Here is a 115343-nt window from a genome sequence, read left to right as displayed (position 1 = left end):
CCGCGGGCCGCGGCTCCACCCAGCGGTTGTAGGCGCGGGCCTCGTTGTCCTGGCACCACCAGGAACGGCCGTTGACGCGGCGGTACGGATAACGGGTCCCGCGGGGGGCCGCCTCGACCCCGAAGGCGTACGGCAGGTCGTACAGGCCGGTGGGCGTGGTGTCGGTGCTCTGCTTGCGCGTCGCCCCCTCGGCGAGCCCCTTCGCGCCGAACCGGGCGTGTGCCGACCCCGCCGCCACCCAGCGACCGCCCCGCAGGTCCCACCAGGTGACCGTGCCTGTCGTGGAGTTGGTGTGCGCGGCCTCGGCGGTGATCAACTGGGCGCCGCCACCCGGGTCGGCCATGCGGTCGACGAGCGGGCGTCCGGGGACGGGAGCGACGGCCGCGAGCGTGGCGGTGGAGAGGGCCAGCACGGCGGAGGCGAGTGCGAGAGCGGGGCGCATGCTGTACGACCGTATGCGGGCTAGGGGCGTTCTGCCGCCGCAGCGGAGCCGAATGGGGGCGGACTCCAACGAGGCGCGGCCCAGGACGCTCTGCGGCGGCCAAGCCGGGGACGGCTCCGGCCGGCAGCGCCCGGCGCGACGGCTTCGGACCCGCTCCGTGAAACGCCGGGCCGACCGTCCACCCGGGAGGACCGGTGCGGAGCGGTCAATCCGTCCGCGCGGGGAGCGGCAACGGCAGGGCGGGCAGCCCGTCCAGGCTCTGGGCCACATGCTCCTTGCGCGTGCAGTACGCGTTGAACTCCTCGTCCGACTGACGGTTGAAGTGGTCGGCGTGCATGGTCCGCTCCTCGCGGTAGTCCATGAACGGAACAGCGAAACCGCAGGCGTCGCTGACCCGCCTTGCCCGCACCACGATGATCGCGCGGGCCCCCTGCCCGGTGGCCGCCTCCTTCGCGAAGTGCGCGATGTACTCGGACCAGCGCGGGTCGTCCCGGAGGACGACCTCGCCCTCGCCGTGCACCCGTAGTACCTTCGGCGGCCCGCTGAAGGCACACCACATCAGTGTGATCCGTCCGTTCTCCCGCACATGCGCGAGGGTCTCGGCGCCGCTCCCGCCGAAGTCCAGGTAGGCGAGCGTCAGTTCGTCGATCACGACCAGGGTTCCCGCCCGCCCCTTGGGGGACACGTTCACATGCCCGTCCCCGGCCAGTGGTGCGGTCGCGGTGAAGAAGACCGGCTGTTCCTCGATGAAAGTGCGGATGCGTCCGTCGATACGTTCGTAGACCTTTCCCATGCGGCGATTATCGGCGCCCATGCGGCGTCCGGCAGGTGCATTTCAACCGGTGGGACGCCGCTGCCGCACCGCCGCGCGGACATGGGCTCGCAACAGCCGCTCCGCCGCCACACGCAGCGCACGCGGTCGGTCCGCCCCGGTCCTGACGAGCAGCCACTCGTGCGGTATCCGGTCGGCGTCCGGCAACAGAGCCCGCGTCGCCACCCGGACAACGGCGGGTGACGGGTCGTCGAGAAGGGGGCGCAGCATTTCGTGCCGCACCGCGTCGAGCGCGCGCAGACCGATGACGGCGTGGACGCGGACTGCGGCCGCAGGGTGCATCACCAGGGACCACAACGCCTGGGCGTCCTTCCTGGTGCCGCACTCGCCGAGCCCGGCGGCGGCCGCGGGACGGGCGGCCGGGTCGGCGCACATCGACCGGTAGAGGGGGAGCGGATCGATGCCGCCCTGCCGCAGTACATAGCGGGCACAGGCCCGTACGACCCCGGACCGATCGGCGAGGAACGGCGCGGCCTCACCCTGCCGCCCGGCCCGCCGCAGCGCGGTCACACCGGCGGACCGTACCTGCGGCGACCGCGCAGACAGCAGCGGGCCCAGCACCTCGTCGTACGCCCCGTCCCGCATCCCCGCGATCGCAGCCTCCGCACACAGTGTCTGGATGCGCACATCGTCCGAGGCGGCGGCTGCGGTGCGGGCCAGCGTCGCCGGGGCGAGGAGACCGCGATCGACCGCGATGCGGTACGCGAACCGGCGTGTGGCCCGGTCCTCGCTCGTGAGCAGCGCCGCGACGTCCTCGGCGGCACCATCGCGCAAGGCACGCTCCAGCCGTTGGCGGGCGAAGTCACCGTGCCCGCGCCTGGACAGCCGCAGCACCAGCGCGCTCAGCGGCGGCAGTTCCCGGCCGGGAACCTCCGAGAACAGCGCCCGAGCCCGGTCGCGCACCGGTCCGACCCAGTCCGCGCAGCGTACGACCAGGAGCGGGCGCAGCGCCGGCGACCGGGCCACCCACTCGAGTGCCGCCTCCCGGATCCGGCCGTCCGGATGGCACAGCGCGACGGCGAGCAACGGCTCGTCGGGAGGTGTCCTGGACCAATTCACCGAGGGCAGCGGGGCGTCCCAGTTCCAGCGCAGTCTCCGACCGTCGACCCGGTCGCACGACGGGAGCAGCCCAGGCGCCTCGTACGCCAGGATCCGTACACCGAGATCGAGGGCCGTCCAGGCGTCTGCCGACGAGGTGTCCAGCGCTTCCCGGAGCGGTACGCCCCGGGCCAGCCGTTCAGCGGCCTCGTCATCCCTGCTCATCGCGTGCCCCCATCCGGTGTGCGGAGGCACGATCGTAAAGGGCTGCGCGGTGTCCGGGCCCGGCATTTACGGTCCCGGTTCGGGCGTTCGGGTGAGCTGTTCACCAGCAGCTTTGACAAATAATACGGAGGACTGCATAGTTATACCCATCAGTGATTGCACCGTAAGGAGAAACCCGTGACCGAGCGCGTCGTACTCGCCTACTCGGGCGGCCTGGACACCTCCGTCGCCATCGGCTGGATCGCCGAGGAGACGGGCGCCGAGGTCATCGCCGTTGCCGTGGACGTCGGCCAGGGCGGCGAGGACCTGGACGTCATTCGTAAGCGCGCGCTCGCCTGCGGTGCCGTCGAAGCCGAGGTCGCGGACGCCAAGGACGAGTTCGCCGAGGAGTACTGCCTCCCGGCGATCAAGGCCAACGCCCTCTACATGGACCGCTACCCGCTGGTGTCGGCCCTCTCCCGACCGACCATCGTCAAGCACCTCGTCGCCGCCGCCAACAAGCACAACGCCGGCATCGTCGCCCACGGCTGCACCGGCAAGGGCAACGACCAGGTCCGCTTCGAGGCCGGCATCTCCGCGCTCGGCCCCGACCTGAAGTGCATCGCCCCGGTCCGTGACTACGCGATGACCCGGGACAAGGCGATCGCCTTCTGCGAGGAGAAGAACCTCCCGATCGCGACCACCAAGAAGTCCCCGTACTCCATCGACCAGAACGTCTTCGGGCGCGCCGTCGAGACGGGCTTCCTGGAGGACATCTGGAACGCGCCGATCGAGGACATCTACGAGTACACCGAGAACCCGGCCACCCCGCGCGAGGCCGACGAGGTCGTCATCTCCTTCAAGGAGGGCGTCCCGGTCGCCATCGACGGCAAGCCCGTCACCGTCCTCCAGGCGATCCAGCAGCTCAACGAGCGGGCCGGCGCCCAGGGCATCGGCCGGATCGACATGGTCGAGGACCGGCTCGTCGGCATCAAGTCCCGCGAGGTGTACGAGGCTCCGGGTGCGATCGCACTGATCACCGCCCACCAGGAGCTGGAGAACGTCACCGTCGAGCGCGAGCTGGCCCGCTACAAGCGGCAGGTCGAGCAGCGCTGGGGCGAGATGGTCTACGACGGCCTGTGGTTCTCCCCGCTCAAGCGCGCCCTGGACGGCTTCATCAACGAGGCCAACCAGCACGTCACCGGTGACATCCGGATGACGCTGCACGCCGGCCGCGCCGTCGTCACCGGCCGGAAGTCCAGCGAGTCGCTGTACGACTTCAACCTCGCCACCTACGACTCGGGCGACACGTTCGACCAGTCCAAGGCGCAGGGCTTCATCGAGATCTTCGGCCTTTCGTCGAAGATCGCCGCCAAGCGTGACCTGGCCTGACGCCGCCCCGTTTACGTCACCGCCTCCCCGTTGCTCCGCGGCGGGGAGGCGGTCGCACATCCACCCTCTTGTCTCTTGAGGAGCACGCAGTGAGCAATGGCAACGGCAACAGCGACGTACGCCTCTGGGGCGCCCGCTTCGCCGACGGTCCGGCCGAGGCGCTGGCGAAGCTGTCCGCCTCCGTCCACTTCGACTGGCGGCTCGCGCCGTACGACATCGCCGGCTCCCGCGCCCACGCGCGCGTCCTCAACAAGGCGGGCCTGCTCACCGAGGACGAGCTGACCCGGATGACGGCCGGTCTCGACCAGCTGGAGGCCGATGTCGCCGACGGTTCGTTCACCGGCACCATCGCCGACGAGGACGTCCACACCGCGCTGGAGCGCGGCCTGCTGGAGCGTCTCGGCCCGGACCTCGGCGGCAAGCTGCGCGCCGGCCGGTCCCGCAACGACCAGGTCGCCACGCTCTTCCGGATGTACCTGCGTGACCACGCCCGGATCATCGGGGGGCTGATCGCCGAGCTCCAGGACGCGCTGGTCGGCCTCGCCGAAGCCCACCCGGACGTCGCCATGCCGGGCCGGACGCACCTTCAGCACGCCCAGCCCGTCCTCTTCGCCCACCACGTCCTGGCCCACGTCCAGGCCCTGTCCCGGGACGCCGAGCGGCTGCGGCAGTGGGACGAGCGGACCGCCGTGTCCCCGTACGGCTCCGGCGCGCTGGCCGGCTCCTCGCTCGGGCTCGACCCGGAGGCGGTCGCCGCGGACCTCGGCTTCGAGCACGGTTCCGTCGCCAACTCCATCGACGGCACGGCCTCCCGCGACTTCGTCGCCGAGTTCGTGTTCATCACCGCGATGATCGGCGTGAACCTCTCCCGGATCGCGGAGGAGGTCATCATCTGGAACACGAAGGAGTTCTCCTTCGTCACCCTGCACGACGCCTTCTCCACCGGCTCCTCGATCATGCCGCAGAAGAAGAACCCGGACATCGCCGAGCTGGCCCGCGGCAAGTCCGGGCGCCTGATCGGCAACCTGACCGGGCTGATGGCCACGCTGAAGGGCCTCCCGCTCGCGTACAACCGCGACCTCCAGGAGGACAAGGAGCCGGTCTTCGACTCCTGCGACCAGCTCGAGATCCTGCTGCCCGCCTTCACCGGCATGATGGCCACGCTGACCGTCAACCGCGAGCGGATGGAGGAGCTGGCCCCGGCCGGCTTCTCGCTGGCCACCGACATCGCCGAGTGGCTGGTCAAGCAGGGCGTCCCGTTCCGCGTCGCGCACGAGGTCGCGGGCGAGTGCGTCAAGGAGTGCGAGCAGTACGGCATCGAGCTCGACGAGCTCACCGACGAGCAGTTCGCGAAGATCTCCCCCCACCTCACCCCCGAGGTCCGCACGGTCCTCGACGTGCCGGGCGCGCTCGCCTCCCGTAACGGACGCGGCGGTACGGCCCCGTCGGCCGTCGCCGTACAGCTCGCCGAGGTCAAGCAGGACCTGGCGGCACAGCACGCCTGGGCGACGGCCCGCCGGTAGGTGCGCGAACGGCATCGCGGGCTACGTTGGTCGGGAAGGAAAGACGGAACCCGACCCACGAGGAGCCCGCGATGCCCTTCAGCCGCCTGGCCTCAGCGACGACCCCGACCGCCCACATCGGGCTCGGCCTGGCCGCGGTCGGCAGGCCCGGCTACATCAATCTCCACCGCGACCGGGACCTGCCCGGGACCCGCAGTGTCGACGTACTGCGCGAGCTCACCCTCGAGCTGCTCGACGCCGCGTACGCGCAGGGCGTCCGCTACTTCGACGTCGCACGCTCCTACGGCCGCGCCGAGGAGTTCCTCGGCGACTGGCTGACCCTCCGTCCGGACGTGCGCGATGTCGTCGTCGGCAGCAAATGGGGCTACACCTACACCGCCGACTGGACCGTCGACGCCGAGGCGCACGAGGTCAAGGACCACAGCCCGGCCGCCTTCGCACGCCAGCGCGCCGAGACCCAGGCGTTGCTCGGTAACCGGCTCGACCTCTACCAGATCCACTCGGTGACGCCCGACAGCCCGGCCCTCACCGACAAGGAACTGCACGAGCGGCTCGCCGCACTCGCCGCCGACGGCATCACCGTCGGCCTCTCCACCAGCGGCCCCGACCAGGCGGAGGCGATCCGGACCGCCCTCGCCGTGACGGTCGACGGCGAACCGCTCTTCCGTACCGTCCAGGCCACCTTCAACGTCCTGGAGACATCGGCCGGACCGGCGCTCGCCGAGGCGCACGACGCCGGACTGACCGTGATCGTCAAGGAGGCGCTGGCCAACGGCCGGCTTGCCGGGACGGAAGCTCCCGCCGTCGTCCAGGAGATCGCCGCCACCGCGGAACTCGGCAGCGACGCGGCCGCGCTCGCGTTCGTCCTGCGCCAGCCGTGGGCCGGTGTCGTCCTCTCCGGCGCGACGACCGTCCTGCAGCTCGCCGGCAACCTCCACGCGCCGCTCCTCGACCTCGACGAGCAGCGGCTGACCCAGCTGGACGCGCTGGTGGAGGACCCCGAGGCGTACTGGCGCCACCGCGCCGGGCTGCCCTGGAGCTGACCGGCGCACCCCACCACGAGCCGGTGAACCCCGGCCCTGTCACATCTGCCCGCTGCGCAACGTCAGTGCTGTGACGGAACGCTACGGAGGAATGGGACTGTGGACGAGCACGAGTTTCTGGCGGAACGCTTCGAGGAGAGCCGGGCCCATCTGCAGGCCGTGGCCTACCGGATGCTCGGCTCGTCCGCCGACGCGGACGACGCCGTCCAGGAAGCCTGGATCCGGCTCAGCCGTACCGACGGGCGGCAGATCGAGAACCTGGGCGGCTGGCTGACCACGGTCGTCGGCCGGGTCTGCCTGGACATGCTGCGCTCGCGCCGGTCACGGCGCGAGGAGTCCCTGGAGGCGCGGGTGCCCGGTGCCGACGCCCCCGAGCCGGTCCTAGGCCCGCAGCCCGGCAGCGACCCCGAACAGCAGGCGCTGGTGGCCGATTCGGTCGGGCTGGCGCTCCTGGTGGTGCTGGAGACGCTGGACCCGGCCGAACGGCTCGCCTTCGTGCTCCACGACATGTTCGCGGTGCCGTTCGACGAGATCGGCCGCATCGTGGACCGGACGCCGGCCGCGGCCCGGCAGCTCGCCAGCAGGGCCCGCCGCCGCGTCCAGGGTGTGGACCGGGTGCCGGACCCCGATCTCATCCGGAAACGCGAGGTAGTCGACGCGTTCCTGGCCGCAGCCCGGGGCGGCGACTTCGATGCGCTGGTGGCCGTGCTGGACCCGGACGTGGTGGCACGGTCGGACGGCGGCGCGGGCGGTGCCGGCGCTCCCACGATGGTGCGCGGGGCCGCTTCGGTCGCCCGCCAGGCGATCATGTTCGCGCCGTTCGCCCGGTCGTCGCAGCCGGCGCTCGTCGACGGGGCCCCGGCGGTCATCTCGGTCCGCGAGGGACAGCGGTTCTCGGTCATGCGCTTCACGATCGAGCGGAGCAGGGTCGTCGAGCTGTATGTGATCGACGATCCGGCCCGCCTTCCGGAGCTGGACCTGGTCGTTCTGAACGACTGACGGCGAGGTTCCGCAAGGACCGGGACGGACGGCGTTCACTGCCCGTCCCGGTCCGCTGCCCACTGCGCCAGCGCGTCGAAGTCCGCCTGCTCCAGACCGGTCCAGGGGTCTATCCGGCGCAGCAGTGCGTCGCCCAGCCCCTGACCGGCGATCCATGCCCGGTCCCGCTCGGTGATCTCGTCGTCGACCCAGGCGAACGGCCGTCCGGCCGCGTACTCCACGACGTACTGCGTCTTCCAGAACGTCCCCTCGGGTGCCCCGCCGTGCATTGTCGGCCAGTCGATGTACGGCAGCTGCGGCAGCCCGAGATGCGGGCCGACCCACTCGTTGGCCTCGTCCTTCCAGGTCGTCGCCCAGACCAGGGTGTACCGGCCGGCGAGCGCCAGCAGCGCGGTGCCGTGGTCCGGATTGAGCAGGACGGGCAGGGCGGGCCCGTCGGTCCACCCCGTCGGCCGCATCAGGTGGACCAGGTATCCGTCCGGCGCCCGGCGGAGTGACAGCGCCGCGTACGGATTGAGCGGACCGTCGATGTCGATCAGCAGCAGCGGCTTCATGGCGCCATGGTCCCCTCTCCCGGAGAGGGGGTCGACGGATTATTCAATGAGACAAAGGTGTCTCATATGGGTTAGTGTCGTCTCATGACTCTCGACCGTGCGCAGGTGCTGCGCAGCGCCGCCTCACTCCTGACCCGGAAGTCGACCGCCACCATGGACGAGGTCGCGAGGGCTGCGGGCATCGGGCGCGCCACGCTGCACCGGCACTTTTCCGGACGGGACGCCCTGGTCAGGGCGCTGGAGGAATTGGGGATCCAGGAGTTCGAAGCGGCGCTCGACGCCGCCGCGCTCGACGAGGGGACCTCGGAGGAGGCGCTGCGCCGGCTGATCGCAGCCGTGCAGCCGAGCGCCGGACTGCTGTCCTTCCTCGTCACCGAGAACCAGCTCTTCGAGGGCGACCAGATGAACGAGGGCTGGAACCGGCTGGACGCGCGGGTCTCCGCCTTCTTCCGGCGTGGCCAGGAGCGCGGCGAGTTCCGCATCGACCTGACCCCCGCCTGGCTGACCGAGGCCCTGTACGGGCTCGTCTCCACAGGGGCCTGGGCCGTTCAGGCGGGCCGGGTGGCTGGACAGGACTTCGCGTACATGATCGTCGAGTTGCTGCTCGGCGGAGCACGCCGGAGCGTGGAGCGATGACCGGCATCGAGCAGCAGGCACGGACCACCGACGAGCTGCGCCGCCCCGGGCGGTGGATCGCGCTGGCCGTGCTCGTGCTGGCCGTACTGCTGGTGGCGATCGACGCCACCGTTCTGGGCCTGGCCACACCGTTCCTCAGCGAGGATCTCGAGCCGACCGGCACCCAGCTGCTCTGGATCGGCGACGTCTACTCGTTCGTCATCGCCGGGCTCCTGGTCTCCATGGGCAGCCTCGGCGACCGCATCGGCCGCAAGAAGCTGCTGCTGAGCGGTGCCACCGCGTTCGGCGCGGTCTCCGTGCTCAACGCGTACGCGAGCAGCGCCGAGATGATGATCCTTGCGCGAGCCCTGCTCGGTGTCGCGGGCGCCACCCTGATGCCGTCCACCCTCGCCCTCATCCGGAACCTCTTCAACGACCCGCGCGAGCGCTCCTTCGCGATCGGTATCTGGGGCGCCATGGCCTCCGCGGGCGCGGCCGTCGGCCCGGTGGTCGGAGGGTTTCTGCTGGAGCACTTCTGGTGGGGGTCGGTCTTCCTGATCAACCTGCCGGTGATGGCGGTCCTCGTGGTCGTCGGCATCAGGATGATCCCCGAGTCGAAGAACCCGGCGCCGGGCCCCTGGGACCTGATCAGTGTGGCGCTCTCCCTGGTCGGCATGGTCGGCGTCGTGTACACCATCAAGGAGCTGGCCGCGCACGGGGGGAGCTGGGAGGTCGCCGTCGCCGGCGTCGGCGGTACGGTCCTGCTCTGCTGGTTCGTCCGCAGACAGCTCACGCTGGCCGATCCGCTGCTGGACATGCGGCTCTTCCACCACCGGGGCTTCTCGGGCGCGGTCCTCGCCGACCTGCTGACCATCCTCGGCCTGTCCGGGCTGGTCTTCTTCCTCTCCCAGTTCCTCCAACTGGTTCAGGGGCGCGGTCCGCTGGAGGCCGGACTCGCCGAGCTGCCGGCCGCCGTCGGCGCGGTGACCTGCGGGCTGATCGCCGGCCGGGCCGCCCGCCGCTTCTCGGTGCGGTTGGTGGTGTCCGCCGGGCTCGCAGCGGTCGGCGTGTCGCTCGCCGCGGTCACCCTGGTCCACAAGGAGACCGGCTATCCGCTGATCGGGCTTCTGCTGCTGGTCGTGGGCATCGGCGCGGGATTCGCCTTCACCGTCACCTCCGACGTGATCCTCTCCAGCGTCCCGAAGGAGCACGCGGGGTCCGCTTCGGCGGTCTCCGAGACGGCGTACGAACTCGGCGCGGCCCTCGGCATCGCTCTGCTCGGCTCCATCGTCACCGGTGTCTACCAGGGCTTCGTCACCCCGCCCGGCGTCCCGGCCGGGGCCGCGGCGGCCGCCCACGACTCCCTGGGCGGCGCCGTCGAAGCGGCCCACGGCCTCCCGGCCGAGCAGGGGCACGCCCTGGTCTCGGCGGCGCAGGAGTCGTTCGTCGACGGGCTGCACATCGCCGCCGGAATCGGTGCGGCGGTCCTGCTGGCGACGGCGGTGGCCGCCTGGTTCCTGCTGCGCGGCCAGGCGCTGGAGGAGGAGATCGAGCACCCGTAGGGCCCGTCCGGCGCAGAGCGCGGCCGGCCGTGCACGCCTTCGGCCGTACGAGTGGTCATGGATACGGAAGGGCCCGTACCGCCGAGTGGGGGTACGGGCCCTCCGGATGTTCCGGGGATCCGCCGGTTCAGGCGGCCTTCGCCTTCGTCGCATACATGTCGACGTACTCCTGGCCGGACAGCCGCATCACCTCGGCCATCACGGAGTCGGTCACCGCCCGCAGCACATAGCGGTCGCGGTCCATGCCCTCGTAGCGGGAGAACTCCATCTGCTCGCCGAAGCGGACCGTCACCTTGCCGGGCCGGGGGAGTCCCGCACCACCGGGCTGCAGCTTGTCCGTGCCGATCATGGCGAACGGCACCACCGGCGCACCCGTCATCAGCGTCAGCCGGGCGATGCCCGTACGACCCCGGTAGAGCCGGCCGTCGGGGGAGCGGGTGCCCTCGGGGTAGATGGCGAACGCCTTGCCCTCCTCCAGCACCCGACGGCCCGTCATCAGCGCCGCGACACCGCCACGTCCACCGTCCCGGTCCACCGGGATCATGCCGCAGCCCGTGAAGAACCAGGCCATGAGCCGGCCCTTCAGCCCCTTGCCCGTCACGTACTCGTCCTTGCCGATGTAGAACACCGGCCGGTCGCAGCAGATCGGCATGATCATCGAGTCGATGAACGTCAGGTGGTTGCCCGCGAGGATCACCGGACCGTCCCCGGGGATGTTCTCCACGCCCTCCACCTGGGGGCGGAACATCAGGCGCAAGAGCGGTCCGAGCACTGCCTTGATGAGTGCGTGTCGGGACAACGGTTCCTCCGGTGTAGGGGCCAGGGCCGGCCGAGGTGCGGGATCGTGACGGTATATGCAGGTGAGGACGATACTCGCGGGTACTCGCCGATCGCACATCGGGTTCATCCAGTGGATACGCAGTGTTGACGTGTGTTTCCGCCGTGTTCGTCCCAGGGATGCCACCCGGATGGCGCAGCTCCCTACGCTCGGGCGTCGCTCGACCGTGCCACACATCACATGCGAGGGAGCATTCATGACAGAGCGCGCGCAGGCGAACCCCGGCCGTCGGACCGTCCTGGGAGCGGGGGCGGCCGTACTCGGATCGGCCACCCTCTCCCTGTCCGGCACGGCGAGCGCTGCCGGGAACACGGCCGGGGCCACCGCGGAACGGTCCGGCGGCCACGGCCACCGTCTGGACCTGCCGGTGCCCACGGTGATCGGACACCGCGGAACCAGCGGCTACCGCCCCGAGCACACGCTGGGCTCGTACCAGCTGGCCCTCGACATGGGCGCGCACATCATCGAGCAGGACCTGGTGCCCACCAAGGACGGCCATCTCGTCTGCCGTCACGAGAACGACATCACCGCCACCACCGATGTCGCCGACCATCCGGAGTTCGCGAGCCGCAGGACGACGAAGAGCGTCGACGGTGTCTCCCTCACCGGCTGGTTCACCGAGGACTTCACCCTCGCCGAGCTGAAGACGCTCCGCGCCAAGGAGCGCATCCCCGGCAACCGCCAGAAGAACACGCTCTACGACGGCCGCTGGGAGGTCCCCACCTTCGAAGAGGTGCTGCAGTGGGCCGACCGCGAAGGTCACCGGCGCGGAAAGCAGGTCTGGCTGTACGTCGAGACCAAGCACCCCACCTACTTCCGCGGCCTCGGCCTCGGTCTGGAGGAGCCGCTCGCCAAGCTGCTGCGGCGCTACAACCGCCACCGTGCGCAGTCGCCGCTCATCCTCCAGTCGTTCGAGCCCAGCAGCATCCAGCGGCTGTCGAAGCTCGTCGCCACCCCGCGTGTCGTGCTGCTTTCCGGAGCGGGATCGCGTCCCTGGGACTTCGTGGCGACCGGCGACCCGCGTACGGTCGACGACCTCGTGAAGCCCTCCGGCCTGGCGTGGATGGCGTCCTTCGCACAGGGCATCGGCCCCACCCTGGACCTGATCATCCCCAAGGACGCGTCGGGCCGGCTCACCACGCCGACCACTCTGGTGAAGGACGCGCACGCGCAGGGCCTGATCCTGCACCCGTACACCATGCGCAACGAGAACACCTTCCTGCCGGCCGACTTCCGGCGCGGTACGGACCCCAATGCCTATGGCGACGCATTCGGTGCGTTCCAGGCGTACTTCGCGTCGGGTATCGACGGGATATTCTCCGACAACCCGGACACGGCCCTGCTCGCCGCGGCGGACTTCACGAGAGGCCGGTAGCCCGGAGCGCCACGAGGGCCCGACGCACCCCTCCCGCGTCAGCACCCGGCCGGGCATGCCCCGGTCGGGTGGTGCGTCCCGCGGACGGCAACCGGCCGCCGCGGGGCCGCGTCGGGTGGGGCATGACACTTCTCGCAGCCGCCCCCGCGTCCGTCGTCCACGCCCTGCACCCCCTCGTCAGTGCCGAGGCGACGGCCGAGGCGAGCGATGCGGCGGCGGGCGCAGCCGTCGAGCCCGCCGATCTCGAACAGGCGGTCTGGCTGCGGCTGTTGGAGCTGCTAGCGGATCAGGGGCTGCCGGCCGACCCGGCCCGCTGGGTCCGCGACACCGTACGGGCGGAGGCGCGCCGCGCCCGTCGTGCCGCCCGACGCGAACGTCCGTACGCGGACGAGGCCACCGCGGATCCCGCCGGCTGCCCCGAGCGGTCGGCGGTCGGGGCCGACGAACGCAGGGCGCTGCACGCCGCGGTGGAACGGCTGTCCGGACGGTGTGCCCGGCTGCTGGCGGAGATGCTCGCCCCGGGCGATCCCACCTACCGGGAGATCGCAGGGAAGTTGGGTATGTCACAAGGCAGTTTGGGTCCGATCCGTTCCCGATGCCTTGGATGTCTGCGCAGAATGCTCGCGGCGGAGGTTGTCGTTCCTGAAGCGCGGGGATAGGAGCGTTAGACAACCGGTGGATCAGGTGAGCGGGAGGCATGCACACATGGGCATGAGTGTGATCATCTCGGCGGCTACGGCGGAGGACGCCGAACAGATCTTGAAACTCCAGTACCTCTGTTTCCAGAGCGAGGCGGAGCTGTACGGGAACTACCGGATCGACCCGCTGGTGCAGACCCTCGAATCGGTCCGCGGCCAACTGACCGCCCATCTCGTGTTCGTGGCGCGGCTCGGCGACGAAGTAGTCGGTGCGGTGTGCGGATCCACCGACGTGGACGGCACCGGCGAGATTGCACGGCTCTGTGTCCACCCCCGGCTCCAGCGGCACGGCCTCGGCGCCCGGCTGCTGAAGGCCGCGGAGTCCGCACTCGCGGACGAGCGGTCGGCCACCCGCTTCCGGCTGCACACGGGGCACCGCAGCGAGGTCAATCTGCGGCTCTACCGGCGGGCGGGTTACGCACCCGTGGGCAACACCACCGGTCAGGACGGCGTCCGGCTCGTGCAGTTGGAGAAGGACGCCGCCGCACCGGCCTACGTGGCCAGCGCCTGAGCGGCGACCGTCCCGGACGTCACCCGTTCTTCGCGCGACGCAGCCAGATCATCCCGGTGACCGGCAGGATCACCGGGATGAACAGGTAGTCCCTGCCCAGGTACGACCAGACGGTGGCGTCCGTGAAGGCCGACGGCTCGACCAGCGTCCACGTGCCGACGATCAGCACGCCCGCGAGCTCGGCGGCGCAGCACACCAGCGCCGTCCTGCGCGCCCTCTCTCCGCCGCGCACCAGCGAGTACGTGATGAAGCCGTACACCAGGGCGGCGACGGCCGACAGCACATAGGCGAGCGGGGCCTTACCGAAGTCCAGGATCATCTGGACGATCGAGCGGGAGGCGGCCGCCACGGTGAACACCCCGTAGAACCAGACCAGTACACGGCCGGGGCCGGCGCCCAGCTCGAAGCGGGCCTTCGGTGCGGAACCGGAGGTGGTGTCGGTCTCGGTCACGGTCAGCTTCCCCAGATGTCGTAGAGCCGTACTTCCAGAACAGCCAGCACGACCGCGCCGGCCGCCACCGTCACCGAACCCCACCGGGTCCGCTCGGTCAGCGACAGAAAACCTGCCGCGGGCACGGCTGCGAAGGCTCCGATCAGGTAGCAGATGAAGATCGTCATGCCCTGCTCCGGCCGATGGCCCCCAGCCAGCAGCACGATCCCCACCACCAGCTGGGCCAGCGCCAGCAGCGACACCACGGCCATTCCGATGAAGTGCCAGTCCTTGGTCGGCTGGTCCCGGTAGGCGGCGAATCCGCACCAGGCGGCGAGGGCGAGCGCGGTCACGGCGACCGCGATCGTCAGGGCGTCAAGCATGAGGTGAGGGTATTACGGACCAAAAGGCCCGCTGCGTGCGCCCCCGGGCCCGAGGACTAGGGTCGGCGACCATGAAGATCCACGCCGAGGCCCTGCTGTTCGACAACGACGGAACGCTGCTCTCCTCCATCGAGTCGGTGTTCCGCTGCTGGATCCGATGGGCGCAGGAGTACGGCGTCACGGCGGAGGACTTCTCCGGCGTCGAGCTGCACGGCCGCACGGCCGTCGAGATCATCGCCGAGCTGCTGCCCGAGGACCGGGTCGACGGCGCCCTGGCCCGTATCGAGCAGCTGGAGATCGAGGACGTCCCCGGCGGGGTCGTGGTGCTCCCGGGCACCAAGGAGCTGCTCGGTTCGCTGCCCGCGCACCGCTGGGCCGTGGTCACCTCCGCGACCCGGCCGCTCGGCGAGGCGCGGCTGCGCGAGGCCGGGATCGGCTTTCCCGTGATGATCGCCGCCGAGGACGTCACCCGTGGCAAGCCGGACCCCGAGCCCTATCTGCTCGCGGCCCGGCGCCTCGGCGTCGACCCGGCCCGCTGCGTGGTCTTCGAGGACGCCCCCGCAGGGCTGCGGGCCGCACGGGCCGCAGGGATGAAGACCGTGGCCTTGACCACAACGCACGACCGCACAGAGCTGGCGGCGGACGCGGTCGTCGCCGACCTCTCCGCCATATCCGTGCAGGTCACAGCCGCAGGAATGGAGATCTCGACCGCGGACTGAACCGGATGGCGCGACCATCCACGCCTGTCCGCTATTCGGACGGACGGGTCTGGCGGATCATTGCGTCTGTTTTACTTGCCGCATGACCACGACGAGCGAACGCATCCTTGCGACCGAGGCGATCACCACGCCCGGTGCTCGTTGTATGTGTCGAATGCGCGCCTTCTGAGGGCCCCCGCCTGAGTCTCGCGCCCCGAAGCGAGATCGAGCTCCAAGCCGTCCGTGCCCAGCGGAACGAGCCTGCCCGAGCATGTGCTGCCCCGGCCATCCGCCGCCCGCAGCAGTGCCGAGACACACCGGCCCGAACACCCGAGTCCGAACAGTCTCTTCAGACGAATGCCCCGTGCCCGGCGGACACCGCGCCGCGCACTCGACAGTGACGGAAACCCCTGTGATCACCACGACGGGCCTCACGAAGGTCTACCAGGCGCGCGGCCGTGAGGTCACCGCCCTCGACGGCGTCGACCTGCATGTCCGCGAAGGCGAGGTGTACGGCGTCATCGGACAGAGCGGCGCCGGCAAGTCCTCCCTGATCCGCTGCATCAACCTGCTGGAACGCCCCACCTCGGGCACCGTGACCGTGGCCGGCCAGGACCTCACCGCCCTCGCCGGCCGGGGCCGCCGCGCCGGCAAGGAGCTCCGCGAGGCGCGCAGCCGGATCGGCATGGTCTTCCAGCACTTCAACCTGCTGGCCTCCCGCACGGTCCAGGGCAACATCGAACTCCCCCTGGAGATCCTCGGCGTCTCGGGCCGCGACCGCACCCGCAAGGCCCTCGGACTTCTCGACCTGGTCGGCCTCGCCGACAAGGCGAAGGCCTACCCCGGCCAGCTCTCCGGCGGTCAGAAGCAGCGCGTCGGCATCGCCCGCGCGCTGGCGGGTGACCCCAAGGTGCTGCTGTCCGACGAGGCGACGTCCGCCCTCGACCCCGAGACCACCCGGTCCATCCTCCAGCTGCTGCGCGATCTCAACCAGCAGCTCGGCCTGACCGTTCTGCTGATCACGCACGAGATGGACGTCGTCAAGACGATCTGCGACTCGGCCGCCCTCATGCAGAAGGGCCGCATCGCCGAGTCCGGCACCGTCGCGGAACTGCTCGCCACCCCCGGCTCCCAACTGGCCCACGAGCTGTTCCCGGTCGGCGGTACGGCCTCAGGCCCTGACCGCACGGTCGTGGACGTCACCTTCCACGGCGAGGCCGCGACCCAGCCGGTGATCTCCCAGCTCGCCCGTACGTACAACATCGACATCTCGATCCTGGGCGCCGCGATGGACACCGTCGGCGGCAAGCAGATCGGCCGGATGCGCATCGAACTGCCCGGCCGTTTCGAGGAGAACGTCGTACCGATCGGCTTCCTGCGCGAGCAGGGCCTGCAGGCCGAGATCGTGGACACGGCCGTCGCCGCCGCCGTCCCCGTACAGACCCCCGCCGCACCCACCCAGACCCCGCTCACCAAGGAGGTGGCCAAGTGACCTGGTCCGAAATGCAGCCGCTGCTGTCCCAGGGAACCTTCGACACCCTCTACATGGTGCTGTGGTCCACGGTCGCCACCGTCCTCGTCGGACTGCCGCTCGGTGTGCTGCTCGTCCTCACCGACAAGGGCGGACTGCTCCAGAACACCGTGGTGAACAAGGTCATCGGCGTGATCGTGAACATCGGCCGTTCGCTGCCGTTCATCATTCTGCTCATCGCCCTGATCCCCTTCACCACCTGGGTCGTCGGCACCTTCATCGGACCGACCGCGATGATCGTGCCGCTGGCCGTCGGCGCCATCCCGTTCTTCGCCCGGCTCGTCGAGACGTCGGTCCGCGAGGTCGACCACGGGCTCGTCGAGGCCGTCCAGTCGATGGGCGGATCCATCCCGACGATCGTCCGAAAGGTTCTGCTCCCGCAGGCCCTTCCGTCGCTCGTCTCCGGCGTCACCACCACCGTGATCGCGCTCATCGGCTACTCCGCGATGGCCGGCGCGGTCGGCGGCGAAGGGCTCGGCGCCAAGGCCGTCACCTACGGATTCCAGCGCTTCGACAACCAGTTCATGCTCATCACCGTCGCGCTGCTGATCGTCATCGTGACCGTGATCCAGCTGATCGGTGACGTGGGCGTGCGCCTGCTGGCACGCCGGGGCCGCACCGCCTCCTGAGACTTTCTCTCCGCTCACAGGCCCGAACTCCTTGTCCGGGCGCACCACCTTCACCACCAGAAAGAGGCACTTTTCGTGCGTAAGAACATCAAGATCACCGCAGCTGCCGCTGCCACCGCCGCTCTCGCCTTCGGCCTCACCGCCTGCGGTACGTCGTCCGACCCGGCTTCCAAGAGCGAGACCGGTGCCAACGCCGACACCTCCAAGGCGCTCGTCGTCGCCGCGTCCCCGACGCCGCACGCCGACATCCTGAACTACATCAAGAAGAACCTGGCCGCCAAGGCGGGCCTCAAGCTGGAGGTCAAGGAGTTCACGGACTACGTCCTGCCGAACACCGCCACCGAGACCGGCCAGGTCGACGCCAACTACTTCCAGCACCGGCCGTACCTCGACGACTTCAACAAGAAGAACAACACCCACATCGTCCCGGTCGCCAATGTGCACCTGGAGCCGCTCGGCCTCTACTCCAACAAGGTCAAGGGCCTGGGGGACATCAAGCCCGGCCAGACCATCGCCGTGCCGAACGACACCACGGACGAGGGCCGCGCCCTCCAGTTGCTCGCCGCGAACGGACTGATCACCGTCAAGGACGGCGTCGGCACCAACGCCAAGATCAGTGACATCACGGACAAGAAGGGCCTGGAGTTCAAGGAGCTGGAGGCCGCGACCGTGCCCCGCGCCCTGAACGATGTCGACGCCGCCGTCATCAACGGCAACTACGCCATCCAGGCCAAGCTCAAGCCCGCCAAGGACGCCATCGTGCTGGAGAAGGCGGAAGGCAACCCGTACGCCAACCTGCTCACCGTGAAGAAGGGCAACGAGAAGGACCCCCGCGTCCAGAAGCTCGTGAAGCTCCTCCACTCCGACGAGGTCAAGAAGTTCATCGAGGACACCTACCAGGGCTCCGTCATCCCCGACTTCGGGCCCCTTGCCGCCTCCTGACACCCGCACCGTACGAGCGTGGCCGAGCCCCGCGCACCCCACCGGGGTGCGCGGGGCTCGGCCGTGCGCACCCGGCCATGCACAACGTCCGCCCGATGCTGCATGCTGTGCCTTTACACGGTCTTCGGCATGGAGCTGCGCATGACTTCCACCTTTCCGTCCATCTCCATCAGCACGGATCGGTTGGTGCTGCGCCCGTTCGACATGACGGACGTCCCCGCGTACATCGAGATGATGAACGACGAACTCGTCACCGCCTGGACCGATGCGCCCCACCCCTACACCGAGGTCGACGCGGAACGCTGGGTGCGCAGGATCGCTCCCGCACAGCGCACCGGCGGCGACGGCATCGTCTTCGCCGTGACCGAGTTCCTCACCCAGCGGCTCGTCGGCTCGGTCCGGCTCCAGCACACCGACTGGCGCACCCTCGCGACCGAGGCCGCGTACATCACCGCCCCCTGGGCCCGCGGTGAGGGGTACGCCACCGAGTCCGTGCTCGCGCTCGCCCAATGGCTCTTCCGTGACCAGGGCTTCGAACGCATCGAACTGCGCACCGCCGCCGACAACACCGCCTCCCAGCAGGTGGCCCAGAAGCTCGGCTGCATCAGCGAGGGCGTCCTGCGCAACGCCCGGATAGCGCGCACCCAGACCGAGGACGGCGGCTGGACCGACTTCAGGACCGATCTGATCGTCTGGGGCCTGCTTCCCGAGGACCTCGAAGGGGTCGCCGAGCAGCTGGCCGACGCGGGCGGCTTCGGCGGCTACAACGACTGGAACTGAAGCCGGAGCCGGCGCCGGGGACCGCGCTGGTCCGGACCTGTGGGGGACCAGGTACTCTCACCCTGCCCGCCGCCTCGTGGGCATTCCCACGTGCGACGACTCCAGGAGACTGACGACAGATGGCCGACCGGGTCACGGTGATCGGCTGGGACGGCTCGCCGCTGACCGCAGCGGCCACGGCCGCTCTCTCGGCCGCCACCCTCGTCGCGGGCGCCGCGCACCACCTCGCACTCCCCGAAGTCCCGGCGGCCGCCGAACGGATCCGCCTCGGCTCCATCGACCTGGCCGCCCGCAGGATCGCCGGCCACCGCGGCAGTGCCGTGGTCCTCGCCGACGGCGACCCCGGCTTCTTCGGAGTCGTCCGCAATCTCCGCGCACCCGAACACGGCCTCGAAGTCGAAGTCGTGCCGGCGGTGTCCGCCGTCGCCACCGCGTTCGCCCGCGCCGGAATGCCCTGGGAGGACGCCCAGGTCGTCGTCGCCCACCCCCGCACCCTGCGCCGCGCCGTCAACGTCTGCCGCGCCCACCACAAGGTGGCCGTCCTCACGTCGCCCGGCGCGGGCCCCGCCGAACTCGCCCTGCTCCTCGAAGGCGTCCACCGCACCTTCGTCATCTGCGAGGAACTCGGTACCGCACGCGAGCAGGTCACCGTCCTCACCTCGGACAAGGCCGCCGACCACGTCTGGCGCGACCCGAATGTCGTGATCGTCATCGGAAGCGGTCCCGAACAGCAATCGACCGGATCCTGGATCGCCGGACGCCATCCCCATGGCGTACGCGGCTGGGCACTGCCCCCCGCGGCCTACCCCGGGGGCGCCGCGGACCCTGACGGGGAGTCCGGCGAGGGCGAGTCCGCAGGGCTGCGGGCCGCTCAGCTCGCCCGCCTCGGCCCGCGCACCGGCGACCTCGTCTGGGACGTCGGCTCCGGCGGCGGGGCCCTGGCCGTGGAGGCGGCACGGTTCGGCGCGGCGGTCCTGGCCGTCGACAGCGACCCCGACGCCTGCGCCCGTACGGCGGCCACGGCCCGGGCCTTCGGCGTACAGGTCCAGGTCGTCCAGGGCCGCGCTCCCCATGTGCTGGAGCGGCTGCCCGAGCCCGATGTCGTACGGATCGGAGGCGGCGGAGTCCCCGTCGTCACGGCCGTCGCCGACCGCCGGCCGGAGCGCATCGTCACCCACGCGTCGACCCGGGACGAGGCCGAAGCCCTGGGCGCGGCACTCTCCGGGAACGGATACACCGTCGAGTGCTCCCTCCTCCAGTCCGTCGAACTCGACACGGCCGCATGGTCGGAGCGCGAACGCTCGGTCGTGTTTCTGCTCGCGGCGCTGCGCTCGGACCTCGCCCCGTGACCCGGTCGGCGTACGGCGCGGGGTAGGCTGGCCGATCGTTGTACCGCACCCGGTCGTTCGTCGCTTCGTTCGTCAATGTCCGGAAAAGGGGACCGTTTTGGACCCCGTTGTGATACAGCGGACCCGGGGGGTGCGCAACGTGGCGCAGTCCACATCGAGCCGTGGCGGAACTGCCTGCCGCGGCGGCGAACGGCCGCGAGAATGTTGGATGTCCGCGACCGATTCGTGCCGCGCGGCGAGCCCGCTCGTTCTTCATGACGAGCACCGGCGTGCCGTGTTCGGGCGTCCCGGGCGAAGGGCCGAAGGAGCACTGACGATGGGCGAGGGGTACGCATGAGTGACACCGGCCAGATCCCGGGCGAGGGACTGCCGGAGAACGCAGGCATGGTGGAGCAGCCGGGCATCCCCGCCCCGGGTGCGTACACCTACCTCGATCCCTCCGAGCATGCGTCCGAGGACGACGACCTCCTGCTGATGCCGAGTGCGCAGGGCGCCTGGAGCGAACCGCACGGCGCACCGGCCGGCCAGCCGGTGGACGACGGGGCCCTGCACGCACCCGCTCCGCAGGGCGAGCAGGCGGCGTACCTGACGCAGCCGCAGGTGCACATGGGCAGCATGCATGCTGCGCAGGCCCAGGGGTACGCACAGGGTCCCGTACAGGTCCAGGAAGTCCCGGATCCCGCGGTGTACGCCGTGCAGCAGGCCGTCGCCGGGGCGATGACCGAGACCGGGCAGGGCACCCACGAGTCCGGCGGCCGTGACTCGGGCGCCGTCGACCTCAACGGTGTACGTATGCCGGCGGCGCCTCCCGCACCTGTGGCGGTCGCGCAGCCCGCCGCCCCCGCGCGCCGGCCGCTGCACCGCGGCCCGGCCTCGGGCGAGCCGGCTCCGTCGTACGGCGGGACGCCGACCGGCGGTGTGGTCCGCTCGCTCGCCGACCGCGGTCCCGCGGAGGCGCCGCAGATCCCGATGGCCGCACGGCACTCGGGACCGCCCACCACCGGTCCCGAGTACCTCGACCTGCCGGGCCCGCAGCTCGGAGAGATCCCGCCGCAGCCTGCGAGCCCGTGGGTGGCCCAGGCGCCGGAGCAGGCCGCTGTACCCGTGGCCGTGGCTTCCGAAGCCGTGGCGGCGCACACGGCCGCAGGAACGGTCGTCCCGGAGTACGTCGTGCCGGAGCACGTCGCGCCGGAGCCGGCCGCCGAACCGCTGCTGCTCGCCGAGCAGGTCGGGGCCGCACCGGTCGCCGTGCCCGAGGCCGTGCCCGCCGCTGCCGGGGCTCTCGTGGACGCTGCGCCCATGGGGCAGTTCGTGCCCGTGGAGGGATCCGTGCCGACCACCCCGCACCTGGCCCCGACGCCGGTCGTGGAACAGGTCCTCGTGGAGCCGGTCCCTGCGGAGCAGCCCGTCGTCGAGCACCCTGTCGCGGAGGAGCCCGTCGCCGAGCAGCCTGTCGCGGAGCAGGCCGCCATCGAGCAGCCTGTCGCGGAGCAGGCCGCGCAGCCGGAAGCCGTCGCCGAGCCCGTATCCGTAACCGAGCCGCAGCCCGAGCCGGTGGCCATCGCCGTCGAGCCGGTACCGGACCCGGTCGTCGAGACCCCCGAGCCCGTCGAAGCCGTGCCTGCGGTGGCCGATGCACCCGCGCCTGAGGCGGTGGCCGTCCCTGAACCGGTGGCCGCCCCCGAGCCCGTATCCGTTCCCGAGCCGGTCGCGGCCCCACAGGTATCCGTCCTCATGCCTGCCGCCGAGGCCGCTCCCGAGCCGGTTCTCGTGCTGGAGGCCGAGACCGGCCCCGAGGTCATCGAGACGCCGGACCTCACGGCCACCGACGCGCCGGCACCGGACCCGGAGCCCACCGAGCCGGTCGAGCCCCCTGCCGTGGCGGCCCCGCCGGCCGAGGCACCGCAGCCCGTCGCCCGGACCGCTGACCGCGACGCCGCCCCGGCCTCGGCACCGGCCCCCGGCTACGACGACGCCGAGCGCGAAGCCGTGCTCCGCGTGATGCGCGAGCGCCGCGACATCCGCAACGGCTTCCGTAGCGACCCCATCCCGCACGAGGTCCTGCTCCGCGTCCTCGAAGCCGCGCACACGGCGCCCAGCGTCGGCCATTCGCAGCCCTGGGACTTCGTCGTCATCCGCTCCGCGGAGACCCGCCGTTCCATGCACGAACTGGCGCAGCGTCAACGCGAGGCGTACGCCAAGTCGCTGCCCAAGGGCCGGGCCAAGCAGTTCAAGGAACTGAAGATCGAGGCCATCCTCGACACCCCGGTGAACATCGTCGTCACCGCCGACCCCACCCGCGGCGGCCGCCACACCCTCGGCCGGCACACCCAGCCGCAGATGGCCCCGTACTCCTCGGCGCTCGCCGTCGAGAACCTGTGGCTCGCCGCCCGCGCCGAGGGCCTCGGCGTCGGCTGGGTCAGCTTCTTCGACGAGCGCGAGATGGTCCGCGCCCTGGGCCTGCCCGAGCACCTCGAAGTCGTCGCGTACCTCTGTGTCGGTTACGTCGACGAGTTCCCCGAGGAGCCCGAGCTGATGCAGGCGGGCTGGTCCAAGCGGCGCCCGCTGTCCTGGGTCGTCCACGAGGAGACGTACGGCCGTCGCGCCCTGCCCGGCGAGGAGCCGCACGACCTGCTGCAGGAGACCATCTCCAACATCCGTCCGCTGGACGCCAAGGCGCTGGGTGAGGCCTGGGAACGCCAGAAGCGGATGACCAAGCCGGCCGGTGCGCTCGGCATGCTGGAGATCATCTCCGCGCAGCTGTCGGGGCTCTCCCGCATGTGCCCGCCGCCGATCCCGGAGCCCGCGGCCGTCGCGATCTTCGCGGGGGACCACGGGGTGCACGCCCAGGGCGTCACCGCGTGGCCGCAGGAGGTCACCGGCCAGATGGTCGCCAACTTCCTCGGCGGTGGCGCGGTGTGCAACGCGTTTGCCGCCCAGGTGGGTGCCGAGGTGTGCGTGGTCGACGTCGGTGTCGCCACGGAGCTGCCCGCCACGCCGGGCCTGCTTCCCCGCAAGGTGCGCGCCGGAACCGCCGACTTCACGACCGGCCCGGCCCTCACCCGTGAAGAGGTCCTCGCGGCCATCGAGGTCGGCATCGAGACCGCCCGCGATCTGGTGGCGGCGGGCAACAAGGGCCTGCTCACCGGTGAGATGGGCATCGCCAACACCACCGCGTCCGCCGCACTGATCTGCGTGTACACGGGCATGGACCCGGCCGAGGTGACCGGTCGCGGCACCGGCATCAACGACGAGATGCACGCCCGCAAGGTCGACGTGGTCCGCCGTGGCCTCGAACTCCACCAGCCCGACCCGTCCGACCCGATCGGTGTACTTGCCGCGGTCGGCGGCCTGGAGCACGCCGCGATGGCGGGATTCCTGCTGGGCGGCGCGTCGCTCCGTACGCCCGTCGTCCTGGACGGGGTGAGCGCGGGCGCCGCGGCCCTGGTCGCCCGGGCGATCGCCCCCGAGGCCCTCGCCGCATGCATCGCCGGTCACCGCAGCGCGGAGCCCGGCCATGTCGCCGCGCTCAACAAGCTGGGCCTGCGCCCGCTGATCGACCTCGACCTCCGCCTCGGCGAAGGGACGGGCGCACTGCTGGCGCTGCCGATCGTGCAGAGTGCGGCGCGGGCGATGCACGAGGTGGCGACGTTCGACTCGGCGGGTGTCACGGAGAAGTAGCCCGGCGGGCTCCGCCGGCCCGCCCGGTCGTCGGTCCGGCCCGGGCCGGTTCCTCCGGACCGTCCGGGCGTCGGTCCGGCGCGTCCCGGGGGGGGCGAGGACCGGAGCCGCGGTTTCGGGACGGGGCGGGTAGGGGACGGTTGCCGCCCCCACCTGCCCCGTACCGGGCAGCCCAACCGCATCGCGCTCGGCCCCCGCAATAGGCCGCACCCCACCCCGTATCGTGGACCCACGCCCCACAAACCCGCACGTCACAGCCGCTCCACCGCCGCAGCGGCCCGCACCCCGCACTGTTCGAGGAGCCTGCACCGCATGGCCGAGCACGCCGATCACCCTGCGTACCCCGTCGGACTGCGCCTGAGCGGGCGCCGCGTCGTCGTCGTCGGCGGCGGCCAGGTCGCTCAGCGCCGCCTCCCCGCGCTCATCGCGGCAGGCGCCGACATCACCCTCGTATCGCCGTCCGCCACCCCGTCCGTCGAGGCGATGGCCGACGCCGGCGAGATCCGCTGGGAGCGCCGCCGGTACGCGGACGGCGATCTCGCAGACACCTGGTACGCGCTCGTCGCCTCCGACGACGCCGCAGCCAACGACGCGGCGTCGGCCGAGGCCGAGCGCACCCGCACCTGGTGCGTGCGCAGCGACAACGCCGATGCCGCCACCGCCTGGACTCCGGCCACCGGTCGCAGCGAGGGAGTGACCGTCGCCGTCCTCTCCACCGATGCGCAGGGCCGTGACCCGCGCCACTCCGCCGCCGTCCGCGACGCCATCGTCGAGGGCCTGCGTGAGGGCACGCTGGCCGCGCCGCACCACCGCAGCCGACCCGTCCCCGGCGTCTCCCTGGTCGGTGGCGGCCCCGGCGACCCCGACCTGATCACGGTCCGCGGGCGGCGCCTCCTCGCCGAGGCCGATGTCGTCATCGCCGACCGGCTCGGGCCGCGTGATCTGCTCGACGAACTGCCGCCGCACGTCGAGGTGATCGACGCCGCGAAGATTCCGTACGGCCGCTTCATGGCCCAGGAGGCGATCAACCAGGCGCTCATCGAGCACGCCAAGGCGGGCAAGGCCGTCGTCCGGCTCAAGGGCGGCGACCCGTTCGTCTTCGGTCGGGGTATGGAGGAGGCGCAGGCCCTCGCCGCCGAGGGCATTCCCTGCACGGTCGTCCCCGGCATCTCCAGCTCGATCTCCGTGCCGGGCGCGGCCGGTATCCCCGTCACCCACCGCGGCGTCGCCCACGAGTTCACCGTCGTCAGCGGCCATGTCGCCCCCGACGACGAGCGTTCGCTGGTCGACTGGGCGGCCCTCGCACGGCTGCGCGGAACCCTCGTGCTGCTGATGGCCGTCGACAAGATCGGCGCCATCGCCCAGGCCCTCATCGGCCACGGCAAGTCCCCCGACACCCCGGTCGCCCTCGTCCAGGAGGGCACCACCGCGGCGCAGCGCCGGGTCGACGCGACCCTTGCCACCGTCGCCGAACGGGCCGCCGCGGAAGAGGTACGCCCCCCGGCCGTGATCGTCATCGGCGACGTCGTCGCTGTCGGTGCGGACACCCTTCCGAACCCCGCCGAGTAACCAGCGGTAACAGATCTTCTTCCAAGCCGTTGGCACCACACACCGGACAAGGCAGTATCAAACCTGTGGCTGATCTCATCACCATCGACGAGCCCGACGACCCGCGCCTGCGCGACTACACGGGCCTGACCGACGTCGAGCTGCGGCGCAGACGGGAGCCCGCCGAAGGCCTCTTCATCGCCGAGGGCGAGAAAGTCATCAGACGTGCCAGGCACGCCGGGTACGAGATGCGGTCCATGCTGCTCTCGGCGAAGTGGGTCGATGTGATGCGCGACGTCATCGACGAGGTCCCGGCGCCGGTCTACGCGGTAAGCCCGGAACTCGCCGAACGCGTCACCGGCTACCACGTGCACCGCGGCGCCCTCGCCTCCATGCAGCGCAAACCACTGCCGACGGCCGACGAACTGCTGACGAGGACCCGACGGGTCGTCGTCATGGAGTCGGTCAACGACCACACCAACATCGGGGCCATCTTCCGCAGCGCCGCCGCCCTCGGCATGGACGCGGTGCTGCTCTCCCCGGACTGCGCCGATCCGCTCTACCGGCGCTCGGTCAAGGTGTCCATGGGGGCGGTCTTCTCCGTCCCGTACGCCCGTCTCGAAACCTGGCCCAAGGCGCTGGAGACCGTACGGGAGGCGGGCTTCAAGCTTCTGGCGCTCACCCCCGACGACAAGGCGAGCAGCATCGACGAGGCGGCGCCGCACCGGATGGACAAGGTGGCTCTGATGCTCGGCGCCGAGGGCGACGGACTGTCCACCCAGGCGCTGGTCGCGGCCGACGAATGGGTACGCATCCCGATGGCGCACGGCGTCGATTCGCTGAACGTGGGCGCGGCCGCCGCCGTGGCGTTCTACGCCGTGGCGACGGGCCGCCCGCAGGACTGACCGGACGCCGGCCGGCGACCGCGTTACTGCTGCCGCGGCAGCAGTTGTCGCCCGTGCTGCCCGTGCTGCTCCTGCAGTCCCGGGTTCTGTGAGGTGCCGAGCCCACGGGCCGGTCCCTGGCATCCCTGCGCCGCCGCGATCCCCAGTGCCACCAGCAGCGTCACCACGACGAAGACGACGAGACGCTGCCGCAGCAGCCGCGGGTTGGCCGGCCGGCGGCCCGTCGACGTCGTACGGGTCCCGGGTCGGGTGCCCGGCCGCCCTTTCGTGCCGTTCGTTCCGTTGGCGGTCTGGGGGCGCTTGCCGGAGCGCGTGGTGTTGCGCGGCTGCTGCGGCCGCGAACCGCCGGTACGCGGCGAAGAGGCGCGTGCGGGCGCCGTCTGCCGGCTCTGCGGACGGGGCGCCGGAGGGCTTCCCGCGCGCCGGGTCTGCTGTTCGGTGTACGGGCCGTCCAGCCGGCCGGTCGGCCGTTCCAGCTCCTGAGCCGATCGCTGTACGGGCGGCCGGCTCTCGTGCAGCCCCTGCGCCTCACGGGCCGCGATCTCCTTGAGCCGCATGGAGAGTTGAAGCGTGCTCGGCCGCTCCTCCGGGTCCTTCGCCAGACAGGCGCTCACCAGGGGCGCCAGTGCGTCGTGGACGTCGAACAACTGCGGTTCCTCGTGCACCACGCGGTACAGCATCACCTCGGAACTGCCGTGCCCGAAAGGCGAATCGGCCGTTGCCGCGTACGCCAGCGTGGCACCGAGCGAGAACACGTCCGTCGCGGGTGTGACCGCCGCGCCCCGCACCTGCTCGGGCGCCAGGAACCCGGGCGATCCCACCGCAGTGCCGACATGCGTGAGCGTGCTCGCCCCGGTCGCCCAGGCGATCCCGAAGTCGATGATCCGGGGGCCCTTGGGGGACAGGAGGATGTTCGACGGCTTCAGGTCACGGTGGACGACACCGGCCTCGTGCACCGCCACCAGCCCCTCGGAGAGAGCCGCCCCGATCGACGCCACCTCGGCCGCCGACAGCGGACCCTCCTCGGCCACCTTGTCGTGCAACGAGGGGCCGGGGACGTACTGCGTGGCGAACCACGGGCGGTCCGCCTCCAGATCGGCCGCCACCAGACGCGCCGTGCAGCCGCCGCGGATCCGTCGCGCCGCCGACACCTCGCGCGCGAAACGCGAACGGAACTCCTGGTCCTCGGCGAGATCCGGGCGGATCACCTTGAGGGCCACCCGCTGGCCACGCCGGTCCGAACCCAGGTAGACGACCCCCATGCCGCCCGCCCCGAGCCGCCGGTGCAGTCTGAACGAGCCGACGACACGCGGGTCCTCGCGCCGGAGCCGCATCATCGCCATCGTCTGCCCATCCCCGCTGCCTGATCCGCCTGACGTGGCACAGCTTACGTACCCGTGGCCCGGCGCGCTCAGAGGCCGCGCCCTCGTCCGCCCATCGATTGTCAGTGCCGGATGGGAAACTTGAAGGGTGGTCAGGGAGCCGCGGATCCACGCTGCCTGGCCCGTGCGAGATCTCAAAGGACCGTCGCAGAAGGGGGATTGGATCAATGAAGGGCGATCGAGTCGAGATAGTCGTGGATGCCGGAGACACGACGCGTACCTACGAAGTGGTGGCCGGCAGGGCGGGCCGCAGGGTCGAGACGGCCATCAGCCGAGGGGTGGTCGAAGTGAGTGAAGTCACGCGAAGCGGCTCGGTCGTCCGCACCGCTCGCTTCATGGCGAACAGGGTGCTGGCCCTCGTCGAACATCCGATTCCCCGGGAGGACGCATCCGAGAGTCCCCTGGGGGATGACCCCAGGGCCTGACCCCCGATCTCCACCCAGGGGAGTACGCCGACTACCGACAGCTCATCCTCCGGGAGGCCCGGCAATCGGTACGCGGGCATGATGCCCCGCGCCACCGGGGTCCCTAATCTTGAGGTCAAGCGGTGGGCGCAGCACTCGTCCCCCGAGGTCAAACGCCCGCCGCCCCCACAACAGGTCAGGAGAGGAACCATGGCGGACACGGCAGCGCGGACGGTGATCCGCACGCAGGGACGCAGGGCACACGCCGCGTTCGGCAGCCGCCCGTCGTCCGGCACGCGTCACCCGCTGGTGGCGACGGCCATGGTTCTTCCTCTGGCGGCCCTGCTCGTAGTCGTCTTCGGCGGCTGGGACGCAGTGGTCACACAGGCGTCGTCCGTGGGCGTGATGCTGGGGCGCTGAGCGGCGCTCCGCGGGTCCGGAAGAGCGGTCCGGACCGGGACATCCGGCCAACAACCCCGTGGGGACGGGGGTGCGGCGGACGGCAGCGTTTGTCCGGTCAGCTGGGGAGCTGACCGGACATCGCGCTGTCCGGGGGGCTTTCATGCCGTACTCGGACTGCGCGGTGCGGCCCGTACGCTGGGCGGCGGGCCCGGGTGGACCGGGCCGGACCTGTTGCCACCGGGGGAGACCGTGACCACCGCAGTCGTCCGCGCGCTGGGCGCCCTCGCCCATGACGCGGTGCACCCGTCCACCGAGGCCGGGGGCCCCTGCGCCTGCCCCGCGCCGGCGGTGCTCGCGGACCGTGCCGACGGCACCGTCGTCCGCAGCGGCCCGGTGGTCGCGAAGGCCCACGCCCCGGGGACCGACACCGCGGACCTGGCCGCCCGGCTGGCAGTGGCCTCGTCCGGCGCCCTGGCCGGCGTCCTCCTGCCACCCGTGTCCCGGCCGTCGGGGCGCGCCGCCCCCACCGTCACGGTGCATGGCCGCACCGTGACCCTCTGGCCCCACGGCGACCCCGTCGACCCGGCCGACCCCGACGCCGCCCCCTGGGAGGAGGCCGCCGGCCTCCTGGCCCGGCTCCACCGCACCTCGCCCGCGGCCGCGTTCACGCCCGCGGGCGTGCCCGTCCCGGCGCTCCCCACGATGCGCGGCCCCGCGAAGGCCGCACTCGCCGTGGCCCGGATGCACGCGGCCCTCCCCGACGACCCGGCCACCGCCCCCGTACGCGAGGCATGGCGGCGCCTGCCCGCCTGGGCCCGTGACGAGGCCGCCATGCCCCCGCACCGGTCGCGCTTCCTCTGCCACGGCGATCTGCATCTCGGGCAGCTCGTCCGCCACCCCGCCCCGCACGGCCCCTGGCTGCTGATCGATGTCGACGACCTGGGCCTCGGCGACCCCGCCTGGGACCTCGCACGCCCCGCCGCCTGGTACGCGGCCGGGCTGCTGCCCCCCGAGGTCTGGCTGCGCTTTCTGGACGCCTACCGAGAGGCCGGCGGACCCGCGATACGCGCCGAGGGCGACCCCTGGCCCGAACTTGACGTCCCGGCCCGTGCCCTGACGGTGCAGACCGCCGCGCTGGCGTTCGCCAAGGCCGCCGCGCAGCGGCGAACGCCGGACGAGGTGGAACGGACGATGATCGATGCCTGTGCCCGAATTGCCTCCCTCCCGCCCGAGTTGACCGCCGAACACTCGTCGTAGGGTGAACCGATCGTCTCCGGGCATGAATTCCGGGGACGGCGAACCGACGGCGAGGAGCTGAGCCGACCATGCAGTGTCCCAAGTGCCACGCGCAGATGCAGACGTACAACCGCAACGGCATCCAGATCGAGCAGTGCAGCGGCTGCCGGGGGATATTCCTCGACTACGGCGAGCTGGAGACCCTGACCCGCATCGAGGCGCAGTGGACCCAGCAGGCCCCGCCCGCGCCGCCCGCTCCCCAGGCCTACCCCGCCGCGCCGGCCCCCGCCTGGGGCGCCCCGCAGCACCACGGCGGCCACCACGGCGGTCACTACCGGCACAAGAGCTTCGGTCACATGCTCTTCTCCTCCTGACCGAGCAGGCACGGGAGCGGGCCCCGGACACACGGTGTCCGGGGCCCGCTCCCGTGCACGGCCGGGCCGCCGTGGACGCAACCCGCCCTTCTCCGCTGTGAATACCGTCGACACTTTCTTTGTCCGGCATCTAGGCAGCGGCATGGTTGATCCTTAAAGTTCCGGCCCATGACCTTCCTCCATCGGTCCCGGACCGTCGCGCCACCCGGCTGGAGCCGCTGGCTGGTTCCGCCTGCCGCGCTCGCCGTGCATCTCTCGATCGGGCAGGCCTACGCCTGGAGCGTGTTCAAGCCCCCGCTCGAATCAGCACTCGACCTTTCCGGCACCGCCAGCGCCCTCCCCTTCCAGCTCGCCATCGTCATGCTCGGTCTCTCCGCGGCCTTCGGCGGCACCCTCGTCGAACGCAACGGACCGCGCTGGGCGATGTTCGTCTCCCTGATCTGCTTCTCCTCGGGCTTTCTCGTCGCCGCCCTCGGCGTGGCCACCGGTCAGTTCTGGCTGGTCGTCCTCGGCTACGGCTTCATCGGCGGCATCGGCCTCGGCATCGGCTACATCTCGCCGGTCTCCACGCTCATCAAGTGGTTTCCCGACCGCCCCGGCATGGCCACCGGTATCGCCATCATGGGCTTCGGCGGCGGCGCGCTGATCGCCTCGCCCTGGTCGACCGCGATGCTCGACGGCTTCGGTACCGACAGTGCGGGAATCGCGACCACCTTCCTGGTCCACGGTCTCGCCTACGCCGGTTTCATGGCGCTCGGGGTCTTCCTCGTCCGGGTGCCCCCGGACGGATGGCTGCCGGCCGGCTGGCAGCCGAAGGAGGAGACCCGTCGTCTCGTCACCACGGCCCAGGTCTCCGCACGCAACGCGCTGCGCACACCGCAGTTCTGGTGTCTGTGGGTGGTTCTCTGCATGAACGTCACCGCAGGCATCGGCATTCTGGAGAAGGCCGCCCCGATGATCTCGGACTTCTTCGCGGACTCCTCCGCTCCGGTAACGGCCTCCGCCGCGGCGGGCTTCGTCGCCCTGCTCTCCCTGGCCAACATGACCGGACGGCTCCTGTGGTCCTCGACCTCGGACCTCATCGGGCGCAAGAACATGTACCGCGTCTATCTCGGTGTCGGCGCCCTGATGTATCTCACGATCGTCGAATTCGGCAGCTCCAAGCCGCTCTTCGTCTGCTGTGCGCTGGTGATCCTCTCCTTCTACGGAGGCGGATTCGCCACGGTCCCCGCCTATCTGCAGGACCTCTTCGGCACCTACCAGGTGGGCGCCATCCACGGCCGGCTGCTGACCGCCTGGTCGACCGCCGGTGTCCTCGGCCCGCTGATCGTCAACTGGGTGGCGGACGCGGGGGAGCGGGCGGGACGGAGCGGATCCGGCCTCTACACCACATCACTGACGATCATGATCGGGCTGCTGGTCGTCGGCTTCGCCGCCAACGAGTTCGTACGCCCCGTCCATCCACGCTTCCACGAGGCAGCGGAGAGGAAGTCCCGTGCCCACCAAGAGTCGTAGAACACTCACCGCCGTGGTCTGGCTCTGGGTCGCCGCGCCGTTCGCCTACGGACTGTACGAACTGATCCTCAAGGCCACACAGCTCTTCACCGACTGACGCCGGTCGGGCGGAGCGGGCCGCGCCGATGCGGCGAAGATCCGCAGCAACGACGAAGCCCCGGTCGTGGAGACGACCGGGGCTTCGGCTGGTGCGCGATACTGGGATTGAACCAGTGACCTCTTCCGTGTCAGGGAAGCGCTCTCCCGCTGAGCTAATCGCGCAGGGTGAACCTGCGTGTACTGCGTGCGCGATACTGGGATTGAACCAGTGACCTCTTCCGTGTCAGGGAAGCGCTCTCCCGCTGAGCTAATCGCGCGGGGGATCCTTGCGGACCAGTGGACGATACTGGGATTGAACCAGTGACCTCTTCCGTGTCAGGGAAGCGCTCTCCCGCTGAGCTAATCGTCCTTGGAGGTGGAGACGGGATTTGAACCCGTGTAGACGGCTTTGCAGGCCGTTGCCTCGCCTCTCGGCCACTCCACCAGGAGTGCAGGGGTTCGGGAAAAGATCCCCCACTTCGAGCGGACGACGAGATTCGAACTCGCGACCCTCACCTTGGCAAGGTGATGCTCTACCAACTGAGCCACGTCCGCTTGTCGGTTCCGTTTCACTTGCGTGTCCCGGCGACGTGTTGAACTCTAGCGGATTCCGGGGCCAGTACAAAAACGCGTTTGTGCAGCGTGCTGCGGTGGCTGCGCCCCGGCGCAGGTCACCGTGTGCCGTCCTAGACTCAGCAGCGTGCACGACCTCGCTCCAATGGCCCGCTTCGGCGGCCTCGTCGCGTCCGATCTGCAGGACGTGACCAGTGATCCCGCAGCCCTCGACTCGTCCGGCTTCTGGGCCGTATGCGCCGATTTCGAGGGCGGCCTCGTCTGCGCCCGCTTCGGCACCGTACGGACCGCGCCGGTGCCCGCGCCCGTGCCCGGAGCCTGGCGCGGGCCGAGGGCCGGTGACTGGACCTCGTCGCTGGACCGCGCCGCGTACACCGCCGGCGTACGCCACATCCGCGCGTGCATAGCGGCCGGCGAGGTCTACCAGGCCAACCTCTGCCGGGTGATGACCGCGGTGCTGCCGGACCCGGCCGCCGCGGACGTCGACGCCCTCACCGCGCTGCTGGCGCGCGGCAACCCCGCCCCGTACGCAGGAACGATTCGGCTGCCTGCGCACGGCGTGGAGATCGCCACCGCGTCCCCCGAGCTCTTCCTGAAGCGGGACGGCCGCACGGTCGAGTCAGGACCGATCAAGGGCACCGGCCGCACCGAGGCCGATCTGCTGGAGAAGGACCACGCCGAGAACGTGATGATCGTCGACCTGGTCCGCAACGACCTGGGCCGCGTCTGCGCCACCGGAACGGTCACGGTCCCCGACCTCTGCGTGGTGGAGAAGCACCCGGGACTCGTCCACCTCGTCTCCACCGTGCGCGGCCGCCTCGCCGACGGGGTCGGCTGGCCCGAGCTGTTCGCCGCCGCCTTCCCGCCCGGATCCGTCACCGGGGCGCCCAAGTCCAGCGCCCTGCGGATCATCGACTCACTGGAGACCGCACCCCGGGGCCCCTACTGCGGCGGCATCGGCTGGGTCGACGCCGACCGCTCCACCGCCGGCCTCGCCGTGGGCATCCGGACCTTCTGGGTCGACCGGACCGGAGCCGCCCCGGTTCTCCGGTTCGGCACCGGGGCCGGTATCACCTGGGGTTCCGACCCGGAGCGCGAGTGGGACGAGACCGAGCTCAAGGCGCACCGGCTGCTCGCTGTAGCGTCGGGCGCCCAGCAAGCGACTGGAAGGACCGCGTGATGAGGATTTGGGTCAACGGCGCACTGCGCGACGCCGCCGACGCCCAGGTGTCCGTGTTCGACCATGGACTGACCGTGGGCGACGGCATCTTCGAGACGGTCAGGACGACCGCCGGCCGGCCCTTCGCCCTCACCCGGCACCTCGAGCGGCTGACCCGCTCGGCCCGCGGGCTCGGACTGCCCGACCCCGACCTCGACGAGGTGCGCCGGGCCTGCGCCGCCGTCATCGACGCCAATCCCATGGAGCTCGGCCGGCTGCGCATCACGTACACCGGCGGGGTCTCCCCGCTCGGTTCAGACCGCGGCAACGAAGGCACCGGCCTCGTCGTCGCACTCGGCGAGGCGGGACGGCGCCCCGACACCACCGCAGTGATCACCGTGCCCTGGACGCGCAACGAACGCGGCGCGCTCGTCGGGCTCAAGACCACGTCGTACGCGGAGAACGTGGTCGCTCTCGCCCGCGCCCACGAGCAGGGCGCCTCGGAGGCGCTCTTCGCCAACACCGTCGGGCAGCTCTGCGAAGGCACCGGATCCAACGTCTTCGTCGTGCTCGACGGACAGCTGTACACCCCGCCGGTCGCCTCCGGCTGCCTCGCCGGCATCACCCGTGCACTGGTCGTGGCATGGACCGGGGCGCGCGAGACCGACCTGTCCATGGAGGTCCTGGACCTCGCCGAGGAGGTGTTCCTGACCTCCAGCCTCCGGGACGTCCAGGCCGTCCACCGGATCGACGGACGGGAGCTGCCCGGCACACCCGGACCCGTGACGGCGAAAGCCATGCGGATCTTCGACGAGCGTGCGGGGAACGACCTCGACCCGTGAGCCGGGGTCCGTGCCCGGCCGGGATCCGCAAAATCGGGTGACGGTCCGCGGCTCAGCGGATAGAACACGGGTGATGACCACGACCCTCCGGCCGACCGGGCCGATCCAGCAAGGCGCCGACGGCGCGCGGAGCCGCGCGTACGACGTGTGCGACAACGGACGGCCGGTCGGCGCCGTCGAGATCGCCACCGATCCGGAATTCGGGGCGACGGCAGGGGTGCTGCGCTCCCTGCGGATAGACGAACCCAGCCGCAGGCGCGGCCGCGGCACCATCGCCGTACTCGCCGCCGAGGAGGTGCTGCGCGGCTGGGGGTGCTCCCGGCTGGAGCTCTCGGTCGGATCGGACAACACGGCCGGACAGCGGCTCGCTGCCGCACTCGGCTGCACCGAGCGCAGCAGGAACATGATCAAGGACCTGCCGCGCAACCCGCCTGTCCTGCCCGACCGTGTCACCGGGCGGCCGATGACGGAGGCGGAGTTCGAACAGTGGGAGACCACCGCCGTCACGGGCTACGCGCAGACATGGATCGAGCGCGGCGTCCCGGCGGACGAGGCTCTGCGCAAGGCGGAGATCTCCCACCGGACGCATCTGCCGCACGGACTCGCCACGGAGGGCACCCGGCTGCACGCCCTGGTCCATGAGGGCGACGGCGTGGTGGGACATGTCTGGGTGTCGCCTTTCGAGATGCACCCGGGGACGGTGGTCGGATTCGTCTTCGACGTCGAGGTGGAGGAGACGTTCCGCGGCAGGGGGTACGGCCGGGCGCTGATGCTGGAGGCGGAACGCATCGCGCTCGCCGCCGGGCACGAACGGATCGGGCTGCACGTCCTCTCGTCCAACACGCCGGCGGTCCTGTTGTACGAGTCGCTCGGTTACACGGTGACCCGGTACAACCTCGTCAAGCCGCTGTAGCCGCCGCCGGGCCGGGCCCGGCGGCGTGGCGGGACGGTCATCGGTCCGTGGTCACCGTGGCCGCCGTCAGTCCTGCTCGGCGATCAGACGCTCGGCGATCTCCTCGATCCGCTCGCGCAGCCCGTCCTGGCTCGTGCCGCCGTCCAGCCGCTCGCCGCCGATCACATACGTGGGGGTGCCGGTCACGCCGATGGCCTTGCCCTCGGCCTGGTCGGCATCGACGATCAGCATGTGCCGTCCGTCGATCAGGGCGGTGTCGAACTCATCGGCGTCCAGGCCGAGTTCGCGTGCCACCTCGATCAGTACCGGCTCGCCCGAGCGGCCGAGCTCGTCGGTCCTGGCGAGTACGGCCTCGATGTACGGCCAGTCCATGCCCTGCTCCGCGGCCTCCTCGGCCGCCTGCGCCGCGGCATAGGCGTGCTTGTGCTTCTCCAGCGGGAAGTGCCGCAGGCGCACGTCGAGCCGGTCGCCGTACCGGGCGCGCAGGGCGTGCACATCGGTGAGGGCGCGGTGGCAGTCGGGGCACTGGAGCTCGCACCAGACATCGAGGACGACCGGGGCGGCGGGAGTGGAATCGCTCATGGGGCCAGTCTCCCAGGGCCCGCACACCCATCCCAATCGGCATCCGCCTCGGCCCCGCGTGGTGGGCGGACCGGCCACCCGCCTGCACCTGGGGAGGACTCCGGCCCTGAAATGTCCCTGATGCGGTCCTGGATCATGGCCGCGGGCCGGGTGGGCGGTGCAGGATGGAAGGGACGTTTCCCCGTGCGCCTGGAGGCACCGATGCTTGCCGAGACCATTTGCTCCGCGGTGTCCGCGGCGGGCTTGGGCATCGCCGCCGTGACCGCGTACCGGAAGCGATTCCTCGCCGCGACCCGGATCGCCGCCTACTCCTTGATCCCGATCGGCCTGGTGCTGACCGGAGTGGTCCAGTGGGTCACGGATATCGCGTTCAAGCCCAGCGTCTGGCTCGGCTTCGGGCTGCTCGGCGTGGCCTGGCTGCTCTTCATGACCACGCGTGCGATCGAACGGCGCGGCGTCGGTACCCGCAAGGAACGCAAGGCCGCCGCGCAGGCGGCGCAGCGCGGTGCCGTCGCACCGGCCGCGTCGGTGCCCTCGCTCGGGAGCGGTGTGCCCGCGGACCGGCCGCAGACGAAGCCGAAGCAGGAGGCTGCCGCCCCGGGCGAGGACTTCAGCGACATCGAGGCCATCCTGAAGAAGCACGGCATCTGACCCCCGGACCGCGAGCGGCCATCGACGGTGAGGCGACGTGAGCCGCCGCGAAATCGCAGGTGAACGGGTTCACGCCTGATCCTTGACGCTCCATGGGAGCGGGGCTAGCGTCCCCGACGGGTTGGGGAGCGATTCGGGGCTGGGACAGGGCGGGTGGCGCGCGTGGCAGGGATCAAGGACATGGCCCGGCAGGCCGGAACCTGCGCGGGCACCGTGTCGCACGTGACCGGCCGATCCGAAGCGGGGCCGCCGCGCACCCCGGCCCGTGACGGCCGGTGCGCGCGGCCGCAGGGCGCCGCAGTGCCGTCGTGGGGGGACTGCTCGGGCTCGCACCCCTTCTACCCGTGGAACTCCTGCTGACGGAGGCGGGCGACGGGAACGGCATGCGCGGCCACCGCGACGGGGTGCTCCAGCCGGAGCCGGCCCCGCACCCCCGGCACGGGGCCGTAGCGACCTGCCGAAGACGCCCGGCTCCTCCGGCCCGCTCCCGGGATGCGCTCCCTGTCCGTCCCTGCTTTCCGTCCTTCTCTTCCGCATGACCGAAACGGAGAACTCGTGCCCCTGTTCGATCTGCCCCTGGACCAACTCCGCGACTACCGCCCAGAGCCCGGCGAGCCCGTCGACTTCGACGCCTTCTGGAAGCGCACCCTCGACGAATCCTCCGGATTTCCGCTCTATCCCGAATTCCGCCCGTATGACGCAGCGTTGAACACCGTCGACGTGCACGACGTGACCTTCTCCGGCTGGGGCGGTCACCGTATCCGCGCGTGGCTGAACGTTCCGGCGGGTGTCGAGGGCCCTCTCCCGTGCGTCGTCCACTACCTCGGCTACGGCGGTGGCCGCGGACTTCCGCACGACCACCTGGTGTGGCCCGCGGCCGGCTGGGCCACCCTGCTCGTCGACACCCGTGGCCAGGGCGCCGTCAACAGCCACTCGGCGGGCTCCACCCCCGACCCGCACGGCGGCGCCAATCCGCAGTCGCCCGGCTTCATGACCCGCGGCATCCTCGACCCCGAGCAGTACTACTACCGGCGCGTCTTCACCGACGCGGTCCGCGCCGTGGAGGTGGCCCGCACCCACCCGTCCGTCGACCCGGACCGCATCGTCGTGCACGGCGGCAGCCAGGGCGGCGGCATCGCCCAGGCGGTGGCCGGGCTCAGCCCGCACGTGAAGGCCGCGCTGATCGACGTACCGTTCCTGTCCCACTTCCGGCGGGCCGTCGAGATCACCGACAAGGACCCGTACCAGGAGATCGTGCGCTTCCTCGCCACGCAACGCGGCGAAGCCGAGCAGGTGTTCCGTACGCTCTCCTACTTCGACGGCATCAGCTTCGCCGCCCGGGCCACGGTCCCGGCGCTCTATTCGGTGGCGCTGATGGACACCATTTGTCCGCCGTCCACGGTCTTCGCCGCCTACAACCACTGGGCGGGTCCGAAGGAGATCGAGGTCTACCCCTGGAACAATCACGAGGGCGGCTCATCGTCCCACCGGGCCGTCCAGCTGCGCATGTTGCGCGATCTCGGCTGAGCGGTGCGGAACAGGGGGAGCGGCGGGGAAGCGGGCGCGGTCCCGAATGTGTGACGGCGGGTCGGACGCCGGAGCGAATCCTCCCGGCCATGTGAAGAGTGAACTCCCGTCATAAAAAGGCGTGTTGATCGTCGACGGGGTCCGTTCTGCGTCATGATCGTCCCGAGATGGTGGACACCTCCCGGGGCGATACCCCCGCACCCCCTGCCGAAGAGCCGCGTGGCTGCCTCTTCGCGCTGTCCCAGCCCCCTTTGATGATCTTCCTCGCGGTGGTCGGCTGTCTGCTGCTGATGGCCGCGCTGCATGATCTCTTACTGCTGTGAGCGGGCGATGAGACCGGCCGCGAGCGGTCAGCCGGCCGCCTCCCTGCGGCGTGCCCGGTACGCGGCGACATGCAGCCGATTACCGCAGGTGCGGCTGGAGCAGTACCTGCGGGAGCGGTTGCGCGACAGGTCCACGAACGCGTCCCGGCAGTCCGGCGCCTCGCAGCGCCGCAGCCGCTCCTGCTCGCCCGCGACGACGATGAAGGCCAGCGCCATGCCGCAGTCGGCCGCGAGATGGTCGGCGATCGAGGCGTCCGGCGCGAAGTAATGGACATGCCAGTCGTAGCCGTCGTGATTGCTGAGCTGCGGCGTGGTGCCCGCGGCGGCCACGAGACTGTTGACGAGACCGGCGGCGATTTCGGCGTCGTGCGTCGCGAAGATCTCCGCGAACCGGGTGCGTACATCCTGTACGGCCCGCAGGTCCTTCTCGCCGAGCTCGCCGACGCCGCTGATGCGATGCCGCCGGGAGAACGCGTACAGCGCTTCGATGTCGGCGAGACCGTCGCTCCGTCCGGCCTCCTGCTGGTCGGTCGTCTGTGCGGTGTTCACCAGATCGACCACCGTTTCGAGGGCGATCCGGGTGTCGTGGGGGATCAGCACGCTTTCGCTCCCTGGCCTCCGGCGAGCGGGGCGCCCGCCGATGCGGGCTGACTCTACTGGCTCGGCAAAGTCGCACATCGGTACGAGAGGGCCGTAGGGCCCGCGAGGAGCTCTTACCGGCCACCAGGGGGCGCCAGGGGGCCGTGGGGGGGCGTGCAGAGGCGCAGAGGGGCGTTCTGGGCCCGATGGGCGCGCGTCCAGGGAGCGGGCCTGCGCCGGTATGCGCCGGTGGAGCATGCGCCGACGCCGTCACCACGGTGGATTCCGTGGTCACGGCGCCGGTGTCTGCCCTATGTGGTTGTCTGCGCGGCGCCGTCGCCCCGAGTCGGACGGCGCAGTGCAGCTCTCGACCTGGCTCAGCTCTCGGCCAGGATGTGTGAGAGCTCCGTATCGAGGTCGAAGTGGCGATGCTCGGTGCCTGGTGGCACCGCGGCGTCGGTCCGCTTCAGGAACGACTCCAGGGCCCTCGCCGGGGCTTCGAGCAAGGCTTCGCCCTCTGGGGAGCTCAGCGCGATGCAGACGACGCCCTGGCCGTGACTACGAGATGGCCAGACACGTACGTCTCCGGTGCCGGTGGGCCTGTGCAGCCCCTCGGCAAGGAGGTCGCGGGCGAATACCCATTCGACCGTCTCCTCCGCTCCGGTGTGGAAGGTGGCGTGCACGGCATACGGATCGGCCGTGTCATACCGCAGGCCCGCGGGTACAGGCAGTGAGGACTCGCTCGACACAACGAGGCGCAGGTGCAGCTCGCAGCTGACCGTGGTGTTCATAAGCGCCAGGGCCTTTCGCTCAGTGTGCGCTCGGGGATTCGCACGTCGGCGAAATCGACATGCCACCTACGGTGGCGTTGTAAACCCCTCTGACCTTTTTGTGATTCTTCGGATAGCTCGTACAGCGGTGTGTAACTTTGGGTCATTCGCCCATTCCGGTGACGAAGCGCGTTCCGGTAGGTTGGGCCGCATGAATGCGGAGAGTGACGCGCGGGACGAGGCTGCCGCACCGGCAGCCCCGGCGCCCGCTACGGGGGACGTGACAAGGGACGTGACGCCTGACGTCACGGAGGGTGTGACGAAGGACGACGCCAAGGCGGAACGGGAGCTCGGCTCGCGGGCTCCCGGATTCATCAAGGCGTCCAGGGCGCTCCACCTGAGCTGGCAGGTCGGCGTCTTCGTGGTCGGCCTCGCCGTGGTCGTGGCGGGCATCATCATGCTGCCGCTGCCCGGGCCGGGCTGGCTGGTGATCTTCGGCGGCATGGCGATCTGGGCGACCGAGTTCGTCTGGGCGCAGCTGGTGCTGCGGTGGACCCGCCGGAAGGTCACCGAGGCGGCCCAGAAGGCGCTCGATCCCAAGGTCCGGCGGCGGAACATCATCCTCACCGTGGTCGGGCTGGTGATCATCGCGGTGCTGGTCGGGATCTATGTGTGGAAGTTCGGAATCGCGATGCCCTGGAAGATCCGCGAGTGACCCGGGGGCGGTCGTAGAGCACCGCTGACATGCGGTAATGTTTGCGGTGCGCCCGGGCGATTAGCTCAGTGGGAGAGCGCTTCGTTCACACCGAAGAGGTCACTGGTTCGAAACCAGTATCGCCCACCCGGACAGAGGGCCCGTGAGACACGACAGTCTCACGGGCCCTCTGCGTGTCCCGTGCGTGGCGCCCGGGTCCGATGTCCACAGCTCCGGACCGGGCGAGGCGCTTCGGCCGATGTGAGGGATCCGGTCGATCATCACGGCGGGCCCCGCCGGCCGCCGGGACGATCGCCCCGTTCGGGAAGCAGCGACCGCGTGCGCATCGAGGGCGGGATGGGCTTCCGGGCCGGCGCATTCCTGCGCATTCCTGGGAGACGTTCAACACCGTGGCCCTCGTGGGCAATTCGTCCCGCAGTTTCCACAACGCGGCCGCAATTCCACGCAGGTGCGACGACGGGCGCGTCCCGAGGGCCTGTCGCGTCATCCCCGGTGGATCAGCACGTGGCGTCAGATGTGGTGCATCGCAAGGCGGAGGGACGTCCTCATCCGGGGTGAATCCGGGCGCTCCGGCAATGCGGTGAGCTGCCGCAGCTGTCGTCGTGCGCCCTCCAGGCAGGGCGGGACGGTTATCGGCCCACGCCAATTCCGGGGCCGAGTCCGGAAATCCCCGCACGGAGAAACGTCCCCACCGGCGCCGGCAGGTGGACGCCATGGGGCAGTCGCCCGGCCGGTGACCGGATCCCGGCCCGGAACGTGCGAGGAACGCCCGGGCCGGCCCGCAGACCGGACCCGGGTCAGCGCATCCGCCGCAGTGCGTCCTTCAGCCGCCGCGCATCGCGCAGCCGCTGCTCGTACGTCGCCCCGACCACCAGCAGCAGCGCCCCGGCCAGTGCGGGCGGCAGCCAGCGCGGCAGCACACCGGCCACCTGGACCACGTACGGCGCCAGTTCGTGCAGCGCGTCCAGAGCGAGCACCGCACCACCGAGCAGCAGCAGAGCCTGCAGTCGCAGCCGCGCCCCGGCCAGCGTGAGCACCAGAGCCGCCACGCCCAGCAGCAGCGGCCGCACCCACGACGGGTCGACCCAGGCCGCGAAGAGGCTCGGTACCAGCGTCGCCGCCAGGCCCGCCCCGTACGCCGTCCACGAGGACGCTGCCGGATCGCGGCGCCTTCGCAGCACCCCGATCGCCAGCGCGGGGACCGTCACCGGCAGGGTGTACGCCTCCGGGGCCGACACGTCCGAAGCCGACAGCCGCACCCATGTCGCCAGGACGAACAGAGCCACCGCCACGTACCCGGCCACCGGCCGCCGCTCCGCGCGTACCGCCGTGCCCGCCGCCAGCACACCGCACAGGGCGAGAACCAGGGCGAGGAACCGGCCGTCCGGCACGGCCATCGCCACCGCCACCGCGCCCGCGACGGCGCCGGTCAGCTCGACCGGCAACGCCGAAGGACCGCCCCGCAGCCGCGCCCCGATCAGGACCGTCGCCGCCGGGACGACCAGCATGACCGGCGCGGTCCGGTACGTCGCGAGCTCCAGCGACGCCCCCACCGCACCGGCGAGCACCATGGCGCAGACCACGGCCACACACGCCTGCACCGCCTGCACCACCCGGGTCGCCCGAGCCGCCGACGACCCGGCACGCGTTCCCGCCGCTGCCGCCCCGAACAGCACCAGCAGTGTTCCGAACACCGCATAGGTGGCGGACTCCGCGGCCAGCGACAGCACTGCCACACTCACCGCCCCGGCCGCACCGCAGACCAGCGCGGCCCATGCGACCGGGTCCGCCCCGCGGCGCAGCCCCCGTACCGCCAGGGCGAGCAGCGCCGCGACGAGCACCGACTGCACCGCCACCGCGGCCGCGTACGCGGCGTCCAGCACGACCGGCAGCACCAGCAGCCCCGCCCACCCGAGCACCAGCGCACTCGCACCCACCACGCTCCGCCACGCCTCTCCCGGGGCGGCCACCGGCCCGGCCATCCGCGTGCACCACGCCCACCGGCGGTACGCCGCCCCCGCCAGGACAGCCGGCACCAACAGCACCACGGGCACCGTGGAGAGTTGCGACCACTCCATTCCCGCCATCCCCAGTGCACCGCGAACGCCGCCCTCCGGCGCACCCGCCCACACCGCGGACAGCCGCGACACCGGACCCACCAGCGTCACTCCGACCGCCGGCGCCGCGGCGAGCACCGACCCCGCGACCACCACCAGCGAGGCCCACAGCACTCCCTGCCCGGCCGGCCGCCGCAGCGGAGCCCGTACCGACGCCAACAGCAGCAGACCGCACAGCAGGTACACCGGAACCGTCCAGTCCGCCGGCGCCCCCGCACGCAGCACCCCGCCGGCCCCGGCCACCACGGCAAGCCCTGCGATCAGCCCGCCGGCCACCGCGAACCTCGTGGGCGCCCGCCACGTTCCGAGCAGCGCGACCGCCGCTGCTGTCAGCAGCAGCACCCCGGGTGCCACCGCCGCCACCGGTGTCCCGGCCGTCACCGACTGCACCAGGGCCACCAGGGATCCGGCCAGCCCCGATACGCAACCACCGACGGCCGCGGTCGTCCGCACCCCAACGCCCCTGCCCCACAGGGCGATCACACAGTCGAGCGCCGCCGTCAGCAGGAGTGCCCAGCCGAAGACCGACGCCTGGGCGTCCGCCGACCACGCCCAGAGCACCAGCGTGAACTGCACGCTCACCACCGCTGCCGGGCGCGGCAGTCGCAGCCGGGCGAGCGCCAGGCCGTACACCGCCCACAGCACGGCCAGCGCCGCCGAAGCGGCCGCGGCGAATCCGAGTCCGCCGGCGTCCGGCGCCGCCACCCGGTGCAGCGCATACGCGTCCAGCACCATCAGCACCAGCGCGAGCGCGCCCAGCGCCTCGGCCGTCGACGACAGCCCACGACGCAGCAGCCCGGCGGGTGCCGCCAGCGCGACGACCGTGACCAGGGCGAGCACCGCAGAGCGGCCGCCGATCCCCATGTGCCCCCAGCTGACCAGGGTGAACGCGATCGCCGCGATCGTCAGGAGCAGACCGCCCAGGGTCAGCAGCACATTCTGCGCACTGCGCCGGGCCGCCGGGGCGGCTGTCGGCGACGACGGCGACGACGGCGGCGCGAAAGGAGCCGCGGCCGGCGGTGCGGTCGGAGCGGCGGGCACTGCGGCCTGCGGCTGCAGAACACTCAGCAACCAGGCGCGACGGGTCAGCAGCTGCATCCGGCGGGCGTCCAGCCGGACCAGTTCGCGATCGAGGAGCGCCAATTCCTCGGCGGGCGACGGCACATGTGTCATAAACGGGAGTGTGGCGCGGCCCACACGTGCGGACATGCGCGCGGATACTCAGCTGGGGGACTGAGTACGCGCAGACTGGGACCCATGGACTGGAGCCACTACCGCTTTGTGAGCGTCTGGGACGTGTCCGCCCCGCCCGCTGCCGTGTACGCGGTCCTCGAACGCGCCGAGGACTATCCGCAATGGTGGCCCCAGATCCGCCAGGTCGCCGGCGTCGACGACACCACAGGCACCATGCGGATCCGCTCCCTCCTCCCGTACGACCTCGTCATGACCGTCCGCGCGAGCCGCCGCGACCCCGCGGCCGGGGTGCTCGAGGCGGTCCTCGGCGGCGACCTCGACGGCTGGGCCCGCTGGACCGTCACCGCACACGGCGCCGGCACCCGTGCCACGTACGAGCAGGAGGTCGAGGTGCGCCGGACGGTGATGCGGCTCCTCGCGGTGCCGGGACGTGCGGTGTTCCGGGCGAATCACGCCCTGATGATGCGTGCCGGACGCCGTGGACTGGCGGCCCGTCTTGAAGGAGTTTGAACCACACCCGCCGAGGCCTGTATGGTTCAGTCCGTTCCCGGGCGATTAGCTCAGTGGGAGAGCGCTTCGTTCACACCGAAGAGGTCACTGGTTCGAACCCAGTATCGCCCACCCCGGGAGAGGCCGGTCCGTCAGCACCACCGACGGACCGGCCTCTGCGTGTGCGGGCAGCGTCCATGGAACCGGCCGCCGCACGTCGGGATCGCGCGCGCGACCCGGTCACCGCGGCCCCGGGATCATGCCGCCGCGGGCAGCTCCGGGCGCAGCGGCCAGGCCGGATCCACCGCCTCCGGCGTCCCGCTCTTCGCGAACCACGCCTGCAGACCGCGCGCCTGTGCCGCGTGCCACACCGCCTGCAACGCATGCAGCTCCGCCGGCGACAGCCGCTCCAGGCGGGACGAGAACCGGCGCGCCACCGCCCGCACCAGCTCCAGCGAAGCCGCCGCATCGGCCGCCGCGTCATGGGCGCCGTCCAGCACCACCTCGTACTGCGCGCAGAGGTCGGTCAGGGTGCGCCGGCCCTTGCGGTAACGGTCCAGATGCTTGTCGAGGACGCGCGGATCCAGCACGCACAGCGGAGTGTTCCCCAGATACCCGGCCAGCGACGACGCCCGGTGCCGCTTCAGCTCCCGGTCCAGCAGCGTCAGATCGAAGGGCGCGTTCATCACGACGAGCGGCCGGCCGGCCGCGCACTGCTCGGCCAGCGCCCTGGCTATCTCCTCCACCACCGGTGCGGGCCACCGGCCGTTGCGCTGGAGGTGGTCGTCGGTCAGGCCGTGGATCTCGGTGGCCCCCACGGGCACCGGCACCCCCGGATTCACCAGCCAGCGGGTGACGCGCATACGCCCGCCCGTCGCGTCCTGGATCACCAGAGCGGCCGAAACGATCCGGTCCTGCTCGACGTCCACGCCTGTTGTCTCGGTGTCAAAAGCGGCCAGCGGCCCCTCATACCAGTGCGTCATCCCCGAACTCCTCGTGCCCGACCGGCAGATGGCGTGATTCCCCTGCCCGATTCGGTGATACCCGGGCCCTTTGCCTGATACGCCGTTTGCGGGCCCCTCTGTGCGGTGACAACACAGGTGACGGGCAAGCAAGTTGCCCCGAGGACTCACCGACCCTGAGAACTCGCCAACCGAACGAACCGATCGGCACAGCCCGGAAGGCATACGGAGCCATGGCGCTCGCGCAGCCCGACCCGAGCGGGCTGCTGCCCCAGCGGATCGCACCGCTGCGAGGCACACTCGCCACCACCGCCTGCATGGAGACCCTCCAGGTGGGCTACCTGCACGCGGTCGCGGCCGCGGCGGGGTGCTCCCTGTCGCAGCCCTTTCCCGACAACGGCATCGACTGGCATGTCAGCCACGGCGCCCCCGACCACACCGTCGACGACGAGGTGACCATAAAGGTGCAGCTGAAATGCACCTATCAGATACCCCCGCACCCACCCGGACCGTCGTTCGCCTTCACGCTGGACAACGCCCACCTCGTGAAGCTCGCCCGGACACCCGTGTCGGTGCACAAGATCCTGGTCGTGATGATCGTGCCGCGCAGCCAGGACGACTGGCTGCGGGCCGGCCACGACCGGCTCGACCTGCGGCACTGCTGCTACTGGACCAACCTGGCCGGCCACGCGGTGACGGGCCGGCACAGGACCACTGTGCGGATCCCGACCACGCGCATATTCGACGACCGCGCGCTCTGCGAGATCATGACGCGGGTCGGGGCGGGAGGGAGACCCTGATGCACCGGCCGATGGACGAGCCCGTCGACGCAGTCATGCCGTCGGGCACGCGACCACACCCCAACGAGACCATGGGCCACTGGCCCGCCGTGGTGCCGCCCGCCGGGGACATCCCCGATCCCGCCCGCGTCGACCCCGCGGTCCTCGGGGCCCTGCTGGACCGGCACGGCTGGCGCCGCCGCGGCGGCGCGGCCGGACGGTACAGCCGATGGACCCCACCGGGAAACGCGACACCCTCCGGCGGCACGAGCCTCCTCGTACCCGACACCACGGCCTTCCCCGACAGCGAGGACCTCCTCGCCGAGGCGCTCACCGCGCTCGCCCGCAGTGCGGCGCCCTCGGCCCGTGACGTCCTGGTCTCCCTCGCCGTGCCCAGCGACGAGATCCGCTGGTGGCGCGATGTCCCCGACGGCGTGGCTGGACCCGCGGGAGCCGCCGGAGCCGCCAGCTGGAGCGGCGCCGACCAGCTGCGCGCCGCGGCCCGGCAGATCCTCCTCGCCGGGGCGCTCGCCGTACGGGGGCGCGCCGGCTTCCACGGCGCACGCCACCGCAGAAGGGCCCTCGCCGCTCTGGAAGGCATGCTCGTCGGACCCGCCCCGGGCGGCCGCGACCTCACGGCGTACCTCCCGGTCGCCCCGGGCCGGGCCGTCGCCGTACGGCTCTACCACGCCCTGCACGCCACCCGCGAAGCCATCGACTTCCAGCGCGCCACCGGCGGGATGGAGGCCTTCGACAGCGCCGTCGAGGCCGGTGTCAGCCGGGAGCTGACCCAGGCCGTCATCGCTCTGGTCCGCGGTTCGGAGGGAACAAGGATCGCCCTCGCCTGGGCACCCGCCGCGGGAACCCCCGAAGGCTGCCCCGCCCGCCCCGAACCGGTGGAATTCTCCCCCGGCGACCTTCCGGCCCTGCGGCTGGCGGGGGCCCGCTACATCGAGGACGAACCGGCCGTCACCGTGCGGATCACCGGGGCCGTCGTACGGATGCGCCGCTCGGGACCGCGCGGCGCCGGAATCGTACGGCTGCGGGTCCTGGCGGGCGCCGAGGTCCCGCACGTGAGACTGGAGCTCGACGAGGAGGCGTACCGGATCGCCGGCCACGCCCATCTCGTCGGACTGCCGATCCGGGTGGAGGGGCGGCTGGAGAGCCGGGACGGCTTCCGGCGGCTGACCGGGGCCTCGCAGGTGGTGCCCGTACAGGTCGACGAGGCGGAACGGGACCGGCTGATGAAGTCGCTGCAGGAGAACCTCGACTTCTTCGAGGAGGCCTGCACGGGCGAATAGACGCACAGCACCGGGCGGCCGGGTGGCCGGAGCGAACCCTTTCGCGAAGGGGGCCACCGGCTCGGTACGATTCGTCTTGCGTGCGCAGTGGAATACGGCGCGCACCCCCCTTCAGTCAGGAGAGACCGGTGTCAGACGTCCGTGTGATCATCCAACGCGATTCCGAGCGGGAAGAGCGCGTGGTGACGACGGGCACTACGGCTGCCGAGCTCTTCCCAGGCGAGCGCACCGTCGTCGCCGCCCGGGTGGCCGGTGAGCTGAAGGACCTCGCGTACGTCGTCGCCGACGGCGAGGTCGTCGAGCCCGTCGAGATTTCCTCCGAGGACGGCCTGAACATCCTCCGGCACTCCACCGCGCACGTCATGGCGCAGGCCGTGCAGGAGCTCTTCCCCGAGGCCAAGCTCGGCATCGGCCCGCCGGTCAAGGACGGCTTCTACTACGACTTCGACGTCGAGAAGCCGTTCACGCCCGAGGACCTCAAGGCCATCGAGAAGAAGATGCAGGAGATCCAGAAGCGGGGACAGCGGTTCTCGCGCCGGGTCGTCACCGACGAGGCCGCCCGCGAGGAGCTGGCCGACGAGCCGTACAAGCTGGAGCTCATCGGCATCAAGGGCGCGGCCTCCACGGACGACGGCGCGGACGTCGAGGTGGGCGGCGGCGAGCTGACCATCTACGACAACCTGGACGCCAAGACGGGCGACCTGTGCTGGAAGGACCTCTGCCGTGGTCCGCACCTGCCGACCACCCGGAACATCCCGGCGTTCAAGCTGATGCGGAACGCCGCGGCGTACTGGCGGGGCAGCGAGAAGAACCCGATGCTCCAGCGCATCTACGGCACCGCATGGCCCACCAAGGACGAGCTCAAGGCGCACCTGGAGTTCCTGGAGGAGGCCGCCAAGCGCGACCACCGCAAGCTCGGCAACGAGCTGGACCTCTTCTCCTTCCCCGACGAGATCGGCCCCGGCCTCGCCGTCTTCCACCCCAAGGGCGGCATCATCCGCCGGGCCATGGAGGACTACTCGCGCAAGCGGCACGAGGAGGAGGGCTACGAGTTCGTCTACTCGCCGCACGCCACGAAGGGCAATCTCTTCGAGAAGTCCGGCCACCTGGACTGGTACGCCGAGGGCATGTACCCGCCCATGCAGCTCGACGACGGGGTGGACTACTACCTCAAGCCGATGAACTGCCCGATGCACAACCTGATCTTCGACGCGCGCGGCCGCTCCTACCGTGAACTGCCGCTGCGTCTTTTCGAGTTCGGCACGGTGTACCGGTACGAGAAGTCGGGTGTGGTGCACGGCCTGACCCGCTCGCGCGGCTTCACACAGGACGACGCGCACATCTACTGCACCAAGGAGCAGATGGCGGAGGAGCTCGACAGGACGCTCACCTTCGTCCTGAACCTGCTGCGCGACTACGGTCTGACCGACTTCTACCTGGAACTCTCCACCAAGGACCCGGAGAAGTTCGTCGGCTCGGACGAGGTCTGGGAAGAGGCCACCGAGACGCTGCGCCAGGTCGCCGAGAAGCAGGGCCTGCCGCTGGTTCCGGACCCGGGCGGCGCCGCGTTCTACGGCCCGAAGATCTCGGTCCAGTGCAAGGACGCCATCGGCCGCACCTGGCAGATGTCGACCGTGCAGCTCGACTTCAACCTGCCGGAGCGCTTCGATCTGGAGTACACCGGCCCCGACGGGACCAAGCAGCGCCCGGTCATGATCCACCGTGCCCTGTTCGGCTCCATCGAGCGCTTCTTCGCCGTGCTGCTGGAGCACTACGCGGGCGCGTTCCCGGTGTGGCTGGCCCCGGTCCAGGCGGTGGGCATCCCGATCGGTGACGCGCACATCCCGTATCTCCAGGAGTTCGCTGCGGAGGCCAGGAAGAAGGGCCTGCGGGTCGAGGTGGACGCCTCGTCCGACCGCATGCAGAAGAAGATCCGCAACCAGCAGAAGGCCAAGGTGCCCTTCATGATCATCGCGGGTGATGAGGACATGGCCAACGGTGCCGTCTCCTTCCGCTACCGCGACGGATCGCAGGAGAACGGCATTCCGGTCGCCGACGCCATCGCCAAGATCCAGAAGGCCGTCGAGGACCGCGTCCAGGTCTGACCGGCCGCAAGGCCACAGGGGCCCCCACGGAGCTAGGGTCTTTCGTTTGGATCAGGCTGGATCAGGGAGCGGGGTCGGGTGCGTGCAGCTGCAAGGCGGAGGAAGGAGCCGACGCGGAGCGTCGGGGACTGACGACAACGCGGCAGATGTGCGTGCGCGACCCCGCGAGCCCAGCATGATCCAAACGAAAGACCCTAACCGCTCTGCGGGGGCCCCTGCTCGTCCTCCCGGGTGAACACCTGGACCAGCCACGAGGAGAACGAACCCGTCACCGCCCCCAGCAGCGCCAGGCCGCAGACCATCAGCCCCACCGCGATGGTCCTGCCGCTCGGCGTGACCGGTGTCACATCCCCGTAACCGACCGTGGTCAGCGTCGCGCACGCCCACCACACCGCGTCGCCGAACGTACGGATCGTGGCGCCCGGAGCACCGTGCTCCTGGTGGTACACGGCCAGCGCGGCCGAGAAGCCGAGCAGCGCCGCGGTCATACCGGCGTAGGCGATCACCCGGGCGTGCAGGCTCAGCCTCGGCTGCGCCCTGCGCCGCTGGATCGCCGTGTAGACCTCGATCAGGCGCAACGGCCGCAACAGGGGGAGCATCAGCACCACCGTGTCCAGCCAGTGGGTGCGGAGGAACCGCAGACCCTGGCCGCTGAGCCGGATCCGTACGGCGAAATCCACCGCGAAGAGCAGCCAGGTGAACCAGACCAGGGCCAGGGCGAGGTCGCGCCAGGTCTGGGCGTCGTGGGGGGCGAGGACCCGGCCCGCGTACCCCAGGAGAAAGACGAGCGACGCGGCGAAGAGCGGTCCTTCGGTGCGCTGCTCCCAGCGCCTGAACCGGAGGGGGGTGGAGGCACTGGGCCGGTCGCTCATCGCCTCAGCATCGCCGTCCGCCGGCCGGTGCCGCCCCGGCGACACGCTCCGCGGGAGTGAAGCAATATGCTGATCGGCATGACGACTGAGCCGGAGCAGCAGATCGGAGTGGGGACGCCCGACGCGTTCCAGCGCCTGTGGACACCTCACCGGATGGCGTACATCCAGGGTGAGAACAAGCCGACCGGCCCGGAGGCCGGCGACGGTTGTCCGTTCTGTGCGATCCCGGCCAAGTCGGACGAGGACGGACTGATCGTGGCCCGCGGCGAGAAGGTCTATGCCGTGCTGAATCTGTATCCGTACAACGGCGGGCACCTCATGGTGGTGCCGTACCGGCACGTCGCGGACTACACGGAGCTGGACGGTCCGGAGACGCTCGAGCTGGCCGATTTCACCAAGCGGGCGATGTCGGCGCTGCGGGCGGCCTCGGGGGCGCACGGCTTCAACATCGGGATGAACCAGGGGACGGTGGCGGGTGCGGGCATCGCTGCCCATCTGCATCAGCACCTGGTGCCGCGCTGGGGCGGCGACACGAACTTCATGCCGGTGGTCGGCCACACGAAGGTGCTGCCGCAGCTGCTCGCGGACACCCGGAAGATGCTGGCCGACGCATGGCCCGCGGTCTGAGCCGAGTCGTACGCGTGTGGGGCGTCCGGGACCTGTCCGGGACGCCCCACACACGCATCCGGTGCATCTTCATGCGTCGTACATGTCGGCCTTCTTCGGTGTGGGGTCCTGCACGAACCCGCTGAGAATCGTGGAGCGGGTGTCGAAACGCTCCGTGTCGACGCCGTGCTCGTCGAGGACGCGCAGCGCGGCGCTGTGCACGGCCCGCAGTACGGGGGTGGCGGCGCGTATGGCGTCGTCCGCCATGAAGCGGTGGCGCCACGGCTTCTCGGCCCAGGCGTGGCGCAGGCCGAACGGCTCCGGGAGAGTGATCTTGCCGCCCAGGTAGTCGAGCAGGGGCGGATACCAGGTGAAGGGCGCGCGCAGGGCCAGGCGGACGACCTCCTTGGGCTCCACCAGCGGGAGCGTGACCTTGCGGGTCTCCCAGAACCTGACGGTCTTGTTGACCGTCTTCTCCTTGGCTTTCGGCTTGCTCGTGAAGAGCGAGTGGACGGGGCCCAGGGCGTGCCCGGTGACCTCGATCCGCAGCGTTTCGTGGAGCACCGTGACAGTGATCATCATGGTGATCACCAGCTGACCGTCCCAGAGGGTGAACTGGACGCCCAGGTAGTGCCGGTCACCGCTGCCGAACTGCTGGTGGTTGCAGATCCGCTGTATCTCGTGCGGCTTGATCTGGAAGGTGGCGACGTCCTCGCCGTCAGGGCGGGCGACCTCGTCGGCGTTCTCACCGACGGGCGAGACGATCCAGTGCGTGACCGACGGCGTGGGGAAGCCGCCGGTGTGCAGCGGGCCGCGTTCCAGCATCTTGAGCTGATCGTGGATGACGCGTATCAGGTCCCAGCTGCGGAACTGGTGGAATTCCTTGCCGGGCTCCTTGGAGACGAGTTCCTCGGCGAGCTGCCAGCTGCCCCAGCGGGTGCCCATGCCGAGGATGCCCTTGGGCCCCGCGTAGAACACGGAGTTGGACTGCTGCTCGGCCGCCAGCTTCTCCAGGCCCTGGCGGAGCGCCTCGCGGGCGGTCTCGTTCGGGTTCTTCGGCACCGCCTCGGGGATCTTGGCGATGACGCCGCCGCCCGAGAGCAGCCCCTCCCAGCGGGCGCGCATGTCCTTGGCGGAGGTCTCGGCGATCCGCTTGGCGATCAGCCAGCCGATCACGGGGGCGACGATCATCGCGCGCAGGTACAGCGCGAGGAGACCGGTGACGGGCAGCTTGACCAGGAAGACCAGAGCCACGATGCCGATGAGCGGGAGCAGCGCGGTACCGAGGGCGCCGAGAGCCTTGTCCTTCGTGTTGTTCAGGCCGTCGCGCAGCCGGAAGGCGAGAACCCACAGCAGCAGTCCGGGCAGGAAGACGAAGCCGAAGAGCGCGGTCACCAGGGTGAGTTTGGTGTCCCGGGCCTTACGGAGCCGGGTTGCGGACAGGCAATGCTCGACGACGGTCTGCGGGTCGGTGCCGAAGGACTGGATGAGGGCCTTGCGGGCGCCGCCCAGCATGCGCTCCTGGACGGCGCGGGAGAACGCCTCGCCGAGGTTGGGGGTGAAGTACCTGCTCTTGAACAGCTTGGAGCGGCCTTCCTGGATCTTGGAAATGTGCCACTCGCTGTTGGCCTTGAGTATGTCTTCCACCGGGCTGTCGCGGTATGCGGCGGAGGCGAGGGCGTTCGTCGCCACCGCCTGTCCGGCCGCCCCCTGGAGCGGGATCTGCGCTCCGGGGGAGAAATCGAATCCGTCGTTGGCCACTGTCGCCCCCACTCGCCGCCAAGGATCTGCTCCTGCGGCTGTTTTCCCAACTGCCGTGCCCGGCACACCTTCTGAGCTGGGACCACAGCGTATCGTCCGGATCGTGACCCCGCCCGCCCCTGTGGACAGGAGCGGGCGGCGCCACCGGCTACGCGCCGATCGAGGTGCTCTCCTGTTCGTCACGCATGCGGTCCGCGAGCTGTGGGGGCATCGGTTCGTGCCGGGCGTACGACCGGTCGAAGCGGCCGGTGCCGTGCGACAGCGAGCGCAGGTCGACCGCGTACCGGCCGATCTCCAGCTCGGGCACCTCGGCCCGTACGAGCGTGCGTCCCGGCCCCGACTGCTCGGTGCCGATCACGCGCCCGCGCCGCCCCGACAGATCGCTCATCACCGGTCCCACATAGCCGTCGGGGACCAGCACCTGGACCTCGCAGACGGGTTCGAGGAGCTGGATGCGGGTGTCGGAGGCCGCTTCCCGCAGGGCCAGTGCGCCCGCCGCCTGGAACGCGGCGTCGGACGAGTCCACGGAGTGCGCCTTCCCGTCCCGGAGGGTGATCCGTACGTCGACGAGCGGATGGCCGGCCGCCACTCCGCGGGCGGCCTGGGCGCGTATGCCCTTCTCCACGGACGGGATGAACTGGCGCGGCACCGCACCGCCGACCACCTTGTCGACGAACTCGATGCCCGAACCCGGGGACAGCGGCTCCACGTCGATCTCGCAGATGGCGTACTGGCCGTGTCCGCCGGACTGTTTGACGTGCCGGCCTCGGCCGGCCGACGGGCCGGCGAACGTCTCGCGCAGGGGCACCCGGTGCGGTACCGCGTCGACCTGCACCCCGTACCGGGTGCGCAACCGGTCCAGCGCCACGTCCTGATGGGCTTCGCCGAGGCACCACAGAACGACCTGGTGGGTGTCCTGGTTCTGTTCGAGGCGCATGGTCGGGTCCTCGGCGACGAGCCGTGCGAGCCCCTGGGAGAGCTTGTCCTCGTCCGCCTTGCTGTGCGCCTCGATGGCGAGGGGCAGCAGCGGGTCGGGCATGGTCCAGGGCTCCATCAGCAGCGGATCCTCCGGGGCCGAGAGGGTGTCGCCGGTCTCGGCGCTGCCCAGTTTGGCGACGCAGGCCAGGTCCCCGGCGATGCACCTGGTCAACGCGCGCTGCTGTTTGCCGAACGGGGCGGAGAGCGCGCCGACGCGTACCTCCGCGTCATGGAAGGGGCGGGGCTCGTGACCGGGGTCGGTCAGGCCGTGTCCGAGGACGTGGACGGTCTCGTCGGGACGCAGGGTGCCGGAGAAGACGCGGACGAGCGAGACACGTCCGACGTACGGGTCGGAGGCGGTCTTGACCACCTCGGCGACCAGCGGTCCCTCCGGGTCGCAGACCGGGGCGGGGAGCATAGCCCCCTGCGGGGTCGTGACGTCGGGCATCGGGCGTTCCAGTGGAGTCGGGAAGCCGCCGGTGATCAGGTCCAGCAGCTCCACGGTGCCGATGCCCTGGCGTGCTCCGTCGGCGGCGGGCGCCGCGGCGAGCACGGGGTGGAACGAGCCGCGGGCGACGGCGCGCTCCAGATCGTCGATGAGGGTCTTGACGTCGATGTCCTCGCCGCCGAGGTAGCGGTCCATCAGCGTCTCGTCCTCGCTCTCGGCGATGATCCCCTCGATCAGCCGGTTGCGGGCGTCCTGGAGCGGGGTGTGCTGGTCCTCGGCGGGCGGGTTCTCCTTCCGCTCGCCGGAGGAGTAGTCGAAGATCCGCTGCGAGAGGAGTCCGGTGAGCCCGGTCAGCGGGGCGTGCCCGTCCGGGCCCTCGGGGCCGAGCACCGGGAGATAGAGCGGCAGGACGGCGTCGGGGTCGTCGCCGCCGAAGATCTCGGCGCAGACCCGGGTCATCCCGTCGAAGGAGGTGCGTGCGGTGTCGAGGTGCGTGACGACGATCGCGCGCGGCATGCCGACGGCGGCGCACTCCTCCCACACGGCGCGGGTGGTGCCCGCCACCGAGTCGGCCTCCTGGGCCGCCGAGACAACGAAGAGGGCCGCGTCCGCTGCTCGCAGACCGGCCCTGAGTTCCCCGACGAAATCGGCGTATCCGGGGGTGTCCAGCACATTGATCTTGCAGCCACCCCATTCGACAGGAACGAGGGAGAGCTGTACGGAGCGTTGCTGGCGGTGCTCGATCTCGTCGTAGTCGGAGACCGTGGCGCCGTCCTCGACCCGGCCGGCCCGGTTGACCGCTCCGGCGGTCTGCGCGAGGGCCTCGACGAGGGTGGTCTTGCCTGATCCGCTGTGGCCGACCAGCACCACATTCCGTATGGCGGAGGGCCGGTCGGCCGTTGCTGCTCTGCCGGCGGCCCCGGTGTGTGCGTGAGCCTTGTCGCCCATGATGTGCCTCCCGGTGGTGTGCGCCGGGCGGGGAGCTTGCCCGGCGCGTGGAGGGGGGAGAGATGGAAGGGCACGGGCACGAGGAGCCGCCGCGGCGGCTTCGGCGACGCCCGCGGTAATTCGAGCTTTCCACTCACGTCGGGTTGCGTCCATACGTCGTACGCCGAGGCACCCGGACGGGTGCCCGGGGAATGGACCGTCACGGGCGTGACTACGATGGGCCCGCCGGTGGCCGAAGGGGTCGCGCGGCCCAGCGACCCCTCGGGAAGGCCATGCTGAACAAGTACGCGCGTGCATTTTTTACGCGTGTCCTCACACCGTTCGCCGCACTGCTGCTCCGTCTCGGCGTGAGCCCCGACGCGGTCACGCTCATCGGTACGGCCGGAGTGATGGCAGGTGCGCTGGTCTTCTTCCCGATGGGGGAGTTCTTCTGGGGCACGATCGTCATCACGATCTTCGTCTTCTCCGACCTCGTCGACGGGAACATGGCCCGGCAGGCCGGTATCTCCAGCCGCTGGGGCGCGTTCCTGGACTCGACCCTGGACCGGGTCGCCGACGGGGCGATCTTCGGCGGGTTCGCGCTCTGGTACGCGGGCAACGGGGACGACAACGTGCTGTGCGCCGTGGCGATCTTCTGCCTGGCGAGCGGCCAGGTGGTGTCGTACACGAAGGCACGCGGCGAATCGATCGGCCTGCCGGTCGCGGTCAACGGTCTGGTCGAGCGTGCCGAACGGCTGGTGATCTCGCTGGTGGCGGCCGGGCTGGCCGGGCTCCATACGTTCGGTGTGCCGGGCATCGACATCCTGCTGCCGATCGCGCTGTGGATCGTCGCCGTCGGCAGCCTGGTGACGCTCGTGCAGCGGGTGGTGACGGTGCGTCGCGAGTCGGCGGAGGCCGACGCGGCCGCCGCCGCGGCGGACCGGGGGAGCGAGGCCGCACAATGAGCGGCGACCGGGGGGAGTCGAGCGCCGGGCTGACCGACCGGCTGACCGACACGCTGTACGGGCTCGGCTGGGGCGCGGTCAAGAAGCTCCCCGAGCCGGTCGCCCGTGCCCTCTTCCGTACCCTCGCCGACCAGGTGTGGAAGCGGCGCGGCAAGAGCGTGCTGCGACTGGAGTCGAATCTGGCGAGGGTGGTACCGGACGCGAGCCCGGCCCGGCTCGCCGAGCTCTCCAGGGCCGGGATGCGCTCGTACATGCGCTACTGGATGGAGTCCTTCCGGCTGCCGACGTGGAGCCCGGAGCGGATCAAGGCCGGCATAGAGGTGAAGGACGCCCACCGGCTGATCGAGGGCCTCGACGCCGGGCGCGGGGTGATTCTCGCCCTGCCGCACCTGGCCAACTGGGACCTGGCGGGAGCCTGGGTCACCACCGATGTGAAGGTGCCGTTCACCACCGTTGCGGAGCGGCTGAAGCCCGAGTCGCTGTACGACCGGTTCGTCGCGTACCGCGAAGGGCTCGGCATGGAGGTCCTGCCGCACACCGGCGGTTCCGCCTTCGGCACCCTGGCGCGGCGGCTGCGCGACGGGGGCCTGGTCTGCCTGGTCTCCGACCGCGACCTCTCCGCCTCAGGGGTGGAGGTGACGTTCTTCGGCGACACGGCCCGGATGCCGGCCGGACCCGCGCTGCTCGCCCAGCAGACCGGCGCACTGCTGCTGCCTGTGACGCTCGGGTACGACGAGACGCCTGTGATGAAGGCGCGAGTCCACCCGGCCGTCGAGGTACCCGTGTCAGGTACCCGCGCCGAGAAGACGTCTGTGATGACACAGGCGCTGGCCGACGCCTTCGCCACCGGAATCGCCGAGCACCCGGAGGACTGGCACATGCTGCAGCGGCTCTGGCTCGCCGACCTCGAACCCCGTGGGGAGCAGCCGTGAAGATCGGCATCGTCTGCCCGTACTCCTGGGACGTACCCGGCGGTGTGCAGTTCCACATCCGGGACCTGGCGGAACATCTGATCCGCCTCGGTCACCAGGTGTCGGTCCTCGCGCCCGCCGACGACGAGACGCCGCTGCCGCCGTACGTGGTGTCGGCGGGCCGGGCCGTGCCCGTCCCGTACAACGGCTCCGTCGCCCGGCTGAACTTCGGGTTCCTGTCCGCGGCGCGGGTGCGCCGCTGGCTGCACGACGGCACCTTCGACGTGATCCACATCCATGAGCCCACCTCGCCGTCGCTGGGGCTGCTGGCCTGCTGGGCCGCGCAGGGGCCGATCGTCGCCACGTTCCACACATCCAACCCGCGCTCGCGGGCGATGATCGCCGCGTACCCGATCCTGCAGCCGGCACTCGAGAAGATCAGCGCGCGCATCGCGGTGAGCGAGTACGCGCGCCGGACCCTGGTCGAGCATCTCGGCGGCGACGCCGTGGTCATCCCGAACGGGGTCGATGTCGGCTTCTTCGACCAGGCGGAGCCCAAGCCCGAATGGCAGGGCGGGACGATCGGCTTCATAGGGCGTATCGACGAGCCCCGCAAGGGCCTGCCCGTCCTGATGAGGGCACTGCCCGCGATCCTCGCGGCCCGTCCGGACGCCCGGCTGCTGGTGGCGGGCCGGGGCGACGAGGAGGAGGCGGTCGCCTCGCTGCCCGAGGAGATGCGCGAACGCGTCGAATTCCTCGGCATGGTGAGCGACGAGGACAAGGCGCGGTTGCTGCGCAGCGTCGATGTGTACGTCGCGCCCAACACGGGCGGCGAGAGCTTCGGGATCATCCTGGTCGAGGCACTGTCGGCGGGCGCACCGGTCCTCGCCAGCGATCTCGACGCGTTCGCCCAGGTGCTGGACCAGGGCGCGGCGGGCGAGCTGTTCGGCAACGAGGACGCGGACGCGCTGGCGCAGGCGGCGATCCGGCTGCTCGGCGATCCGGCGCGGCGCGCGGAACTGAGCGCCCGGGGTCGCGCGCATGTGCGACGGTTCGACTGGTCGACGGTGGGGGCGGACATCCTCGCGGTGTACGAGACGGTGACGGACGGGGCCGCATCGGTGGCGACGGACGAGCGTACGGGGCTGCGGGCCCGGTTCGGACTGGCCCGCTCCTGACACGGTCGGCCCCGGGGGCCCTGCGGGGCTCGCGGCGGTGCCGCCCGAGGTCCTCCTCGGGGCTGCCTGAGGGGCGTTGTCCGAGCGCCTCGGCCGCGCAGGGTTTTGCTGTGCCCCGGAGCTGTCCGAGGCCGTCCCAAGGCCGCCTCGGGTCCCTCCTGGCGCTGCTCGGGGCCGACCGCCCGGGACCCGTCCGGCGGCTGAGGCCCGGGCCGCGGGCCTCAGGGCCCGACGGGGCGCGCCCGACGGTAGCCTTGCCGCCCGTGACCGAAACCCTCATCTGGATCGTTGTCGCGCTCGTCGCGATCGGCCTGTACCTCAGCTGGACCGCCGGACGGCTGGACCGGCTGCACACGCGGATCGACGCCGCCCGTGCCGCCCTCGACGCACAACTGCTGCGCCGCGCCTCGGTCACCCAGGAACTGGCCACATCCGGAGTCCTCGACCCGGCCGCCTCCATCGTTCTGTACGAGGCCGCGCACGCGGCCCGGCAGTCCGAGGAGGAGCACCGCGAGGTCGCGGAGAGCGAGCTCAGCACCGCGCTGCGCGCGGTGTTCGGCGAGCCGGCACAGGTGGAGGCCGTGAAGGGGGTCCCCGGCGGCGAGGAGGCGGCGTCCGAGCTGGCCGCAGCCGTGCGCCGGGTCCCGATGGCGCGGCGGTTCCACAACGACGCGGTGCGCGCGGCGCGTGCGCTGCGCCGGCACCGTACGGTGCGCCTGTTCCGGCTGGCCGGGCACGCGCCGTTCCCGCTGGCCGTCGAGATGGACGACGAACCGCCGGTCGCGCTGGCGGACCGCCCGGTCAGCTGACGCCCGTACGCGGCTGCCCCGCCGCGCGCCACCGGAGGCCCGCCCGCCCCGCACGGGACCGCGGCCGGCCTTCCCCGGACGTCCCACCGTGCGTCCCGTACACGGCCCTGCCGGCCCCTGCACGCCCCCTGCACGGCCAAAACGATCCACCGGCCTGCCATTGGCCCTTGCTGTGGACTGGTTCCGCAGAGTTTGCTGAGCAGCGCATCAATCAGCACGTTCAGCATCTTTTCTCCGAGTGAGGTCGATCCGTGTCCACGCTTCCCACCACCCCGCAGTCCACCGACTCTCCGGCGACCGGCACCGCGCGCGTCAAGCGCGGCATGGCCGAGCAGCTCAAGGGCGGCGTGATCATGGACGTCGTCAACGCCGAGCAGGCGAAGATTGCCGAGGACGCGGGAGCCGTGGCCGTCATGGCCCTGGAGCGGGTGCCCGCCGACATCCGCAAGGACGGCGGCGTGGCCCGGATGTCGGACCCGAACATGATCGAAGAGATCATCGAGGCCGTCTCCATCCCGGTGATGGCGAAGTCCCGGATCGGCCACTTCGTCGAGGCCCAGGTCCTGCAGTCCCTCGGTGTCGACTACATCGACGAGTCCGAGGTCCTCACCCCGGCCGACGAGGTCAACCACAGCGACAAGTTCGCCTTCACCACGCCGTTCGTCTGCGGCGCCACCAACCTGGGCGAGGCGCTGCGCCGGATCGCCGAGGGTGCGGCCATGATCCGCTCGAAGGGCGAGGCCGGCACCGGCAACGTCGTCGAGGCCGTCCGCCACCTGCGCCAGATCAAGAACGAGATCGCCCGGCTGCGCGGCTACGACAACAACGAGCTGTACGCCGCCGCCAAGGAGCTCCGCGCCCCGTACGAGCTGGTCAAGGAGGTCGCCGAGCTCGGCAAGCTGCCCGTCGTGCTGTTCTCCGCGGGTGGCGTCGCCACGCCGGCCGACGCCGCGCTGATGCGCCAGCTCGGTGCCGAGGGCGTCTTCGTCGGCTCCGGCATCTTCAAGTCCGGCGACCCGGCCAAGCGCGCCGCCGCCATCGTGAAGGCCACCACCTTCTACGACGACCCGAAGATCATCGCGGACGCCTCCCGCAACCTGGGCGAGGCCATGGTCGGCATCAACTGCGACACCCTGCCCGAGACCGAGCGCTACGCCAACCGCGGCTGGTAGTCACTGATGAGCGACACCCCTGTGATCGGAGTCCTGGCTCTCCAGGGCGACGTACGGGAGCACCTGATCGCCCTGGCCTCGGCGGACGCCCTGGCCAGGCCGGTCCGGCGCCCCGAGGAACTCGCCGAGGTCGACGGTCTCGTCATACCCGGCGGCGAGTCCACCACGATGTCCAAGCTGGCCGTCCTGTTCGGCATGCTGGAGCCCCTGCGCGAGCGGGTACGCGCCGGCATGCCGGTCTACGGCACCTGCGCGGGAATGATCCTGCTGGCCGACAAGATCCTCGACCCGCGCTCGGGCCAGGAGACCATCGGCGGCATCGACATGATCGTGCGCCGGAACGCCTTCGGCCGGCAGAACGAGTCCTTCGAGGCGGCCGTCGAGGTCGCCGGGATCGACGGCGGCCCGGTCGAGGGCGTCTTCATCCGCGCGCCGTGGGTGGAATCGGTCGGCGCACAGGCCAAGGTGGTCGCCGAGCACGGCGGACATATCGTGGCCGTACGTCAGGGAAACGCCCTGGCGACCTCGTTCCACCCGGAACTGACCGGTGACCACCGGGTTCACGCGCTCTTCGTCGACATGGTGCGCGCCAAGGGGTGAACGGATCCCGGTAGGATCTCCGTTGTTCATTTCTACTGGCGACGCGTTGTAAGGAGCTGGCGATGTCCGGCCACTCTAAGTGGGCTACCACCAAGCACAAGAAGGCCGTGATTGATGCCAAGCGCGGCAAGCTCTTCGCCAAGCTGATCAAGAACATCGAGGTCGCGGCCCGCACCGGCGGTGTGGACCCCGAGGGCAACCCGACCCTCGTCGATGCGATTCAGAAGGCGAAGAAGAGCTCCGTCCCGAACAAGAACATCGACTCCGCGGTCAAGCGCGGTGGCGGTCTCGAAGCGGGCGGCGTCGACTATCAGACGATCATGTACGAGGGTTACGGCCCGAACGGCGTCGCGGTGCTCATCGAGTGCCTCACCGATAACCGCAACCGTGCCGCCTCCGACGTACGTGTCGCGATGACCCGCAACGGCGGCTCGATGGCCGACCCGGGGTCGGTCTCGTACCTCTTCAACCGCAAGGGCGTCATCATCGTCCCCAAGGGCGAGCTGACCGAGGACGACGTCCTCGGAGCGGTGCTCGACGCGGGCGCCGAGGAGGTCAACGACCTCGGTGAGTCCTACGAGGTCGTCAGCGAGGCCACCGACATGGTCGCGGTCCGTACCGCGCTCCAGGAGGCCGGTATCGACTACGACTCGGCCGAGGCCAACTTCCTGCCCACCATGCAGGTCGACCTGGACGAAGAGGGCGCGCGCAAGATCTTCAAGCTGATCGACGCGCTGGAGGACAGCGACGACGTGCAGAACGTCTTCGCCAACTTCGACGTCTCGGACGAGGTCATGGAGAAGGTCGACGCCTGAGACGGAGGACGACGCCTCCCCGCCCGCGGGGACGACCCGGAGACGGGCGGCGTCCGGCCGCCGTACAGGGGCATCCTCCGCGCAGGCGGAGCCGACGGGCCGACGGGGACACACCCCGTCGGCCCGTCGCATTGTCAGTGCGAGCCGATAGCCTGCGGGAACAGTTGACCGATCGGCAGAGGGGGCGCTTCATGCGGGTACTGGGCGTGGACCCGGGCTTGACCCGGTGCGGCGTCGGCGTCGTCGAAGGCGTCGCGGGCCGCCCTCTGACGATGCTCGGCGTCGGCGTCGTGCGCACCCCGGCGGACGCGGAGCTCGGCCACCGGCTGGTCGCGATCGAGCGCGGCATCGAGGAGTGGCTCGACGAGCACCGGCCCGAATTCGTCGCCGTGGAGCGGGTGTTCAGCCAGCACAACGTCCGTACGGTGATGGGCACTGCCCAGGCCAGCGCGGTCGCCATGCTCTGCGCGTCCCGCCGCGGCATCCCCGTCGCCCTGCACACGCCCAGCGAGGTCAAGGCCGCCGTCACCGGCAGCGGCCGTGCGGACAAGGCACAGGTGGGAGCCATGGTCACCCGGCTGCTGAGGCTCGACGCCCCGCCGAAGCCCGCCGACGCCGCCGACGCCCTGGCGCTGGCCATCTGCCACATCTGGCGGGCACCCGCGGTCAACCGCCTCCAGCAGGCGCATGCGGCCGCGGCGGCGGCCCGCACCCCGCGCGTTCCCCGTACACCCGCAGCTCCCGTCCGGAAGGTCCCCCGATGATCGCCTTCGTCAGCGGCCCCGTCGCCGCACTCGCCCCGACCACGGCCGTGATCGAGGTCGGCGGCATCGGCATGGCCGTCCAGTGCAGCCCTCAGACCCTGGCCGGCCTGCGGATCGGCCAGGAGGCCCGGCTGGCCACCTCCCTCGTCGTACGGGAGGACTCGCTCACCCTGTACGGCTTCGCCGACGACGATCAGCGCCAGGTCTTCGAGCTGCTGCAGACCGCCAGCGGCGTCGGCCCCCGGCTCGCCCAGGCGATGCTGGCCGTGCACAGCCCGGACGCCCTGCGCCTCGCCGTGTCCACCGGCGACGAGAAGACGCTCACCGCCGTACCCGGTATCGGCAAGAAGGGCGCGCAGAAACTCCTCCTCGAACTGAAGGACAGGCTCGGCGAACCGGTCGGCACCCGTATCGGCCGCCAGGGCAACGGCACCGCCGTCTCCGCTTCCTGGCGCGACCAGCTGCAGGCCGCCCTGATCGGCCTCGGCTACGCGGCACGCGAGGCCGACGAAGCGCTCGCCGCCGTTGCCCCGCAGGCCGAGGCAGCCCTCGCCGAGGGGACTCAGCCGCCCGTACCACAGCTGCTGCGCGCCGCACTGCAGACCCTCAACCGCGCACGCTGACCCGACGCGACACCCTGACGCACGGGCAGCGACACGGCCCGGCACCGAAACACCCGAGGCGGGACTGACCGAATGAACTGGGACGAGACCGGACCCGACACCGACGAGCGGCTCGTGGACGCCGACGCGGACGGCGAGGACACCGCGGTCGAAGCCGCCCTGCGGCCGAAGGACCTCGACGAGTTCGTCGGCCAGGAGAAGGTGCGCGAGCAGCTCGACCTGGTGCTGAAGGCGGCCCGCGCCCGCGGCGCGACCGCCGACCATGTCCTGCTCTCCGGCGCCCCCGGCCTCGGCAAGACCACCCTTTCCATGATCATCGCGGCCGAGATGGGTGCCCCGATCCGGATCACCTCCGGGCCCGCCATCCAGCACGCGGGCGATCTCGCCGCGATCCTCTCCTCCCTCCAGGAGGGTGAGGTCCTCTTCCTCGACGAGATCCACCGCATGTCACGGCCCGCCGAAGAGATGCTCTACATGGCGATGGAGGACTTCCGGGTCGACGTCATCGTCGGCAAGGGCCCCGGCGCCACCGCCATCCCGCTGGAGCTGCCGCCCTTCACCCTGGTCGGCGCCACCACCCGGGCCGGACTCCTGCCGCCCCCGCTGCGCGACCGCTTCGGCTTCACCGGCCACATGGAGTTCTACGCCCCCGCCGAACTGGAACGTGTGATCCACCGTTCCGCACGGCTCCTCGACGTGGCGATAGACGCCGACGGCGCCGCCGAGATCGCCGGCCGCTCCCGCGGCACGCCCCGTATCGCCAACCGGCTGCTGCGCCGCGTCCGCGACTACGCCCAGGTCAAGGCGGACGGCTGGATCGACCGCACCGTGGCAGCCGCGGCGCTCGGGGTGTACGAGGTCGACGCCAGGGGCCTGGACCGGCTGGACCGGGCGGTGCTCGGCGCGCTGCTGAAACTCTTCGGCGGCGGCCCCGTCGGCCTGTCCACCCTCGCGGTCGCCGTGGGGGAGGAGCGCGAGACCGTCGAGGAGGTCGCGGAGCCCTTCCTGGTACGGGAAGGGCTGCTGGCCAGGACACCCAGGGGCCGGGTCGCCACGCCTGCGGCCTGGACTCATCTGGGCCTCGTCCCCCCGCCTCACGGCGGAAAGGGACAACAGGGCCTTTTTGGGGCGTGATGCGTCACAGGTTGGCCCACATCAGGAACCACGGTGCCATGCTGGGCGTTGTTCCATCGATGCGGACTCGCTTAGACTCCGCCGATGCTGTCCGTACAGGGCGGCATACCCACCCCCGTAGATCAGGCCGCATTTCAGCGCGGTCGTGCGAAGGAAACTCGTCCCGTGAATCCCGTGACTCTCCTCCCCTTCATCGTGCTCATCGGGGCCATGTTCCTGATGACCCGGTCCGCCAAGAAGAAGCAGGCTGCCGCCGCGCAGATGCGCAACGAGATGCAGCCCGGCACCGGCGTCCGGACGATCGGGGGCATGTACGCCACCGTCAAGGAGCTGCACGACGACACGGTTGTCCTCGAAGTCGCACCCGGCGTCCACGCCATCTACGCCAAGAACTCCATCGGCGCCGTCCTCGACGACGCGGAGTACAACCGGATCGTCCACGGTGACGGCGACGACATCGACGGCGCCATCGTGCCCGACGACGCCTCGTCGCTGACCGAGGCGGCCGAGGCCGACGAGGACTCCTCGGACGACGCCAAGATCGACCTGGGCAAGAAGGCCGAGGCCGACGACGTCGAGCCGAAGGACGCCGAGGCCGACGAGAAGTCCAAGGACAAGGCCGACGGCGAGGCCGACGCCAAGTAGGTCACGACCTGGGGGATGCTGTGAGCCGACCGGCGTCCGGCATCCCCCGGAACGTGCGATCTTCTGCGGGGGCAGGTCCCCACAACACTTCGTGGCCGCTCGGGCGCGTACCCGGCGCGGGGCGGTTGGACAGGGAGAAACGAGAAGGTGGCAGCACCGAAGAAGGGCCGAGGGCCGTCCGGCGGTCAGGGCAAGCCAGGGCGTGCCCTGGCTCTGATCCTGATCGCGATGGTCGCGCTCACCGGCGGGATGTTCTTGTCCGGTCACACCACGCCTCGGCTGGGTATCGACCTGGCGGGCGGCACGTCGATCACGCTCAAGGCGAAGAGCCAGCCCGGTAAGCCGGACGCGATCAACCAGACCAACATGGACACCGCGGTCAGCATCATCGAACGCCGTGTCAATGGTCTGGGTGTCTCCGAGGCCGAGGTCCAGACCCAGGGCCGGGACAACATCATCGTCAACATCCCCAAGGGGACGAACTCGAAGCAGGCCCGGGAACAGGTCGGTACGACCGCCCAGCTCTACTTCCGGCCCGTGCTCGCCGTGACCGCAGGTCAGGCGACGCCCACCGACACCGCCAGTCCCTCGGCCTCCGGCTCGCCCGCGCCGGGCGCCACGCCCAGCGCGAAGGCGACGACCTCCGGCTCGAAGGCCACTCCCTCGGCGAGCGCCACGACGCAGGGCCGCGCCGTCACCGGCGCCCTCAAGAAGGACACCTCGCCCAGCCCGAGCGCTTCGGCGCCGAAGGCATCCGCGAGCCCGTCGGCCACGGTCGACGCGGCCACCGCCGACCTCCAGAAGCGGTTCGCCGCCCTGGACTGCTCCACGAAGGCCGGCCGCGCGAAGGCCGGTGCCAACGCGAAGCCGACCGACACCACGATCGCGTGCAGCTCCGAGGGTGACGCCAAGTACGTCCTCGGCCCGGCCGCCGTCTCCGGTACGGACGTCGACAGCGCCAAGGCCACGATCGACCAGCAGCGCGGCATGTGGATCGTGCAGATGGACTTCACGAGCAAGGGCTCGAAGAAGTTCCAGCAGATCACCTCGAAGCTGTCCACGCAGCAGTCGCCGATGAACCAGTTCGCCATCGCGCTCGACGGCGAGGTCGTCTCCGCGCCCCAGGTGAACGAGACGCTCAGCGGCAGTGCCGAGATCTCCGGCAGCTTCACCCAGCAGTCCGCCCAGGACCTGGCCAACGTGCTGTCCTACGGTGCGCTCCCGCTCTCCTTCAACGAGGAGACCGTCACCACCGTCACCGCGGCGCTCGGCGGCGAGCAGCTGCGGGCGGGCCTGATCGCCGGCGCCATCGGCCTGGCACTGGTCATCATCTACCTGGTCGCGTACTACCGCGGTCTGGCCCTCATCGCGCTCCTGAGCCTCCTGGTCTCCGGCATCCTGACCTACACGCTCATGTCGCTGCTCGGCCCGGCCATCGGCTTCGCGCTCAACCTGCCCGCGGTCTGCGGTGCCATCGTCGCGATCGGTATCACCGCGGACTCGTTCATCGTGTACTTCGAACGCATCCGGGACGAGATCCGTGAGGGCCGCACCCTGCGTCCCGCCGTCGAGCGGGCCTGGCCGCGCGCCCGGCGCACGATCCTGGTCTCCGACTTCGTGTCGTTCCTCGCCGCCGCGGTGCTCTTCATCGTCACCGTCGGCAAGGTCCAGGGCTTCGCGTTCACGCTGGGTCTCACCACTCTGCTCGACGTGGTCGTGGTGTTCCTCTTCACCAAGCCCGTCATGACGCTGATGGCCCGCACGAAGTTCTTCTCCAGCGGCCACCCGTGGTCCGGTCTGGACCCGAAGCGGCTCGGCGCCAAGCCGCCGCTGCGCCGCTCGCGCCGTGTCCACGCCCCCACCGACCCGAAGGAGGCGTGAGATGTCGCGACTCGGCAGTCTCGGCGCCCGGCTCTACCGCGGCGAGGTCGGTTACGACTTCATCGGCAAGCGCAAGATCTGGTACGGCGTCTCGATCCTGATCACCATCACGGCCATCCTCGGCCTGGCGGTCAGCGGCCTCAACATGGGCATCGAGTTCAAGGGCGGCGCGGTCTTCACCACGCCGAAGACCAGCGTCTCCATCGCCCAGGCGGAGGAGGACGCGGCGTCCGCCTCCGGTCACCAGGCGATCGTCCAGAAGCTCGGCAACGGCGGCCTGCGCATTCAGATCAGCGAGGTGGACACCGCCAAGTCCGACCAGATCAAGGCGCAGCTCTCCGAGGACCTCGGGGTCCCCGAGGAGAAGATCGCCGCCGACCTGGTCGGCCCCAGCTGGGGTGAGCAGATCGCCAACAAGGCCTGGACCGGCCTCGGCGTCTTCATGATCCTCGTGGTGATCTACCTGGCCATCGCGTTCGAGTGGCGCATGGCGATCGCGGCCCTGGTCGCCCTGATCCACGACATCACGATCACGGTGGGTATCTACGCCCTGGTCGGCTTCGAGGTCACCCCGGGCACCGTGATCGGTCTGCTGACGATCCTCGGTTACTCCCTGTACGACACGGTCGTCGTCTTCGACAGCCTCAAGGAGGGCACGAAGGGGATCACCAAGCAGACCCGCTGGACGTACAGCGAGATCGCCAACCGGTCGATCAACGGCACCCTGGTCCGTTCCATCAACACCACCGTCGTGGCGCTGCTGCCGGTCGCCGGCCTGCTGTTCATCGGTGGCGGTGTCCTCGGCGCCGGCATGCTGAACGACATCTCGCTGTCGCTGTTCGTCGGCCTCGCGGCCGGTGCGTACTCCTCGATCTTCATCGCCACCCCGCTGGTCGCCGACCTCAAGGAACGCGAGCCGCAGATGAAGGCCCTGAAGAAGCGGATCCTCGCCAAGCGCGCGGCAGCCGCCGCCAAGGGCGAGTCCGCCGAGGACGAGCAGTCGCACGACGACGACGTCCCCGCGGACGCCGCACCCGCCGCTGCGGTGGTCGGCCAGCGCCAGCAGCCCAGGGGCCACGGCCGGACTCCGGGGAAGCGTTGATGACCAGCACCACCGAGAGCATCAGGGAACTGCTGCTCAGCCGCATCCGTGACGTGGCGGACTACCCGAAGCCGGGCGTGATGTTCAAGGACATCACCCCGCTGCTCGCGGACCCGGTCGCGTTCACGGCCCTGACGGACGCCCTGGCGGAGCTGTGCGTCCGGCACGGCGCCACGAAGATCGTCGGTCTGGAGGCGCGTGGCTTCATCCTGGCCGCGCCGGTCGCGGTGCGGGCGGGGCTCGGCTTCGTACCCGTCCGCAAGGCCGGGAAGCTCCCCGGAGCCACGCTCAGCCAGGCGTACGAGCTCGAGTACGGCACCGCGGAGATCGAGATCCACGCCGAGGACCTCGTCCCCGACGACCGGGTCATGGTCATCGACGACGTCCTCGCCACCGGCGGCACCGCCGGGGCCTCGCTGGAGCTGATCCGGAGGGCCGGTGCCCAGGTCGCGGGGGTCGCCGTGCTCATGGAGCTCGGCTTCCTCGGCGGCCGCGCCCGGCTCGAGGAAGGGCTCGGCGGTGTCCCGCTGGAGGCTCTGATCACGATCTGAGCGCCGCCCCCGGCGTACGGACCGTAATGGTCCGTACGCGGACGGCACACCTGCTCACACAGGACGGGCACCCGGGAACAGCCGGGTGCCCGTCCCGCGTTGTGACGGGTCCCACCGTCCCCGGGGGAGGTCCGGCCGCAGGGTCGATACCATGGCCTTTCCGGGTGTCCGGATCCGCACGAGGAGTGCTCTTGCCAGACGAGGCCCAGCCAGTCGCCGCCCCGCAGCCCGACAAGCCCGCGGCGGTCCCAGCCACGCCCGAGAAGAAGCAGCCCGTGGCGAAGGAGAAGCCGAAGCCCCCGCCCCCCGAACCCGTCAGTGGCCCGGCGCAGGCGCCCATCAAGGCGAACGGGGCCGTCGGCAGGCCTGCCCCCGCCGCCCCGTCGCCGGCCGCCGAGAAGCCCCCGGCCAAGCCCGTCGCCAGGCCGGTGGCCCCGGCCGGCGCCGTGGCGCGTTCGGGCGGTTCCTCCAACCGGGTACGGGCCAGACTCGCCCGCCTCGGAGTGCAGCGCTCCAGCCCGTACAACCCGGTGCTCGAACCGCTGCTGCGGGCCGTCCGCAGCAACGACCCGAAGATCGAGACCGCCACCCTGCGCCAGATCGAGCGTGCCTACCAGGTCGCCGAGCGCTGGCACCGTGGCCAGAAGCGCAAGAGCGGCGACCCGTACATCACCCACCCCCTGGCCGTCACGACGATCCTCGCCGAGCTCGGCATGGACCCGGCGACGCTGATGGCGGGGCTGCTGCACGACACGGTCGAGGACACCGAGTACGGCCTGGACACACTGCGCCGCGACTTCGGCGACCAGGTGGCCCTGCTCGTCGACGGTGTCACCAAGCTCGACAAGGTCAAGTTCGGCGAGGCCGCGCAGGCCGAGACCGTACGCAAGATGGTCGTCGCGATGGCCAAGGACCCCCGGGTCCTCGTCATCAAGCTCGCCGACCGGCTGCACAACATGCGCACGATGCGTTATCTCAAGCGGGAGAAGCAGGAGAAGAAGGCCCGCGAGACGCTCGAGATCTATGCGCCCCTGGCCCACCGCCTGGGCATGAATACCATCAAGTGGGAGCTGGAGGACCTCGCCTTCGCGATCCTCTACCCCAAGATGTACGACGAGATCGTCCGCCTCGTCGCGGAGCGGGCGCCCAAGCGCGACGAGTACCTCGCCATAGTGACCGACGAGGTCCAGGCCGATCTGCGGTCCGCCCGGATCAAGGCCACCGTCACCGGACGCCCGAAGCACTACTACAGCGTCTACCAGAAGATGATCGTGCGGGGCCGGGACTTCGCCGAGATCTACGACCTGGTGGGCATCAGGGTCCTCGTCGACACCGTCCGCGACTGCTACGCGGCGCTCGGCACCGTGCACGCGCGATGGAATCCGGTCCCCGGCCGGTTCAAGGACTACATCGCGATGCCCAAGTTCAACATGTACCAGTCGCTGCACACCACGGTGATCGGTCCCAGCGGCAAGCCCGTCGAGCTGCAGATCCGTACCTTCGACATGCACCGCCGCGCCGAGTACGGCATCGCCGCGCACTGGAAGTACAAGCAGGAGGCCGTCGCGGGCGCCTCCAAGGTGCGCACCGACGTGCCCAGGAGCCCCGGCAAGGGGGCGCGGCAGGACACCGTCAACGACATGGCGTGGCTGCGCCAGCTCCTGGACTGGCAGAAGGAGACCGAGGACCCCAGCGAGTTCCTCGACTCGCTGCGCTTCGACCTGTCGCGCAACGAGGTCTTCGTCTTCACACCCAAGGGCGACGTCATAGCGCTGCCCGCGGGCGCCACACCGGTCGACTTCGCGTATGCCGTGCACACGGAGGTCGGCCACCGGACCATAGGAGCACGCGTCAACGGGCGGCTCGTACCGCTCGAATCGACCCTCGACAACGGCGACCTGGTGGAGGTCTTCACCTCCAAGGCGGCCGGCGCCGGACCGTCCCGCGACTGGCTCGGCTTCGTCAAGTCGCCGCGCGCCCGGAACAAGATCCGCGGCTGGTTCTCCAAGGAGCGCCGCGACGAGGCGATCGAGCAGGGCAAGGACGCCATCGCGCGCGCCATGCGCAAGCAGAACCTGCCGATCCAGCGGATCTTGACCGGCGACTCCCTGGTCACACTCGCCCACGAGATGCGCTACCCCGACATCTCGTCGCTGTACGCGGCGATCGGTGAAGGACATGTCGCTGCCGCGGGCGTCGTGCAGAAGCTGGTGCAGGCGCTCGGCGGCGAGGACGCGGCCAACGAGGACCTCGCCGAGAGTTCACCGCCGTCCCGCAGCCGCGGCAAGCGGCGTTCCAACGCCGATCCGGGTGTGGTCGTCAAGGGCGTCGAGGACGTCTGGGTCAAGCTGGCCCGCTGCTGCACACCCGTCCCCGGCGACCCGATCATCGGGTTCGTCACCCGAGGCAGCGGTGTCTCCGTGCACCGCGCCGACTGCGTCAACGTCGACTCGCTGTCGCAGCAGCCGGAGCGGATCCTCGAGGTCGAATGGGCACCCACCCAGTCCTCGGTCTTCCTGGTCGCCATCCAGGTGGAGGCCCTGGACCGGTCGCGGCTGCTCTCGGACGTCACGCGCGTCCTGTCCGACCAGCACGTCAACATCCTGTCGGCGGCGGTGCAGACCTCGCGCGACCGGGTGGCCACCTCGCGCTTCACCTTCGAGATGGGCGACCCGAAGCACCTCGGACACGTCCTGAAGGCCGTACGGGGCGTGGAGGGCGTCTACGACGTCTACCGCGTCACCTCGGCCCGCCGGCCGTAACGCGCACGCGCACCGGGGCGGCAACGCACACCGTGCGCACAAGGAAGGGGCTCCTGTACGCCACGTACAGGAGCCCCTTCTTCACGCGGTGACCCAAGTCAGCCGCCGAACTCCTCCAGGCCCTTCAGCGCCTGGTCCAGCAGCGCCTGACGGCCTTCCAGCTCACGGGCCAGCTTGTCGGCCCGGGCGTTGTTGCCCGCGGCGCGCGCCGTGTCGATCTGCGTACGCAGCTTGTCCACGGCCGCCTGCAGCTGACCGGTGAGACCCGCGGCACGCGCACGCGCCTCAGGGTTCGTCCGGCGCCACTCCGACTCCTCGGCCTCCTGGAGCGCCCGCTCCACCGCCTGCATCCGCCCCTCGACCTTCGGGCGGGCGTCACGCGGCACGTGGCCGATGGCCTCCCAGCGCTCGTTGAGGGCACGGAACGCGGCCCTGGCCGCCTTCAGGTCCGTCACCGGCACCAGCTTCTCGGCCTCGGCCGCGAGCTCTTCCTTCAGCTTGAGGTTCTCGCCCTGCTCCGCGTCCCGCTCGGCGAAGACCTCGCTGCGGGCGGCGAAGAAGATGTCCTGCGCACCGCGGAAGCGGTTCCACAGGTCGTCCTCGGCCTCGCGCTGGGCGCGCCCCGCCGCCTTCCACTCCGTCATCAGATCGCGGTAGCGCGCGGCCGTCGTCCCCCAGTCCGTGGAACCGGAGAGCGACTCGGCCTCGACGACCAGCCTTTCCTTGACCTTGCGGGCGTCCTCCCGCTGGGCGTCCAGCGAGGCGAAGTGGGCCTTGCGCCGCTTGGAGAAGGCCGAGCGTGCGTGCGAGAAGCGGTGCCACAGCTCGTCGTCCGACTTGCGGTCGAGCCGCGGCAGGCCCTTCCACGTGTCGACGAGCGCCCGCAGCCGCTCGCCCGCCGAGCGCCACTGCTCGCTCTGCGCCAGCTCCTCGGCCTCGACGACCAGCGCCTCCTTGGCGTGCTTCGCCTCGTCGGTCTGCTTCGCCTTCTGGACCTTGCGCTCCTCGCGACGGGACTCGACCGTCGCGACCAGCGCGTCCAGGCGCTTGCGCAACGCGTCGAGGTCACCGACGGCGTGATGCTCGTCGACCTGCTGACGCAGATGCCCGATGGCGGTCGTCGCGTCCTTCGCCGACAGGTCGGTGGTCTTCACCCGCCGTTCGAGGAGGCCGATCTCGACCACGATGCCCTCGTACTTGCGCTCGAAGTAGGCCAGAGCCTCCTCGGGAGATCCGGCCTGCCACGATCCGACGACCTGCTCGCCATCGGCTGTACGCACGTACACGGTGCCCGTCTCATCGACGCGGCCCCACGGGTCGCTGCTCACAGCGCCTCCTCCACCTGATGCCTGAGAGGGGGTTCGCCCCCCTGGCATCGTCCACAGTTTCCTGGGGCGGGCTGCGCGCCCGCCCTGCACAACGCCAATCTAGGCGACCGGCCGCCCGGCTGTCCGCACTCAGCGCGGGCGAATTCTCCGGCCCGCGCCCCGGCGGCCGGCCCGGCAACGCCGGACCGGCCGCCGCGGTCGCCTCAGGCCTTGCCGACGGTCGCCTTCGAGATGGTGACGGCCTTCTTCGGAGCACCGTCGGCCGCACCGCCGGTGACACCCGCGGTCCCGACCGCCTTCACGGCCTTCAGCGAGGCGGCGTCCATCGTGCCGAACGGGGTGTAGGTCGGCGGCAGCTTGCTGTCCTTGTACACCAGGAAGAACTGGCTGCCGCCGCTGTGCGGCTGACCGGTGTTGGCCATCGCCACGGTGCCCGCCGGGTACGTGACGGTGCCGTCCGCGCCCGCCTTGCCCAGCGCGGTCAGGTTCTCGTCCGGGATCGTGTAGCCGGGTCCGCCCGTGCCGTCGCCCTTCGGGTCACCGCACTGCAGGACGAAAATGCCCTGCGTGGTGAGCCGGTGACACTTCGTGCCGTCGAAGAAGCCCTTGTCCGCGAGCGACTTGAACGAGTTCGCGGTGTGCGGGGTCTTCGCCGCGTCCATCGTGAACGCTATGGCGCCCTGGCTGGTCTTCAGAGAGAACGTGTACTTCGCCTTCTTGTCGATCTCCATCGCCGGCTCGGGCGCGCTGCTCTCGCTCGCCGAGGGCGACGGGGACGCGGACGGGGCCGCGCTCGCCGCCGCGTCGCTCTTGCCCTTGTCGTCGCCGCTGAGCGAGACGTACGTGGCGGCACCGCCGGCCACCACCACGGCCAGCGCGGACGCGATGACGGCGGTGAGTCGCCTGGTCCTGTGGCGGGCCTCCTCCCGGCGCTGCTGCTGCCGCTCGAACTTCTCCCTGGCGAGCTGCCGCCGCCGCTGATCGCTGCTGACCACCGGGTGATCTCCTTGTACGTCGTGTGATCGGGCCTGGGTTGCCCCGTACCGTATATGGGTTAGCTGTGGAATGAGGAGCGCCGGTAGGCTCTGAACTGCCGCGACCCTCTCGAACGCAGTCCGCGGCATCCCTCCACCGGACGAACATTAAGGACGATCGTGCTCATTGCCGGGTTCCCCGCCGGGGCCTGGGGGACCAATTGCTACGTGGTCGCCCCCGCCGCAGGCGAGGAGTGCGTCATCATCGACCCGGGCCACCAGGCCACCCAGGGAGTCGAGGACGTGCTCAAGAAGCATCGGCTGAAGCCCGTCGCCGTCGTCCTCACCCACGGACACATCGACCATGTCGCCTCGGTCGTGCCGGTGTGCGGCGCGCACGACGTCCCCGCCTGGATCCACCCCGAGGACCGTTACATGATGAGCGACCCGGAGAAGGCCCTCGGCCGCTCCATCGGGATGCCACTCATGGGCGAGCTGACGGTGGGGGAGCCGGACGACCTCAAGGAGCTGAGCGACGGTGCGCAGTTGTCGCTGGCCGGTCTGGAGTTCCGTGTCGCGCATGCGCCCGGCCATACCAAGGGGTCGGTGACGTTCAGGATGCCCGAGGCCGCGGACGTACCGCAGATCCTCTTCTCGGGCGACCTGCTCTTCGCCGGCTCCGTCGGACGTACCGACCTGCCCGGCGGCGACCACGCCGAGCTGCTCGAGTCGCTGGCGCGTGTGTGCCTGCCGCTCGACGACTCGACCGTGGTGCTGTCCGGCCACGGCCCCCAGACGACCATCGGCCGCGAGCGCGCCTCGAACCCGTATCTGCAGGGTGCGGACGCGCCCCGACGAGGAATGTGACGAGAGTTAGAACCGTGAGCACCTTCAAGGCCCCCAAGGGCACGTACGACCTGACCCCGCCCGACTCCGCGAAGTACCTCGCGGTGCGCGAGGCGATCGCCGCACCGCTGAAGAACTCCGGCTACGGCTACATCGAGACGCCCGGCTTCGAGGACGTCGCGCTCTTCTCGCGCGGGGTCGGTGAGTCCACCGACATCGTGAGCAAGGAGATGTACACCCTCACCACCAAGGGCGGCTCCGAACTGGCGCTGCGCCCCGAGGGCACCGCGTCCGTGCTGCGCGCCGCGCTGGAAGCCAACCTGCACAAGCTCGGCAACCTGCCGGTCAAGCTCTGGTACTCCGGCTCGTACTACCGCTACGAGCGCCCGCAGAAGGGCCGCTACCGGCACTTCTCGCAGGTCGGCGCCGAGGCGATCGGTGCCGAGGACCCGGCGCTGGACGCCGAGCTGATCATCCTGGCCGACCAGGCGTACCGCTCCCTGGGCCTGCGGAACTTCCGGATCCTGCTGAACTCGCTGGGTGACAAGGAGTGCCGCCCCGTCTACCGGGACGCGCTCCAGGAGTTCCTGCGCGAGCTCGACCTGGACGACGACACCCGCCGCCGCATCGAGCTCAACCCGCTGCGGGTCCTCGACGACAAGCGCCCCGAGGTCCAGAAGCAGCTGGTGGGCGCACCGGTGCTGCGGGACTACCTGTGCGACGCCTGCAAGGCGTACCACGAGGAGGTCCGCGACCTGCTGACCGCGGAGGGCGTCGTGTACGAGGACGACGAGAAGCTCGTCCGCGGCCTCGACTACTACACCCGCACCACCTTCGAGTTCGTCCACGACGGACTCGGCTCGCAGTCCGCGGTCGGCGGCGGCGGCCGCTACGACGGCCTCTCCGAGATGATCGGCGGCCCGGCACTCCCGTCGGTCGGCTGGGCACTCGGCGTGGACCGCACGGTGCTCGCGCTGGAGGCCGAGGGCATCGAGCTCGAACTGCCCGCGTCCACCAGCGTCTTCGCGGTGCCGCTCGGCGAGGAGGCCCGACGGGTCCTGTTCGCCAAGGTGACGGAGTTGCGCCGGCTGGGCGTCGCCACGGACTTCGCGTTCGGTGGCCGCGGTCTCAAGGGTGCGATGAAGAGCGCCAACCGTTCCGGCGCGCGTTTCACCGTCGTCGCAGGCGAGCGTGATCTTGCCGAGGGCGTGGTCCAGCTCAAGGACATGGAGTCGGGCGAGCAGCAGCCGGTCGCGCTCGACGCGCTGGTCGCCGAGATCCAGCAGAAGCTGGCCTGATCCACCGTCTGCGCCTGTGCCCGCCCGGTCCCGCCGGGCGGGCACCGTGCGTCTCCGTCGCGCGTGTCGTCAACCTCGTGAGCGGTCTTTCATCCCTGCGCATGAACGGGCCGGGAAGGTCTGCCGGGGCCGGGGCGAAGGGTGGCCGCCCGTGGCGCGGCGGATCGTCGTCCGTAACGCCTGCGCAGCCCCGTTCGGCCGGGGCCGGGCCGGGGGTGGAGGACGTGTGGACGCCGCTTCGCCGGTACATCTTTATGTTCATCGAACGGATGACTGATGGGGTGGTGCGGCACAATGACCATGCCCAGCAGGCCACTCAATGATGGAACGGCGATATGACGACTGCAGCGGTTGACCACCCCTCATCCGACCAGGACGAGGTCGGCGGGAAGAGGACCATCGGCGGCGGTCGTGCGTTCGCGCTGCTGCTGGTGATCACCGGCGCCGCCGGCCTCCTCGCCGCCTGGGTCATCACGATCGACAAGTTCAAGCTGCTCGAGGACCCCACCTTCACCCCGGGCTGCAGCCTCAACCCCGTCGTCTCGTGCGGCAACATCATGAAGAGCGCGCAGGCGTCCGTCTTCGGCTTCCCGAACCCGATGCTCGGACTCGCCACCTACTCCGTGGTCATCGGTATCGGCATGGCCCTGCTCGCCGGGGCCCGCTTCCGCAGCTGGTACTGGCTCGGCCTCAACGCGGGCACGCTCTTCGGTGTCGGCTTCTGCACGTGGCTCCAGTACCAGTCGCTGTACAACATCAACTCGCTCTGCCTGTGGTGCTGCCTGGCCTGGGTCGCGACGATCTTCATGTTCTGCTACGTCACCACGCACAACATCAAGCACCGGATCCTGCCCGCGCCGAACTGGCTGCGCAACGGACTGACGGAGTTCCACTGGGTGCCGCCGGTCCTCTGGGTCGGCATCATCGGCATGCTGATCCTGACCCGCTGGTGGGACTTCTGGACCAGCTGACCGCACGGGCCGGGAGCGGGGACCGGCCCGGCGTTGCTGTCAGTGCCGTGACATAGGCTTCAAAACGTGGAGCCCGACCTCTTTACCGCAGCTGCCGAAGACCGCCAGGAGAAGGACCCGTCCAGCAGCCCCCTCGCTGTCCGGATGCGTCCCCGTAGCCTCGACGAGGTCGTCGGTCAGCAGCATCTGCTGAAGCCGGGCTCCCCGCTGCGCCGCCTCGTCGGCGAAGGGAGCGGCGGCCCCGCGGGTCCGTCCTCGGTGATCCTCTGGGGTCCGCCCGGTATCGGCAAGACGACGCTGGCGTACGTGGTCAGCAAGGCCACCAACAAGCGCTTCGTCGAGCTCTCCGCGATCACCGCGGGAGTCAAGGAGGTACGGGCGGTCATCGAGGGCGCCCGCCGTGCCACCGGTGGCTACGGCAAGGAGACCGTCCTCTTCCTCGACGAGATCCACCGCTTCTCCAAGGCCCAGCAGGACTCACTGCTGCCGGCCGTGGAGAACCGCTGGGTGACGCTGATCGCAGCGACGACCGAGAATCCGTACTTCTCGATCATCTCGCCGCTGCTGTCGCGCTCGCTGCTCCTGACCCTCGAATCGCTCACCGACGACGATCTGCGCGCCCTGATGCACCGCGCCCTGACCGACGAGCGCGGTCTCGCCGGTGCGGTCACCCTCCCCGAGGACGCGGAGGCGCATCTGCTGCGCATCGCGGGCGGCGACGCGCGGCGCGCGCTGACGGCGCTGGAGGCCGCGGCCGGCGCGGCCCTCGCCACGCAGGAGAAGGAGATCACCCTCTCCACGGTCGAGGCGACCGTCGACCGGGCGGCCGTGAAGTACGACCGGGACGGCGACCAGCACTACGACGTGGCGAGCGCGCTGATCAAGTCGATCCGCGGCTCCGACGTGGATGCCGCGCTGCACTATCTGGCCCGGATGATCGAGGCGGGGGAGGACCCGCGGTTCATCGCCCGCAGGCTGATGATCTCCGCCAGCGAGGACATCGGTCTCGCCGACCCGACCGCGTTGCCCACGGCGGTCGCCGCCGCGCAGGCCGTCGCCATGATCGGTTTCCCCGAGGCGGCGCTCACCCTCAGCCACGCCACGATCGCGCTGGCGCTCGCCCCCAAGTCCAATGCGGCGACGCTGGCGATCTCCGCGGCCCAGGCGGACGTGCGGGGCGGCCTCGCGGGCCCGGTCCCGGCCCATCTGCGCGACGGCCACTACAAGGGGGCCGCCAAGCTGGGGCATGCCCAGGGCTACGTTTATCCCCACGACGTCCCCGGCGGTATCGCCGCCCAGCAGTACGCCCCGGACGCGGTCCGCGGCAAGCGCTACTACCGGCCCACGCGCTACGGCGCGGAGGCGCGGTACGCGGACGTGGTGGACCGGGTCCGCGACCGGCTCGGCCGCGAGGACCGCGACGGCTCCGACGGCGCGACGGAGCCGTAGGGCTCGCCGGCGTACGTTCAGCGGGCGGCCGCATCGAAGAGAGCGTGCATCGCGTGGCGCAGCTCGGTGAGGTCGCGCACCGGATCGGGGAACTCGAAGCGTGCGTCGAAGCACCTCCCGTCGGCCTCGCAGAAGCGCACCCGCAATCCGTGCCGGTCGAGCGCGACCGGCACGACGGAGGGCCGGTGATCGGCGCAGCCGCCGGCGGTCCGCTCGCCCAGCAGGCCGCTGAGCATCGCCAGCTGTTCGCCGTGCGTCGCGTGCAGATGCTGCAGCAGCTCCGCCTCGTGGGCGACGAGCGGGTCGGCGGCCGCGTCCCGGAACTCCTCCGGCTCGACGTCCTGGGCGCCCCACAGATCGTCGACGTACGCCTCGCCGGTCTCCAGGCGCAGCATCATCCGGCCGGGCCCGGCCATGCCCGGTACGCTGGTGAGCCAGCCGGAGACCCGGCCGCGGCCGCGGATGCGGTGCGGCACGGAGACCGGTGCGACGTCCGTGATCTCCAGCACGGCGGTGAGCTCGTCGTCCTGGGCGTGCGTCGCGGCCCGTACAGCGGGGGAGTCGGCGGGGAATTCGAGGAACACATCCCCCTCGGGACCGACGCTCCGGTCGAGCGGCACCAGCTGGTCGAAACCGGTTGTGGTGAGCCCGGGGACGAGCAGCACCGCCGAACAGGTACTCTGTACGAGAGTTCGTGTGCGCTCGGCTGCTGACGGCATCCGAGTGTTTTCAAGCCCGCTGGGACGCGGCTGACCACGATCTGATCGGTCCTCCGTCGTATCGGCGCCTCCGTTGGCGTCGACGCTGTCAGTGCTGTCCGTGACGTGTGTGGTGTTCCCAGGGCGAGACATGCGATCTCCTTGAGTAAGGTGAGCCTAACCTAACCCACAACGGAGGTCTGGAGAACGTGCCTAATCAGTCGCGTCCCAAGGTCAAGAAGTCTCGTGCGCTCGGCATCGCGCTGACGCCGAAGGCCGTCAAGTACTTCGAGGCCCGCCCCTACCCGCCGGGCGAGCACGGCCGTGGCCGCAAGCAGAACTCGGACTACAAGGTCCGTCTGCTCGAGAAGCAGCGTCTGCGCGCCCAGTACGACATCAGCGAGCGCCAGATGGCGCGCGCCTACGACCGTGCCAAGAAGGCCGAGGGCAAGACGGGCGAGGCGCTCGTCGTCGAGCTCGAGCGCCGTCTCGACGCGCTGGTCCTGCGTTCGGGCATCGCCCGCACGATCTACCAGGCCCGCCAGATGGTCGTCCACGGCCACATCGAGGTCGACGGCCGCAAGGTCGACAAGCCGTCCTTCCGCGTCCGTCCCGACAACGTCGTGACGGTCCGCGAGCGCAGCCGCGACAAGCACCCCTTCCAGGTGGCCCGCGAGGGTGGTTACGCCCCCGACGGCGAGACCCCGCGCTACCTGCAGGTGAACCTGAAGGCCCTGGCCTTCCGCCTTGACCGGGACCCGAACCGCAAGGAAATCCCGGTGATCTGCGACGAGCAGCTCGTCGTCGAGTACTACGCCCGCTGATCCAGGCGTAGCCGCTCTCACCAGCGCTCAGGCCCGCCCCTCCCCGTCGTCGGGGAGGCGGCGGGCTTCCGCGTTCTGCCGTCCCTGCCCGGTACCGGGCCGGGACCGGGCCGCTGCCCCTGCACGACCGGGCGGCCCACCGGCCGGCTCGCCAGCGCCCTGGTCACCGCCGTGTCCGGATCAAGTCGCGCACCCGCCAGCCGCCCCGACTCGTACGGTGCGTCGCCCAGTGCCCGCCGCGCCAGCGCCTCGCACTCGGCCCGGGGCCTTCCGTAGTACGCCGAGCCGAAGAGCGGCAGCCCCACCGACGGCCAGATGCGCTCGGCGGCCCCTTGCAGCACCGCCGCTTCCGCCGCATCCCCCTCGATCACCGTGACCAGGGCCAGCAGCTCCATCGTGAGCACGGAGCCGAGCAGGTCGTGGAAGGCGTGACCGATCGCCAAGGACTCCCTGAGCAGTTCCCGGGCACCGTCCGGCCGCCCCTGCTGCAGCTCCGCGTACGCCAGCACATAGAGCGCGTACGAGAGCGCCCAACGCTCTCCGCGGTCCTCGCAGACCTCCCTGACCTCCTCGCAGATCGCCGCCGCGGCCGCCAGGTCCCCGCGGAACCCGACCGCCATCGCCAGTTCGATCTGGGCCATCAGCACATTGCTGTTCAGCTCGCCCAGATCGCGGTAGCGGTCCAGCGCGTCCTGCAGCAGCTCCTCCGCGCGGACCATGTCGTCCGTGACGAGGGCCAGACAGCCCGTGCGGTGCACCGCGTACGCCTGGGCCGCCCGGTCGCCGGTCCGGTCCGCCTCCTCCCGGCACTCCTGCAGCGCGGAGATCGCCCCGATCGGGTCCCCCTGCAGCACCGCCACGTACCCGAGCACCCACAGCGCCTTGAGCCGGGAGGGCTCGTACGGCGTCTCCTCCTCCAGGACGTGGTTCAGCCAGTGCCGCCCCTCCGAGAGGCGCCCGCAGCCGACCCACAGGAACCAGAGGGTGCCCGCGAGGTACTGCGCGAGATGGGCCTCTTCCGGGCTGTCCAGCGAACACTCCATCGCCCGGCGGAGATTGGGCAGTTCGCACTCCGCCCGGGCCGCCACCTCGCCCTGCCGCGGGCTGAACCAGTCGAGCTCGCACCAGGTGGCGAGCCCCAGGTACCAGTCACGGTGCCGGCGCCGCAGCCGGTCCGTGTCGCCGATGGCCGCCAGCCAGTCGGCGCCGTACTCGCGCACCGTGTCCAGCATCCGGTAGCGGGTGCCCACGGCCGAGTCCTCGCGCAGGACCACGGACTGCGCCAGCAGCCCGGTCAGCACATCGAGCACCGACTCGGCCGGCAACTCGGGCCCGCTGCAGACGTACTCGACGGCCTCCAGGTCGAACTGCCCGGCGAAGACCGACAGCCGGGCCCACAGCAGACGCTGCTCCGGGGCGCACAGCTCATGGCTCCAGCCGATGGCCGTACGGAGTGTCTGATGACGCGCCAGCGCACTGCGGCTGCTGCCGGTCAGCAGCCGGAAGCGGTCGTCCAGGCGCTGCACCACCTGCTCCGTGGACAGGGCGCGCAGCCGTCCGGCGGCCAGCTCCAGCGCGAGCGGGATCCCGTCCAGCCGGCGGCACAGCTCCCGCGCCGGTCCGCGGTTCTCCTCGGTCAGCCGGAAATCCGGCCGCACCGCCACGGCCCGCTCCGCGAACAGCGCCATCGCGTCCTCGTCGGCCATCGGCGCGAGCGGGTAGGTGAGCTCGCCGTCCAGATCAAGGGGCAGCCGTCCGGCGGCCAGTACCCGCAGCCGCGGCGCCCGGCGCAGCAGCGCGCACACCAACTCGGCGCAGGCGTCGACGAGATGCTCGAAACCGTCCAGTACCAGAAGGAGCTGGCGCTCGGTGAGATGTTCGAGGAGCGTCGCGCGGGGCGGGCGGCTGGTGTGGTCCGTGAGTCCCAGCGCGTCGATCATGGAGTGTTCCAGCAGACCCGGGTCCTGGACGGTGGACAGCTCCACCAGCCAGACCCCGTCGCAGTACCGTTTCTCCAGAAGTGCTGCAGCCCGGGTGGCACACCGGGTCTTTCCGACGCCGCCCACCCCGACCACGGTGACCAGCCTCGACTCCGCCAGCAGCCGGCCCAGATCGGCCAGCTCCTCGTCGCGCCCCACGAATCTGTTCAGTTCCGCCGGGAGATTGCCGCGGGCCGTGGTGCCGGAGCCCGGATGGTGAGGGGAGTCGTCCGCGGAATCCTCCGGGGAGTCGCCGGTGGAGGGGCAGGGGCGCTGGGAGCGTCGCATGAAACACGCAGAGTACTGGCCCGAAAGCTCTCCGTACAATCTCCTTTGTGCAACTCCCGCCCCGCTCACCGGTAATGCGGTAGGGGGCGTGCCCCCTGGCGCGATAGGGTCGGGAGACGACGATTCGACAATCTTTCGACAGCTGGGGAGCGGTGCAACGTGTCCGGTGGAGAGGTGGCCGGGATCCTGGTGGCCGTCTTCTGGGCGATCCTGGTGTCGTTCCTCGCCGTCGTACTGGTGAGGCTGGCCCAGACGCTCAGGGCGACCACCAAGCTCGTGGCGGACGTGACCGAGCAGGCCGTTCCGCTGCTCGCCGACGCCTCCGCGACCGTGCGCTCCGCGCAGACCCAGCTCGACAAGGTCGACGCGATCGCGGCGGATGTCCAGGAGGTCACCTCCAACGCCTCGGCGCTCTCCACCACGGTCGCATCGGCCTTCGGCGGACCGCTCGTCAAGGTCGCCGCATTCGGATACGGAGTGCGGCAGGCCATCGGCCGCCGGACCGCTCCGGAAGCCGAACCGGCCCGCCGGGCGCCCCGTCGCACGGTGATCGTCGGCCGCACGGTGCCGTCCGCGCGAGCCAAGAAGCAGGGCGGCAGAAGCTCCCGCGGATCTAAGGACTGACGCAGCGATGTTCCGCCGTACGTTCTGGTTCACCGCCGGCGCAGCCGCCGGTGTCTGGGCCACCACCAAGGTCAACCGAAAGCTCAGGCAGCTGACCCCCGAGAGCCTCGCTGCGCGCGCCGCGGACAAGGCGATCGAGAGCGGTCACCGGCTCAAGGACTTCGCCCTCGACGTCCGCGACGGCATGGTCCGCCGCGAGGCCGAACTGGGCGAGGCGCTCGGCCTGGAGGCACCGGTCGACCCCGCACTCCCCGTACGGCGTCCCCACGCGGTGGAAGCGGCCGAGCCCGCTCCGGCCGCGGACGCCACCACCTACCGCAAGCTCCCCTACAACTCGTACAACCGGAATGAGGACCACTGATGGAGTCGGCTGAAATTCGTCGCCGCTGGCTGAGCTTCTTCGAGGAGCGCGGGCACACCGTCGTGCCTTCGGCGTCGCTCATCGCGGACGACCCGACTCTGCTGCTGGTCCCCGCGGGCATGGTCCCCTTCAAGCCGTACTTCCTCGGCGAGGTCAAGCCGCCCGCCGCCCGCGTCACCAGCGTGCAGAAGTGCGTGCGCACGCCGGACATCGAAGAGGTCGGCAAGACCACCCGGCACGGCACCTTCTTCCAGATGTGCGGGAACTTCTCGTTCGGCGACTACTTCAAGGAAGGCGCCATCAGCTACGCCTGGGAGGCTCTCACCACCTCCGTGGCGGACGGCGGCTTCGGTCTCGACCCCGAGCGTCTGTGGATCACGGTCTACCTCGACGACGACGAGGCCGAGCAGATCTGGCGCGACAAGATCGGCGTCCCGGCCGAGCGCATCCAGCGCCTCGGCAAGAAGGACAACTTCTGGTCCATGGGCGTCCCCGGCCCGTGCGGACCCTGCTCCGAGATCAACTACGACCGCGGCCCCGAGTTCGGCGTCGAAGGCGGTCCGGCCGTCAACGACGAGCGGTACGTGGAGATCTGGAACCTCGTCTTCATGCAGTACGAGCGGGGCGCCGGTGACGGCAAGGAGGACTTCCCGATCCTCGGCGACCTGCCGTCCAAGAACATCGACACCGGTCTCGGTCTCGAGCGCCTCGCGATGATCCTGCAGGGCGTCCAGAACATGTACGAGACCGACACCATGCGCGTCGTCATGGACCGGGCCACCGAGCTCACCGGCGTCCGCTACGGCGCCGAGCACGGTTCGGACGTCTCGCTGCGCGTCGTCGCCGACCACATCCGTACGTCCGTCATGCTCATCGGCGACGGCGTCACCCCCGGCAACGAGGGCCGCGGCTACGTGCTGCGCCGCATCATGCGCCGCGCCATCCGCAACATGCGTCTGATGGGCGCCACGGGCACGGTCGTCAAGGATCTGGTCGACGTCGTGATCAACACGATGGGGCAGCAGTACCCGGAGCTCGTCACCGACCGCAAGCGCATCGAGACCGTCGCCCTCGCCGAAGAGGCCGCCTTCCTCAAGGCACTCAAGGGCGGCACCAACATCCTCGACACCGCCGTCACCGAGACCAAGGCCGCCGGCGGCAAGGTCCTCCCCGGCGACAAGGCGTTCCTGCTCCACGACACCTGGGGCTTCCCGATCGACCTCACGCTGGAGATGGCCGCCGAACAGGGCCTCGCCGTGGACGAGGACGGTTTCCGCCGTCTGATGAAGGAGCAGCGGGACCGCGCCAAGGCCGATGCCCGGGCCAAGAAGACCGGCCACGCCGACCTGTCGGCCTACCGTGAGGTCGCCGACAGCGCCGGGGCCACCGACTTCACCGGCTACACGACGACCGAGGGCGAGTCGACCGTCGTCGGCCTCCTCGTCGACGGGGTCCCCTCGCCCGCCGCCTCCGAGGGTGACGAGATCGAGGTCATCCTCGACCGCACCCCGTTCTACGCCGAGGGCGGCGGCCAGCTCGCCGACCAGGGCCGGATCAGGACCGACACCGGTGCCGTGATCGACGTCCGCGACGTGCAGAAGCCCGTCCCCGGCGTGCACGTCCACAAGGGTGTCGTCCAGGTCGGCGAGGTGACGGTCGGAGCCTCTGTCCATGCCGCCATCGACCTGACCCGCCGCCGTGCCATCGCCCGTGCCCACAGCGCCACGCACCTCACGCACCAGGCGCTGCGCGACGCCCTCGGCCCGACTGCCGCCCAGGCCGGTTCGGAGAACTCGCCGGGCCGCTTCCGCTTCGACTTCGGATCGCCCGCCGCCGTCCCCGGCACGGTCCTCACCGACGTCGAGCAGAAGATCAACGAGGTCCTCTCGCGGGAGCTCGACGTCCAGGCCGAGGTGATGTCGATCGACGAGGCCAAGAAGCAGGGCGCCATCGCCGAGTTCGGCGAGAAGTACGGCGAGCGGGTCCGGGTCGTCACCATCGGCGACTTCTCCAAGGAGCTGTGCGGCGGTACGCACGTTCACAACACCGCCCAGCTGGGTCTGGTGAAGCTGCTCGGCGAGTCGTCCATCGGCTCCGGTGTGCGCCGCATCGAGGCCCTCGTGGGCGTCGACGCGTACAACTTCCTGGCCAAGGAGCACACGGTCGTCGCCCAGCTCCAGGAGCTGGTCAAGGGCCGTTCCGAGGAGCTGCCCGAGAAGATCTCGTCCATGCTCGGCAAGCTGAAGGACGCCGAGAAGGAGATCGAGAAGTTCCGCGCGGAGAAGGTCCTCCAGGCCGCCGCCGGGCTCGCCGATTCCGCCAAGGACGTACGCGGTGTCGCCCTGGTCACCGGTCAGGTGCCGGACGGCACCTCCGCCGACGACCTTCGCAGGCTGGTCCTCGACGTCCGTGGCCGCATCCAGGGCGGCCGTGCGGCCGTCGTGGCCCTCTTCACCACGGCCAACGGCCGCCCGCTGACCGTCATCGCCACCAACGAGGCCGCCCGTGAGCGTGGTCTCAAGGCCGGCGACCTGGTCCGCACGGCAGCCAAGACCCTCGGCGGCGGTGGCGGCGGCAAGCCGGACGTCGCCCAGGGCGGCGGTCAGAACCCGGCCGCCGTCGGCGAAGCCATCGCCGCCGTCGAACGCCTCGTCACCGAGACGGCGTGACGGGACGGATGACGCACATGCGCCGCGGACGTCGCCTCGCGATCGACGTCGGGGACGCCCGGATCGGGGTCGCCTCGTGCGACCCCGACGGGATCCTCGCCACGCCGGTGGAGACCGTGCCGGGACGCGACGTCCCGGCCGCCCACCGGCGGTTGGGACAGATCGTCGAGGAGTACGAGCCCATCGAGATCATCATCGGTCTGCCCCGGTCCCTGGGCGGCGGTGAAGGGCCTGCCGCGGCCAAGGTCCGGGCCTTCGCCCAGGAGGTCGCCCGCTCGGCCGCACCCATTCCGGTGCGATTGGTGGACGAGAGGATGACCACAGTGACGGCGAGCCAGGGGCTGCGTGCCTCGGGTGTGAAGTCCAAGAAGGGCCGGTCTGTCATCGACCAGGCTGCCGCTGTGGTGATCCTCCAGAACGCTCTGGAGTCGGAGCGGGCGTCAGGTAAAGCTCCGGGCGAAGGCGTCGAAGTGGTTGTCTGATCGCGATACGGTAACGTTCCGCGCGATGCGACGGTGTTCGAACAAACACTGCACAGCAAGAGGCGGAACCTGTCTCGCGGCTCTAGGGGATCGATGACTGAGTATGGCCGGGGCCCCGGCTCCGAACCGTGGCATCCCGAGGATCCCCTGTACGGGGACCAGGGATGGGGAGGTCAGCAGTCTGCCCACGGCCAGAACCAGTACGGCGGCCAGCAGCAGCCCCACCCGCAGGACCCCTACGGCCAGCAGCAGCCGCAGCAGACGTACCCCCAGCAGTACGGCTCCCCGCAGGATCCGTACGCGCAGGGGCCCTATGCGCAGCAGCCGCAGCAGCCGCATGACCCGTACGCACAGCAGGCTCCTCAGCAGTCGCACGATCCGTACGCACAGCAGGCCCCCCAGCAGGCGCAGTACGACGGCGGCTGGGGCACCGGCCAGCAGCCCGTCGCGATGCCGTACGACGGCCATCCGCAGGACCCGTACGGAAACCGGTCGGCGGGCTACGGCGCGGAGCAGGACTACTACGGCACCTCCGAGGCGTACCCGCCGCCGCAGCCCCCGGGCCGGCGCGAGGCCGCGGCGGAGCAGGCCCCGCCGCGGAACCCCGACTGGGACCCGGACGTGCCGGAGGAGGAGACGCACCCGTTCTTCACGGGCGTCGACGACGACCGGGCCGGCCGGAGCCCACGCGACGACGATGACGAGTACGACGACGACCCGCGCAGGGACGGTGGCAGCGAGCGCCGGGGCAAGGGCAAGAAGAAGGGCCGCAGCGGCTGTGCCTGCCTCGTCGTCTCCCTGGTCCTCGTCGGCGGACTCGGTGCGGCCGGCTATGCCGGATACACGTATTACCAGAAGCAATTCGGCCCCGCGCCCGACTACTCGGGCCAGGGCTCCGGCTCGGTCGAGGTCGAGATCCCGAAGGGCGCTCTCGGCAACGAGATCGGCAACATCCTGAAGGAGAAGGGCGTCGTCAAGAGCGTCGACGCCTTCATCTCGGCGCAGGTCGAGAACCCCAAGGGGAACTCGATCCAGGCGGGTGTCTATCTGCTCAAGAAGCAGATGTCCGCGGCCGAGGCCGTGAAGATGATGGTCGACCCCAAGAGCCAGAATCTGCTGATCATTCCTGAGGGCACGACCAACAGGAACGTCTACAAGCTGATCGACAAGAAGCTCGGGCTCAAGGCCGGCACCACCGGCGATGTCGCCAAGAAGAACGTCGGCAGTCTCGGGCTGCCGGACTGGGCCGAGGACGACCCGGTCGTCGACGACCGGTTGGAGGGCTTCCTCTACCCGGCGGCCTACCCGGTCACCAACGAGATGAAGCCCGAGGCCGTCCTCAAGAAGATGGTCTCCCGGGCCAACGAGGAGTACGACAAGGCCGACCTCGAGCCGAACGCCAAGAAGCTGGGCCTCAAGAGCCCCTGGCAGCTGATCACGGTCGCCAGCCTCGTGCAGGCAGAGGGCAAGTACAAGCGGGACTTCGACAAGGTCGCGCGGGTCGTCTACAACCGGCTCAAGCCGAACAACACCGAGACCTACGGGCTGCTCGACTTCGACTCCACGGTGAACTACGCCAAGGCGCAGAGCACACTGGACACGGGCCCGGTGTCGGACCTGCGGAAGTTCAAGGACCCGTACAACACGTACTACGTCCACGGTCTGCCGCCCGGTCCCATCAACAACCCCGGCGCGGCCGCTCTCCACTCGGCGATCAACCCCACTCCTGGGCCCTGGTACTACTTCGTGTCCGTGACCGAGGACAAGACGCTGTTCGCGACGACCAACGAAGAGCACGAGCGCAATCGCAAGAAGTACGAACAGGAGAAGTCGGGTCAGTGAGCACCATCCGCCGGGCAGCCGTCCTCGGCTCGCCCATCGCCCACTCGCTCTCCCCGGTCCTGCACCGTGCCGCGTACGACGAACTCGGCCTCGCCCACTGGTCGTACGACCGCTTCGACGTGGACGAGGCCGGGCTCCCCGGCTTCGTCGAAGGACTCGACGCCTCCTGGGCCGGCCTGTCACTGACCATGCCGCTGAAGCGCGCGATCATCCCGCTGCTCGACGCGGTCAGCGGGACCGCGGCGTCCGTCGAGGCCGTCAACACCGTGGTCTTCACCGAGGACGGCCGCCGCGTCGGCGACAACACCGACATCCCCGGCATGATCGCCGCGCTGCGTGAACGCGGCGTCGAGAAGACCGAATCCGCCGCCGTCCTCGGCGCCGGAGCCACCGCGTCCTCCGCGCTCGCCGCGCTGTCGGACATCTGCACGGGACCGGTCACCGCCTATGTACGCAGCCGCGAGCGCGGCGACGAGATGCGCGGCTGGGGCGAGCGGCTCGGTGTCGACGTACGGATCGCCGACTGGGCGGACGCGCAGCAGGCGCTGCACGCACCCCTGGTGATCGCCACCACGCCGGCCGGCGCCACGGACGCGCTCAGCGGTGCGGTGCCGGCGACTCCCGGCACGCTCTTCGATGTGCTGTACGAGCCCTGGCCGACCGGACTTGCCGCAGCCTGGTCCGCGCGGAGCGGGGCAGTCGTCGGAGGTCTCGACCTTCTGGTTCACCAGGCCGTTCTCCAGGTCGAGCAGATGACGGGTTGCTCGCCCGCCCCTCTCGCAGCCATGCGGCGGGCCGGCGAAGCGGCACTCGCCACCCGCTGACCCCACGCCCCGAAGGGCACCGATCCGTCCGTCAGCTGGACCGGCGGCCGGGTCGGGGGCCCGGGCGTGGGAGGATCGAGGCGGCGGGCCAGGGCCGCGCACCCGGTCGCGCCGTTGCAGTTCCAGGCGCGAGCATGAGGAGCACCGTTGAGCAGGTTGCGCTGGCTGACCGCGGGGGAGTCGCACGGCCCCGCACTCGTGGCGACGCTGGAGGGTCTTCCCGCCGGCGTCCCGATCACCACGGAGATGGTGGCGGACGCACTCGCCCGGCGGCGCCTCGGCTATGGCCGCGGGGCGCGTATGAAGTTCGAGAAGGACGAGGTCACCTTCCTGGGCGGGGTGCGCCACGGGCTCACCATGGGGTCCCCGGTCGCCGTGATGGTGGGCAACACCGAATGGCCGAAGTGGGAGCAGGTCATGTCGGCCGACCCGGTCGACCCCGACGAGCTGGCCGCCCTGGCCCGTAACGCCCCGCTGACCCGTCCCCGCCCCGGCCACGCCGACCTCGCGGGGATGCAGAAGTACGGCTTCGACGAGGCCCGGCCCGTCCTTGAGCGCGCCAGCGCCCGGGAGACCGCGGCCCGCGTGGCGCTCGGCGCCGTCGCGCGGTCGTACCTCAAGGAGACCGCGGGCATCGAGATCGTCAGCCATGTGGTCGAGCTGGCCGCGGCCAAGGCGCCCTACGGTGTCTACCCCACGCCCGCCGATGTCGAGAAGCTCGACGCCGACCCGGTGCGCTGCCTCGACGCCGCGGCGAGCAAGGAAATGGTCGCCGAGATCGACCAGGCCCACAAGGACGGCGACACCCTCGGCGGTGTGGTCGAGGTGCTGGCGTACGGGGTGCCGGTCGGCCTCGGCTCGCACGTGCACTGGGACCGCCGTCTCGACGCCCGCCTCGCCGCCGCCCTCATGGGCATCCAGGCCATCAAGGGTGTCGAGGTCGGCGACGGCTTCGACCTGGCCCGGGTCCCCGGTTCGAAGGCGCACGACGAGATCCTGGTCACCGAGGACGGCATCAAGCGTGCCTCCGGCCGGTCCGGGGGTACCGAGGGCGGTCTGACCACCGGTGAGCTGCTGCGGGTCCGCGCCGCGATGAAGCCCATCGCGACCGTGCCCCGCGCGCTCGCCACCGTCGACGTCGTCACCGGTGAGCCCGCCAAGGCCCACCACCAGCGCTCCGATGTCTGTGCCGTGCCGGCCGCCGGGATCGTCGCCGAGGCGATGGTCGCGCTGGTCCTGGCCGACGCCGTCGCGGAGAAGTTCGGCGGGGACAGCGTCCCCGAGACGCACCGCAACGTGCAGTCGTACCTCGACCACCTCCAGATCCGATGAGCGGCCCGCTGATCGTCCTCGTCGGCCCGATGGGCGTCGGCAAGTCCACGGTCGGCGAGCTGCTCGCCGACCGGCTCGGTACCACCTACCGGGACACCGACGCGGACGTCGTGGCCACGGCGGGCAAGCCGATCTCGGAGATCTTCTACGACGAGGGCGAGGAGCACTTCCGCGAGCTGGAGCGACAGGCGGTACACGTTGCGCTCGCCGAGCACACGGGCGTCCTCTCCCTCGGCGGCGGAGCCGTACTCGACGAGACGACCCGCACCCTGCTCACCGGCCACCCCGTCGTCTATCTGTCGATGGACGTGGAGGAGGCCGTCAAGCGGGTCGGGCTGAACACGGCGCGCCCGCTGCTCGCCGTCAACCCGCGCCGGCAGTGGCGTGAACTGATGGACGCCCGCCGCCATCTGTACACCGAAGTGGCACGGGCGACCGTCGCCACCGACGGGCGCACCCCCGAAGAGGTCGCCCAGGCGGTCCTCGACGCACTGGAACTGCCGGAGCGCGCGGGCGACCCCGCCGCGCCCGGCCGGGAGAACACACACATGACGGACCAGGCACCCACGCGCATCCAGATCGCCGGAAGCGCGGGCACCGACCCGTACGAGGTGCTGGTCGGCCGGCAGCTGCTCGGTGAGCTGCCCTCGCTCATCGGCGACCGCGCCCGGCGCGTCGCGGTCCTGCACCCCGAAGCGCTCGCCGAGACCGGTGACGCGGTCCGCCAGGACCTCGCCGACCAGGGCTACGAGGCGATCGCCATCCAGCTGCCGAACGCCGAGGAGGCCAAGACCGTCGAGGTCGCGGCGTACTGCTGGAAGGCACTCGGCCAGACCGGCTTCACGCGCACCGATGTCATCGTCGGTGTCGGCGGTGGCGCCACCACGGATGTGGCCGGGTTCGTCGCGGCCACCTGGCTGCGCGGAGTGCGCTGGATCGCCGTCCCGACGACGGTGCTCGCCATGGTCGACGCGGCCGTCGGCGGGAAGACCGGCATCAACACCGCCGAGGGCAAGAACCTCGTCGGCGCCTTCCACCCGCCGGCCGGGGTGCTCTGCGACCTCGCCGCCCTCGACTCGCTGCCCGTGAACGACTACGTCAGCGGCATGGCCGAGATCATCAAGGCCGGTTTCATCGCCGACCCGGCGATCCTCGACCTGATCGAGGCCGACCCGGAAGGCGCCCGTACGCCCGCCGGACCGCACACCGCCGAGCTGATCGAGCGCTCCATCCGGGTCAAGGCCGAGGTCGTCTCCAGCGACCTCAAGGAGTCCGGGCTCCGCGAGATCCTCAACTACGGTCACACCCTCGGCCACGCCATCGAGAAGAACGAGCGCTACAAGTGGCGCCACGGTGCGGCCGTCTCCATCGGTATGGTCTTCGCCGCCGAGCTGGGCCGGCTGGCCGGCCGGCTCGACGACGCCACCGCCGACCGGCACCGGGCGATCCTGGAGTCCGTCGGACTGCCGCTCACCTACCGGGGCGACCAGTGGCCCAAGCTGCTGGAGAACATGAAGGTCGACAAGAAGTCCCGCGGCGACCTGCTCCGCTTCGTCGTCCTCGACGGACTGGGCAAGCCCACCGTCCTGGAGGGCCCCGACCCGGCCGTGCTGCTCGCCGCGTACGGGGAGGTGTCGGCGTGACCCGCAGGGTCTTCGTGCTCAACGGGCCGAACCTCGGCCGGCTCGGCTCCCGCGAGCCCGACGTGTACGGAGCGACGTCGTACGCCGGACTCGTCGACACCTGTCAGGCGCTCGGCAAGGAGCTCGGCTTCGACGTCGACGTCCGGGAGACCAACGACGAGGGCGAGCTGATCCGCTGGCTGCACGAGGCCGCGGACGGTTCGGTCCCGGTCGTTCTCAACCCGGGGGCGTTCACCCACTACTCGTACGGAATGCGGGACGCGGCCGCCCAGCGCACCGCCCCGCTGATCGAGGTGCACATCTCGAACCCGTACGCACGGGAGGAATTCCGCCACCACTCCGTGGTCGCGCCGGTCGCCACGGGCACGGTGGCCGGATTCGGGATCGGCTCCTACCGGCTCGCACTCCGCGCCCTCGCGGACGAACTGACGAACTGACGGACTGACAGACCGGCGCACCGGACGGCCCACGGGCCGACGGGGCACTCCGTACCGTCCCCGGCCGTTGTCTCTACGGCGGCCGGGGACGGTACGGTTGCCGTTCCACCAGCGCCAGTTGCCTGTACGAGACGGAGTGGCACCGGATGCAGCACGCAGTGGGGGCCCCGCTGCCGCCGCCCGAAGGACCCGGAAACGGACCTGCCGGCTGGACGCACCAGGCCCAGCACCCCGGCCACCCCGGTCCACCGGGGCCACCGCCCCCTCCTGCGCCCCAGGGGCAGGGCTGGGCCGGGCCCGCCCCGCACCACGCCCCCGCCCCCGTGTCCCGGGAGACCACCGGGCACATCCAGCTGCCACCCGGCGGACCCGTCCCGCTGCCTGCGCCACCCACCGAACCCGGCACGGGCACGGCGACCCTCGCCGTTCTTCTGATCGGTCCCGCGGGCGCGGGCAAGACCACCGTGGCCAAGCTGTGGGCCAGCCGCCGCCGGGTCCCGACGGCACACGTCAGCCTCGACGACGTCCGCGAATGGGTCTGCTCCGGCTTCGCCGACCCGCAGGCCGGATGGAACGACCACTCGGAGGCCCAGTACCGTCTGGCCCGCCGCACCTGCGGCTTCGCCGCCCGCAACTTCCTGGCCAACGGCATCTCCTGCATCCTCGACGACGCGGTCTTCCCCGACCGCCCGGTCGTGGGCCTCGGCGGCTGGAAGCGCCATGTGGGCCCCGGTCTGCTGCCCGTGGTGCTGCTCCCCGGCCTGGAGATCGTGCTGGAGCGCAACGCCGCCCGCAGCGGCAACCGCCGCCTGTCGGACGAGGAGGTCGCCCGGATCCACGGCCGGATGGCGGGCTGGTACGGCTCGGGGCTGCCGATCATCGACAACTCCACGTACGACGTGGAGACCACGGCCCGCGTCCTCGACGACATTCTCGCCCGCTCCATAGCCAGTCCGCCCACATGGTGACGACGGTGACGACGGGGCGGACGGTGCCGCTCCCGCACGGCTGAGCCCTGCCCCGCCCCGGCGCTGCGGCCCGGCGGTCGCGGCCCCCCGGTCGGGTGCGCTGACCGCGCAGCCCCGGGCTCCCGCTCGTAGGCTCGGGGCATGTCAGAGGTGTACACCGTCCGCCGCGGGCTGCTGCGCGACCGGTGCGCCGCCGTCGGATCCGCGGCCGCTCTCGTCTCCCGCCCCGCCAACGTCCGCTACCTCGCCGGTGGCGCGCCCCCGGGCGCCGTGCTGCTGCTCGGCCCCGTGGAGGACGTCCTGCTGTGCCCCCGCGCGCCGACCGGCGATCCTGTCCAGGGGCACACCGATGACCAGCTGCGGCTGGCCCTGCTGCCCGCCGCCGACGGCGATCCGGTGGTCGCCGCCGCCGACCTGGCCGTCTCCTCCGGCGCGGAATCGCTCGCCGTCGAGGAACACGATCTGACGGTGTCCCGTCACAGAGCCATGCACGCGGTCGCCCCGCGGCTCCGGCTGGCCGACCTCGGCGCCACGGTGGAGCAGCTGCGCATCGTCAAGGACGAGGAGGAGATCGCCTGCCTGCGGATCGCCGCCGAGATCACCGACCAGGCGCTCGGGGAACTCCTCGAGTCGATCCTCGTCGGCCGCACCGAACGGCATCTCGCCCTGGAACTGGAACGTCGGCTGGTGGACCACGGCGCCGACGGACCCGCCTTCTCGACCTCCGTCGCCACCGGACCCAACTCGGGCCAGGGCCGTCACCGGCCGTCGGACCGGCGCGTGGAGGAGGGAGATTTCCTCTCCGTCTGCCTCGGCGCGAACTATCGCGGCTACCGGTGCGAGATCGGCCGCACGTTCGTCATCGGGACCGCGCCGGCCTCCTGGCAGATCGACCTGTACGACCTGGTTTTCGCCGCTCAGCGGGCCGGACGCGAGGCATTGCTGCCCGGCACCGCGTACCGCGATGTGGACCACGCGGCCCGTCATCTCCTGGACTCCGCGGGCCACGGCGAGTGCCTCGCACCCTGGACCGGGCACGGCGTGGGGCTCGAAATCGACGAGGACCCGCAGCTGGCACCGGCAGCCATGGGTAAACTGGACGCTTGTGTGCCGGTCACCGTCGAACCGGGGGTCCACCTCCCGGGCCGGGGCGGGGTCCGGATCGATGACACGCTCGTCGTGCGCCCCGAGGCGGACGGCGGACCCGAGCTACTCACCATTACGACCAAGGAGCTGCTCGCGCTCTAGCGCGCATCCTTGGTCGTCCACCAGCTTCAGTCCAGGAGATTCCGCAACCGTGGCTTCCACGAACGACCTCAAGAACGGCCTGGTGCTCAAGCTCGACGGAGGCCAGCTCTGGTCCGTCGTCGAGTTCCAGCACGTCAAGCCCGGCAAGGGCCCGGCTTTCGTGCGCACCAAGCTCAAGAACGTGCTGTCCGGCAAGGTCGTCGACAAGACGTTCAACGCCGGCGTGAAGGTCGAGACGGCCACCATTGACCGCCGCGACATGCAGTTCTCGTACATGGACGGCGAGTACTTCGTCTTCATGGACATGGACACCTACGACCAGCTCATGGTCGACCGCAAGGCTGTCGGCGACGCCGCCAACTTCCTGATCGAGGGCTTCACCGCCTCCGTGGCCCAGCACGAGGGCGAGGTCCTCTACGTCGAGCTGCCGGCCGCCGTCGAGCTGACCATCCAGCACACCGACCCGGGCGTGCAGGGCGACCGCTCCACCGGCGGCACCAAGCCCGCCACGCTGGAGACCGGTTACGAGATCGGCGTCCCGCTCTTCATCACCACGGGTGAGAAGATCAAGGTCGACACCCGCACGGGCGACTACCTCGGCCGGGTGAACAGCTAACCGTGGCTGCTCGGAACACGGCCCGCAAGCGAGCCTTCCAGATCCTCTTCGAGGCCGACCAGCGCGGTGAGTCCGTGCAGACGGTCCTCGCGGACTGGGTGCGGCTCTCGCGGTCCGACACCCGTCAGCCGCCCGTCACCGAGTACACGATGGAGCTCGTCGAGGGGTACGCGCAGTACGCCGACCGGATCGACGACCTCATCATCACCTACGCCGTGGACTGGGAGATCGACCGCATGCCGGTCGTCGACCGGAACATCCTGCGGCTCGGTGCGTACGAGCTGATCTGGGTGGACGGGACGCCGGACGCGGTGGTGATCGACGAGGCGGTCCAGCTCGCCAAGGAGTTCTCCACCGACGATTCCCCGTCCTTCGTGAACGGCCTGCTGGCCCGTTTCAAGGACCTCAAGCCGAACCTGCGCCGGGAGGCCTAGCCTCCGGCGGCGTTCAGCCCACGAAGGGCCCACGGTCGTGTGACCGTGGGCCCTTCGGCGTGCGGGGGTTGGGCGCCGGGGATGTCGCGCCCCGGTCCGGGGCTGGGGTTCCGTCCTCAATCGCCGGACGGGCTTGGGGTGTCCGTCCCGGCGCGGTTCTCCGGGGGTGCGGTCGCCTTGGTTCGGGGGGTGGTGGTTCGGGGCCCCTCCGGGGTGTCTCCTCGAACGACGAACGTGCGGGCTCGTCGTCGGGCGAGCCCGGGTCTGTGTTCGTCGTCCTGCGGGGACCCCCCTGCACGGCCCCGGACCGGGCCGTCGCGCGTCAGCGGCCCGGTGGGCCTTCATGTCCGACCACCGGGTCGCAGGCGCGAGTGATACATGGTGGGGCCGTGCAGGGGAGTCCCCGCAGGGGCTGGCGCACGTGCCGGGCTCGTCCGCGTTGCGGGCTTCCGCGCCAGTCCTGAGGAGACGCCCCGGAGGGGGCCCGCCCACCCCACCACCGGCCAGAGGCGACGGCACCCCCCGCGGCCCGGGGTGACACAACCAAGCCCGTCCGGCGATTGAGGACGGACCCCCCGCCCCGGAAGCGCGCAGCAAAAACGCCGGGTTGCCCGGGGCCCGAATGGGGACCCGGGCAACCCGGCGTTACGTTTCTTCGGGGCTTCAGACCCGCATGTCAGCCCTCGTCGTGGGCGACCGCGCGGCGCGCGTCCGCGTCGAGGACGCCCCAGCTGATCAGCTGCTCCGTGAGCACGGACGGCGACTGGTCGTAGATCACGGCCAGCGTGCGCAGGTCGTCCTGGCGGATCGAGAGCACCTTGCCGTTGTAGTCGCCGCGCTGGCTCTGGATGGTCGCCGCGTAGCGCTGCAGCGGTCCGGCCTTCTCCGGCGGCACATGGGCGAGGCGCTCCAGGTCCAGGACAAGCTTCGGCGGCGGCTCGGCGGCGCCGCCGGGCGTCGTACCGGGCAGAAGCTCCTGCACCGGGACACCGTAGAAGTCCGCCAGCTCGGCGAGACGCTGCACGGTCACGGCACGGTCGCCGCGCTCGTACGAACCGACCACGACGGCCTTCCAGCGGCCCTGGGACTTCTCCTCCACGCCGTGGAGGGAGAGGCCCTGCTGGGTGCGGATGGCGCGGAGCTTGGCCCCGAGCTGTTTTGCGTATTCGCTGGACATAAGGCTCCCCGGACGAAGTCTGGTAACTCACTGTGAGGTTACGCAGCGTTACTTGGATGCGTCAAGCCGAATGGTCCGGACCGGCACCTCCCGGGGGGTGTGACCAGAGCTCTGGGTGAACCCTGGTAACGTTGATGACGCAATTTTCGACGTCCTTTAAGGTCCGTCCAGTGAGGCGGAGAAGGAGGTCCGTTTCTTATGGACGCACAGCACGAAGCCACCGGCAATGCGGCACGCCCCGTTCTGGAGGCTCCCGACATCGCCCGAGCACTGACTCGGATCGCCCACGAAATCGTCGAACGCGCCAAGGGCGCCGACGACGTGGTGCTGCTCGGAATCCCGACGCGAGGTGTTTTCCTCGCCGGCCGGCTCGCCGACAAGCTCGAGGAGATCACCGGCCGGAAGATGCCGGTCGGCTCGCTCGACATCACCATGTACCGCGATGACCTGCGGCTGCGCCCGGCGCGCGCCCTGGCCCGCACCGAGATCCCCGGCGAGGGCATCGAGGGCCGGCTGGTCGTCCTGGTCGACGACGTGCTCTTCTCCGGCCGCACGATCCGCGCCGCGCTCGACGCGCTCGGCGACATCGGCCGGCCCCGTGCGGTGCAGCTCGCGGTCCTCGTCGACCGCGGTCACCGCGAACTTCCGATCCGTGCCGACTACGTCGGCAAGAACCTCCCCACGTCGCTGCGGGAGACGGTCAAGGTCCAGCTCGCCGAGGAGGACGGCCGCGACGCCGTGCTGCTCGGTGTCCAGCAGACCGCCCCGGCAGGCGCGCAGTAGCCGTATTCACCCGTACGGCGCACATCGTGCCGTACGGCCGCTTCCGCACGCCCGCATGCCTGATCCCTCCAGTCACCCGGAGAACACCCAGATGAAGCGCCACCTCATCTCGGCCGCCGACCTCACCCGCGACGACGCCGTGCTGATCCTCGACACCGCCGAGGAGATGGCCCGCGTCGCGGACCGGCCGATCAAGAAACTCCCGACCCTGCGCGGCCGTACCGTCGTCAACCTCTTCTTCGAGGATTCGACGCGTACCCGGATCTCCTTCGAGGCCGCCGCCAAGCGCCTCTCCGCCGATGTCATCAACTTCTCCGCGAAGGGCTCGTCCGTCTCCAAGGGCGAGTCGCTCAAGGACACCGCGCTGACCCTGGAGGCGATGGGCGCGGACGCCGTCGTCATCCGGCACGGCGCCTCCGGCGCCCCGTACCGCCTCGCCACCTCCGGCTGGATCGAAGGCGCGGTCGTCAACGCCGGTGACGGCACCCACGAGCACCCGACCCAGGCCCTCCTGGACGCCTTCACCATGCGCCGCAGGCTGGTCGGGGCCGATGCCGGGCTCGGCCGTGACCTGGAAGGACGCCGGATCACGATCGTCGGCGACATCCTGCACAGCCGGGTCGCCCGCTCCAACGTCCACCTGCTGCACACCCTCGGCGCCCACGTCACTCTGGTGGCCCCGCCGACCCTCGTCCCGGTCGGTGTCGAGCAGTGGCCGTGCGACGTCAGCTACAGCCTTGACGACGTGCTGGCGAAGTCCGACGCGGTGATGATGCTGCGTGTGCAGCGCGAACGGATGAACGCCGCGTACTTCCCGACCGAGCGCGAGTACTCCCGCCGCTACGGTCTGGACGGTGAGCGCATGGCGAAGATGCCCGAGCACGCCATCGTCATGCACCCCGGCCCGATGGTCCGCGGCATGGAGATCACCGCCGAGGTCGCCGACTCCGACCGCTGCACGGTCGTCGAGCAGGTCGCGAACGGCGTCTCGATCCGCATGGCTGTCCTGTATCTGCTGCTGGGCGGCTCCGAGCCCGCCACCCCCTCCCGTACCGAGGAGAACAAGTAACCATGAGCAAGATCCTTATCCGCGGCGCGAAGGTCCTCGGTGGCGAGCCCCAGGACGTCCTGATCGACGGCGAGACCATTGCGCAGGTCGGCACCGGTATCGACGCCGGTGACGCCATGGTGGTCGAGGCCGAGGGGCAGATCCTGCTGCCCGGCCTGGTCGACCTCCACACCCACCTGCGCGAGCCCGGCCGCGAGGACTCCGAGACCGTCCTCACCGGCACCAAGGCCGCGGCTGTCGGCGGCTTCACCGCCGTGCACGCCATGGCCAACACCTTCCCGGTCGCCGACACCGCCGGCGTCGTCGAGCAGGTGTGGCGGCTCGGCAAGGAGTCCGGCTACTGCGACGTGCAGCCGATCGGCGCCGTCACCGTCGGCCTGGAGGGCAAGCACCTCGCCGAACTGGGCGCGATGCACGATTCGGCCGCTGGAGTGAAGGTCTTCTCCGACGACGGCAAGTGCGTCGACGACGCCGTGATCATGCGACGCGCGCTGGAGTACGTGAAGGCGTTCGACGGCGTGGTCGCCCAGCACGCCCAGGAGCCCCGCCTCACCGAGGGCGCCCAGATGAACGAGGGCATCGTCTCCGCCGAGCTCGGCCTCGGCGGCTGGCCCGCCGTGGCGGAGGAGTCGATCATCGCCCGCGATGTCCTGCTCGCCGCCCACGTCGACTCCCGGGTGCACATCTGCCACCTGTCGACCGCCGGCTCCGTCGAGATCGTCCGCTGGGCCAAGTCCAAGGGCTGGAACGTCACCGCCGAGGTCACCCCGCACCACCTGCTCCTCACCGACGAGCTCGTACGGTCGTACAACCCGGTCTACAAGGTGAACCCGCCGCTGCGCACCGAGACCGACGTGCTGGCCCTGCGCGAGGCGCTCGCCGACGGCACGATCGACTGCGTCGCCACCGACCACGCCCCGCACCCGCACGAGGACAAGGACTGCGAGTGGGCCGCGGCCGCCATGGGCATGGTGGGCCTGGAGACCGCGCTCTCCGTCGTCCAGCAGACGATGGTCGAGACCGGTCTGCTCGACTGGGCGGGCGTAGCCGACCGGATGTCGTTCCGTCCGGCCGCCATCGGCCGGCTCGACGGACACGGCCGTCCCGTCGCGGCCGGTGAGCCTGCCAACCTCACGCTGGTCGATCCGGCATACCGTGGAGTCGTGGACCCCGCGGGCTTCGCCTCCCGCAGCCGCAACACCCCGTACGAGGGGCGCGAGCTGCCGGGTCGCGTCACCCACACCTTCCTGCGGGGCCGTGCCACGGTCGTCGACGGGAAGCTCGCGTGACATCACTCACCCCCTTGTACCAGCTGGCCGCCGAACAGAAGTCGGCGGACGTGACCGACTGGTCCGCCCGCATCAGCTGGGTGATCGGCCTGATCGTCTTCATCGCCTTCGTCTACTGGCTGATGCGCCAGGGATGGAAGTGGCGGGGGAGCCTGCAGTCCGATCTGCCGGAGCTCGCCTCCACGCCGGAGGGGTACGCGGCCGGCCGGCCGCTGCTGACCATGACCGGCCGTTACCACGCCTCGACGACCGCCGGGCAGTGGCTCGACCGGATCGTCGCCCACGGGCTCGGCACCCGCAGCAGGGTCGAACTGACCCTCACCGAGCAGGGCCTCGACGTCGTACGGCCCGGGGCAGCCGACTTCTTCGTCCCGGCCGCCGCGCTGCGTGACGCCCGGCTCGACATGGGCATCGCGGGCAAGGTCCTGCCCGAGGGCGGCCTGCTGATCATCACCTGGGCGCACGGCGACAAGCTGATCGATTCCGGCTTCCGCTCCGACCACGCGGCCGAACACCCGGCCTGGGTCGACGCCGTCCACCACCTCACCAACAGCACTACGGAAGGCATCGCACGATGACGACCTCCACTCGGGGAGCCGCCAAAGCTCCCGCCGTACTCGTCCTGGAGGACGGCCGCGCCTTCCGCGGCCGCGCCTACGGGGCGGTGGGGGAGACCTTCGGCGAGGCGGTGTTCTCCACCGGCATGACCGGCTACCAGGAGACGCTGACCGACCCGTCGTACCACCGCCAGGTCGTCGTGATGACCGCCCCGCACGTCGGCAACACCGGTGTGAACGACGAGGACCCCGAGTCGCAGCGGATCTGGGTCGCGGGCTACGTCGTCCGGGACCCCGCCCGGGTGCCCTCCAACTGGCGCGCGCAGCGCTCGCTGGACGAGGAGCTCGAGCGTCAGGGCGTCGTCGGCATCAGCGGCATCGACACCCGCGCCCTCACCCGCCACCTGCGCGAGCGCGGCGCCATGCGCGTCGGCATCTTCTCCGGCGACGTCGTCGCCGACGAGGCCACGCTGCTGGCCCGCGTCAAGGAAGCCCCCGAGATGGTGGGCGCCGACCTCTCCGCCGAGGTCGCGACCAAGGAGACGTACGTCGTCCCCGCCATCGGCACGAAGAAGTTCACCGTCGCCGCGATCGACCTCGGCATCAAGGGCATGACCCCGCACCGGATGGCCGAGCGCGGCATCGAGGTGCACGTCCTGCCCGCCACCGCGACCCTCGACGAGGTGTACGCGGTCGAGCCCGACGGAGTCTTCTTCTCCAACGGACCCGGCGACCCGGCCACCGCCGATCACCCGGTCTCCGTCATGCAGGGCGTCCTGGAGCGGAAGACCCCGCTCTTCGGTATCTGCTTCGGCAACCAGATCCTGGGCCGCGCCCTGGGCTTCGGCACCTACAAGCTGAAGTACGGCCACCGCGGCATCAACCAGCCGGTGCAGGACCGCACGACCGGCAAGGTCGAGGTCACCGCGCACAACCACGGCTTCGCCGTCGACGCCCCGCTGGACAAGGTCTCGGACACCGCGTTCGGCCGCGCCGAGGTCTCCCACGTGTGCCTGAACGACCAGGTCGTCGAAGGGCTGCAGCTCCTCGACCAGCCGGCGTTCAGCGTTCAGTACCACCCCGAGGCAGCGGCCGGCCCGCACGACGCCGCGTACCTGTTCGACCGTTTCGTTTCCCTGATGGAGGGCCAGCGTGCCTAAGCGCTCCGATATCCAGTCCGTCCTGGTCATCGGCTCCGGCCCGATCGTCATCGGACAGGCCGCCGAGTTCGACTACTCCGGCACCCAGGCCTGTCGCGTCCTCAAGGCCGAGGGCCTGCGCGTCATCCTGGTGAACTCCAACCCGGCGACGATCATGACCGACCCGGAGATCGCCGACGCCACGTACGTCGAGCCGATCACCCCCGAGTTCGTCGAGAAGATCATCGCCAAGGAGCGCCCCGACGCGCTGCTTCCGACGCTGGGCGGCCAGACCGCGCTCAACACCGCGATCTCCATGCACGAGAACGGTGTCCTCGAGAAGTACGGCGTCGAGCTCATCGGTGCCAACGTCGAGGCCATCAACAAGGGCGAGGACCGCGACCTCTTCAAGGGCGTCGTCGAGGCCGTCAAGGCCAAGATCGGCTACGGCGAGTCCGCCCGCTCGGTCATCTGCCACTCCATGGACGACGTGCTCAAGGGCGTGGACACGCTCGGCGGCTACCCCGTCGTCGTCCGCCCCTCCTTCACCATGGGCGGCGCCGGTTCCGGCTTCGCGCACGACGAGGAGGAGCTGCGCCGCATCGCCGGACAGGGCCTCACGCTCTCCCCGACCACCGAGGTGCTCCTGGAGGAGTCCATCCTCGGCTGGAAGGAGTACGAGCTGGAGCTGATGCGCGACAAGAACGACAACGTCGTGGTCGTCTGCTCCATCGAGAACTTCGACCCGATGGGCGTCCACACGGGTGACTCGATCACCGTCGCCCCGGCGATGACCCTCACCGACCGCGAGTACCAGCGGCTGCGCGACATCGGCATCGCGATCATCCGCGAGGTCGGCGTCGACACCGGCGGCTGCAACATCCAGTTCGCCATCGATCCGACCGACGGCCGCGTCATCGTGATCGAGATGAACCCGCGGGTCTCCCGCTCCTCGGCGCTGGCGTCCAAGGCCACCGGTTTCCCGATCGCCAAGATCGCCGCCAAGCTGGCCGTCGGCTACACGCTCGACGAGATCCCCAACGACATCACCGAGAAGACCCCGGCCTCCTTCGAGCCGACGCTCGACTACGTCGTGGTCAAGGCCCCCCGGTTCGCCTTCGAGAAGTTCCCGTCCGCCGACTCCACCCTCACCACCACCATGAAGTCGGTGGGCGAGGCCATGGCGATCGGCCGCAACTTCACCGAGGCGCTGCAGAAGGCGCTGCGCTCCTTGGAGAAGAAGGGCTCGCAGTTCACCTTCACCGGCGAGCCCGGCGACAAGGCCGAGCTGCTCGCCGAGGCGGTCCGGCCGACCGACGGCCGCATCAACACCGTCATGCAGGCGATCCGGGCCGGCGCCACCCAGGAAGAGGTCTTCGACGCCACGAAGATCGACCCCTGGTTCGTCGACCAGCTGTTCCTGATCAAGGAGATCGCCGACGAGCTGGCCGCCGCCGACAAGCTCGACCCCGAGCTGCTCGCCGAGGCCAAGCGGCACGGCTTCTCCGACGCCCAGATCGCCGAGATCCGCGATCTGCGCGAGGACGTCGTCCGCGAGGTGCGCCACGCGCTCGGCATCCGTCCGGTCTACAAGACGGTCGACACCTGCGCCGCCGAGTTCGCCGCGAACACGCCGTACTTCTACTCCTCGTACGACGAGGAGAGCGAGGTCGCGACCCGCACCAAGCCTGCGGTGATCATCCTCGGCTCGGGCCCCAACCGCATCGGCCAGGGCATCGAGTTCGACTACTCCTGCGTCCACGCCTCCTTCGCGCTGAGCGACGCCGGCTACGAGACCGTGATGGTCAACTGCAACCCGGAGACGGTCTCCACCGACTACGACACCTCCGACCGTCTGTACTTCGAGCCGCTGACGCTCGAGGACGTGCTGGAGATCGTGCACGCCGAGTCCCTCGCGGGCCCGATCGCCGGTGTCATCGTCCAGCTCGGCGGCCAGACCCCGCTGGGCCTGTCGCAGGCGCTCAAGGACAACGGTGTGCCGGTCGTCGGCACCTCCCCGGAGGCGATCCACGCCGCCGAGGACCGCGGCGCCTTCGGCCGCGTCCTGGCCGAGGCCGGCCTGCCGGCCCCGAAGCACGGCACCGCCACCACCTTCGCCGAGGCCAAGGCCATCGCCGACGAGATCGGCTACCCCGTCCTGGTACGCCCCTCGTACGTGCTCGGCGGCCGCGGCATGGAGATCGTGTACGACGAGGTGCGCCTCTCCTCGTACATCGCCGAGTCCACCGAGATCAGCCCCACCCGGCCGGTCCTGGTCGACCGCTTCCTCGACGACGCGATCGAGATCGATGTCGACGCGCTCTACGACGGCACCGAGCTCTACCTCGGCGGTGTCATGGAGCACATCGAGGAGGCCGGCATCCACTCCGGCGACTCCGCCTGTGCGCTGCCCCCGATCACCCTCGGCGGCTACGACATCAAGCGGCTTCGGGCCTCCACCGAGGGCATCGCCAGGGGCGTCGGCGTCCGCGGGCTGATCAACATCCAGTTCGCGCTCTCCGGCGACATCCTGTACGTGCTGGAGGCCAACCCGCGCGCCTCGCGCACCGTCCCCTTCACCTCGAAGGCGACCGCGGTCCCGCTCGCCAAGGCCGCCGCCCGCATCTCGCTGGGCGCGACCATCGCGGAACTGCGCGAGGAGGGGCTGCTGCCGAAGAACGGCGACGGCGGCACCCTGCCGCTCGACGCGCCGATCTCCGTCAAGGAGGCCGTCATGCCGTGGTCGCGGTTCCGCGACATCCACGGCCGCGGCGTCGACACGGTCCTCGGCCCGGAGATGCGCTCCACCGGTGAGGTCATGGGCATCGACTCGGTCTTCGGCACGGCGTACGCCAAGTCGCAGGCCGGCGCGTACGGCCCGCTGCCCACCAAAGGCCGCGCCTTCATCTCCGTCGCCAACCGCGACAAGCGCTCGATGATCTTCCCCGCGCGCGAGCTCGTCGCCCATGGCTTCGAACTGCTGGCCACCTCCGGCACCGCCGAGGTGCTCAAGCGCAACGGCATCCACGCCACGGTCGTGCGCAAGCAGTCCGAGGGCGTCGGCCCGCAGGGTGAGAAGACCATCGTCCAGCTCATCCACGACGGCGAGGTCGACCTCATCGTCAACACGCCGTACGGCACGGGTGGCCGCCTCGACGGCTACGAGATCCGTACCGCGGCCGTCGCCCGGTCCGTGCCCTGCCTCACGACGGTTCAGGCGCTCGCCGCCGCCGTCCAGGGCATCGACGCACTCAACCACGGAGACGTCGGCGTACGTTCCCTCCAGGAACACGCGGAACATCTGACCGCGGCGCGCGACTAGCAGGCCCAGCAGGGGGACACCGGAAACGGTGTCCCCCTCTCTGTGAGGACACCGAGGACACCCCGATGTACAAGTTCTTCTTCCAGCTGGTCTTCAAGCGGATGGACCCGGAGCAGGCCCACTACCTGGCCTTCCGGTGGATCCGCCTCGCGGCCCGCATCCCCGTGCTGCGCACGTTCGTCGCGGCGGCGCTCGCCCCCCGCTACCAGGAGCTGCGCACCGAGGCACTCGGCCTGCGCATGCACGGCCCGTTCGGCCTCGCCGCGGGCTTCGACAAGAACGCCGTCGCGATCGACGGCATGTCCATGCTCGGCTTCGACCACATCGAGATCGGTACGGTCACCGGCGAACCCCAGCCCGGCAACCCCAAGAAGCGGCTCTTCCGCCTCGTGGCGGACCGCGCGCTGATCAACCGCATGGGGTTCAACAACGAGGGCTCCGCGGCCGTCGCCGAGCGCCTGGCCGCCCGCAAGCCGGTCTTCCGGACGACGGTCGGCGTCAACATCGGCAAGACCAAGGTCGTGCCGGAGGCCGAAGCCGTCGGCGACTACGTCAAGTCCACCGAGCGGCTCGCCCGCCACGCCGACTACCTCGTCGTCAACGTCTCCTCGCCCAACACGCCCGGCCTGCGCAACCTCCAGGCCACCGAGGCCCTGCGCCCGCTGCTCACCGCCGTGCGTGAGGCGGCCGACCGGACCGTCACCGACCGCCGGGTCCCGCTCCTCGTCAAGATCGCCCCCGATCTCGCGGACGAGGACGTCGACGCGGTGGCCGACCTCGCGGTCGAGCTGGGCCTGGACGGCATCATCGCCACCAACACCACCATCGCCCGCGACGGTCTCGGGCTGAAGTCCGCGCCGTCGCTGGTCAAGGAGACCGGGGGACTCTCCGGCGCGCCCCTGAAGGCGCGCTCCCTGGAGGTCCTGAGCCGTCTGTACGCCCGCGTGGGCGACCGCATCACCCTGGTGGGGGTCGGCGGCATCGAGACCGCCGAGGACGCCTGGCAGCGGATCCTCGCCGGCGCCACCCTCGTCCAGGGCTACAGCGCCTTCATCTACGAGGGCCCGTTCTACGCCCGCGCGATCCACAAGGGACTGGCCGCGCGCCTCGCCGCCTCCCCGTACGCCACCCTCGCCGAGGCCGTCGGCGCCGACACCCGGAAGGTCATGAAGTGACCCTTGAACCGTTCGGCGCGCGTCTGCGCCACGCCATGGACACCCGCGGGCCGCTCTGCGTCGGCATCGACCCGCATGCCTCGCTGCTCACCTCCTGGGGTCTCGACGACGACGTCGCGGGCCTGGAGCGGTTCACCCGTACCGTCGTCGAGGCGCTGGCCGACCGGGTCGCGGTCCTCAAGCCGCAGTCCGCGTTCTTCGAACGGTTCGGCTCGCGCGGCATCGCCGTTCTGGAGAAGGCCGTCCAGGAGGCGAGGGCGGCCGGCGCGCTGGTGCTGATGGACGCCAAGCGCGGGGACATCGGTTCCACCATGGGCGCCTACGCGGCGACCTATCTGGAGAAGGGCTCGCCGCTGTTCTCCGACGCGCTCACCGTCTCGCCGTACCTCGGCTTCGGATCGCTGCGCCCGGCGCTCGACGCGGCCGTCATCTCGGGTGCGGGCGTCTTCGTCCTCGGCCTCACCTCCAACCCGGAGGGCGCCGAGGTGCAGCGTGCCACCTCCGCCGACGGCCGCTCGCTGGCCCAGCTGATGCTCGACCACGTGGCGGCCGAGAACGAGGGCGCCGCACCGCTCGGCTCGGTCGGCGCGGTGATCGGCGCCACACTCGGCGACGCGGGCGTGAATCTGGCGGTCAACGGGCCGCTGCTGGCGCCCGGCATCGGCGCGCAGGGCGCCACCCCCGCCGATCTGCCGGGTGTCTTCGGCGCCGCGGTGGGCAATGTGCTGCCGAGCGTGAGCCGCGGCGTACTGCGCCACGGACCGGATGTGTCAGGGCTGCGCGAAGCCGCCGAGCGGCTCACGGACGAGGTCCGTACGGCCGTCTCGGAAAGCTGACCATGCCACGTAACCGCGTGTTGGTGGAATCCTGACCAAAAATCTCGGTTGTTATGCCTGAAATGTCCCAGTCGGGCAAGGCTGACCAGGACTTTTCGTTGGTTCTCGCTGACTCGGGCGGCCTTGGCCGCTAGTCTCCGTCGAGAGCCACGTGCACAGGTTGTTCGTTGCTCACCAGGTGAGGGGCGACCCACGTTCCTCGCCGGTCCGTATCCGACAGATCGACATCCGAGGTGACGTAGGCGTGGCTCTTCCGCCCCTTACCCCTGAACAGCGCGCAGCCGCGCTCGAAAAGGCCGCCGCGGCTCGCCGGGAGCGGGCCGAGGTCAAGAATCGACTCAAGCACTCCGGCGCCTCCCTCCATGAGGTCATCAAGCAGGGCCAGGAGAACGACGTCATCGGGAAGATGAAGGTCTCCGCCCTGCTCGAGTCCCTGCCGGGCGTGGGCAAGGTCCGCGCCAAGCAGATCATGGAGCGGCTCGGCATCTCCGAGAGCCGCCGGGTCCGGGGTCTCGGCTCCAACCAGATTGCTTCCCTGGAGCGAGAGTTCGGCGGCTCTCCCGCCTGACGTTCTTGGGCACCCCCGAGAACGGGGATAATCGCTCCATGGCTGCAACATCCCGGGGGACGTCCCCCGTACCCCCGGACGTACGTCCGCGGCTGACCGTGCTCTCCGGCCCCTCGGGGGTCGGCAAGAGCACGGTCGTCGCCCATATGCGCAAGGTCCACCCCGAGGTCTGGCTCTCGGTGTCGGCGACGACCCGCAAGCCGCGCCCCGGCGAACGCAACGGCGTCCACTACTTCTTCGTGGGCAACGACGAGTTCGACAAGCTGATCGCCAACGGCGAGCTGCTGGAGTGGGCCGAGTTCGCCGGCAACCGGTACGGCACGCCGCGCCGGGCCGTGCTCGAACGCCTGGAGGCGGGCGAGCCGGTCCTCCTGGAGATCGATCTCCAGGGAGCGCGGCTGGTCCGCCAGTCGATGTCCGACGCCCGGCTGGTCTTCCTCGCTCCGCCGAGCTGGGACGAGCTGGTGCGCCGGCTCACCGGCCGGGGGACCGAGGCGCCGGAGGTCATCGAGCGACGACTCGCGGCCGCCAAGATCGAACTCGCGGCCGAATCCGAGTTCGATACGACGCTGGTCAACACCTCCGTCGAGGACGTGGCGCGTGAGCTGCTAGCCTTGCTGCTTCAGGCTTCCGCCCGCCGTGAGAGCAGCGACTGACGCAGCCGACCCGGAGCAGCATCCCAGCGGAATCCGCACTGTCAAAGATCTCTTTGATTTTTACCCCCTTCGGAAGGCAGAGAGTGTCCTCTTCCATCACCACGCCCGAGGGCATCATCAACCCGCCGATTGATGAGCTCCTCGAGGCCACCGACTCGAAGTACAGCCTTGTGATCTACGCCGCCAAGCGTGCGCGTCAGATCAACGCGTACTACTCGCAGCTCGGCGAGGGCCTCCTCGAGTACGTCGGTCCGCTCGTCGACACCCACGTGCACGAGAAGCCGCTGTCGATCGCGCTCCGCGAGATCAACGCGGGCCTGCTGACCTCCGAGGCCATCGAGGGCCCCGCGCAGTAAGCAGGAACTGCACTTCACCACAGGCCCGGCGGTCACCACCGCCGGGCCTGTGGTGTGTCCGGGGCCACGGGAGCGGCCCTGACGCCGTGAGGCAGCATGGGGGTGTACGTATCCGAGTGCGGGGAGACGCAGTGGACAAGCCGAAGGTCGTTCTGGGTGTCAGCGGGGGCATCGCCGCCTACAAGGCGTGCGAACTGCTGCGGCGGCTGACCGAATCCGGTCATGACGTACGGGTCGTCCCGACCTCGTCCGCGCTCCACTTCGTGGGCGCCGCCACCTGGTCGGCGCTCTCCGGCCACCCCGTGTCGACCGAGGTCTGGAACGACGTCCACGAGGTGCCGCACGTGCGCATCGGCCAGGACGCCGACCTCGTCGTGGTCGCCCCCGCCACCGCCGACATGCTGGCCAAGGCCGCCCACGGCCTTGCCGATGACCTGCTCACCAATACGCTGCTCACCGCCCGCTGTCCGGTGGTCTTCGCGCCCGCCATGCACACCGAGATGTGGGAGCACCCCGCCACCCAGGAGAACGTCGCCACGCTGCGCCGCCGGGGCGCCGTCGTCATCGAGCCCGCCGTCGGCCGGCTCACCGGCGTCGACACCGGCAAGGGCCGGCTGCCCGATCCCGGTGAGATCTTCGAGGTCTGCCGCCGGGTGCTGGCCCGCGGACCCGTCGCACCCGATCTGGTGGGGCGGCATGTGGTGATCAGCGCAGGCGGCACCCGGGAGCCGCTTGACCCGGTCCGCTACCTCGGCAACCGCTCCTCGGGCAAGCAGGGGTACGCGCTCGCCCGCACCGCGGTCGCCCGCGGCGCCCGGGTCACGCTCGTCGAGGCCAACACCGGGCTGCCGGATCCGTCCGGCGCCGACGTCGTCCGGGTCGGCACCGCGGTGCAGCTGCGCGAAGCCGTGCTGAAGGCCGCGGCCGACGCCGATGTCGTGGTGATGGCGGCCGCGGTCGCCGACTTCCGCCCGGCCGAGTACGCCGAAGGGAAGATCAAGAAGAAGGACGGCCAGGAGCCCGCCCCGATCGTGCTCGTCCGCAATCCGGACATCCTTGCCGAGGTCTCCGCCGAGCGGGCCGCGCCGGACCAGATCGTCGTCGGCTTCGCCGCCGAGACGGACGACGTCCTCGCCAACGGCCGGGAGAAGCTCCGCCGCAAGGGCTGTGATCTTCTCGTCGTCAACGAGGTGGGGGAGCGCAAGACCTTCGGCTCGGAGGAGAACGAAGCGGTGGTGCTCGCGGCCGACGGCGGCGAGACCCCGGTGCCGTACGGCCCCAAGGAAGGGCTCGCCGACACGGTCTGGGACCTCGTGGTGGAACGTTTCGCGTAAATTTCATGTTTCACCCGTGAGGAGTCCAGAACCCGCCGAATGCGGGCACGCGGGGCGCCCCGAGGGAGTGAATTTCCTACCGTGACCAGCAGTGCCGCTGGTCACAGAACTCCCAAAGGGCGAGACACGTTGTCCGGCAACCGACAGCGACCGATAAACTGGGCCCCGGACCGTGCCGGGCGCAGCTCCCGGCCGTCCGCCAATGATCAGCCAGCAGCCGCTGCAACCCCAGGGAGCGATGTGTCCCGCCGTCTCTTCACCTCGGAATCCGTCACCGAGGGTCACCCCGACAAGATCGCTGACCAGATCAGCGACACCATTCTCGACGCCCTCCTGCGCGAGGACCCGACTTCGCGCGTCGCCGTCGAGACCTTGATCACCACCGGTCTGGTGCACGTCGCGGGTGAGGTCACGACCAAGGCCTACGCCGATATCCCGACGCTGGTACGCAACAAGATCCTGGAGATCGGCTACGACTCGTCCAAGAAGGGCTTCGACGGCGCCTCCTGCGGTGTCTCGGTGTCCATCGGCGCCCAGTCGCCCGACATCGCCCAGGGCGTCGACACCGCCTACGAGAAGCGGGTCGAGGGTGCCTCCCGGAGGGACGAGGAGGACGAGCTCGACAAGCAGGGCGCGGGCGACCAGGGCCTGATGTTCGGCTACGCCTGCGACGAGACCCCCGAGCTCATGCCGCTCCCGATCTACGTCGCGCACCGGCTCTCGCGCAGGCTGTCCGAGGTCCGCAAGAACGGGACCATCCCGTACCTGCGCCCCGACGGCAAGACCCAGGTCACCATCGAGTACGACGGCGACAAGGCCGTCCGCCTCGACACGGTCGTCGTCTCCTCGCAGCACGCCAGTGACATCGACCTGGACTCGCTGCTCGCCCCCGACATCCGCGAGTTCGTCGTCGAGCACGTCTTGGCGCAGCTGATCGAGGACGGCATCAAGCTGGACACCGACGGCTACCGGCTGCTGGTCAACCCGACCGGCCGTTTCGAGATCGGCGGCCCGATGGGCGACGCCGGTCTGACCGGCCGCAAGATCATCATCGACACCTACGGCGGCATGGCCCGCCACGGCGGTGGCGCCTTCTCGGGCAAGGACCCGTCGAAGGTGGACCGCTCGGCGGCGTACGCGATGCGCTGGGTCGCCAAGAACGTCGTCGCGGCGGGCCTCGCGGCCCGTTGCGAGGTCCAGGTCGCGTACGCGATCGGCAAGGCCGAGCCGGTGGGCCTGTTCGTCGAGACGTTCGGCACCGCCGCGGTCGAGACCGAGAAGATCGAGCACGCCATCGGCGAGGTCTTCGACCTGCGCCCGGCCGCGATCATCCGCGACCTCGACCTGCTGCGTCCGATCTACGCCCAGACCGCGGCGTACGGCCACTTCGGCCGCGAGCTTCCCGACTTCACCTGGGAGCGCACGGACCGCGTGGACGCACTGCGCACGGCGGCCGGTCTGTAGGCCTGTCGCTCTTCGCCCGTACGCCGGGGCCCGGACGCCGCACGCGGTGTCCGGGCCCCGGCGCGTGCGGCCCCGGCCCGGCACGGAAAGAGGCTCCCGGGCGTGACAGCGCAGTCGCGCCGTCCGCCCGGGCCGCTGTCAGTGCCGTCTGGTAGGAATTTGGCTGTGAGCAGCGACAACAAGCAGTCCGCGGAGCCCGAGGGCGGGGCGCCGGAGCAGCTTGCGCTCATTCGGGAGTCGGTGCGGAAGGCGAAGGTGCCGCGGGCCAAGCCGCGGACCTGGCGGGGAGCCGCGCTCGCCAAGGAACTGCCCGTCGCCCGGGTGCTGGTCAACAAGGGTGTGCTCCACCTCGACCAGTATTTCGACTACGCCGTGCCGGAGGAGCTCGACGCCGAGGCACAGCCCGGCGTGCGGGTGCGGGTGCGGTTCGGCGCCGGGGGGCGCAACGTCCGCGGAGGGCGGCGCGAGGGCGGTGGGCTGATCGACGGGTTCCTCGTCGAGCGGCGTGCCGAGTCGGACTACCCGGGGGCGCTCGCCGCGCTCGCCTATGTCGTCTCGCCCGAGCCGGTGCTCGGACCCGAGCTTCTCGCCCTGTCGCGGGCCGTGGCCGACCGGTATGCGGGCAGTCTCGCCGATGTGCTCCAGCTCGCCGTGCCGCCCCGGAACGGGCGGGCCGAGTCCAAGCCGTCGCCGGAGCCGCTGCCGCCGCCTCCGGCGCCGTCGACCGGGACCTGGGAGCGGTACGAGCAGGGGCCCGCGTTCCTGCGGGCGCTGGCCGAGGGCGGAGCGCCCCGGGCCGTGTGGACCGCACTGCCGGGCCCGCACTGGCCGCAGGAGATCGCCCGGGCCGTCGCCGCGACTCTGGCCTCGGGGCGGGGCGCACTCGTCGTCGTACCGGACGGGCGCAGCGCCGGGCGGGTCGACGCCGCGCTCACGGACGTGCTGGGGGCCGGCCGCCACGCGCTGCTGACCGCCGATTCGGGGCCCGAGAAGCGGTACCGGGAGTGGCTCGCCGTACGGCGCGGATCCGTGCGGGCGGTGGTCGGGACGCGGGCCGCGATGTTCGCACCGGTCGCGGATCTGGGCCTGGTCGCCGTGTGGGACGACGGCGACTCCAGCCACAGCGACGACAACGCCCCGTTCCCGCACGTCCGGGAGGTCCTGGAGCTGCGGGCCGCTCACGGCCGGTGCGCGTTCCTGCTCGGCGGGACGAACTGCACGGTGGAGGCGGCCCAGCTGGTGGAGAGCGGCTGGGCGCTGCCGCTGCGCGCGGATCGCGAACAGCTGCGGATCGCGGCCCCCCTGATCCGTACCGTCGGCGACGGCGAGCTGGCCCGGGACGGTGCGGCCCGGGCGGCGCGGCTGCCCAGCCTCGCCTGGCAGACCGTACGGGACGGGCTGCGCAGCGGACCGGTGCTCGTGCAGGTGCCGCGCCGTGGGTACGCACCGCGGCTGGCCTGCGAGCGCTGCCGCGAACCCGCCCGGTGCCGGCACTGCGCGGGCCCCTTGGAGGCGCCGGACCAGCAGGATCTCAACTGCGCCTGGTGCGGCCGGGCCGAGACCGCCTGGCACTGTGCGGCCTGTGGCGCGGGCCGGCTGCGGGCCCGGATCGTCGGCGCCCGCCGGACCGCCGAAGAGCTGGGGCGGGCGTTCCCCGCAGTGCCCGTGCGCACCTCAGGGCGCGACCACGTCCTGGAGTCCGTGCCGGACGTGCCCGCGCTGGTGGTCAGCACCCCCGGCGCCGAGCCCGTCGCCGAGGGCGGTTACGCGGCCGCACTGCTGCTGGACGGCTGGGCGATGCTCGGCCGCCCCGACCTGCGGGCCGGCGAGGAGGCGCTGCGCCGCTGGACGGCCGCCGCCTCGCTGGTACGGGGGCAGCCGGAGGGTGGCACGGTGGTCATCGTCGCCGAACCGACACTGCGGCCGGTCCAGGCGCTGGTGCGCTGGGACCCGGTCGGCCACGCCCGCCGGGAGCTGGCGGAGCGTGCGGAGCTGGGTTTCCCGCCGGTCTCCCGGATGGCCGCGATGACCGGTCCGCCGGAGGCGCTTGCCGCCTTCCTCGCCGCCGCCGAACTGCCACCGGAGGCCGAGGTGCTCGGACCCGTTCCGGTGCCCTCCGCCGAGCCGGGCCGGCCCCGAAGGCCCTGGGACGCGCCGGTGGGGGCGAGCTGGGAGCGGGTCCTGCTCCGGGTGCCGCCGGGCAGCGGCGCGGCGCTGGCCGCCGCGCTGAAGACGGCGCAGGCGGCGCGGATGGCCAGGGGGAACGGCGATCCGGTACGGATCAGGATCGATCCCCCGGACATCGGCTGACGCAGGGGAACAGCGGTCGGTGCCGCCGCGCCCGTACCGGTCCTGAAGGTGCTGGCCTGCCGCGCCCGAGCGGCAGGCCACATACGACTGCCCCTCCGTGCGCCCGGCACGGTGGGGCAGAGGGGGATCGGTCAGCCGTTGCGCGGCCCGGGGAAGGCCCCGGGGCGCAGGTCCTCGCGCAGGGACGGGCGGTCCGGTGAGGGCTGCGGAGGCATCGAGCGCGCTGCGGGTACGGCGGGCAGCACCGGGGCCGTGGCGGACCCGGGCGTCACGGGCAGCGGACGCCCCACCGCGGTCTCGGCGGACACGTCCGCCCCCGGCTGCGGGGTGGTGCGGCGGGCACCGTAGCGGCGGTGGACCGCCTGCTTGGTGACTCCGAGGGCGGAGCCCACGGCATCCCAGGAGAAGCCCAGTGAGCGGTCGAAGTCCACTGCCGCCGTCACAAGGGTCTCGACGCTGTCCCGCAGTTCCTGGGCCAGTCTGACGGTGGGGGCCGGGGCCCTGCCGTAGACGACGAAGCCCGTGGAGGGGCCGGAGCGGCGCGGACGGTAGACGTTGCCCAGCTGGGCCGTGAGCGTGCGCAGTGCGTCCACCTGCCGCCGGACCCGCTCGATGTCCCGCACCAACAGATGCAGGCTGGCCCGCGCTTGGGCGTCGTGGGTTGCGTGGTCGGCCATGAAGAAGCCTCTCGAACCGGCGTGGAAAGGGGCCGGGCCGCACCGTGGCGGCCCGCTACGGTCAATCTGTCTTGACCAACGCGTCACCGGGGGCTGTGGTCACGCTTCAGGGGCGTACGCGCATATGCGCGGGGCGTACGGCCATGCGTACGCCCCCGGGCAGTTGCCGCCTAGACTGGTGCGTTGCTCGTCACCGTAACGTTTCGGCCTGAGAGGCAGTCAGCCACCCATGAAGCTCGTCTTCGCAGGCACCCCCGAGGTAGCCGTACCCGCACTGGACGCCCTGATCTCCTCCGGCCGGCACGAGGTCGCCGCCGTCGTCACCCGCCCCGACGCACCGGCCGGGCGTGGCCGTCGGCTGGTCGCCAGCCCCGTCGCGGAGCGCGCCGAGGAGGCCGGGATCGAGGTGCTGAAACCCGCCCGGCCGCGCGACGAGGACTTCCTCGCACGGCTGCGGGAGATCGCCCCGGACTGCTGCCCGGTCGTCGCCTACGGGGCGCTGCTGCCCAAGACCGCCCTCGACATTCCCGCCCGGGGCTGGGTCAACCTCCACTTCTCGCTGCTCCCGGCCTGGCGCGGCGCGGCCCCCGTCCAGCACGCGGTGATGGCCGGCGACGAGGTCACCGGTGCCTCGACCTTCCTGATCGAGGAGGGGCTCGATTCCGGACCGGTGTACGGCGTCCTCACGGAAGAGGTGCGGCCCACGGACACCAGCGGGGACCTGCTCACCCGGCTCGCGTTCGCCGGCGCCGGGCTGCTCGCCGCGACCATGGACGGCATCGAGGACGGCACCCTGCACGCCGTGCCGCAGTCCGAGGACGGCGTCACCCTCGCCCCGAAGATCACCGTCGAGGACGCCCAGGTGCAGTGGTCGGCGCCCGCACTGCGGGTCGACCGGGTGGTACGCGGCTGCACCCCCGCTCCCGGAGCATGGACGCTCTTCCGGGGGGAGCGCCTCAAGCTGATCCAGGCCGTGCCCGTCCTGGACCGCGCCGATCTGGCGCCCGGCGAGCTCTCGGCCGGAAAGAACAATGTGTACGTCGGCACGGGATCGCACGCCGTCGAGCTGCTCTGGGTCCAGCCGCAGGGCAAGAAGCCGATGCGCGCCGCGGACTGGGCGCGCGGGGTGCGGATCGCTCCCGGGGAGCTGATCGGGGCCTGAGGGTTGTCCCGTGATCCCCGGCGGGCGCACGACGACAGCGGCGGCACCGCGCCGCGTCGCCGGAACGCCCGGACACGCGCCGTATGAGGACGCCACTCCGCCGTGCGGTGCACCACCGTCCGACACCACGCGCTGAGCCACCGGGGATGACGGGACAGGCCTCAGGGCCACTCGCCCCCGGGGGCACTTCCCGGGCCAGCGGTGGGGCTTGATCCGTGCGCGACGTTACGCTGGGAGAATTCGGCCCCTCACCCTCAGCGGAGCACCTTTCACGTGAACGACCAGCAGCGTCGCCGTCCCGCCAAGCCGCACCGCCGCCCCCAGAAGGACCCGGTCAGGTTCCTCGCCTTCGAGGC

General features: G+C 70.8%; 106 protein-coding genes and 7 tRNA genes (2 of these 113 cut by a window edge). 86 read left to right on the top strand and 27 right to left on the bottom strand.

Annotated elements, in window-relative coordinates; genetic code table 11:
* The 3 genes from LRD69_RS04155 to LRD69_RS04145 form a co-directional block, all read right to left on the bottom strand.
* On the bottom strand, nt 1–442 hold the 5' portion of the coding sequence (locus LRD69_RS04155; RefSeq protein WP_277325183.1) for a L,D-transpeptidase family protein. 266 nt of this gene lie to the left of the window's left edge; the window shows 442 of its 708 coding nt (coding positions 1–442); it begins with the start codon at nt 440–442; the stop codon falls past the left edge of the window.
* Between the two features lie 205 nt (nt 443–647).
* Entirely contained in the window at nt 648–1235 is a 588-nt protein-coding gene (locus tag LRD69_RS04150; protein WP_277325182.1) for a pyridoxamine 5'-phosphate oxidase family protein, read from the bottom strand.
* Nucleotides 1236–1277: 42 nt separating this feature from the next.
* Nucleotides 1278–2537: a hypothetical protein gene (locus LRD69_RS04145; RefSeq protein WP_277325181.1), complete on the bottom strand. Its 1260-nt coding sequence runs from the start codon at nt 2535–2537 to the stop codon at nt 1278–1280.
* A 177-nt stretch (nt 2538–2714) separates the two neighbouring features.
* On the opposite strand from LRD69_RS04145, the gene LRD69_RS04140 reads away from it, so the two are divergent.
* The 4 genes from LRD69_RS04140 (at nt 2715) to LRD69_RS04125 (ending at nt 7473) form a co-directional block, all read left to right on the top strand.
* Nucleotides 2715–3908 carry an argininosuccinate synthase gene (locus tag LRD69_RS04140; protein ID WP_277325180.1) on the top strand — a complete coding sequence of 398 codons (1194 nt, stop codon included), beginning with the start codon at nt 2715–2717 and terminating at the stop codon, nt 3906–3908.
* A gap of 89 nt (nt 3909–3997) precedes the next feature.
* On the top strand, nt 3998–5431 hold the full coding sequence (argH, locus tag LRD69_RS04135; RefSeq protein WP_277325179.1) for an argininosuccinate lyase: 1434 nt from the start codon (nt 3998–4000) through the stop codon (nt 5429–5431).
* Nucleotides 5432–5502: 71 nt separating this feature from the next.
* On the top strand, nt 5503–6474 hold the full coding sequence (locus LRD69_RS04130) for an aldo/keto reductase (RefSeq protein WP_277325178.1): 972 nt from the start codon (nt 5503–5505) through the stop codon (nt 6472–6474).
* Nucleotides 6475–6573: 99 nt separating this feature from the next.
* Nucleotides 6574–7473 (top strand): sigma-70 family RNA polymerase sigma factor, encoded by a 900-nt coding sequence (locus tag LRD69_RS04125; RefSeq protein WP_277325177.1) that lies wholly within the window; start codon nt 6574–6576, stop codon nt 7471–7473.
* A gap of 35 nt (nt 7474–7508) precedes the next feature.
* On the opposite strand, the gene LRD69_RS04120 is transcribed toward LRD69_RS04125, so the two are convergent.
* Nucleotides 7509–8027, bottom strand: coding sequence for a hypothetical protein (locus LRD69_RS04120; RefSeq protein ID WP_277325176.1), 519 nt, complete (start codon nt 8025–8027; stop codon nt 7509–7511).
* 84 nt (nt 8028–8111) lie between these two features.
* Here LRD69_RS04120 and LRD69_RS04115 point away from each other — a divergent pair, with 84 nt between their 5' ends.
* Nucleotides 8112–8663, top strand: a complete 552-nt coding sequence (locus LRD69_RS04115) for a TetR/AcrR family transcriptional regulator (protein ID WP_277325175.1) — start codon at nt 8112–8114, stop codon at nt 8661–8663.
* Nucleotides 8660–10204 (top strand): MFS transporter, encoded by a 1545-nt coding sequence (locus LRD69_RS04110; protein ID WP_277325174.1) that lies wholly within the window; start codon nt 8660–8662, stop codon nt 10202–10204. Before LRD69_RS04115 ends, LRD69_RS04110 begins: the two co-directional genes overlap by 4 nt.
* Before the next feature lie 127 nt (nt 10205–10331).
* On the opposite strand, the gene LRD69_RS04105 is transcribed toward LRD69_RS04110, so the two are convergent.
* The gene (locus LRD69_RS04105; RefSeq protein ID WP_277325173.1) at nt 10332–11003 is read right to left on the bottom strand and encodes a lysophospholipid acyltransferase family protein; all 672 of its coding nucleotides are present in this window, start codon (nt 11001–11003) and stop codon (nt 10332–10334) included.
* Between the two features lie 235 nt (nt 11004–11238).
* Between LRD69_RS04105 and LRD69_RS04100 the strand changes: the two genes are divergently transcribed.
* The 3 genes from LRD69_RS04100 to LRD69_RS04090 all read left to right on the top strand — a co-directional run bounded on the left by LRD69_RS04100 (nt 11239) and on the right by LRD69_RS04090 (nt 13626).
* Nucleotides 11239–12417 (top strand): glycerophosphodiester phosphodiesterase, encoded by a 1179-nt coding sequence (locus LRD69_RS04100; protein WP_277325172.1) that lies wholly within the window; start codon nt 11239–11241, stop codon nt 12415–12417.
* Between the two features lie 122 nt (nt 12418–12539).
* The gene (locus tag LRD69_RS04095; protein WP_277325171.1) at nt 12540–13076 is read left to right on the top strand and encodes a sigma-70 family RNA polymerase sigma factor; all 537 of its coding nucleotides are present in this window, start codon (nt 12540–12542) and stop codon (nt 13074–13076) included.
* A gap of 46 nt (nt 13077–13122) precedes the next feature.
* Nucleotides 13123–13626 (top strand): GNAT family N-acetyltransferase, encoded by a 504-nt coding sequence (locus LRD69_RS04090; RefSeq protein ID WP_277325170.1) that lies wholly within the window; start codon nt 13123–13125, stop codon nt 13624–13626.
* A 19-nt stretch (nt 13627–13645) separates the two neighbouring features.
* On the opposite strand, the gene LRD69_RS04085 is transcribed toward LRD69_RS04090, so the two are convergent.
* Nucleotides 13646–14077 (bottom strand): hypothetical protein, encoded by a 432-nt coding sequence (locus tag LRD69_RS04085; protein WP_277325169.1) that lies wholly within the window; start codon nt 14075–14077, stop codon nt 13646–13648.
* Nucleotides 14078–14079: 2 nt separating this feature from the next.
* Entirely contained in the window at nt 14080–14439 is a 360-nt protein-coding gene (locus tag LRD69_RS04080; RefSeq protein ID WP_277325168.1) for a hypothetical protein, read from the bottom strand.
* A 71-nt stretch (nt 14440–14510) separates the two neighbouring features.
* On the opposite strand from LRD69_RS04080, the gene LRD69_RS04075 reads away from it, so the two are divergent.
* The 9 genes from LRD69_RS04075 to LRD69_RS04035 all read left to right on the top strand — a co-directional run bounded on the left by LRD69_RS04075 (nt 14511) and on the right by LRD69_RS04035 (nt 26502).
* The gene (locus LRD69_RS04075) at nt 14511–15158 is read left to right on the top strand and encodes an HAD-IA family hydrolase (protein WP_277325167.1); all 648 of its coding nucleotides are present in this window, start codon (nt 14511–14513) and stop codon (nt 15156–15158) included.
* 391 nt (nt 15159–15549) lie between these two features.
* Nucleotides 15550–16629 (top strand): ATP-binding cassette domain-containing protein, encoded by a 1080-nt coding sequence (locus tag LRD69_RS04070; RefSeq protein WP_277325166.1) that lies wholly within the window; start codon nt 15550–15552, stop codon nt 16627–16629.
* Nucleotides 16626–17297 carry a methionine ABC transporter permease gene (locus LRD69_RS04065; protein WP_277325165.1) on the top strand — a complete coding sequence of 224 codons (672 nt, stop codon included), beginning with the start codon at nt 16626–16628 and terminating at the stop codon, nt 17295–17297. The genes LRD69_RS04070 and LRD69_RS04065 overlap by 4 nt, the downstream gene beginning before the upstream one ends.
* Before the next feature lie 75 nt (nt 17298–17372).
* Nucleotides 17373–18239: a MetQ/NlpA family ABC transporter substrate-binding protein gene (locus LRD69_RS04060; protein WP_277325164.1), complete on the top strand. Its 867-nt coding sequence runs from the start codon at nt 17373–17375 to the stop codon at nt 18237–18239.
* Between the two features lie 102 nt (nt 18240–18341).
* On the top strand, nt 18342–19019 hold the full coding sequence (locus LRD69_RS04055) for a GNAT family N-acetyltransferase (protein WP_277325163.1): 678 nt from the start codon (nt 18342–18344) through the stop codon (nt 19017–19019).
* Between the two features lie 119 nt (nt 19020–19138).
* A complete protein-coding gene (gene cbiE / locus LRD69_RS04050; protein WP_277325162.1) occupies nt 19139–20368 on the top strand; it encodes a precorrin-6y C5,15-methyltransferase (decarboxylating) subunit CbiE in 1230 nt (409 codons plus the stop codon).
* A gap of 333 nt (nt 20369–20701) precedes the next feature.
* Nucleotides 20702–24049, top strand: coding sequence for a nicotinate-nucleotide--dimethylbenzimidazole phosphoribosyltransferase (gene cobT, locus LRD69_RS04045; protein WP_277325161.1), 3348 nt, complete (start codon nt 20702–20704; stop codon nt 24047–24049).
* 312 nt (nt 24050–24361) lie between these two features.
* A complete protein-coding gene (cobA, locus tag LRD69_RS04040; RefSeq protein WP_277325160.1) occupies nt 24362–25618 on the top strand; it encodes a uroporphyrinogen-III C-methyltransferase in 1257 nt (418 codons plus the stop codon).
* 65 nt (nt 25619–25683) lie between these two features.
* Nucleotides 25684–26502: an RNA methyltransferase gene (locus tag LRD69_RS04035; protein WP_277325159.1), complete on the top strand. Its 819-nt coding sequence runs from the start codon at nt 25684–25686 to the stop codon at nt 26500–26502.
* Between the two features lie 23 nt (nt 26503–26525).
* Here LRD69_RS04035 and LRD69_RS04030 read toward each other — a convergent pair whose 3' ends face one another.
* Nucleotides 26526–27845 carry a serine/threonine-protein kinase gene (locus tag LRD69_RS04030; RefSeq protein WP_277325158.1) on the bottom strand — a complete coding sequence of 440 codons (1320 nt, stop codon included), beginning with the start codon at nt 27843–27845 and terminating at the stop codon, nt 26526–26528.
* A gap of 206 nt (nt 27846–28051) precedes the next feature.
* On the opposite strand from LRD69_RS04030, the gene LRD69_RS04025 reads away from it, so the two are divergent.
* The 5 genes from LRD69_RS04025 to LRD69_RS04005 all read left to right on the top strand — a co-directional run bounded on the left by LRD69_RS04025 (nt 28052) and on the right by LRD69_RS04005 (nt 31815).
* Nucleotides 28052–28309, top strand: coding sequence for a hypothetical protein (locus LRD69_RS04025; RefSeq protein WP_277325157.1), 258 nt, complete (start codon nt 28052–28054; stop codon nt 28307–28309).
* Between the two features lie 189 nt (nt 28310–28498).
* A complete protein-coding gene (locus LRD69_RS04020; protein WP_277325156.1) occupies nt 28499–28708 on the top strand; it encodes a hypothetical protein in 210 nt (69 codons plus the stop codon).
* A 231-nt stretch (nt 28709–28939) separates the two neighbouring features.
* On the top strand, nt 28940–29947 hold the full coding sequence (locus LRD69_RS04015; protein WP_277325155.1) for an aminoglycoside phosphotransferase family protein: 1008 nt from the start codon (nt 28940–28942) through the stop codon (nt 29945–29947).
* A 68-nt stretch (nt 29948–30015) separates the two neighbouring features.
* Nucleotides 30016–30300, top strand: coding sequence for a zf-TFIIB domain-containing protein (locus LRD69_RS04010; protein WP_277325154.1), 285 nt, complete (start codon nt 30016–30018; stop codon nt 30298–30300).
* A gap of 168 nt (nt 30301–30468) precedes the next feature.
* Nucleotides 30469–31815 (top strand): OFA family MFS transporter, encoded by a 1347-nt coding sequence (locus LRD69_RS04005; RefSeq protein WP_277325153.1) that lies wholly within the window; start codon nt 30469–30471, stop codon nt 31813–31815.
* Nucleotides 31816–32001: 186 nt separating this feature from the next.
* On the opposite strand, the gene LRD69_RS04000 is transcribed toward LRD69_RS04005, so the two are convergent.
* From LRD69_RS04000 to LRD69_RS03980, 5 genes are all read right to left on the bottom strand, one after another.
* Nucleotides 32002–32076, bottom strand: a tRNA-Val gene (locus LRD69_RS04000).
* Between the two features lie 23 nt (nt 32077–32099).
* Nucleotides 32100–32171, bottom strand: a tRNA-Val gene (locus LRD69_RS03995).
* Nucleotides 32172–32191: 20 nt separating this feature from the next.
* Nucleotides 32192–32263 (bottom strand) — tRNA-Val (locus tag LRD69_RS03990).
* Between the two features lies 1 nt (nt 32264).
* A tRNA-Cys gene (locus tag LRD69_RS03985) sits at nt 32265–32338 on the bottom strand.
* A 37-nt stretch (nt 32339–32375) separates the two neighbouring features.
* Nucleotides 32376–32448: transfer RNA gene (locus LRD69_RS03980), tRNA-Gly, on the bottom strand.
* 163 nt (nt 32449–32611) lie between these two features.
* Between LRD69_RS03980 and LRD69_RS03975 the strand changes: the two genes are divergently transcribed.
* From LRD69_RS03975 to LRD69_RS03965, 3 genes are all read left to right on the top strand, one after another.
* Entirely contained in the window at nt 32612–33646 is a 1035-nt protein-coding gene (locus tag LRD69_RS03975; RefSeq protein WP_277329615.1) for a chorismate-binding protein, read from the top strand.
* Nucleotides 33646–34467 (top strand): aminodeoxychorismate lyase, encoded by an 822-nt coding sequence (locus LRD69_RS03970; RefSeq protein WP_277325152.1) that lies wholly within the window; start codon nt 33646–33648, stop codon nt 34465–34467. The genes LRD69_RS03975 and LRD69_RS03970 overlap by 1 nt, the downstream gene beginning before the upstream one ends.
* 73 nt (nt 34468–34540) lie before the next feature.
* Nucleotides 34541–35380, top strand: a complete 840-nt coding sequence (locus LRD69_RS03965; RefSeq protein WP_277325151.1) for a GNAT family N-acetyltransferase — start codon at nt 34541–34543, stop codon at nt 35378–35380.
* 66 nt (nt 35381–35446) lie between these two features.
* Here LRD69_RS03965 and LRD69_RS03960 read toward each other — a convergent pair whose 3' ends face one another.
* A complete protein-coding gene (locus LRD69_RS03960) occupies nt 35447–35962 on the bottom strand; it encodes a DsbA family protein (protein ID WP_277325150.1) in 516 nt (171 codons plus the stop codon).
* A 201-nt stretch (nt 35963–36163) separates the two neighbouring features.
* On the opposite strand from LRD69_RS03960, the gene LRD69_RS03955 reads away from it, so the two are divergent.
* The 3 genes from LRD69_RS03955 to LRD69_RS03945 all read left to right on the top strand — a co-directional run bounded on the left by LRD69_RS03955 (nt 36164) and on the right by LRD69_RS03945 (nt 38463).
* Nucleotides 36164–36613 carry a hypothetical protein gene (locus LRD69_RS03955; protein ID WP_277329614.1) on the top strand — a complete coding sequence of 150 codons (450 nt, stop codon included), beginning with the start codon at nt 36164–36166 and terminating at the stop codon, nt 36611–36613.
* A 555-nt stretch (nt 36614–37168) separates the two neighbouring features.
* Nucleotides 37169–38140, top strand: coding sequence for an acetylxylan esterase (locus LRD69_RS03950; protein ID WP_277325149.1), 972 nt, complete (start codon nt 37169–37171; stop codon nt 38138–38140).
* Between the two features lie 167 nt (nt 38141–38307).
* Nucleotides 38308–38463 (top strand): hypothetical protein, encoded by a 156-nt coding sequence (locus LRD69_RS03945; protein WP_277325148.1) that lies wholly within the window; start codon nt 38308–38310, stop codon nt 38461–38463.
* Nucleotides 38464–38490: 27 nt separating this feature from the next.
* Here LRD69_RS03945 and LRD69_RS03940 read toward each other — a convergent pair whose 3' ends face one another.
* Entirely contained in the window at nt 38491–39063 is a 573-nt protein-coding gene (locus LRD69_RS03940) for a CGNR zinc finger domain-containing protein (protein ID WP_277325147.1), read from the bottom strand.
* A 356-nt stretch (nt 39064–39419) separates the two neighbouring features.
* Nucleotides 39420–39833, bottom strand: a complete 414-nt coding sequence (locus LRD69_RS03935; RefSeq protein ID WP_003959770.1) for an SsgA family sporulation/cell division regulator — start codon at nt 39831–39833, stop codon at nt 39420–39422.
* Between the two features lie 190 nt (nt 39834–40023).
* Between LRD69_RS03935 and LRD69_RS03930 the strand changes: the two genes are divergently transcribed.
* Nucleotides 40024–40527, top strand: a complete 504-nt coding sequence (locus tag LRD69_RS03930; protein ID WP_277325146.1) for a TIGR02611 family protein — start codon at nt 40024–40026, stop codon at nt 40525–40527.
* Nucleotides 40528–40581: 54 nt separating this feature from the next.
* Nucleotides 40582–40653, top strand: a tRNA-Val gene (locus LRD69_RS03925).
* A gap of 671 nt (nt 40654–41324) precedes the next feature.
* Here LRD69_RS03925 and LRD69_RS03920 read toward each other — a convergent pair.
* Nucleotides 41325–43817 (bottom strand): hypothetical protein, encoded by a 2493-nt coding sequence (locus LRD69_RS03920; RefSeq protein ID WP_277325145.1) that lies wholly within the window; start codon nt 43815–43817, stop codon nt 41325–41327.
* 84 nt (nt 43818–43901) lie between these two features.
* Between LRD69_RS03920 and LRD69_RS03915 the strand changes: the two genes are divergently transcribed.
* Together LRD69_RS03915 and LRD69_RS03910 are read left to right on the top strand one after the other, a co-directional pair.
* Nucleotides 43902–44348, top strand: a complete 447-nt coding sequence (locus LRD69_RS03915) for an SRPBCC family protein (RefSeq protein ID WP_277325144.1) — start codon at nt 43902–43904, stop codon at nt 44346–44348.
* A 39-nt stretch (nt 44349–44387) separates the two neighbouring features.
* A tRNA-Val gene (locus LRD69_RS03910) sits at nt 44388–44459 on the top strand.
* A 125-nt stretch (nt 44460–44584) separates the two neighbouring features.
* Here LRD69_RS03910 and LRD69_RS03905 read toward each other — a convergent pair.
* Complete coding sequence (locus LRD69_RS03905) at nt 44585–45310, bottom strand: 3'-5' exonuclease (RefSeq protein WP_277325143.1); 726 nt, start codon at nt 45308–45310, stop codon at nt 44585–44587.
* A gap of 212 nt (nt 45311–45522) precedes the next feature.
* On the opposite strand from LRD69_RS03905, the gene LRD69_RS03900 reads away from it, so the two are divergent.
* The 3 genes from LRD69_RS03900 (at nt 45523) to thrS (ending at nt 49474) form a co-directional block, all read left to right on the top strand.
* The gene (locus tag LRD69_RS03900) at nt 45523–46089 is read left to right on the top strand and encodes a DUF4365 domain-containing protein (RefSeq protein ID WP_277325142.1); all 567 of its coding nucleotides are present in this window, start codon (nt 45523–45525) and stop codon (nt 46087–46089) included.
* A complete protein-coding gene (locus LRD69_RS03895) occupies nt 46089–47369 on the top strand; it encodes a hypothetical protein (protein ID WP_277325141.1) in 1281 nt (426 codons plus the stop codon). Before LRD69_RS03900 ends, LRD69_RS03895 begins: the two co-directional genes overlap by 1 nt.
* 128 nt (nt 47370–47497) lie before the next feature.
* Entirely contained in the window at nt 47498–49474 is a 1977-nt protein-coding gene (thrS, locus tag LRD69_RS03890; RefSeq protein WP_277325140.1) for a threonine--tRNA ligase, read from the top strand.
* Nucleotides 49475–49668: 194 nt separating this feature from the next.
* Here the strand turns inward: thrS and LRD69_RS03885 are convergent, their stop codons facing one another.
* Nucleotides 49669–50346 carry a potassium channel family protein gene (locus LRD69_RS03885; protein ID WP_277325139.1) on the bottom strand — a complete coding sequence of 226 codons (678 nt, stop codon included), beginning with the start codon at nt 50344–50346 and terminating at the stop codon, nt 49669–49671.
* Between the two features lie 66 nt (nt 50347–50412).
* Here LRD69_RS03885 and LRD69_RS03880 point away from each other — a divergent pair, with 66 nt between their 5' ends.
* Nucleotides 50413–50973, top strand: a complete 561-nt coding sequence (locus tag LRD69_RS03880; RefSeq protein ID WP_277325138.1) for an HIT domain-containing protein — start codon at nt 50413–50415, stop codon at nt 50971–50973.
* 69 nt (nt 50974–51042) lie between these two features.
* Here LRD69_RS03880 and LRD69_RS03875 read toward each other — a convergent pair whose 3' ends face one another.
* Nucleotides 51043–52713 carry a hypothetical protein gene (locus tag LRD69_RS03875; protein WP_277325137.1) on the bottom strand — a complete coding sequence of 557 codons (1671 nt, stop codon included), beginning with the start codon at nt 52711–52713 and terminating at the stop codon, nt 51043–51045.
* A gap of 148 nt (nt 52714–52861) precedes the next feature.
* The gene (locus LRD69_RS03870) at nt 52862–55087 is read right to left on the bottom strand and encodes an elongation factor G-like protein EF-G2 (RefSeq protein ID WP_277325136.1); all 2226 of its coding nucleotides are present in this window, start codon (nt 55085–55087) and stop codon (nt 52862–52864) included.
* Nucleotides 55088–55359: 272 nt separating this feature from the next.
* Between LRD69_RS03870 and pgsA the strand changes: the two genes are divergently transcribed.
* From pgsA to LRD69_RS03795, 15 genes are all read left to right on the top strand, one after another.
* The gene (gene pgsA, locus LRD69_RS03865) at nt 55360–56031 is read left to right on the top strand and encodes a phosphatidylinositol phosphate synthase (protein WP_277325135.1); all 672 of its coding nucleotides are present in this window, start codon (nt 55360–55362) and stop codon (nt 56029–56031) included.
* Nucleotides 56028–56963 (top strand): phosphatidylinositol mannoside acyltransferase, encoded by a 936-nt coding sequence (locus tag LRD69_RS03860; RefSeq protein WP_277325134.1) that lies wholly within the window; start codon nt 56028–56030, stop codon nt 56961–56963. The genes pgsA and LRD69_RS03860 overlap by 4 nt, the downstream gene beginning before the upstream one ends.
* Nucleotides 56960–58120: a glycosyltransferase family 4 protein gene (locus LRD69_RS03855; protein WP_277325133.1), complete on the top strand. Its 1161-nt coding sequence runs from the start codon at nt 56960–56962 to the stop codon at nt 58118–58120. The genes LRD69_RS03860 and LRD69_RS03855 overlap by 4 nt, the downstream gene beginning before the upstream one ends.
* 263 nt (nt 58121–58383) lie before the next feature.
* The gene (locus LRD69_RS03850) at nt 58384–58929 is read left to right on the top strand and encodes a hypothetical protein (protein WP_277325132.1); all 546 of its coding nucleotides are present in this window, start codon (nt 58384–58386) and stop codon (nt 58927–58929) included.
* A 251-nt stretch (nt 58930–59180) separates the two neighbouring features.
* Nucleotides 59181–60101 carry a pyridoxal 5'-phosphate synthase lyase subunit PdxS gene (gene pdxS, locus LRD69_RS03845; RefSeq protein ID WP_030968722.1) on the top strand — a complete coding sequence of 307 codons (921 nt, stop codon included), beginning with the start codon at nt 59181–59183 and terminating at the stop codon, nt 60099–60101.
* 6 nt (nt 60102–60107) lie between these two features.
* Complete coding sequence (gene pdxT, locus LRD69_RS03840; protein WP_277325131.1) at nt 60108–60701, top strand: pyridoxal 5'-phosphate synthase glutaminase subunit PdxT; 594 nt, start codon at nt 60108–60110, stop codon at nt 60699–60701.
* A gap of 62 nt (nt 60702–60763) precedes the next feature.
* Entirely contained in the window at nt 60764–61516 is a 753-nt protein-coding gene (locus LRD69_RS03835; RefSeq protein ID WP_277325130.1) for a YebC/PmpR family DNA-binding transcriptional regulator, read from the top strand.
* 191 nt (nt 61517–61707) lie between these two features.
* Complete coding sequence (gene ruvC, locus LRD69_RS03830; protein WP_277325129.1) at nt 61708–62280, top strand: crossover junction endodeoxyribonuclease RuvC; 573 nt, start codon at nt 61708–61710, stop codon at nt 62278–62280.
* A complete protein-coding gene (gene ruvA / locus LRD69_RS03825; RefSeq protein WP_277325128.1) occupies nt 62277–62903 on the top strand; it encodes a Holliday junction branch migration protein RuvA in 627 nt (208 codons plus the stop codon). Before ruvC ends, ruvA begins: the two co-directional genes overlap by 4 nt.
* A gap of 72 nt (nt 62904–62975) precedes the next feature.
* A complete protein-coding gene (ruvB, locus tag LRD69_RS03820) occupies nt 62976–64037 on the top strand; it encodes a Holliday junction branch migration DNA helicase RuvB (protein ID WP_277325127.1) in 1062 nt (353 codons plus the stop codon).
* 165 nt (nt 64038–64202) lie between these two features.
* Nucleotides 64203–64682, top strand: a complete 480-nt coding sequence (gene yajC, locus LRD69_RS03815) for a preprotein translocase subunit YajC (protein WP_277325126.1) — start codon at nt 64203–64205, stop codon at nt 64680–64682.
* A 147-nt stretch (nt 64683–64829) separates the two neighbouring features.
* Nucleotides 64830–66563, top strand: coding sequence for a protein translocase subunit SecD (gene secD, locus LRD69_RS03810; protein WP_277325125.1), 1734 nt, complete (start codon nt 64830–64832; stop codon nt 66561–66563).
* Between the two features lies 1 nt (nt 66564).
* The gene (secF, locus tag LRD69_RS03805; protein WP_277325124.1) at nt 66565–67665 is read left to right on the top strand and encodes a protein translocase subunit SecF; all 1101 of its coding nucleotides are present in this window, start codon (nt 66565–66567) and stop codon (nt 67663–67665) included.
* Nucleotides 67665–68216, top strand: a complete 552-nt coding sequence (locus LRD69_RS03800) for an adenine phosphoribosyltransferase (RefSeq protein WP_277325123.1) — start codon at nt 67665–67667, stop codon at nt 68214–68216. The genes secF and LRD69_RS03800 overlap by 1 nt, the downstream gene beginning before the upstream one ends.
* A 191-nt stretch (nt 68217–68407) precedes the next feature.
* Nucleotides 68408–70978, top strand: a complete 2571-nt coding sequence (locus LRD69_RS03795) for a bifunctional (p)ppGpp synthetase/guanosine-3',5'-bis(diphosphate) 3'-pyrophosphohydrolase (protein ID WP_277325122.1) — start codon at nt 68408–68410, stop codon at nt 70976–70978.
* Nucleotides 70979–71076: 98 nt separating this feature from the next.
* On the opposite strand, the gene LRD69_RS03790 is transcribed toward LRD69_RS03795, so the two are convergent.
* Together LRD69_RS03790 and LRD69_RS03785 are read right to left on the bottom strand one after the other, a co-directional pair.
* The gene (locus LRD69_RS03790) at nt 71077–72306 is read right to left on the bottom strand and encodes a DUF349 domain-containing protein (RefSeq protein WP_277325121.1); all 1230 of its coding nucleotides are present in this window, start codon (nt 72304–72306) and stop codon (nt 71077–71079) included.
* Nucleotides 72307–72509: 203 nt separating this feature from the next.
* Nucleotides 72510–73301: a peptidylprolyl isomerase gene (locus LRD69_RS03785; RefSeq protein ID WP_277325120.1), complete on the bottom strand. Its 792-nt coding sequence runs from the start codon at nt 73299–73301 to the stop codon at nt 72510–72512.
* A 159-nt stretch (nt 73302–73460) separates the two neighbouring features.
* Here LRD69_RS03785 and LRD69_RS03780 point away from each other — a divergent pair, with 159 nt between their 5' ends.
* The 4 genes from LRD69_RS03780 (at nt 73461) to LRD69_RS03765 (ending at nt 77844) form a co-directional block, all read left to right on the top strand.
* The gene (locus LRD69_RS03780; RefSeq protein ID WP_277325119.1) at nt 73461–74147 is read left to right on the top strand and encodes an MBL fold metallo-hydrolase; all 687 of its coding nucleotides are present in this window, start codon (nt 73461–73463) and stop codon (nt 74145–74147) included.
* A gap of 14 nt (nt 74148–74161) precedes the next feature.
* Complete coding sequence (gene hisS, locus LRD69_RS03775; RefSeq protein ID WP_277325118.1) at nt 74162–75424, top strand: histidine--tRNA ligase; 1263 nt, start codon at nt 74162–74164, stop codon at nt 75422–75424.
* 335 nt (nt 75425–75759) lie between these two features.
* Nucleotides 75760–76395 carry a vitamin K epoxide reductase family protein gene (locus LRD69_RS03770; protein WP_277325117.1) on the top strand — a complete coding sequence of 212 codons (636 nt, stop codon included), beginning with the start codon at nt 75760–75762 and terminating at the stop codon, nt 76393–76395.
* Nucleotides 76396–76461: 66 nt separating this feature from the next.
* Entirely contained in the window at nt 76462–77844 is a 1383-nt protein-coding gene (locus tag LRD69_RS03765; RefSeq protein WP_277325116.1) for a replication-associated recombination protein A, read from the top strand.
* Between the two features lie 17 nt (nt 77845–77861).
* Here the strand turns inward: LRD69_RS03765 and LRD69_RS03760 are convergent, their stop codons facing one another.
* Complete coding sequence (locus LRD69_RS03760) at nt 77862–78563, bottom strand: DUF2470 domain-containing protein (protein ID WP_277325115.1); 702 nt, start codon at nt 78561–78563, stop codon at nt 77862–77864.
* A 188-nt stretch (nt 78564–78751) separates the two neighbouring features.
* Here LRD69_RS03760 and rpsD point away from each other — a divergent pair, with 188 nt between their 5' ends.
* Nucleotides 78752–79366, top strand: coding sequence for a 30S ribosomal protein S4 (rpsD, locus tag LRD69_RS03755; RefSeq protein ID WP_277325114.1), 615 nt, complete (start codon nt 78752–78754; stop codon nt 79364–79366).
* 17 nt (nt 79367–79383) lie between these two features.
* On the opposite strand, the gene LRD69_RS03750 is transcribed toward rpsD, so the two are convergent.
* A complete protein-coding gene (locus tag LRD69_RS03750; RefSeq protein WP_277325113.1) occupies nt 79384–81633 on the bottom strand; it encodes an AAA family ATPase in 2250 nt (749 codons plus the stop codon).
* 174 nt (nt 81634–81807) lie between these two features.
* Here LRD69_RS03750 and LRD69_RS03745 point away from each other — a divergent pair, with 174 nt between their 5' ends.
* The 13 genes from LRD69_RS03745 to nusB all read left to right on the top strand — a co-directional run bounded on the left by LRD69_RS03745 (nt 81808) and on the right by nusB (nt 95113).
* The gene (locus LRD69_RS03745) at nt 81808–82257 is read left to right on the top strand and encodes a DUF948 domain-containing protein (protein ID WP_277329613.1); all 450 of its coding nucleotides are present in this window, start codon (nt 81808–81810) and stop codon (nt 82255–82257) included.
* A 7-nt stretch (nt 82258–82264) separates the two neighbouring features.
* Nucleotides 82265–82618, top strand: a complete 354-nt coding sequence (locus LRD69_RS03740; RefSeq protein WP_277325112.1) for a DUF6167 family protein — start codon at nt 82265–82267, stop codon at nt 82616–82618.
* A complete protein-coding gene (gene alaS / locus LRD69_RS03735) occupies nt 82618–85287 on the top strand; it encodes an alanine--tRNA ligase (RefSeq protein WP_277325111.1) in 2670 nt (889 codons plus the stop codon). The genes LRD69_RS03740 and alaS overlap by 1 nt, the downstream gene beginning before the upstream one ends.
* Before the next feature lie 8 nt (nt 85288–85295).
* Nucleotides 85296–85769, top strand: a complete 474-nt coding sequence (gene ruvX, locus LRD69_RS03730; protein ID WP_277329612.1) for a Holliday junction resolvase RuvX — start codon at nt 85296–85298, stop codon at nt 85767–85769.
* A gap of 93 nt (nt 85770–85862) precedes the next feature.
* Nucleotides 85863–87611, top strand: a complete 1749-nt coding sequence (gene mltG, locus LRD69_RS03725) for an endolytic transglycosylase MltG (protein WP_277325110.1) — start codon at nt 85863–85865, stop codon at nt 87609–87611.
* The gene (locus tag LRD69_RS03720; protein ID WP_277325109.1) at nt 87608–88435 is read left to right on the top strand and encodes a shikimate dehydrogenase; all 828 of its coding nucleotides are present in this window, start codon (nt 87608–87610) and stop codon (nt 88433–88435) included. The genes mltG and LRD69_RS03720 overlap by 4 nt, the downstream gene beginning before the upstream one ends.
* Before the next feature lie 147 nt (nt 88436–88582).
* Complete coding sequence (aroC, locus tag LRD69_RS03715; RefSeq protein WP_277325108.1) at nt 88583–89767, top strand: chorismate synthase; 1185 nt, start codon at nt 88583–88585, stop codon at nt 89765–89767.
* On the top strand, nt 89764–91410 hold the full coding sequence (gene aroB, locus LRD69_RS03710; protein WP_277325107.1) for a 3-dehydroquinate synthase: 1647 nt from the start codon (nt 89764–89766) through the stop codon (nt 91408–91410). The genes aroC and aroB overlap by 4 nt, the downstream gene beginning before the upstream one ends.
* Nucleotides 91407–91847, top strand: coding sequence for a type II 3-dehydroquinate dehydratase (gene aroQ, locus LRD69_RS03705; RefSeq protein ID WP_277325106.1), 441 nt, complete (start codon nt 91407–91409; stop codon nt 91845–91847). The genes aroB and aroQ overlap by 4 nt, the downstream gene beginning before the upstream one ends.
* A 146-nt stretch (nt 91848–91993) precedes the next feature.
* The gene (locus LRD69_RS03700) at nt 91994–92815 is read left to right on the top strand and encodes a Pro-rich N-terminal domain-containing protein (RefSeq protein WP_277325105.1); all 822 of its coding nucleotides are present in this window, start codon (nt 91994–91996) and stop codon (nt 92813–92815) included.
* A 141-nt stretch (nt 92816–92956) separates the two neighbouring features.
* Complete coding sequence (locus LRD69_RS03695) at nt 92957–94063, top strand: M24 family metallopeptidase (RefSeq protein WP_277325104.1); 1107 nt, start codon at nt 92957–92959, stop codon at nt 94061–94063.
* 49 nt (nt 94064–94112) lie between these two features.
* Nucleotides 94113–94679 carry an elongation factor P gene (gene efp, locus LRD69_RS03690; protein WP_030918902.1) on the top strand — a complete coding sequence of 189 codons (567 nt, stop codon included), beginning with the start codon at nt 94113–94115 and terminating at the stop codon, nt 94677–94679.
* Between the two features lie 2 nt (nt 94680–94681).
* Nucleotides 94682–95113 carry a transcription antitermination factor NusB gene (nusB, locus tag LRD69_RS03685; RefSeq protein ID WP_030918905.1) on the top strand — a complete coding sequence of 144 codons (432 nt, stop codon included), beginning with the start codon at nt 94682–94684 and terminating at the stop codon, nt 95111–95113.
* 676 nt (nt 95114–95789) lie between these two features.
* Here nusB and bldD read toward each other — a convergent pair.
* Entirely contained in the window at nt 95790–96290 is a 501-nt protein-coding gene (gene bldD, locus LRD69_RS03680) for a transcriptional regulator BldD (protein WP_014157378.1), read from the bottom strand.
* A 198-nt stretch (nt 96291–96488) separates the two neighbouring features.
* Here bldD and pyrR point away from each other — a divergent pair, with 198 nt between their 5' ends.
* From pyrR to LRD69_RS03610, 14 genes are all read left to right on the top strand, one after another.
* Nucleotides 96489–97073, top strand: coding sequence for a bifunctional pyr operon transcriptional regulator/uracil phosphoribosyltransferase PyrR (gene pyrR, locus LRD69_RS03675; protein ID WP_277325103.1), 585 nt, complete (start codon nt 96489–96491; stop codon nt 97071–97073).
* 91 nt (nt 97074–97164) lie between these two features.
* Nucleotides 97165–98142, top strand: a complete 978-nt coding sequence (locus LRD69_RS03670; protein WP_277329611.1) for an aspartate carbamoyltransferase catalytic subunit — start codon at nt 97165–97167, stop codon at nt 98140–98142.
* Nucleotides 98143–98144: 2 nt separating this feature from the next.
* Nucleotides 98145–99431 (top strand): dihydroorotase, encoded by a 1287-nt coding sequence (locus tag LRD69_RS03665; RefSeq protein WP_277325102.1) that lies wholly within the window; start codon nt 98145–98147, stop codon nt 99429–99431.
* Nucleotides 99428–100009, top strand: coding sequence for a hypothetical protein (locus LRD69_RS03660; protein ID WP_277325101.1), 582 nt, complete (start codon nt 99428–99430; stop codon nt 100007–100009). The genes LRD69_RS03665 and LRD69_RS03660 overlap by 4 nt, the downstream gene beginning before the upstream one ends.
* Nucleotides 100006–101148: a glutamine-hydrolyzing carbamoyl-phosphate synthase small subunit gene (gene carA / locus LRD69_RS03655; protein WP_277325100.1), complete on the top strand. Its 1143-nt coding sequence runs from the start codon at nt 100006–100008 to the stop codon at nt 101146–101148. The genes LRD69_RS03660 and carA overlap by 4 nt, the downstream gene beginning before the upstream one ends.
* A complete protein-coding gene (carB, locus tag LRD69_RS03650) occupies nt 101141–104449 on the top strand; it encodes a carbamoyl-phosphate synthase large subunit (RefSeq protein WP_277325099.1) in 3309 nt (1102 codons plus the stop codon). Before carA ends, carB begins: the two co-directional genes overlap by 8 nt.
* 65 nt (nt 104450–104514) lie before the next feature.
* Nucleotides 104515–105624, top strand: a complete 1110-nt coding sequence (locus LRD69_RS03645) for a quinone-dependent dihydroorotate dehydrogenase (protein ID WP_277325098.1) — start codon at nt 104515–104517, stop codon at nt 105622–105624.
* A complete protein-coding gene (gene pyrF, locus LRD69_RS03640) occupies nt 105621–106460 on the top strand; it encodes an orotidine-5'-phosphate decarboxylase (RefSeq protein WP_277325097.1) in 840 nt (279 codons plus the stop codon). The genes LRD69_RS03645 and pyrF overlap by 4 nt, the downstream gene beginning before the upstream one ends.
* A gap of 244 nt (nt 106461–106704) precedes the next feature.
* Nucleotides 106705–107028 (top strand): integration host factor, encoded by a 324-nt coding sequence (locus LRD69_RS03635; protein ID WP_003970367.1) that lies wholly within the window; start codon nt 106705–106707, stop codon nt 107026–107028.
* 38 nt (nt 107029–107066) lie between these two features.
* Nucleotides 107067–107684 carry a guanylate kinase gene (gmk, locus tag LRD69_RS03630; protein WP_277325096.1) on the top strand — a complete coding sequence of 206 codons (618 nt, stop codon included), beginning with the start codon at nt 107067–107069 and terminating at the stop codon, nt 107682–107684.
* An 83-nt stretch (nt 107685–107767) separates the two neighbouring features.
* Nucleotides 107768–108040: a DNA-directed RNA polymerase subunit omega gene (gene rpoZ, locus LRD69_RS03625; protein WP_003970369.1), complete on the top strand. Its 273-nt coding sequence runs from the start codon at nt 107768–107770 to the stop codon at nt 108038–108040.
* 131 nt (nt 108041–108171) lie between these two features.
* Complete coding sequence (gene coaBC / locus LRD69_RS03620) at nt 108172–109374, top strand: bifunctional phosphopantothenoylcysteine decarboxylase/phosphopantothenate--cysteine ligase CoaBC (protein WP_277325095.1); 1203 nt, start codon at nt 108172–108174, stop codon at nt 109372–109374.
* 240 nt (nt 109375–109614) lie between these two features.
* Nucleotides 109615–110838, top strand: a complete 1224-nt coding sequence (gene metK, locus LRD69_RS03615) for a methionine adenosyltransferase (RefSeq protein WP_277325094.1) — start codon at nt 109615–109617, stop codon at nt 110836–110838.
* Nucleotides 110839–111003: 165 nt separating this feature from the next.
* Nucleotides 111004–113148, top strand: coding sequence for a primosomal protein N' (locus tag LRD69_RS03610; RefSeq protein ID WP_277325093.1), 2145 nt, complete (start codon nt 111004–111006; stop codon nt 113146–113148).
* Between the two features lie 131 nt (nt 113149–113279).
* On the opposite strand, the gene LRD69_RS03605 is transcribed toward LRD69_RS03610, so the two are convergent.
* Nucleotides 113280–113825, bottom strand: a complete 546-nt coding sequence (locus LRD69_RS03605) for a hypothetical protein (RefSeq protein WP_277325092.1) — start codon at nt 113823–113825, stop codon at nt 113280–113282.
* Between the two features lie 229 nt (nt 113826–114054).
* Between LRD69_RS03605 and fmt the strand changes: the two genes are divergently transcribed.
* Complete coding sequence (gene fmt / locus LRD69_RS03600) at nt 114055–114987, top strand: methionyl-tRNA formyltransferase (protein WP_277325091.1); 933 nt, start codon at nt 114055–114057, stop codon at nt 114985–114987.
* A gap of 273 nt (nt 114988–115260) precedes the next feature.
* Nucleotides 115261–115343 carry the start of a transcription antitermination factor NusB gene (locus LRD69_RS03595; protein WP_277325090.1) on the top strand. 1351 nt of this gene lie beyond the right edge of the window, so the window shows 83 of its 1434 coding nt (coding positions 1–83); it begins with the start codon at nt 115261–115263; the stop codon falls past the right edge of the window.

This window comes from Streptomyces sp. JH14 (assembly GCF_029428675.1).
Classification (GTDB): Bacteria; Actinomycetota; Actinomycetes; order Streptomycetales; family Streptomycetaceae; genus Streptomyces.
The sequence above is the reverse complement of the archived record's forward strand: the minus strand, read 5'-3'. Positions and strand labels throughout refer to the sequence as shown.

Bases quoted from the DNA above. Each gene is read 5' to 3' on its own strand.
- LRD69_RS04150 (WP_277325182.1), bottom strand. From the start codon at position 1,235: ATGGGAAAGGTCTACGAACGTATCGACGGACGCATCCGCACTTTCATC.
- LRD69_RS04145 (WP_277325181.1), bottom strand. From the start codon at position 2,537: ATGAGCAGGGATGACGAGGCCGCTGAACGGCTGGCCCGGGGCGTACCG.
- LRD69_RS04130 (WP_277325178.1), top strand. From the start codon at position 5,503: ATGCCCTTCAGCCGCCTGGCCTCAGCGACGACCCCGACCGCCCACATC.
- LRD69_RS04120 (WP_277325176.1), bottom strand. From the start codon at position 8,027: ATGAAGCCGCTGCTGCTGATCGACATCGACGGTCCGCTCAATCCGTAC.
- LRD69_RS04115 (WP_277325175.1), top strand. From the start codon at position 8,112: ATGACTCTCGACCGTGCGCAGGTGCTGCGCAGCGCCGCCTCACTCCTG.
- LRD69_RS04110 (WP_277325174.1), top strand. From the start codon at position 8,660: ATGACCGGCATCGAGCAGCAGGCACGGACCACCGACGAGCTGCGCCGC.
- LRD69_RS04100 (WP_277325172.1), top strand. From the start codon at position 11,239: ATGACAGAGCGCGCGCAGGCGAACCCCGGCCGTCGGACCGTCCTGGGA.
- LRD69_RS04095 (WP_277325171.1), top strand. From the start codon at position 12,540: ATGACACTTCTCGCAGCCGCCCCCGCGTCCGTCGTCCACGCCCTGCAC.
- LRD69_RS04090 (WP_277325170.1), top strand. From the start codon at position 13,123: ATGGGCATGAGTGTGATCATCTCGGCGGCTACGGCGGAGGACGCCGAA.
- LRD69_RS04080 (WP_277325168.1), bottom strand. From the start codon at position 14,439: ATGCTTGACGCCCTGACGATCGCGGTCGCCGTGACCGCGCTCGCCCTC.
- LRD69_RS04075 (WP_277325167.1), top strand. From the start codon at position 14,511: ATGAAGATCCACGCCGAGGCCCTGCTGTTCGACAACGACGGAACGCTG.
- LRD69_RS04055 (WP_277325163.1), top strand. From the start codon at position 18,342: ATGCTGTGCCTTTACACGGTCTTCGGCATGGAGCTGCGCATGACTTCC.
- cbiE (WP_277325162.1), top strand. From the start codon at position 19,139: ATGGCCGACCGGGTCACGGTGATCGGCTGGGACGGCTCGCCGCTGACC.
- cobT (WP_277325161.1), top strand. From the start codon at position 20,702: ATGAGTGACACCGGCCAGATCCCGGGCGAGGGACTGCCGGAGAACGCA.
- cobA (WP_277325160.1), top strand. From the start codon at position 24,362: ATGGCCGAGCACGCCGATCACCCTGCGTACCCCGTCGGACTGCGCCTG.
- LRD69_RS04030 (WP_277325158.1), bottom strand. From the start codon at position 27,845: ATGGCGATGATGCGGCTCCGGCGCGAGGACCCGCGTGTCGTCGGCTCG.
- LRD69_RS04025 (WP_277325157.1), top strand. From the start codon at position 28,052: ATGAAGGGCGATCGAGTCGAGATAGTCGTGGATGCCGGAGACACGACG.
- LRD69_RS04020 (WP_277325156.1), top strand. From the start codon at position 28,499: ATGGCGGACACGGCAGCGCGGACGGTGATCCGCACGCAGGGACGCAGG.
- LRD69_RS04010 (WP_277325154.1), top strand. From the start codon at position 30,016: ATGCAGTGTCCCAAGTGCCACGCGCAGATGCAGACGTACAACCGCAAC.
- LRD69_RS04005 (WP_277325153.1), top strand. From the start codon at position 30,469: ATGACCTTCCTCCATCGGTCCCGGACCGTCGCGCCACCCGGCTGGAGC.
- LRD69_RS03975 (WP_277329615.1), top strand. From the start codon at position 32,612: ATGGCCCGCTTCGGCGGCCTCGTCGCGTCCGATCTGCAGGACGTGACC.
- LRD69_RS03970 (WP_277325152.1), top strand. From the start codon at position 33,646: ATGAGGATTTGGGTCAACGGCGCACTGCGCGACGCCGCCGACGCCCAG.
- LRD69_RS03965 (WP_277325151.1), top strand. From the start codon at position 34,541: ATGACCACGACCCTCCGGCCGACCGGGCCGATCCAGCAAGGCGCCGAC.
- LRD69_RS03960 (WP_277325150.1), bottom strand. From the start codon at position 35,962: ATGAGCGATTCCACTCCCGCCGCCCCGGTCGTCCTCGATGTCTGGTGC.
- LRD69_RS03955 (WP_277329614.1), top strand. From the start codon at position 36,164: ATGCTTGCCGAGACCATTTGCTCCGCGGTGTCCGCGGCGGGCTTGGGC.
- LRD69_RS03945 (WP_277325148.1), top strand. From the start codon at position 38,308: ATGGTGGACACCTCCCGGGGCGATACCCCCGCACCCCCTGCCGAAGAG.
- LRD69_RS03935 (WP_003959770.1), bottom strand. From the start codon at position 39,833: ATGAACACCACGGTCAGCTGCGAGCTGCACCTGCGCCTCGTTGTGTCG.
- LRD69_RS03930 (WP_277325146.1), top strand. From the start codon at position 40,024: ATGAATGCGGAGAGTGACGCGCGGGACGAGGCTGCCGCACCGGCAGCC.
- LRD69_RS03920 (WP_277325145.1), bottom strand. From the start codon at position 43,817: ATGACACATGTGCCGTCGCCCGCCGAGGAATTGGCGCTCCTCGATCGC.
- LRD69_RS03915 (WP_277325144.1), top strand. From the start codon at position 43,902: ATGGACTGGAGCCACTACCGCTTTGTGAGCGTCTGGGACGTGTCCGCC.
- LRD69_RS03905 (WP_277325143.1), bottom strand. From the start codon at position 45,310: ATGACGCACTGGTATGAGGGGCCGCTGGCCGCTTTTGACACCGAGACA.
- LRD69_RS03900 (WP_277325142.1), top strand. From the start codon at position 45,523: ATGGCGCTCGCGCAGCCCGACCCGAGCGGGCTGCTGCCCCAGCGGATC.
- LRD69_RS03895 (WP_277325141.1), top strand. From the start codon at position 46,089: ATGCACCGGCCGATGGACGAGCCCGTCGACGCAGTCATGCCGTCGGGC.
- LRD69_RS03885 (WP_277325139.1), bottom strand. From the start codon at position 50,346: ATGAGCGACCGGCCCAGTGCCTCCACCCCCCTCCGGTTCAGGCGCTGG.
- LRD69_RS03880 (WP_277325138.1), top strand. From the start codon at position 50,413: ATGCTGATCGGCATGACGACTGAGCCGGAGCAGCAGATCGGAGTGGGG.
- LRD69_RS03870 (WP_277325136.1), bottom strand. From the start codon at position 55,087: ATGGGCGACAAGGCTCACGCACACACCGGGGCCGCCGGCAGAGCAGCA.
- pgsA (WP_277325135.1), top strand. From the start codon at position 55,360: ATGCTGAACAAGTACGCGCGTGCATTTTTTACGCGTGTCCTCACACCG.
- LRD69_RS03860 (WP_277325134.1), top strand. From the start codon at position 56,028: ATGAGCGGCGACCGGGGGGAGTCGAGCGCCGGGCTGACCGACCGGCTG.
- pdxT (WP_277325131.1), top strand. From the start codon at position 60,108: ATGAGCGACACCCCTGTGATCGGAGTCCTGGCTCTCCAGGGCGACGTA.
- LRD69_RS03835 (WP_277325130.1), top strand. From the start codon at position 60,764: ATGTCCGGCCACTCTAAGTGGGCTACCACCAAGCACAAGAAGGCCGTG.
- ruvC (WP_277325129.1), top strand. From the start codon at position 61,708: ATGCGGGTACTGGGCGTGGACCCGGGCTTGACCCGGTGCGGCGTCGGC.
- ruvA (WP_277325128.1), top strand. From the start codon at position 62,277: ATGATCGCCTTCGTCAGCGGCCCCGTCGCCGCACTCGCCCCGACCACG.
- ruvB (WP_277325127.1), top strand. From the start codon at position 62,976: ATGAACTGGGACGAGACCGGACCCGACACCGACGAGCGGCTCGTGGAC.
- secF (WP_277325124.1), top strand. From the start codon at position 66,565: ATGTCGCGACTCGGCAGTCTCGGCGCCCGGCTCTACCGCGGCGAGGTC.
- LRD69_RS03800 (WP_277325123.1), top strand. From the start codon at position 67,665: ATGACCAGCACCACCGAGAGCATCAGGGAACTGCTGCTCAGCCGCATC.
- LRD69_RS03770 (WP_277325117.1), top strand. From the start codon at position 75,760: ATGACGACTGCAGCGGTTGACCACCCCTCATCCGACCAGGACGAGGTC.
- LRD69_RS03760 (WP_277325115.1), bottom strand. From the start codon at position 78,563: ATGCCGTCAGCAGCCGAGCGCACACGAACTCTCGTACAGAGTACCTGT.
- LRD69_RS03750 (WP_277325113.1), bottom strand. From the start codon at position 81,633: ATGCGACGCTCCCAGCGCCCCTGCCCCTCCACCGGCGACTCCCCGGAG.
- LRD69_RS03740 (WP_277325112.1), top strand. From the start codon at position 82,265: ATGTTCCGCCGTACGTTCTGGTTCACCGCCGGCGCAGCCGCCGGTGTC.
- alaS (WP_277325111.1), top strand. From the start codon at position 82,618: ATGGAGTCGGCTGAAATTCGTCGCCGCTGGCTGAGCTTCTTCGAGGAG.
- ruvX (WP_277329612.1), top strand. From the start codon at position 85,296: ATGACGCACATGCGCCGCGGACGTCGCCTCGCGATCGACGTCGGGGAC.
- mltG (WP_277325110.1), top strand. From the start codon at position 85,863: ATGACTGAGTATGGCCGGGGCCCCGGCTCCGAACCGTGGCATCCCGAG.
- aroB (WP_277325107.1), top strand. From the start codon at position 89,764: ATGAGCGGCCCGCTGATCGTCCTCGTCGGCCCGATGGGCGTCGGCAAG.
- LRD69_RS03700 (WP_277325105.1), top strand. From the start codon at position 91,994: ATGCAGCACGCAGTGGGGGCCCCGCTGCCGCCGCCCGAAGGACCCGGA.
- LRD69_RS03695 (WP_277325104.1), top strand. From the start codon at position 92,957: ATGTCAGAGGTGTACACCGTCCGCCGCGGGCTGCTGCGCGACCGGTGC.
- bldD (WP_014157378.1), bottom strand. From the start codon at position 96,290: ATGTCCAGCGAATACGCAAAACAGCTCGGGGCCAAGCTCCGCGCCATC.
- pyrR (WP_277325103.1), top strand. From the start codon at position 96,489: ATGGACGCACAGCACGAAGCCACCGGCAATGCGGCACGCCCCGTTCTG.
- LRD69_RS03670 (WP_277329611.1), top strand. From the start codon at position 97,165: ATGAAGCGCCACCTCATCTCGGCCGCCGACCTCACCCGCGACGACGCC.
- LRD69_RS03665 (WP_277325102.1), top strand. From the start codon at position 98,145: ATGAGCAAGATCCTTATCCGCGGCGCGAAGGTCCTCGGTGGCGAGCCC.
- carA (WP_277325100.1), top strand. From the start codon at position 100,006: ATGACGACCTCCACTCGGGGAGCCGCCAAAGCTCCCGCCGTACTCGTC.
- LRD69_RS03645 (WP_277325098.1), top strand. From the start codon at position 104,515: ATGTACAAGTTCTTCTTCCAGCTGGTCTTCAAGCGGATGGACCCGGAG.
- gmk (WP_277325096.1), top strand. From the start codon at position 107,067: ATGGCTGCAACATCCCGGGGGACGTCCCCCGTACCCCCGGACGTACGT.
- LRD69_RS03605 (WP_277325092.1), bottom strand. From the start codon at position 113,825: ATGGCCGACCACGCAACCCACGACGCCCAAGCGCGGGCCAGCCTGCAT.
- fmt (WP_277325091.1), top strand. From the start codon at position 114,055: ATGAAGCTCGTCTTCGCAGGCACCCCCGAGGTAGCCGTACCCGCACTG.